Annotated in this window: 95 protein-coding genes and 1 riboswitch (1 of these 96 running past the window's edge); of the genes, 66 read left to right on the top strand and 29 right to left on the bottom strand. The window is 72.2% G+C overall.

The annotated features are described in order from the left end of the window. The 8 genes from lepB to K7854_RS18365 all read left to right on the top strand — a co-directional run. On the top strand, nucleotides 1-642 hold the 3' portion of the coding sequence (gene lepB / locus K7854_RS18400; protein WP_226027615.1) for a signal peptidase I. 135 nt of this gene lie to the left of the window's left edge; only the last 642 of its 777 coding nucleotides appear in the window; its start codon lies beyond the left edge, outside the window; its stop codon occupies nucleotides 640-642. Continuing rightward, nucleotides 632-1,162 carry an NUDIX hydrolase gene (locus K7854_RS18395; protein ID WP_226027614.1) on the top strand — a complete coding sequence of 177 codons (531 nt, stop codon included), beginning with the start codon at nucleotides 632-634 and terminating at the stop codon, nucleotides 1,160-1,162. Before lepB ends, K7854_RS18395 begins: the two co-directional genes overlap by 11 nt. Nucleotides 1,163-1,218: 56 nt before the next feature. Continuing rightward, nucleotides 1,219-1,527 (top strand): DUF2469 domain-containing protein, encoded by a 309-nt coding sequence (locus K7854_RS18390; protein WP_003965949.1) that lies wholly within the window; start codon nucleotides 1,219-1,221, stop codon nucleotides 1,525-1,527. Between the two features lie 131 nt (nucleotides 1,528-1,658). Beyond that, entirely contained in the window at nucleotides 1,659-2,021 is a 363-nt protein-coding gene (locus K7854_RS18385; protein ID WP_226027613.1) for a YraN family protein, read from the top strand. Beyond that, a complete protein-coding gene (locus tag K7854_RS18380) occupies nucleotides 2,021-3,646 on the top strand; it encodes a YifB family Mg chelatase-like AAA ATPase (RefSeq protein ID WP_226027612.1) in 1,626 nt (541 codons plus the stop codon). Before K7854_RS18385 ends, K7854_RS18380 begins: the two co-directional genes overlap by 1 nt. Before the next feature lie 920 nt (nucleotides 3,647-4,566). Continuing rightward, complete coding sequence (dprA, locus tag K7854_RS18375; protein ID WP_226027631.1) at nucleotides 4,567-5,715, top strand: DNA-processing protein DprA; 1,149 nt, start codon at nucleotides 4,567-4,569, stop codon at nucleotides 5,713-5,715. 283 nt (nucleotides 5,716-5,998) lie between these two features. After that, complete coding sequence (whiG, locus tag K7854_RS18370; protein WP_226027611.1) at nucleotides 5,999-6,841, top strand: RNA polymerase sigma factor WhiG; 843 nt, start codon at nucleotides 5,999-6,001, stop codon at nucleotides 6,839-6,841. Nucleotides 6,842-6,970: 129 nt separating this feature from the next. Continuing rightward, complete coding sequence (locus K7854_RS18365) at nucleotides 6,971-7,528, top strand: TetR/AcrR family transcriptional regulator (protein WP_226027630.1); 558 nt, start codon at nucleotides 6,971-6,973, stop codon at nucleotides 7,526-7,528. Here the strand turns inward: K7854_RS18365 and K7854_RS18360 are convergent. Next, nucleotides 7,482-8,159: a M23 family metallopeptidase gene (locus K7854_RS18360; protein WP_226027610.1), complete on the bottom strand. Its 678-nt coding sequence runs from the start codon at nucleotides 8,157-8,159 to the stop codon at nucleotides 7,482-7,484. The two genes, K7854_RS18365 and K7854_RS18360, sit on opposite strands and share 47 nt — an antisense overlap. Before the next feature lie 271 nt (nucleotides 8,160-8,430). Here K7854_RS18360 and rpsB point away from each other — a divergent pair, with 271 nt between their 5' ends. The 10 genes from rpsB to K7854_RS18310 all read left to right on the top strand — a co-directional run bounded on the left by rpsB (nucleotide 8,431) and on the right by K7854_RS18310 (nucleotide 19,326). Beyond that, entirely contained in the window at nucleotides 8,431-9,336 is a 906-nt protein-coding gene (rpsB, locus tag K7854_RS18355; RefSeq protein ID WP_226027609.1) for a 30S ribosomal protein S2, read from the top strand. A 95-nt stretch (nucleotides 9,337-9,431) separates the two neighbouring features. After that, the gene (gene tsf / locus K7854_RS18350) at nucleotides 9,432-10,268 is read left to right on the top strand and encodes a translation elongation factor Ts (protein ID WP_226027608.1); all 837 of its coding nucleotides are present in this window, start codon (nucleotides 9,432-9,434) and stop codon (nucleotides 10,266-10,268) included. A gap of 206 nt (nucleotides 10,269-10,474) precedes the next feature. Then, nucleotides 10,475-11,233: a UMP kinase gene (gene pyrH / locus K7854_RS18345; RefSeq protein WP_226027607.1), complete on the top strand. Its 759-nt coding sequence runs from the start codon at nucleotides 10,475-10,477 to the stop codon at nucleotides 11,231-11,233. Between the two features lie 178 nt (nucleotides 11,234-11,411). Further along, a complete protein-coding gene (frr, locus tag K7854_RS18340) occupies nucleotides 11,412-11,969 on the top strand; it encodes a ribosome recycling factor (RefSeq protein ID WP_189233079.1) in 558 nt (185 codons plus the stop codon). Further along, nucleotides 11,969-13,144 carry a phosphatidate cytidylyltransferase gene (locus K7854_RS18335; RefSeq protein WP_226027606.1) on the top strand — a complete coding sequence of 392 codons (1,176 nt, stop codon included), beginning with the start codon at nucleotides 11,969-11,971 and terminating at the stop codon, nucleotides 13,142-13,144. Before frr ends, K7854_RS18335 begins: the two co-directional genes overlap by 1 nt. Nucleotides 13,145-13,319: 175 nt before the next feature. Next, complete coding sequence (gene rlmN, locus K7854_RS18330) at nucleotides 13,320-14,432, top strand: dual-specificity RNA methyltransferase RlmN (RefSeq protein ID WP_226027605.1); 1,113 nt, start codon at nucleotides 13,320-13,322, stop codon at nucleotides 14,430-14,432. 38 nt (nucleotides 14,433-14,470) lie between these two features. Next, nucleotides 14,471-14,576: riboswitch (TPP riboswitch) on the top strand. A 79-nt stretch (nucleotides 14,577-14,655) separates the two neighbouring features. Then, nucleotides 14,656-15,747 (top strand): thiamine ABC transporter substrate-binding protein, encoded by a 1,092-nt coding sequence (locus K7854_RS18325; RefSeq protein WP_226027604.1) that lies wholly within the window; start codon nucleotides 14,656-14,658, stop codon nucleotides 15,745-15,747. After that, nucleotides 15,723-17,417: an ABC transporter permease gene (locus K7854_RS18320; RefSeq protein ID WP_372481044.1), complete on the top strand. Its 1,695-nt coding sequence runs from the start codon at nucleotides 15,723-15,725 to the stop codon at nucleotides 17,415-17,417. The genes K7854_RS18325 and K7854_RS18320 overlap by 25 nt, the downstream gene beginning before the upstream one ends. 55 nt (nucleotides 17,418-17,472) lie before the next feature. After that, on the top strand, nucleotides 17,473-18,501 hold the full coding sequence (locus K7854_RS18315) for an ABC transporter ATP-binding protein (RefSeq protein ID WP_226027628.1): 1,029 nt from the start codon (nucleotides 17,473-17,475) through the stop codon (nucleotides 18,499-18,501). A 24-nt stretch (nucleotides 18,502-18,525) separates the two neighbouring features. Continuing rightward, nucleotides 18,526-19,326 (top strand): maleylpyruvate isomerase family mycothiol-dependent enzyme, encoded by an 801-nt coding sequence (locus K7854_RS18310; RefSeq protein ID WP_226027603.1) that lies wholly within the window; start codon nucleotides 18,526-18,528, stop codon nucleotides 19,324-19,326. A 62-nt stretch (nucleotides 19,327-19,388) separates the two neighbouring features. Here K7854_RS18310 and K7854_RS18305 read toward each other — a convergent pair whose 3' ends face one another. The 7 genes from K7854_RS18305 to K7854_RS18275 all read right to left on the bottom strand — a co-directional run bounded on the left by K7854_RS18305 (nucleotide 19,389) and on the right by K7854_RS18275 (nucleotide 26,249). Next, nucleotides 19,389-20,093, bottom strand: a complete 705-nt coding sequence (locus K7854_RS18305) for an LAETG motif-containing sortase-dependent surface protein (protein ID WP_226027602.1) — start codon at nucleotides 20,091-20,093, stop codon at nucleotides 19,389-19,391. Nucleotides 20,094-20,249: 156 nt separating this feature from the next. Then, a complete protein-coding gene (locus K7854_RS18300; RefSeq protein WP_226027601.1) occupies nucleotides 20,250-21,434 on the bottom strand; it encodes an LOG family protein in 1,185 nt (394 codons plus the stop codon). A gap of 26 nt (nucleotides 21,435-21,460) precedes the next feature. Next, nucleotides 21,461-21,868 (bottom strand): VOC family protein, encoded by a 408-nt coding sequence (locus K7854_RS18295; protein WP_226027600.1) that lies wholly within the window; start codon nucleotides 21,866-21,868, stop codon nucleotides 21,461-21,463. A gap of 107 nt (nucleotides 21,869-21,975) precedes the next feature. Further along, nucleotides 21,976-23,403, bottom strand: coding sequence for a hypothetical protein (locus K7854_RS18290; protein WP_226027599.1), 1,428 nt, complete (start codon nucleotides 23,401-23,403; stop codon nucleotides 21,976-21,978). After that, nucleotides 23,385-24,161 (bottom strand): ABC transporter ATP-binding protein, encoded by a 777-nt coding sequence (locus K7854_RS18285; RefSeq protein ID WP_226027598.1) that lies wholly within the window; start codon nucleotides 24,159-24,161, stop codon nucleotides 23,385-23,387. Before K7854_RS18285 ends, K7854_RS18290 begins: the two co-directional genes overlap by 19 nt. Nucleotides 24,162-24,357: 196 nt before the next feature. Next, on the bottom strand, nucleotides 24,358-25,731 hold the full coding sequence (locus K7854_RS18280; protein ID WP_226027597.1) for an aspartate aminotransferase family protein: 1,374 nt from the start codon (nucleotides 25,729-25,731) through the stop codon (nucleotides 24,358-24,360). Nucleotides 25,732-25,733: 2 nt separating this feature from the next. Beyond that, the gene (locus K7854_RS18275; RefSeq protein WP_007444925.1) at nucleotides 25,734-26,249 is read right to left on the bottom strand and encodes an Lrp/AsnC family transcriptional regulator; all 516 of its coding nucleotides are present in this window, start codon (nucleotides 26,247-26,249) and stop codon (nucleotides 25,734-25,736) included. A gap of 165 nt (nucleotides 26,250-26,414) precedes the next feature. Between K7854_RS18275 and K7854_RS18270 the strand changes: the two genes are divergently transcribed. Next, nucleotides 26,415-27,854 (top strand): gamma-aminobutyraldehyde dehydrogenase, encoded by a 1,440-nt coding sequence (locus K7854_RS18270; RefSeq protein WP_226027596.1) that lies wholly within the window; start codon nucleotides 26,415-26,417, stop codon nucleotides 27,852-27,854. 166 nt (nucleotides 27,855-28,020) lie between these two features. After that, on the top strand, nucleotides 28,021-29,220 hold the full coding sequence (locus tag K7854_RS18265) for a polyamine ABC transporter substrate-binding protein (RefSeq protein WP_226027595.1): 1,200 nt from the start codon (nucleotides 28,021-28,023) through the stop codon (nucleotides 29,218-29,220). 15 nt (nucleotides 29,221-29,235) lie between these two features. Here the strand turns inward: K7854_RS18265 and K7854_RS18260 are convergent, their stop codons facing one another. The 3 genes from K7854_RS18260 to K7854_RS18250 all read right to left on the bottom strand — a co-directional run bounded on the left by K7854_RS18260 (nucleotide 29,236) and on the right by K7854_RS18250 (nucleotide 32,343). Continuing rightward, nucleotides 29,236-30,396: a serine hydrolase domain-containing protein gene (locus K7854_RS18260; protein WP_226027594.1), complete on the bottom strand. Its 1,161-nt coding sequence runs from the start codon at nucleotides 30,394-30,396 to the stop codon at nucleotides 29,236-29,238. Nucleotides 30,397-30,550: 154 nt separating this feature from the next. Continuing rightward, complete coding sequence (locus K7854_RS18255; RefSeq protein WP_226027593.1) at nucleotides 30,551-31,267, bottom strand: glycerophosphodiester phosphodiesterase; 717 nt, start codon at nucleotides 31,265-31,267, stop codon at nucleotides 30,551-30,553. 14 nt (nucleotides 31,268-31,281) lie between these two features. Beyond that, nucleotides 31,282-32,343 (bottom strand): adenosine deaminase, encoded by a 1,062-nt coding sequence (locus K7854_RS18250; protein ID WP_226027592.1) that lies wholly within the window; start codon nucleotides 32,341-32,343, stop codon nucleotides 31,282-31,284. A gap of 157 nt (nucleotides 32,344-32,500) precedes the next feature. Here K7854_RS18250 and K7854_RS18245 point away from each other — a divergent pair, with 157 nt between their 5' ends. Both K7854_RS18245 and K7854_RS18240 read left to right on the top strand, forming a co-directional pair. After that, entirely contained in the window at nucleotides 32,501-33,190 is a 690-nt protein-coding gene (locus tag K7854_RS18245) for a DUF4190 domain-containing protein (RefSeq protein ID WP_226027591.1), read from the top strand. Between the two features lie 58 nt (nucleotides 33,191-33,248). Beyond that, nucleotides 33,249-33,698 (top strand): DUF4190 domain-containing protein, encoded by a 450-nt coding sequence (locus K7854_RS18240; protein WP_226027590.1) that lies wholly within the window; start codon nucleotides 33,249-33,251, stop codon nucleotides 33,696-33,698. Between the two features lie 79 nt (nucleotides 33,699-33,777). On the opposite strand, the gene ybiA is transcribed toward K7854_RS18240, so the two are convergent. Further along, a complete protein-coding gene (gene ybiA, locus K7854_RS18235; protein WP_226027589.1) occupies nucleotides 33,778-34,371 on the bottom strand; it encodes a riboflavin biosynthesis intermediates N-glycosidase in 594 nt (197 codons plus the stop codon). A 202-nt stretch (nucleotides 34,372-34,573) separates the two neighbouring features. On the opposite strand from ybiA, the gene K7854_RS18230 reads away from it, so the two are divergent. The 8 genes from K7854_RS18230 (at nucleotide 34,574) to K7854_RS18195 (ending at nucleotide 44,313) form a co-directional block, all read left to right on the top strand. Then, nucleotides 34,574-36,109 (top strand): gamma-aminobutyraldehyde dehydrogenase, encoded by a 1,536-nt coding sequence (locus K7854_RS18230; protein WP_226027588.1) that lies wholly within the window; start codon nucleotides 34,574-34,576, stop codon nucleotides 36,107-36,109. A 55-nt stretch (nucleotides 36,110-36,164) separates the two neighbouring features. Continuing rightward, nucleotides 36,165-37,412: an ABC transporter substrate-binding protein gene (locus K7854_RS18225; RefSeq protein WP_226027587.1), complete on the top strand. Its 1,248-nt coding sequence runs from the start codon at nucleotides 36,165-36,167 to the stop codon at nucleotides 37,410-37,412. A 5-nt stretch (nucleotides 37,413-37,417) separates the two neighbouring features. Beyond that, nucleotides 37,418-38,593 carry an ABC transporter ATP-binding protein gene (locus K7854_RS18220; RefSeq protein ID WP_226027627.1) on the top strand — a complete coding sequence of 392 codons (1,176 nt, stop codon included), beginning with the start codon at nucleotides 37,418-37,420 and terminating at the stop codon, nucleotides 38,591-38,593. Continuing rightward, nucleotides 38,593-39,522 (top strand): ABC transporter permease, encoded by a 930-nt coding sequence (locus tag K7854_RS18215; protein WP_226027586.1) that lies wholly within the window; start codon nucleotides 38,593-38,595, stop codon nucleotides 39,520-39,522. Before K7854_RS18220 ends, K7854_RS18215 begins: the two co-directional genes overlap by 1 nt. Beyond that, nucleotides 39,523-40,335, top strand: coding sequence for an ABC transporter permease (locus K7854_RS18210; protein ID WP_226027585.1), 813 nt, complete (start codon nucleotides 39,523-39,525; stop codon nucleotides 40,333-40,335). Nucleotides 40,336-40,369: 34 nt separating this feature from the next. After that, nucleotides 40,370-41,797: an NAD(P)/FAD-dependent oxidoreductase gene (locus K7854_RS18205; RefSeq protein WP_226027584.1), complete on the top strand. Its 1,428-nt coding sequence runs from the start codon at nucleotides 40,370-40,372 to the stop codon at nucleotides 41,795-41,797. A 128-nt stretch (nucleotides 41,798-41,925) separates the two neighbouring features. Next, nucleotides 41,926-42,393 (top strand): hypothetical protein, encoded by a 468-nt coding sequence (locus K7854_RS18200; protein ID WP_226027583.1) that lies wholly within the window; start codon nucleotides 41,926-41,928, stop codon nucleotides 42,391-42,393. Nucleotides 42,394-42,480: 87 nt separating this feature from the next. Next, nucleotides 42,481-44,313, top strand: coding sequence for a chitinase (locus tag K7854_RS18195; RefSeq protein WP_226027582.1), 1,833 nt, complete (start codon nucleotides 42,481-42,483; stop codon nucleotides 44,311-44,313). Here the strand turns inward: K7854_RS18195 and K7854_RS18190 are convergent. After that, a complete protein-coding gene (locus tag K7854_RS18190) occupies nucleotides 44,252-44,959 on the bottom strand; it encodes a phosphatase PAP2 family protein (protein ID WP_226027581.1) in 708 nt (235 codons plus the stop codon). The genes K7854_RS18195 and K7854_RS18190 overlap by 62 nt on opposite strands. A 44-nt stretch (nucleotides 44,960-45,003) precedes the next feature. Here K7854_RS18190 and K7854_RS18185 point away from each other — a divergent pair, with 44 nt between their 5' ends. Then, nucleotides 45,004-45,813 carry a tetratricopeptide repeat protein gene (locus tag K7854_RS18185; protein ID WP_226027580.1) on the top strand — a complete coding sequence of 270 codons (810 nt, stop codon included), beginning with the start codon at nucleotides 45,004-45,006 and terminating at the stop codon, nucleotides 45,811-45,813. Between the two features lie 434 nt (nucleotides 45,814-46,247). Here the strand turns inward: K7854_RS18185 and gabT are convergent, their stop codons facing one another. After that, nucleotides 46,248-47,582: a 4-aminobutyrate--2-oxoglutarate transaminase gene (gene gabT, locus K7854_RS18180; RefSeq protein WP_226027579.1), complete on the bottom strand. Its 1,335-nt coding sequence runs from the start codon at nucleotides 47,580-47,582 to the stop codon at nucleotides 46,248-46,250. A gap of 296 nt (nucleotides 47,583-47,878) precedes the next feature. Here gabT and K7854_RS18175 point away from each other — a divergent pair, with 296 nt between their 5' ends. The 3 genes from K7854_RS18175 to K7854_RS18165 all read left to right on the top strand — a co-directional run bounded on the left by K7854_RS18175 (nucleotide 47,879) and on the right by K7854_RS18165 (nucleotide 53,577). Continuing rightward, complete coding sequence (locus tag K7854_RS18175) at nucleotides 47,879-50,014, top strand: ATP-binding protein (RefSeq protein WP_226027578.1); 2,136 nt, start codon at nucleotides 47,879-47,881, stop codon at nucleotides 50,012-50,014. 159 nt (nucleotides 50,015-50,173) lie between these two features. Next, nucleotides 50,174-51,823, top strand: coding sequence for a PucR family transcriptional regulator (locus tag K7854_RS18170; RefSeq protein ID WP_226027577.1), 1,650 nt, complete (start codon nucleotides 50,174-50,176; stop codon nucleotides 51,821-51,823). Between the two features lie 308 nt (nucleotides 51,824-52,131). Beyond that, on the top strand, nucleotides 52,132-53,577 hold the full coding sequence (locus tag K7854_RS18165; protein ID WP_226027576.1) for an aldehyde dehydrogenase family protein: 1,446 nt from the start codon (nucleotides 52,132-52,134) through the stop codon (nucleotides 53,575-53,577). 10 nt (nucleotides 53,578-53,587) lie between these two features. Here K7854_RS18165 and K7854_RS18160 read toward each other — a convergent pair whose 3' ends face one another. Further along, on the bottom strand, nucleotides 53,588-54,001 hold the full coding sequence (locus K7854_RS18160; protein ID WP_226027575.1) for a cytidine/deoxycytidylate deaminase family protein: 414 nt from the start codon (nucleotides 53,999-54,001) through the stop codon (nucleotides 53,588-53,590). Nucleotides 54,002-54,285: 284 nt separating this feature from the next. On the opposite strand from K7854_RS18160, the gene K7854_RS18155 reads away from it, so the two are divergent. Then, a complete protein-coding gene (locus K7854_RS18155; RefSeq protein WP_226027574.1) occupies nucleotides 54,286-54,954 on the top strand; it encodes a hypothetical protein in 669 nt (222 codons plus the stop codon). A gap of 113 nt (nucleotides 54,955-55,067) precedes the next feature. Here the strand turns inward: K7854_RS18155 and K7854_RS18150 are convergent, their stop codons facing one another. Then, nucleotides 55,068-57,917, bottom strand: a complete 2,850-nt coding sequence (locus K7854_RS18150) for a glycoside hydrolase family 3 C-terminal domain-containing protein (RefSeq protein ID WP_226027573.1) — start codon at nucleotides 57,915-57,917, stop codon at nucleotides 55,068-55,070. Between the two features lie 265 nt (nucleotides 57,918-58,182). Here K7854_RS18150 and K7854_RS18145 point away from each other — a divergent pair, with 265 nt between their 5' ends. From K7854_RS18145 to K7854_RS18125, 5 genes are read left to right on the top strand one after another with little or no spacing between them, the layout of a single operon-like run. Further along, complete coding sequence (locus K7854_RS18145) at nucleotides 58,183-59,868, top strand: extracellular solute-binding protein (protein WP_226027572.1); 1,686 nt, start codon at nucleotides 58,183-58,185, stop codon at nucleotides 59,866-59,868. Nucleotides 59,869-59,895: 27 nt separating this feature from the next. Continuing rightward, on the top strand, nucleotides 59,896-60,933 hold the full coding sequence (locus K7854_RS18140) for an ABC transporter permease (protein ID WP_226027571.1): 1,038 nt from the start codon (nucleotides 59,896-59,898) through the stop codon (nucleotides 60,931-60,933). Between the two features lie 38 nt (nucleotides 60,934-60,971). Further along, the gene (locus K7854_RS18135; protein ID WP_226027626.1) at nucleotides 60,972-61,901 is read left to right on the top strand and encodes a carbohydrate ABC transporter permease; all 930 of its coding nucleotides are present in this window, start codon (nucleotides 60,972-60,974) and stop codon (nucleotides 61,899-61,901) included. Further along, nucleotides 61,901-63,883 carry a beta-galactosidase gene (locus K7854_RS18130; protein ID WP_226027570.1) on the top strand — a complete coding sequence of 661 codons (1,983 nt, stop codon included), beginning with the start codon at nucleotides 61,901-61,903 and terminating at the stop codon, nucleotides 63,881-63,883. Before K7854_RS18135 ends, K7854_RS18130 begins: the two co-directional genes overlap by 1 nt. Then, entirely contained in the window at nucleotides 63,880-66,123 is a 2,244-nt protein-coding gene (locus K7854_RS18125; RefSeq protein ID WP_226027569.1) for a glycosyl hydrolase family 95 catalytic domain-containing protein, read from the top strand. Before K7854_RS18130 ends, K7854_RS18125 begins: the two co-directional genes overlap by 4 nt. A gap of 9 nt (nucleotides 66,124-66,132) precedes the next feature. Here K7854_RS18125 and K7854_RS18120 read toward each other — a convergent pair whose 3' ends face one another. Then, on the bottom strand, nucleotides 66,133-67,146 hold the full coding sequence (locus tag K7854_RS18120) for a LacI family DNA-binding transcriptional regulator (RefSeq protein ID WP_226027568.1): 1,014 nt from the start codon (nucleotides 67,144-67,146) through the stop codon (nucleotides 66,133-66,135). Between the two features lie 291 nt (nucleotides 67,147-67,437). Here K7854_RS18120 and K7854_RS18115 point away from each other — a divergent pair, with 291 nt between their 5' ends. The 8 genes from K7854_RS18115 to K7854_RS18080 all read left to right on the top strand — a co-directional run bounded on the left by K7854_RS18115 (nucleotide 67,438) and on the right by K7854_RS18080 (nucleotide 77,158). Then, the gene (locus K7854_RS18115; RefSeq protein ID WP_226027567.1) at nucleotides 67,438-69,420 is read left to right on the top strand and encodes an acyl-CoA dehydrogenase family protein; all 1,983 of its coding nucleotides are present in this window, start codon (nucleotides 67,438-67,440) and stop codon (nucleotides 69,418-69,420) included. 55 nt (nucleotides 69,421-69,475) lie between these two features. Then, nucleotides 69,476-69,658 (top strand): helix-turn-helix domain-containing protein, encoded by a 183-nt coding sequence (locus K7854_RS18110; protein WP_226027566.1) that lies wholly within the window; start codon nucleotides 69,476-69,478, stop codon nucleotides 69,656-69,658. Nucleotides 69,659-69,868: 210 nt separating this feature from the next. Continuing rightward, nucleotides 69,869-71,125 (top strand): 1-deoxy-D-xylulose-5-phosphate reductoisomerase, encoded by a 1,257-nt coding sequence (dxr, locus tag K7854_RS18105; protein WP_226027565.1) that lies wholly within the window; start codon nucleotides 69,869-69,871, stop codon nucleotides 71,123-71,125. Beyond that, nucleotides 71,122-72,426, top strand: coding sequence for a M50 family metallopeptidase (locus K7854_RS18100; RefSeq protein WP_505016450.1), 1,305 nt, complete (start codon nucleotides 71,122-71,124; stop codon nucleotides 72,424-72,426). Before dxr ends, K7854_RS18100 begins: the two co-directional genes overlap by 4 nt. A 254-nt stretch (nucleotides 72,427-72,680) precedes the next feature. Beyond that, the gene (ispG, locus tag K7854_RS18095; protein ID WP_226027564.1) at nucleotides 72,681-73,838 is read left to right on the top strand and encodes a flavodoxin-dependent (E)-4-hydroxy-3-methylbut-2-enyl-diphosphate synthase; all 1,158 of its coding nucleotides are present in this window, start codon (nucleotides 72,681-72,683) and stop codon (nucleotides 73,836-73,838) included. Nucleotides 73,839-73,939: 101 nt separating this feature from the next. Then, nucleotides 73,940-74,788, top strand: coding sequence for a GNAT family N-acetyltransferase (locus K7854_RS18090; RefSeq protein ID WP_226027563.1), 849 nt, complete (start codon nucleotides 73,940-73,942; stop codon nucleotides 74,786-74,788). A gap of 50 nt (nucleotides 74,789-74,838) precedes the next feature. Beyond that, nucleotides 74,839-75,381 (top strand): GNAT family N-acetyltransferase, encoded by a 543-nt coding sequence (locus K7854_RS18085; RefSeq protein ID WP_226027562.1) that lies wholly within the window; start codon nucleotides 74,839-74,841, stop codon nucleotides 75,379-75,381. A 73-nt stretch (nucleotides 75,382-75,454) separates the two neighbouring features. Next, on the top strand, nucleotides 75,455-77,158 hold the full coding sequence (locus tag K7854_RS18080) for a proline--tRNA ligase (RefSeq protein ID WP_226027561.1): 1,704 nt from the start codon (nucleotides 75,455-75,457) through the stop codon (nucleotides 77,156-77,158). A gap of 451 nt (nucleotides 77,159-77,609) precedes the next feature. On the opposite strand, the gene K7854_RS18075 is transcribed toward K7854_RS18080, so the two are convergent. The 3 genes from K7854_RS18075 to K7854_RS18065 are packed head-to-tail and all read right to left on the bottom strand — an operon-like array spanning nucleotide 77,610 to nucleotide 79,631. Beyond that, a complete protein-coding gene (locus K7854_RS18075) occupies nucleotides 77,610-78,527 on the bottom strand; it encodes an aminoglycoside phosphotransferase family protein (RefSeq protein WP_226027560.1) in 918 nt (305 codons plus the stop codon). A gap of 39 nt (nucleotides 78,528-78,566) precedes the next feature. Then, nucleotides 78,567-79,064: a ferritin-like domain-containing protein gene (locus K7854_RS18070; RefSeq protein ID WP_226027559.1), complete on the bottom strand. Its 498-nt coding sequence runs from the start codon at nucleotides 79,062-79,064 to the stop codon at nucleotides 78,567-78,569. Nucleotides 79,065-79,067: 3 nt separating this feature from the next. After that, on the bottom strand, nucleotides 79,068-79,631 hold the full coding sequence (locus tag K7854_RS18065; protein ID WP_226027558.1) for a hypothetical protein: 564 nt from the start codon (nucleotides 79,629-79,631) through the stop codon (nucleotides 79,068-79,070). A 303-nt stretch (nucleotides 79,632-79,934) separates the two neighbouring features. Between K7854_RS18065 and rimP the strand changes: the two genes are divergently transcribed. From rimP to K7854_RS18020, 9 genes are all read left to right on the top strand, one after another. Beyond that, entirely contained in the window at nucleotides 79,935-80,492 is a 558-nt protein-coding gene (rimP, locus tag K7854_RS18060; protein ID WP_226027557.1) for a ribosome maturation factor RimP, read from the top strand. 2 nt (nucleotides 80,493-80,494) lie between these two features. Continuing rightward, nucleotides 80,495-81,565, top strand: a complete 1,071-nt coding sequence (nusA, locus tag K7854_RS18055) for a transcription termination factor NusA (RefSeq protein WP_226027556.1) — start codon at nucleotides 80,495-80,497, stop codon at nucleotides 81,563-81,565. Nucleotides 81,566-81,667: 102 nt separating this feature from the next. Further along, complete coding sequence (locus K7854_RS18050) at nucleotides 81,668-81,973, top strand: YlxR family protein (protein ID WP_226027555.1); 306 nt, start codon at nucleotides 81,668-81,670, stop codon at nucleotides 81,971-81,973. Between the two features lie 161 nt (nucleotides 81,974-82,134). Further along, on the top strand, nucleotides 82,135-85,182 hold the full coding sequence (gene infB / locus K7854_RS18045; protein WP_226027554.1) for a translation initiation factor IF-2: 3,048 nt from the start codon (nucleotides 82,135-82,137) through the stop codon (nucleotides 85,180-85,182). Nucleotides 85,183-85,334: 152 nt separating this feature from the next. After that, entirely contained in the window at nucleotides 85,335-85,628 is a 294-nt protein-coding gene (locus K7854_RS18040) for a DUF503 domain-containing protein (RefSeq protein ID WP_061442259.1), read from the top strand. 90 nt (nucleotides 85,629-85,718) lie between these two features. Then, nucleotides 85,719-86,183, top strand: coding sequence for a 30S ribosome-binding factor RbfA (gene rbfA / locus K7854_RS18035; RefSeq protein ID WP_226027553.1), 465 nt, complete (start codon nucleotides 85,719-85,721; stop codon nucleotides 86,181-86,183). Next, entirely contained in the window at nucleotides 86,180-87,085 is a 906-nt protein-coding gene (gene truB / locus K7854_RS18030) for a tRNA pseudouridine(55) synthase TruB (RefSeq protein ID WP_226027552.1), read from the top strand. The genes rbfA and truB overlap by 4 nt, the downstream gene beginning before the upstream one ends. 255 nt (nucleotides 87,086-87,340) lie before the next feature. Beyond that, nucleotides 87,341-91,270 (top strand): trypsin-like peptidase domain-containing protein, encoded by a 3,930-nt coding sequence (locus tag K7854_RS18025; RefSeq protein ID WP_226027551.1) that lies wholly within the window; start codon nucleotides 87,341-87,343, stop codon nucleotides 91,268-91,270. 130 nt (nucleotides 91,271-91,400) lie between these two features. Further along, entirely contained in the window at nucleotides 91,401-92,357 is a 957-nt protein-coding gene (locus K7854_RS18020) for a bifunctional riboflavin kinase/FAD synthetase (protein WP_226027550.1), read from the top strand. A 297-nt stretch (nucleotides 92,358-92,654) separates the two neighbouring features. Here K7854_RS18020 and K7854_RS18015 read toward each other — a convergent pair whose 3' ends face one another. From K7854_RS18015 to K7854_RS17990, 6 genes are all read right to left on the bottom strand, one after another. Then, nucleotides 92,655-93,719 carry an ABC transporter ATP-binding protein gene (locus tag K7854_RS18015; RefSeq protein ID WP_226027549.1) on the bottom strand — a complete coding sequence of 355 codons (1,065 nt, stop codon included), beginning with the start codon at nucleotides 93,717-93,719 and terminating at the stop codon, nucleotides 92,655-92,657. Further along, a complete protein-coding gene (locus tag K7854_RS18010; RefSeq protein ID WP_226027548.1) occupies nucleotides 93,716-94,861 on the bottom strand; it encodes an ABC transporter ATP-binding protein in 1,146 nt (381 codons plus the stop codon). The genes K7854_RS18015 and K7854_RS18010 overlap by 4 nt, the downstream gene beginning before the upstream one ends. Continuing rightward, entirely contained in the window at nucleotides 94,858-95,805 is a 948-nt protein-coding gene (locus K7854_RS18005; protein ID WP_226027547.1) for an ABC transporter permease, read from the bottom strand. Before K7854_RS18005 ends, K7854_RS18010 begins: the two co-directional genes overlap by 4 nt. Continuing rightward, nucleotides 95,802-96,848, bottom strand: a complete 1,047-nt coding sequence (locus K7854_RS18000) for an ABC transporter permease (RefSeq protein WP_226027546.1) — start codon at nucleotides 96,846-96,848, stop codon at nucleotides 95,802-95,804. The genes K7854_RS18005 and K7854_RS18000 overlap by 4 nt, the downstream gene beginning before the upstream one ends. Continuing rightward, a complete protein-coding gene (locus K7854_RS17995) occupies nucleotides 96,841-98,706 on the bottom strand; it encodes an ABC transporter substrate-binding protein (RefSeq protein ID WP_226027545.1) in 1,866 nt (621 codons plus the stop codon). The genes K7854_RS18000 and K7854_RS17995 overlap by 8 nt, the downstream gene beginning before the upstream one ends. Before the next feature lie 314 nt (nucleotides 98,707-99,020). Further along, entirely contained in the window at nucleotides 99,021-102,116 is a 3,096-nt protein-coding gene (locus K7854_RS17990; RefSeq protein ID WP_308112542.1) for an SCO5717 family growth-regulating ATPase, read from the bottom strand. 403 nt (nucleotides 102,117-102,519) lie between these two features. On the opposite strand from K7854_RS17990, the gene K7854_RS17980 reads away from it, so the two are divergent. Further along, nucleotides 102,520-104,106 (top strand): outer membrane protein assembly factor BamB family protein, encoded by a 1,587-nt coding sequence (locus K7854_RS17980; RefSeq protein WP_226027542.1) that lies wholly within the window; start codon nucleotides 102,520-102,522, stop codon nucleotides 104,104-104,106. A 65-nt stretch (nucleotides 104,107-104,171) separates the two neighbouring features. On the opposite strand, the gene K7854_RS17975 is transcribed toward K7854_RS17980, so the two are convergent. After that, on the bottom strand, nucleotides 104,172-104,468 hold the full coding sequence (locus tag K7854_RS17975; RefSeq protein WP_226027541.1) for a DUF397 domain-containing protein: 297 nt from the start codon (nucleotides 104,466-104,468) through the stop codon (nucleotides 104,172-104,174). Nucleotides 104,469-104,754: 286 nt separating this feature from the next. On the opposite strand from K7854_RS17975, the gene rpsO reads away from it, so the two are divergent. From rpsO to K7854_RS17950, 5 genes are all read left to right on the top strand, one after another. After that, on the top strand, nucleotides 104,755-105,042 hold the full coding sequence (gene rpsO, locus K7854_RS17970) for a 30S ribosomal protein S15 (RefSeq protein ID WP_003973291.1): 288 nt from the start codon (nucleotides 104,755-104,757) through the stop codon (nucleotides 105,040-105,042). A 281-nt stretch (nucleotides 105,043-105,323) separates the two neighbouring features. Then, the gene (locus tag K7854_RS17965) at nucleotides 105,324-107,543 is read left to right on the top strand and encodes a polyribonucleotide nucleotidyltransferase (RefSeq protein WP_226027540.1); all 2,220 of its coding nucleotides are present in this window, start codon (nucleotides 105,324-105,326) and stop codon (nucleotides 107,541-107,543) included. Continuing rightward, the gene (locus K7854_RS17960; RefSeq protein WP_226027539.1) at nucleotides 107,540-108,919 is read left to right on the top strand and encodes a M16 family metallopeptidase; all 1,380 of its coding nucleotides are present in this window, start codon (nucleotides 107,540-107,542) and stop codon (nucleotides 108,917-108,919) included. The genes K7854_RS17965 and K7854_RS17960 overlap by 4 nt, the downstream gene beginning before the upstream one ends. 39 nt (nucleotides 108,920-108,958) lie before the next feature. Beyond that, on the top strand, nucleotides 108,959-109,711 hold the full coding sequence (gene dapB / locus K7854_RS17955) for a 4-hydroxy-tetrahydrodipicolinate reductase (protein WP_226027538.1): 753 nt from the start codon (nucleotides 108,959-108,961) through the stop codon (nucleotides 109,709-109,711). Nucleotides 109,712-109,724: 13 nt separating this feature from the next. After that, entirely contained in the window at nucleotides 109,725-110,180 is a 456-nt protein-coding gene (locus K7854_RS17950) for a tetratricopeptide repeat protein (RefSeq protein WP_226027537.1), read from the top strand. A gap of 88 nt (nucleotides 110,181-110,268) precedes the next feature. Here K7854_RS17950 and K7854_RS17945 read toward each other — a convergent pair whose 3' ends face one another. Together K7854_RS17945 and K7854_RS17940 are read right to left on the bottom strand one after the other, a co-directional pair. After that, nucleotides 110,269-110,823, bottom strand: a complete 555-nt coding sequence (locus K7854_RS17945; RefSeq protein WP_226027536.1) for an SCO5741 family PH domain-containing membrane protein — start codon at nucleotides 110,821-110,823, stop codon at nucleotides 110,269-110,271. Nucleotides 110,824-110,943: 120 nt separating this feature from the next. Then, nucleotides 110,944-111,183, bottom strand: a complete 240-nt coding sequence (locus K7854_RS17940; protein ID WP_226027535.1) for a hypothetical protein — start codon at nucleotides 111,181-111,183, stop codon at nucleotides 110,944-110,946. Nucleotides 111,184-111,408: 225 nt separating this feature from the next. Between K7854_RS17940 and thyX the strand changes: the two genes are divergently transcribed. The 3 genes from thyX (at nucleotide 111,409) to K7854_RS17925 (ending at nucleotide 115,106) form a co-directional block, all read left to right on the top strand. Then, the gene (gene thyX / locus K7854_RS17935) at nucleotides 111,409-112,149 is read left to right on the top strand and encodes an FAD-dependent thymidylate synthase (RefSeq protein WP_226027534.1); all 741 of its coding nucleotides are present in this window, start codon (nucleotides 111,409-111,411) and stop codon (nucleotides 112,147-112,149) included. Nucleotides 112,150-112,366: 217 nt separating this feature from the next. Beyond that, nucleotides 112,367-113,266 (top strand): 4-hydroxy-tetrahydrodipicolinate synthase, encoded by a 900-nt coding sequence (dapA, locus tag K7854_RS17930; RefSeq protein WP_226027533.1) that lies wholly within the window; start codon nucleotides 112,367-112,369, stop codon nucleotides 113,264-113,266. 154 nt (nucleotides 113,267-113,420) lie between these two features. Then, a complete protein-coding gene (locus K7854_RS17925) occupies nucleotides 113,421-115,106 on the top strand; it encodes a ribonuclease J (RefSeq protein ID WP_226027532.1) in 1,686 nt (561 codons plus the stop codon). Nucleotides 115,107-115,343: the final 237 nt, after the last annotated feature.

Here is a 115,343-nt window from a genome sequence, read left to right as displayed (position 1 = left end):
GCCTGGGGAGCGGTGGTCTACCGGCCGTACACCGTGCCGACCAGCTCCATGACGCCGACGATCGACGCCGGTGACCGGGTCCTGGCACAGCGCATCGACGGCGCCGACGTGCGCCGCGGCGACGTCGTCGTCTTCAAGGACGCGAGCTGGGCCAACGCCCCGATGGTCAAGCGGGTCGTCGCCGTCGGCGGGGACACCGTCTCCTGTTGCCAGGAGGGCAAGCTGAAGGTCAACGGCAAGGTGATCGAGGAGCCGTACCTGCCCGCCGGCACACCGGCCGAGATCAGCGACTTCCAGACCGTGACCGTCCCCCAGGGCCGCCTGTTCCTGCTCGGCGACGAGCGCGACAACTCCGTGGACTCCACCGCCCACCTCACCGACACGGCCCGCGGCACCGTCTCGCGCGGCGCCGTGGACGCCCGCGTGGACGCCGTGGCCTGGCCGATGGACGGCATGCTGGAGCGGCCCACCGGCTTCGAGACGCTGGGCGACCTGTCCTCGCCGGGTCCGCTGCGGACCGTCGTCGCCCTGGTGATCGCCGGGGCCGTGCTGATCCTGGGGGGTGCGGCCTACGGTCCGCTCGCCAAGCGGGCCGGGGCCTCCCGGGCCCGGAAGGGGGCGGAGCCGACCAGTGGCCGCTGAGACGACGCCGGCCGGGCAGGACACCTACCAGGGGGGACTGCGCCCCGTCGCCCGGGTCGTCCTGCTCGACCCCGAGGACCGCATCCTGCTGCTGCACGGCCACGAACCGGACGATCCGGCCGACGACTGGTGGTTCACCCCCGGCGGCGGCGTCGAGGGCGAAGAGACCCGTGAGCAGGCCGCCCGGCGCGAGCTGCTGGAGGAGACCGGCATCACCGACGTCGAACTCGGCCCGGTGCTGTGGCGGCGCAGGTGCTCCTTCCCCTTCGCGGGCCGCCGCTGGGACCAGGACGAGTGGTACTACCTGGCCCGCACCACCCGGACCGCGACCGAGGCCGTCGGCCTCGGCCTCACCGAACTGGAGCGGCGCAGCGTCGCGGGCGCACGCTGGTGGACGTGTGAGGAACTGACCCGGGCACGTGAGACGGTGTATCCGACCAGACTCGCCGAGCTGCTGCGCACGCTGCTCGACGAAGGTCCCCCGGCCGGGCCGGTGACCCTGGACACCGAAATCGTCTAGGGGCGCACGGGACTGGCGCACAATGGGGGGACCGCACGGCTGAAGGGGAACATGCCATGAGCGCCGAGGACCTCGAGAAGTACGAGACCGAGATGGAGCTCAAGCTCTACCGGGAGTACCGCGATGTCGTCGGTCTGTTCAAATACGTGATCGAGACCGAGCGGCGTTTCTACCTCACCAACGACTACGAGATGCAGGTGCACTCGGTGCAGGGCGAGGTGTTCTTCGAGGTCTCCATGGCTGATGCCTGGGTCTGGGACATGTACCGGCCGGCCCGGTTCGTCAAGCAGGTGCGGGTGTTGACGTTCAAGGACGTGAACATCGAGGAGCTGAACAAGAGCGACCTGGAGCTTCCCGGCGGCTGAGTGCGCGGCTGAGTACGCGGCTGGGTGTCACTCGTGTGAGTGACGAGGTTGTCCACAGCCGTCCGGCCGTCCACCAAGATCCAACAGCTCGCTGCACAGCCCTCATCGTTGGCGCCGGAGGTGGTGCCGACATGAACGCACGAGGTGCGATGGGCAAGTACGGCGAGACCCTCGCCGCGCGCCGGCTGACCGGGGCCGGAATGACCGTCCTGGAGCGCAACTGGCGCTGTGGGAAGACCGGCGAGATCGACATCGTGGCCCGGGACGGGGACGTCCTGGTGGTGTGCGAGGTCAAGACGCGCAGGGGCGGCTCCTTCGAGCACCCGATGGCCGCCGTGACTCCCGAGAAGGCGGAGCGGCTGCGGCGGCTCGCGGAGCGCTGGATCCAGACCCACGGGGGAGCACCGCCCGGTGGCGTGCGCATCGACCTGGTCGGCGTGCTCCTGCCGCAGCGCGGCGCCCCCGTGGTCGAGCACGCCCGGGGGGTGGCGTGATGGGGTTCGCGCGTACGTGCTCCGTGGCGCTCGTCGGCGTCGAGGGCGTGGTGGTCGAGGTGCAGGCCGACCTGGAACCGGGCGTCGCGGCGTTCACCCTGGTGGGGCTGCCGGACAAGAGCCTCACGGAGAGCCGGGACCGGGTGCGGGCGGCCGTGGTCAACTCGGGCGCGGAGTGGCCGCAGAAGAAGCTGACGGTGGGACTCAGCCCGGCCTCGGTGCCCAAGAGCGGCAGCGGCTTCGACCTCGCCGTCGCCGCGAGCGTCCTGGGCGCGGCGGAGCGGATCGACCCGCGGGTGCTGGCCGACATCGTGATGATCGGAGAGCTGGGTCTGGACGGCCGGGTGCGGCCGGTGCGCGGCATCCTGCCGTCGGTGCTCGCCGCGGCGGAGGCGGGGTACGAACAGGTGGTCGTACCGGAGTGCGCCGCCGCCGAGGCCTCCCTGGTGCCCGGGGTGTCGGTGCTCGGAGTGCGCAGCCTGCGCCAGCTGATCGCCGTCCTCGCCGACGAACCCGTGCCGGAGGAGGAGCAGGACCCGCAGGGCCGCCCCGACCCGCTGCTGGCCGGTCTGCGCATGCCCGGCACCGGCGCGGCCACCGGAATGCACAGCGTCGGAGCGGCGCAGCACGACCACGGCCACGACCTCGCCGACGTCGTCGGCCAGGAATCCGCGCGCACCGCGGTGGAGGTCGCCGCGGCGGGCCGCCACCACCTGTTCCTGGAGGGACCGCCGGGCGCCGGCAAGACCATGCTGGCCGAACGGCTGCCCGCCGTCCTGCCCCGGCTCTGCCGGGCGGAGTCCCTGGAGGTCACCGCCGTGCACTCGGTGGCGGGACTGCTGCCACCGGGCAAGCCCATGATCGACACGGCTCCCTACTGCGCTCCCCACCACAGCGCCACCATGCAGTCCCTCGTCGGGGGCGGCCCCGGCACGGCCCGGCCGGGAGCCGTGTCGCTGGCACACCGAGGCGTCCTGTTCCTGGACGAGACCCCGGAGTTCAGCAGCCACGCACTCGACGCCCTGCGCCAGCCGCTGGAGGCCGGGCACGTCGTCATCGCGCGCAGCGCGGGGGTGGTGCGGTTCCCGGCGCGGTTCCTGATGGTGCTCGCCGCCAATCCCTGCCCCTGCGGCAGGTTCTCGCGGGCCGACGAGTCGTGCGAGTGCTCGCCCGCGGCGATCCGCCGCTACCAGGCCCGGCTGTCCGGACCGCTGCTCGACCGGGTCGACCTGCGGGTCGAGGTGGACCGGGTCACGCGCAGCCAGCTGGCGGGGGAGGGCCCCCGGGGCGACTCCACCGCGGCCGTCGCCGACCGGGTCCGGGCGGCTCGGGAGCGGTCGGCCGCCCGCCTCGCGGGGACGCCGTGGCGGTCGAACAGCGAGGTGCCCGGCCGGGAGCTGCGCAGCCGCTGGCGCGCCGCGCCCGGTGCGCTGGAGGAGGCGGAGCGCTGTCTGGAACGCGGTGTGCTCACCGCCCGCGGACTCGACCGGGTCCTGCGCGTCGCCTGGACCGTCGCCGACCTCGTCGGCCACGACCGCCCCGACGCCCGGGACGTCGCTCTGGCCCTGCAACTGCGCACCGGGGTCCCGCGGGGCGTCCCGATGGCCCTGGGAGCACTGACGTGAGCCGGGACACTGGGCCGTGCGGGGGCGGTGGGATCGCGCCCTCGGAGCGCAGCGCGGTGAGCGGGGAGGCCACGCCGGCCGGGCGCGGTGCCGTGGGCGGGGAGATCGCGCATCCGGGGAACAGCGCGGTGAGCGGGCGGAACACCCCGGTCGGGGGCGGCGGCGCGACTGGGAAGGCTTCGCCTCCGAGGGGCACCGCCCGGGGCGGGTACGCGACACCCACGCCGAGGGGCGAGCCTCTCTTCCGTGACGATGCCGTGTTCCCCGGCCGGGGCGATGAGGTCGAGGGGGACGCGGTGACGCGTGCTGCGGCCGAGGACGGCGGGACGGGGAGTGCGGAACGGGTCCGGGCGACCGCCGCGCCACGGGAGGATGCCGTGACCGGACCTGGCGTCGAATGGGTCCGGGGGCCCGCCGTGCCACGGGAGGATGCCGTGACCGCGCCTGGCGCCCGGGACCGGAGCGCGGCGGCGGACGGCGATGACGCGCGCGGTGACGGTGCACCGGTCGGGCCGCAGCTCGGGGCGGGGCAGGGGGCCGGGGCGGCCGAGGACGGCGGGACGGGGAGTGCCGAACGGGTCCGGGTGACCGCCGCGCCACGGGAGGATGCCGTGGCTGGACCTGGCGTCGAACGGGTCCGGGGGTCCGCCGTGCCACGGGACGGCGCCGTGACCGGGCCTGGCGCCCGGGGCCGGAGCGCGGCGGCGAAGGGCGATGACGCGCGCGGTGATGGCGTGCATGGCGATGGCGCGCGCGGTGACGGTGCACCGGTCGGGACGCAGCCCGCGGCCGGGCAGCGGGCCGGGGGCGGCGCCCCTGTCGGCGCCGTTGTCGGCGCCCGTGTCGGCGGGGCGCCGGGTGGCGTGGGTGCCGGTGTCGACGGGAGCGGGGCGCGGGGCGGTCGGCCCGGGGACGGTGAGCTGCTCGCGGACCGTGAGCGGCTTGGGCGGGTCTTCCTTGCCCGGGTGCTAGAGCCCGGCGACGAGACGGGCGGTCGGTGGGTGCGCGAACGGGGCGTCCTGGAGGTGGCGCGGCGCCTGCGCGAGGGCGGGCGCGCCCTGCCCGGGGTGAGCGAGAAGCGGTGGGCGGGGCTGTGTGCCCGGGCGGAGCGGGCCGATCCCCGCCGTGACCTGGCCGACGCCCGGTCCGCGGGGGCGCGGTTCGTGGTCCCCGGGACCGCGGAGTGGCCGGGGCAGCTCGACGACCTCGGTGACGCCCGGCCGCTCGGACTGTGGGTGCGGGGCGGTCCCAGCCTGCGCATGTGGGCGCTCAGGTCGGTCGCCGTGGTCGGCGCCCGCGCCTGCACCGAGTACGGCGCCCACATGGCCGTCACCCTCGCCGCCGGTCTGGCCGAGCGCGGCTGGGTCGTGGTGTCCGGCGGCGCCTACGGGATCGACGGCGCCGCCCACCGCGGTGCCCTCGGGGCCGGCGGCGCCACCGCGGCGGTCCTCGCCTGCGGGGTCGACCGCCCCTACCCTCCCGGGCACACCGCGCTGATCACCAGGATCGCCGAGCAGGGCCTGGTCGTCGGAGAGCTGCCGCCGGGCGACCATCCCACCCCGAGCAGATTCATCCTGCGCAACCGGGTCATCGCCGCGCTCACCCGCGGCACCGTGGTCGTCGAGGCCGCCTACCGCAGCGGTTCGCTGGTGACCGCCCGAGCCGCCCGGCGGCTGGGCCGGCACGTCATGGGCGTGCCGGGACCGGCGACCAGCGCCCTCTCCGCCGGGGTGCACGAGTTGCTGCGCGGCGACGCGGTGCTGGTGGGCGACGCCGCCGAGGTGGTCGAGCTGGTCGGCGACATGGGGGAGCTGCCTCCCGAGCGGCGCGGACCCGTGCTGCCCACCGATCTCCTGGAGCCCCGGACCCGCCAGGTGCTGTCCGGGCTCCCCGGGAGAGGTACGGCGACGCCGACGGAGGTGGCACGCCGCGCCCAGACCACCGTGGACGACGCGATCGCGAGGCTGTACGAACTTCGAGCACTCGGTTACGTCGAACGACACGGCGACGGCTGGAAGTTGACACGCCAGGCGATGATCTCGGTTCGCGGTGGCCGCGGCCCGTGCTGACGCACCGTGTTCGGCCGTCCGGGGGAACCCCGACGCCCGTGGGGATTCTGGCAGTTGAAGTATTCGAGTGATCACCCAGAGCGATCATCGTCCCCCCTGTAGAGCGTTCGGCGGAACGTATCTGCGTAGGGTGCCCGCCCGCTCCTTCGCACACCGCGACGGTCCAGTCACGCTACGCTCACGATGACCCCCACACAGACGGCCGACAGCAGACGAACAACCAGAAAGCAGACCGGCGGCCTCAGACAGATCCACCTCACGGCAGAACGGCACTAGGCGACGAATGCCCCAGCACACCTCCGGGTCCGACCGGGCGGCGATCCCCCCAGCCGCCCGCGACGGTGGCAGCGTGCGACCGTCCGCCCCCTCGACGCTCGACGAGTTGTGGCGGTCGTACAAGGCGACCGGCGACGAGCGGCTGCGGGAACAGCTGATCCTGCACTACTCGCCCCTGGTGAAATACGTGGCGGGCCGCGTCAGCGTGGGGCTGCCGCCCAATGTCGAGCAGGCCGACTTCGTCTCCTCCGGGGTGTTCGGGCTGATCGACGCCATCGAGAAGTTCGACGTCGACCGGGAGATCAAGTTCGAGACGTACGCCATCACCCGGATCCGGGGCGCGATGATCGACGAACTGCGCGCCCTGGACTGGATCCCGCGCTCGGTGCGGCAGAAGGCACGGAACGTGGAGCGCGCCTACGCGACGCTGGAGGCCCGGCTGCGCCGTACCCCCTCGGAGAGCGAGGTCGCAGCGGAGATGGGGATCGCGGTGGAGGACCTGCACGCGGTCTTCAGCCAGCTGTCGCTGGCCAACGTGGTGGCCCTGGAGGAGTTGCTGCACGCCGGGGGCGAGGGCGGCGACCGGCTGAGTCTGATGGACACGCTGGAGGACACCGCCGCCGACAATCCGGTGGAGGTCGCCGAGGACCGGGAGCTGCGACGGCTCCTGGCCCGGGCGATCAACACGCTGCCGGAGCGCGAGAAGACCGTGGTCACGCTGTACTACTACGAGGGCCTCACCCTCGCCGAGATCGGGAACGTGCTGGGTGTGACCGAGAGCAGGGTCAGTCAGATCCACACCAAGTCGGTCCTGCAACTGCGCGCCAAGCTGGCTGGTTTCGGCCGCTGAACCGGATCCGCGGCAGCGGCTCGGACCCCGCCGGCGACCCGCCCGCCGGTCCTGCGGCCGGGTGGACGACTCCCGCACGGGAGGCCGCGTCCGTAAAGTGGTGACGTGCCAAGGATTCGAGCGGCCTCTGTGGCCGAGCACCGGTCGATGCAGCGTGCCGCCCTGCTGGACGCGGCACGTTCCCTGCTGTCCGACGGCGGAACGGAGGCGCTGACCTTCCCCGCCCTCGCCGAACGGACGGGCCTCGCCCGCTCGTCCGTCTACGAGTACTTCCGTTCCCGGGCGGCGGTGGTCGAGGAGCTGTGCGCCGTCGACTTCCCCGTCTGGGCCGCGGAGGTCGAGGCCGCGATGGAGCGCGAGACGGCGCCCGAGGCCAAGGTCGAGGCGTATGTGCGCACCCAGCTCGACCTGGTCGGGGACCGGCGGCACCGGGCCGTCGTGGCCATCTCCGCGAGCGAGCTGGACGCCGGCGCCCGGGAGAAGATCCGGGCCGCCCACGGCGGGCTGGTCGCGATGATCGTCGAGGCGCTGGGCGAGATGGGGCACGGTCAGCCGCGGCTGGCGGCGATGCTCCTCCAGGGCGTCGTCGACGCCGCCGTACGGCGGATCGAACTGGGCGCGGCGGAGGAGCCGACGGCGATCACCGAGGCGGCGGTCTCCATGGCGCTGCGCGGTGTGCGGGGCTGATCTCCGCGCGGCCGGGCACCGCCACCCCCAGGACCGGCAGCAGCCGCGACGGGCCCGTGTCCAGCAGCCACGGCGGGAGCAGGGACAGCGGGTTCAGATAGACCTCGCCCCGCAGCAGGCCCCAGTGCAGGCAGGCCGTGCAGTGCGGCCCCGCCGGCTCCACCGTGCCGAGCACCTCCCCGGCCGCGACCTCGTCGCCCTTGCGCACGGCCGCCCTGACCGGGCCGTACGTCGTCCGCAGCGGTGGTTCACCCGTCCCCGTCAGCTCCACCGAGACCACGCCCCGGCCCCCGACCGGTCCCGCGAAGGACACCCGACCCGCCGCCACCGCCCGCACCGGCGTGCCGCTGCTCGCGGCGAGGTCCACGCCGCGGTGCCCCCGTCCGTACGGGGTCGCCGGGGGCTCCCAGCCCCGCAGGACCACGGGCCGGGTGCCGACCGGCCAGTGCCGGGCCACGGCCGGCACCGCCGGGTCGGGCAGCTCCCACCCGGCCGGCGCCGGCGCCGGCCGCGGCGGCCCCGCCGCCCGGAGAGCAGGGACGGCAAGGAGGGTCAGCACGGCAAGGAAGGGCAGGACGGCCGGCAGCACTGCCAGCCGGACGCACGTCCTCACCCATCGCATCGTTCGCATGGCAGCACCGTCCCGCACCGCGACCCGGTGCCGCCCGGCCCTGTGGACGGCGGACCGCTTGTGGACAGCCGCGTCACCCGGTACCCCGCGGGTCCCGTACACTTCTGGTGGCGATCCGGGTCACCGGGTCGACTTCGCACGCCCCGACACGAGGCCTCACAACGCTCGTGTCAGCGCCCCTCGGTCCCTAGTGGCAGGCGCGTCGCGGGCGTCAGGCGCGGGAGCCGTCCGGCTCGCGCGGCACAACCGAGAAAATCAAGGAGATACGGCCATGGCCGTCGTCACGATGCGGGAGCTGCTGGAGAGCGGCGTCCACTTCGGTCACCAGACCCGCCGTTGGAACCCGAAGATGAAGCGCTTCATCTTCACCGAGCGCAACGGCATCTACATCATCGACCTGCTCCAGTCGCTGTCGTACATCGACCGCGCCTACGAGTTCGTCAAGGAGACCGTCGCCCACGGCGGCACGGTCATGTTCGTCGGCACGAAGAAGCAGGCGCAGGAGGCCATCGCCGAGCAGGCCACCCGCGTCGGCATGCCCTACGTCAACCAGCGCTGGCTGGGCGGCATGCTCACCAACTTCTCGACCGTCTACAAGCGCCTGCAGCGCCTCAAGGAGCTCGAGCAGATCGACTTCGAGGACGTGGCCGCCTCCGGCCTCACCAAGAAGGAGCTGCTGGTCCTCTCCCGCGAGAAGGCCAAGCTGGAGAAGACCCTCGGCGGTATCCGCGAGATGTCCAAGGTGCCCAGCGCCGTCTGGATCGTGGACACCAAGAAGGAGCACATCGCGGTCGGCGAGGCCCGGAAGCTCAACATCCCGGTCGTCGCCATCCTCGACACCAACTGCGACCCCGACGAGGTCGACTACAAGATCCCGGGCAACGACGACGCGATCCGCTCCGTCACCCTGCTCACCCGCGTGATCGCCGACGCCGTCGCCGAGGGCCTCATCGCCCGCTCCGGTGCCGCCGGTGGCGCCAAGGGCGAGAAGGCCGCCGGCGAGCCGCTCGCCGAGTGGGAGCGCGACCTGCTCGAGGGCGAGAAGGCCGAGAAGAAGGACGACGCCGAGGCCGCCGAGAAGCCCGCCGAGGCCCCGGCCGCCGACGCCGCCCCGGCTGCCGAGGCCACCGAGGCCCCGGCCGCCGACGCCCCGGCCGCGGACGCCGAGCAGGCCTGACCCCTCACCACCTTCGGGTACCGGACGGCGGGGGCCCACGAAGCCCCCGCCGTCCGGCCCGTAGATCTTCAGACTTCGAGAGAGATTCCGGAATCATGGCGAACTACACCGCCGCCGACGTCAAGAAGCTCCGCGAGCTCACCGGCGCCGGCATGATGGACTGCAAGAAGGCGCTGGACGAGGCCGAGGGCAACGTCGAGAAGGCCGTCGAGGCGCTCCGCATCAAGGGCCAGAAGGGCGTCGCCAAGCGCGAGGGCCGCTCGGCCGAGAACGGCGCGGTCGTCTCGATCATCGCCGACGACAACACCTCGGGTGTCCTCGTCGAGCTGAAGTGCGAGACGGACTTCGTCGCCAAGGGCGAGAAGTTCCAGTCCGTGGCCAAGACCATCGCCGAGCACGTCGCCAAGGCCGCCCCGGCCGACCTGGAGGCCCTGCTCGCCTCCGAGATCGAGCCCGGCAAGACCGTCCAGGCGTACGTGGACGAGGCCAACGCCAACCTCGGCGAGAAGATCGTCCTGGACCGCTTCGCGCAGTTCTCCGGCGGCTTCGTGACCGCGTACATGCACCGCACGATGCCCGACCTGCCCCCGCAGATCGGTGTCCTCGTCGAGCTGGACAAGCCCAACGCCGAGATCGCCAAGGGCGTCGCCCAGCACATCGCCGCCTTCGCGCCGAAGTACCTCTCCAAGGAGGACGTGCCGGCCGAGGTCGTCGAGACCGAGCGCCGCGTCGCCGAGGAGACCACCCGCGCCGAGGGCAAGCCCGAGGCCGCCCTGCCGAAGATCGTCGAGGGTCGCCTCAACGGCTTCTTCAAGGACGCCACCCTGCTCGGCCAGCCCTACGCCCTGGACAACAAGAAGTCCGTCCAGAAGGTGCTGGAAGAGGCCGGTGTCAGCCTGAAGCGCTTCTCGCGCATCAAGGTCGGCATCTGAGTCCGTACCGCGACGGACGTACGACCCCGGTAGGGTCGACAGCAGTCGTCGGCGCCGTTCGCGTATGCCGTTGCGTACGCGCGCGTGGCGGCGGACGACAGCAGATCTGACGAGGAGGCCATTGCCGCGTATGGGATGCGAAACACGCCCCCACCGGCAGTGGCCTTCTTCGTGTGTGTGACCCACGTAAAAGAGGCGAGATCTCCATGACCACCAAGGCCGAGAAGAGCGACGACGGCAAAGTACGCGGCCGCTTCATGCTGAAGCTGTCCGGAGAGGCCTTCTCCGGCGGTGGGGGCCTGGGCGTCGACCCCGACGTGGTGCACGCCATCGCCCGCGAGATCGCGGCCGTCGTCCGGGACGGCGCCCAGATCGCGATCGTCATCGGCGGCGGCAACTTCTTCCGCGGCGCCGAGCTGCAGGTGCGCGGCATGGACCGCGCCCGCTCCGACTACATGGGCATGCTCGGCACCGTGATGAACTGCCTGGCCCTCCAGGACTTCCTGGAGAAGGAGGGCGTCGACTGCCGCGTGCAGACCGCCATCACCATGGGCCAGGTCGCCGAGCCCTACATCCCGCTGCGCGCCGTGCGCCACCTGGAGAAGGGCCGCGTGGTCATCTTCGGCGCCGGTATGGGCATGCCGTACTTCTCCACCGACACCACCGCCGCCCAGCGCGCCCTCGAGATCGACGCCGAGGCGCTGCTCATGGGCAAGAACGGCGTGGACGGGGTCTACGACTCCGACCCGAAGGCCAACCCGGACGCCGTCAAGTTCGACGCGCTCGGCTACGGCGAGGTCATCACCCGCGACCTGAAGGTCGCCGACGCCACGGCCGTCACGCTCTGCCGCGACAACAGCCTCCCGATCGTGGTCTTCGAGCTGTTGAAGGAGGGCAATATCGCCCGCGCCGTCAAGGGTGAGAAGATCGGCACGCTTGTGGGTGACCAGGGCAGCCGGGACTGACCGGAGAACACCCCCCGTCCGCGGACGCCACCTGTCCGGGGGACGGACGGGACGGGACCGGGCCGGGGGATGGACAATGTCCCGCCGGTCGGGAACCGTGCAGGAAGAACGCGACGCAGCCGGCCGCCGCCCGCAGGGAACCGCAGCCGGGCCTACTCAAGACACGCAGGAGCAAGTGGTGATCGAAGAGACCCTCCTCGAGGCCGAGGAGAAGATGGAGAAGGCCGTCGTGGTCGCCAAGGAGGACTTCGCCGCGATCCGCACCGGACGTGCGCACCCGGCGATGTTCAACAAGATCGTGGCCGACTACTACGGCGCGCCGACGCCGATCAACCAGCTGGCCTCGTTCTCCGTGCCCGAGCCGCGGATGGCCGTGGTGACCCCCTTCGACAAGAGCGCCCTGCGCAACATCGAGCAGGCGATCCGCGACTCCGACCTGGGCGTCAACCCGAGCAACGACGGCAACATCATCCGGGTGGTGTTCCCCGAGCTGACCGAGGAGCGCCGCCGGGAGTACATCAAGGTGGCCAAGGGCAAGGGCGAGGACGCCAAGGTCTCGATCCGCTCCGTGCGCCGCAAGGCCAAGGACGCCATCGACAAGATGGTCAAGGACGGCGAGGTCGGCGAGGACGAGGGCCGCCGTGCGGAGAAGGAGCTGGACGACACCACCGCCAAGTACGTCGCGCAGGTGGACGAGCTCCTGAAGCACAAGGAAGCGGAGCTGCTCGAGGTCTGATGAACGACTCTTCCTGGGGAGCGCCGCCACAAGCCGGGTACTGGGGGCCGTCCGACCAGGGACCCGTCCAGGGCGCCGGCCCGGCGGGTCCCGCGTACGATGCGCACTACGCGCAGCAGACTCGCCCCATGCCCATCGTGCCCGACGTACCCGAACACGGCGGAGACCAGGACGACGACCAGGGGACCGCTCGGCTGAGCGGTCCCTTGTTCCGGGACGAGCCGTTCCACGACCAGCCCGTTCGCGACGAGCCGTATCGCGACCCGAGTCCGTCGGCGCAGCCGTATGCGGCGGTGCCGCAGAATCCGGAGCCCATGCCCGACGCCCCGCAGCCGGCGCAGTCCCAGCCGTCGCAGAAGAAGAGCGCGGGGCGCGACCTGGGTGCCGCGATAGGGGTCGGCGTCGGCCTCGGCGTGGTGATCATCGCGTCGCTGTTCGTCGTCAAGGCCGTCTTCGTCGGTGTGATCGCGGTCGCCGTCGTGGTGGGCCTGTGGGAGCTGACCTCGCGGCTCCAGGAGCGCAAGGGCATCAAGGCGCCCCTCGTCCCGCTCGCGATCGGCGGCGCCGCGATGGTGGTCGCCGGCTATGCGCGCGGGGCCGAGGGGGCGTGGGTCGCGATGGCGCTGACGGCGCTCGCGGTGCTGGTCTGGCGGATGACGGAGCCGCCCGAGGGGTACCTCAAGGACGTCACGGCAGGCCTGTTCGCCGCGTTCTACGTGCCGTTCCTGGCCACGTTCGTCGCCATGATGCTGGCGGCCGACGACGGCGCCTGGCGGGTGCTGGTCTTCCTGATACTGACCGTCGTCAGCGACACCGGGGCCTACGCCGTCGGCTGGCGCTTCGGCAAGAAGAAGCTCGCCCCGCGCATCAGCCCCGGCAAGACCCGCGAGGGCCTGGTGGGAGCGGTGGCGTTCGCGATGGCGGCGGGCGCGCTGTGCGTGCAGTTCCTGATCGACGACGGCACCTGGTGGCAGGGCCTGCTGCTCGGCCTCGTGGTCGCGATCAGCGCCACCCTGGGCGACCTTGGCGAGTCCATGATCAAGCGGGACCTCGGCATCAAGGACATGGGCACCCTGCTGCCGGGCCACGGCGGCATCATGGACCGCCTGGACTCCCTGCTGCCGACGGCGCCGGTGGTGTGGCTGCTGCTGGTGATCTTCGTCGGCTCGGGTTGACAGCCATCGGGTAGTCTGGAAGGGCCTGCGGCTTCCGGCTGCGGGCCCTTCCGTGTGTCCCCGCCCGGTGCGGGGGTCTTCCAGTGAGGTCTCCTGGCTTCGGCATGGTCCCGCCGTTGTCCCCGCCGACGCGGGGGGTTGCCACAGGCCCGCCGTCCTGAGGAGTTGTCCGACCGTGGCCCGTCCCGCCCCCGGTGAGCTGACCTTTGCCGCGCCCCGCGGGGCGAAGCGGCCGCCGCGGCACCTTGCCGACCTCACGCCCGCCGAGCGCAAGGAGGCCGTCGCCGCGATCGGTGAGAAGCCGTTCCGCGCGAAGCAGCTCTCCCAGCACTACTTCGCGCGGTACGCGCACGCCCCCGAGCAGTGGACGGACATCCCCGCCGGTTCGCGCGAGGGGCTGCGGGAGGCGCTGCTGCCCGAGCTGATGACGGTCGTGCGGCACCTGTCGACCGACCAGGGGACCACGCGCAAGACGCTGTGGAAGCTGTTCGACGGGACGCTCGTCGAGTCCGTCCTCATGCGCTACCCGGACCGGGTGACCATGTGCATCAGCTCCCAGGCCGGCTGCGGCATGAACTGCCCGTTCTGCGCCACCGGCCAGGCCGGCCTGGACCGGAACCTGTCGACCGCCGAGATCGTGCACCAGATCGTGGACGGCATGCGGGCGCTCAGGGACGGCGAGGTCCCGGGAGGCCCCGCCCGGCTCAGCAACATCGTCTTCATGGGCATGGGCGAGCCCCTCGCCAACTACAACCGCGTCGTCGGTTCCATCCGCCGCCTCACCGACCCCGAGCCCGACGGTCTCGGGCTGTCCCAGCGCGGCATCACCGTCTCCACGGTCGGCCTCGTCCCGGCGATCCACCGCTTCGCCGACGAGGGCTTCAAGTGCCGCCTCGCCATCTCCCTGCACGCCCCCGACGACGAGCTGCGCGACACCCTGGTCCCCGTCAACACCCGGTGGAAGGTGCGCGAGGTGCTGGACGCCGGGTTCGAGTACGCGGCGAAGTCCGGGCGCCGGCTGTCCATCGAGTACGCCCTGATCCGCGACATCAACGACCAGGCCTGGCGCGGTGACCGGCTCGGGCGGCTGCTCAAGGGCAAGCCCGTGCACGTCAACCTGATCCCGCTGAACCCCACGCCCGGCTCCAAGTGGACCGCGTCCCGGCCCGAGGACGAGAAGGCGTTCGTGGAGGCGATCGCGGCGCACGGTGTGCCGGTGACGATCCGGGACACCCGTGGGCAGGAGATCGACGGGGCGTGTGGTCAGCTCGCCGCGAGCGAGCGGTAACCTGACCGACGGAAGTACGTCAGCACAGTCACATCTTCATATTCCGACAGGGGAGCGCCACAGCGCTGAGAGTGCGGCACCGGCCGCAGACCCTCCGAACCTGGCCCAGGTCATTCTGGGTAGGGAGATCGGTCACCACTCGAGCTGTTGCGCCCTGCCCGGGACCCTCGCCAGGGGTCCCGGGCGGGGCCGCGTCTTCTCCTGGTCACCCAGGAGGAATTCAGTGAGCATCACCAAGAAGGTCAGTGTCCTGGCCGTCGGACTCGGCATGGTCGGCACGCTGGCCGCCTGCGGATCCTCGTCCGACGACGCCGGCGGCAGCGGTTCCGGCGGCTCCAAGACCGTGACCCTGGTCAGCCACGACTCGTGGGCCGCGTCCAAGGACGTGATCGCCGCCTTCGAGAAGGAGTCGGGCTACCAGGTCAAGGTCCTGGAGGACGGCGACGCCGGCCAGGCCGTCAACAAGGCCATCCTCACCAAGGACAACCCGCAGGGCGACGTCTTCTTCGGCGTCGACAACACCCTGCTGTCCCGCGCCCTCGACAACGGCCTGTTCCAGCCGTACGAGGCGAAGGGCTCCGACCAGGTCCGGCCCGAGTACCGGACGGACCAGGACAAGCACCGGGTCACCCCCGTCGACACCGGCGACATCTGCGTCAACTACGACAAGGCGTACTTCAGCAAGCACGGGCTGACCCCGCCCACGTCCTTCGACGACCTCCTCAAGCCCGAGTACAAGGACCTGCTCGTCACCGAGAACGCGGGCAGTTCCTCGCCCGGTCTCGGCTTCCTGCTCGGCACCGCCGCCCAGTACGGGGACGACGGCTGGGAGGGCTACTGGAAGAAGCTGAAGGCGAACGGCGTCAAGGTCGTCGACAGCTGGGAGCAGGCGTACAACGAGGAGTTCTCCGGCTCGGCCGGCGGCAAGAAGGCCAAGGGCGACCGGCCCCTCGTCGTCTCCTACGCCTCCTCCCCGCCCGTCGAGGTCGTCTACGCCGATCCGCAGCCGGCCACCGCCCCCACCGGGGTCGCCGACGGCACCTGCTTCCGGCAGGTCGAGTACGCGGGCCTGCTCAGCAACGCCCGGAACCCCGAGGGCGGCAGGGCCCTCCTCGACTTCCTGCTGAGCAAGTCCTTCCAGGAGGACATGCCGCTGAACATGTTCGTCTACCCGGTGCGGGAGGGCGCGCAGGTCCCCGAGGTGTTCTCGAAGTTCGGGCCGCAGGCGAAGGACCCGCAGACCCTCGACCCGGCGAAGATCGCCGGCAACCGCGACCAGTGGGTCAAGTCGTGGACCTCGCTCGTACTGAAGTGACCCGCCCGGGCAAGCAGGCGGTGAGGCCGGCCCGGACCGCGCGCGGCAGCGCGGTCCGGCTCGGCCTGATGGCCGTGCCCGTCGCGTTCTTCGCGGTGTTCTTCGCCTACCCCGTCGCCGCCATCGTCGCGCGCGGCCTCGACGTCGACGGGGTCTGGCGGCTCGGGCGGATCGGGGACGTGCTCGCGCAGTCCGACGTGCAACACGTGCTGTGGTTCACCACCTGGCAGGCGCTGGCTTCCACCGCGCTCACGCTGCTGGTCGCCCTGCCCGGCGCCTATGTCTTCGCCCGCTTCGACTTTCCCGGCAAGCAGGTGCTGCGGGCCGTGGTGACAGTGCCGTTCGTGCTGCCGACGGTCGTCGTCGGCACGGCGTTCCTGGCGCTGGTCGGGCGCGGCGGGCTGCTCGACGAACTGTGGGGCCTGCGCCTGGACACCACGGTGTGGGCGATCCTGCTCGCGCACGTCTTCTTCAACTACGCCGTCGTCGTCCGCACCGTCGGCGGACTCTGGGCGCAGCTCGACCCGCGGCAGGAGGAGGCCGCGCGGATGCTCGGCGCCTCCCGGCTGCGGGCCTGGCGGCAGGTGACACTGCCCGCGCTGGCGCCCGCCGTGGCCGCCGCCGCGCTGATGGTCTTCCTGTTCACCTTCACCTCCTTCGGTGTCGTGCAGATCCTCGGCGGGCCCACCTTCTCCACCCTGGAGGTGGAGATCTACCGCCAGACCTCGCAGGTCTTCGACCTGTCCACGGCCGCCGTGCTGACGCTGGTCCAGTTCGCCGCCGTCGCCGCGGTCCTCGCCGTGCACGCCTGGACGGTGCGGCGGCGCGAGAGCGCGCTCCGGCTGGTGGACGCCGCCACGACCGCGCGCCGGCCGCGCGGGGCCGGGCAGTGGGCGCTGCTCACCGGGGTCCTGGGCGTGATCGTGGTCCTGCTGGTGCTGCCGCTCGCGGTGCTGGTCCAGCGGTCGCTGGGCGCGTCCGGCTTCGGCTACTACCGGGCGCTGACCAGCGAGGACGGCGGGGCCTTCCTCGTCCCGCCGATCGAGGCGATCGGCAACTCCCTCCAGTACGCCGTCGCCGCCACCGCCATCGCCGTGGTGATCGGCGGGCTGGCCGCCGCCGCGCTCACCCGGCGCGACGCGGGCCGCTTCGTGCGCGGCTTCGACGCGCTGCTGATGCTGCCGCTCGGCGTCTCGGCCGTGACGGTCGGCTTCGGCTTCCTGATCGCGCTGGACGAACCCCCGCTGGACCTCAGGTCCTCCTGGATCCTGGTGCCGCTCGCGCAGGCGCTGGTGGGCGTCCCCTTCGTCGTACGGACCATGCTGCCGGTGCTGCGTGCGGTGGACGGGCGGCTGCGGGAGGCGGCGGCGGTGCTCGGCGCGTCGCCGTGGCGGGTGTGGCGCGAGGTGGACCTGCCGATGGTGCGGCGGGCACTGCTGGTCGCGGCCGGGTTCGCCTTCGCGGTGTCGCTGGGCGAGTTCGGCGCGACGGTGTTCATCGCGCGGCCGGACAACCCGACGCTGCCGGTCGCCGTGGCCCGGCTGCTGGGGCGGCCCGGAGACATGAACTACGGCCAGGCGATGGCCCTTTCGACGATTCTGATGCTGGTGTGCGCGGTGGCCCTGGTGGTGCTGGAGCGGCTGCGGACCGACCGGAGCGGGGAGTTCTGACATGCCGCCGACGCCGCCGGTGCAGCCGACGCCGCCCGAGCCGACGCCGCCGCCCATGCCGTCGAGCCTGCTGAGCCTCGAAGGCGCCACCGTCCGCTTCGGCGGCCGGGCCGTGCTCGACGCCGTCGACCTGGGGGTCGCCGAGCACGAGGTGGTGTGCGTGCTCGGGCCCAGCGGCAGCGGCAAGTCGACGCTGCTGCGGGCCGTCGCCGGGCTCCAGCCGCTGGACGCCGGGCGGGTGACCCTGGACGGGCGGGACCAGTCGGGGGTGCCCGCGCACAAGCGCGAGGTCGGGCTGATGTTCCAGGACCACCAGCTGTTCCCGCAGCGCGACGTGGCCGGGAACGTCGCCTTCGGGCCGCGGATGCGCGGCGCCTCCCGGGCCGAGCAGCAGGCTCGGGTGGGAGAGTTGCTGGAGCTGGTCGGGCTGCCGGGCGCCGCCCGCCGGTCCGTCGCCGCGCTCTCCGGCGGGGAGCAGCAGCGGGTGGCGCTGGCCCGTGCGCTGGCGCCCAGGCCGCGGCTGCTGATGCTGGACGAGCCGCTCGGCCAGCTGGACCGCTCGCTGCGAGAGCGCCTCGTGGTGGAACTGCGGGAGCTGTTCGGGAGGTTGGGCACCACGGTGCTGGCCGTGACACACGACCAGGGCGAGGCGTTCGCGCTCGCCGACCGGGTCGTGGTGATGCGCGACGGGCGGATCGCGCAGTCGGGGACGCCGCTGGAGGTGTGGCAGCGGCCGGCGGACGCCTTCGTGGCACGCTTCCTCGGCTTCGACAACGTGGTCGAGGCGTCCGTCGCCGGGCAGGCCGCGGACACGCCGTGGGGCAAGCTGCCGGTGCCCGAGGACGCCCCGCAGGGCACCCGGACGGTGCTCGTGCGGCCGGCCGGGGTCCGCGTCGTCCCCGCCGACGAGGGCCTGCGCTGCACGGTCACGGCCCGCACCTTCCGCGGCACGCACGTCGCCGTGCACCTCCAGCCCGAGGACGCGCCCCGCCTGGAGGCGGCCTGCGCGCTGCGGGCGGCGCCGGAGGTCGGGGCGGCGGTCGGGGTGGAGTTCGACGCGGCCGAAATCGTCGTGCTCGGCTGATCGTTCCGCTCGTAGGGTGACCGCATGACACTCCTCGCGCACGACCGGTACTGCGACGAAATCGTTCACCAGGTGAGCAGGATGAGGGCCGTGGTCACCTCCGGCGTGGACCTGTCCGCCACCGTGCCGACCTGCCCGGACTGGACCCTGGAGGACCTGGTGCGGCACGTGGGCCGGGCCCTGCGCTGGACCGGCCTGATCGTCGCCACCCGCGCCGAGGAGGACGTCCCGGTGGACCGGGCGCCCGGAGCCGAGGGGCCCGCGGCGAGCGGGGACGCGGCGGCGCTGGACGCGTGGCTGGCGGAGTCCGGCGAGGTCGTCGTCGGCGCCCTGCGGGAGGCCGGTCCGGACGCGCGCGCGTGGTCGTGGGCCGGCATCGACACGGCGGGGTTCTGGGCGCGGCGGATGACGCACGAACTCGTCGTCCACGGCGCGGACGCGGCACTCGCGGCGGGGCGGCCCGTCCGGACGGTCGCGCCCGAGGTGGCGGCCGACGCGATCGACGAGTGGCTGGACATCGTGCGGTTCGTGCAGCGGGTCCTGCCCGGCGCGGCGGCGAACGAACTGCGCGCCCCCGGCAGCAGCCTGCACCTGCACGCGACCGACACCCCGGCCGAGCTGAACGCCGAGTGGCTGGTCGAGCTTCCCGACGAGGGCATCACCTGGCGCCGCGGGCACGAGAAGGCGACGGTGGCACTGCGCGGCCCGCTCACGGACGTGCTGCTGGTCTTCTACGGACGGCTGCCGCTGGACACCCCGGGGCTCGACGTGCTCGGCGACCGCAAACTGCTGGAACTCTGGCTGGATAAGGCCACGTTCGGCTGACACGACGGTGGCCCGCCCCGGACCGGGACGGGCCACCGCGATGAGCGCGAAGGCGCGGGAGATCAGCTGCCGCTCTTCGCCCCGCGACGGCGCATGCCGAAGAAGACGGCGCCGCCACCGACGACGACCAGCGCCGCCGCGATACCGGCGATCATGCCGGTGTTGGAGTTGGCGCCGGTCTCGGCGAGGTTGGAGTCACCGGCCGCCGGGGACGGGGCGTTGTCCTCCGGCACGGCCGCCGGGGCGGTGCTCTCCGGCTGCGACGGCGCGGGGGCCGACGTGGACGGTTCGGGTGCCGGGGACTCCGTCTCGTCGGACGGGGTCGAGGAGCTCTCCGACGGGGTCGGGGCCGGGGTGTCCTCGGTCTTGCAGGGCGTCGACGGGGTCGTGAGGTCCGGCTTGATGTACTCGTCGACGTACTTGTCGGCCTTGACGTGGACGCGGTACTCGGTGTTCGGCTTCCAGTCCACGGCGAAGGTGACCGTGGTGCCCTCCTTGGAGCCCTTGACCGTCTCCTGGCCGACCTGCTCCCCGGTGCTCTTCAGGGAGACGGTGACGGTGGCCGGGATGCCGGCCGGGTCCACGTCGGTGACGGTGATGACACCGTTGTCCCCGTCGCACTTGGCTGCGGCGGAGAACTCGTTGATGTTGCAGGCGAGAGCGTTGCCCGAGGCGCTGAGCGCCAGGGCCGCGGAGGCGGCGACGACGCCGAGGGCGCGGACGCCACGGCGTGATGCCGTGCGGCTGATGCTGGACAGGACTGCCACGTTTGTCCTTTACGGGAGCGCGAATGCGGGGGGTGGAGAGGGCGCCGACGCTCGATGACGCGGCATCAGCACCCCCATGAGCCTCACTGGTCTATAAGCGGTGCGTAAGTAGTGTCAACGCATATGCCTGCCACGGGCGTTGACTTTGCCGTCTTATTAACCGCCGACACGTTTCAGCGCCTCAGGAGCCTCGTCGATTCGGTCAACCAGCACGATTCGGGACTCCATCGCCCGCCCCCGGGCGAGCGACCGCAGCAGCGGCCACGCCGGCAGCGTCCGGGTCCAGTGCTCCCGGTCCACGAGCACCATCGGCGTGGGCTCGCCGCGCGACTCGTAGTAGTTCGGCGTCGCGTTGTCGAAGATCTCCTGCAGGGTGCCGGCCGCGCCCGGCAGGAACACCACGCCCGCAGTGGAGCGGGCCAGCAGGCCGTCCTCGCGGGTGGCGTTGGCGAAGTACTTGGCGATGTGCGCGGCGAAGGCGTTGGGCGGCTCGTGGCCGTAGAACCAGGTCGGGATGCCGATCGAGGCGCCGCCACGGGGCCAGCGGGTACGCACCTCGAACGCGCAGCGGGCCCAGTCGGCGATCGACTGCGTGAAGGACGGGACCTTGGCGAGCAGCATCAGGGCGTCGTCCAGCATGCCGTCGTCGAACGGAGCGGCGTACGCGCCGAGGTTCGCCGCCTCCATCGCGCCCGGGCCGCCGCCGGTGGCCACCGTGAGACCGGCGCGGGCCAGTTCGCGGCCCAGCCGGGCGGCGCCCGCGTACTCCGCGGTGCCGCGCGCCATGGCGTGACCGCCCATGACACCCACCACCCGGGCACCGGCGACGAGTTCGTCCAGCGCGTCCGAGACGGCGTCGTCGTGGATCGCGCGCAGCATGGAGGCGAAGACGTCCCCGTCGGCCTTGGTCTGCTGGAACCAGTCGTAGGCCAGGGCGTCCGGTGTCTCCTCGTAGCCCTCGTCGAGGCGGGCGTACAACTCCTCCGGAGAGTAGACCCGCCCCCGGTAGGGGTCGAAGGGGAGCCCCGGTATGGGCGGGAAGACCAGGGCGCCGGCGGCGCGCACCCCGGCGGCCGCCCCGGGGTCCATGGGACAGCCGAGGAAGACGGCACCCGTGGTGTCGGCGGCGAGCAGAGCGTCCGTACGGGCCGTCAGGTCGACGGCCTGGACGCGGTGATGGGCGAGGCTGCCGGGCGCCGAGACGACCCGGTCGAACTCGGCGAGGCTCTCGATCTCCCGGTCGTGGGAGGCGTGGTGGGACTGGAACCGGGACAGGGACGGCGACCCGTGCGGTGAGCGGGCCCTGCGCTGGGCGGGTGACTGATCGGGTGTCTGTTCCACCCGCCCATGCTAGGCACGCGTCCGGATCAGCCCTGGATCGCTGCCGGGTCCATCCACGCGACCTCGAAGGTGTGGCCGTCGAGGTCGTCGAAGGCCCGGCCGTACATGAAGCCGTGGTCCTGGGTCTCGCCGGAGACCGAGCCGCCGGCCGCGACCGCCTTCTCGACCAGCTCGTCGACCTTCTCGCGGCTCTCGGCGCTCAGCGCGATCAGCACCTCGCTGGTCTTCGTCGAGTCCGCGATCTCCTTCTTGGTGAACTCGCGGTACTTCTGCGGCGTGTGCACCATCACGACGATGGTGTCGCTCACCGGGAACGAGGCGGTGCTGTCGTCGCTGAACTGGGCGTTGATCTCCCATCCCAGTCCGGCGAAGAACTTCTTCGCGGCGTCGAGGTCGTTGGTGGCCAGGTTCACGAAGATCATCTGCTGGTACATGGGGCCTCTCCCGGGTTCGTATGCCGTGCCGTTCGAAGAGGTAGACGCGGGGCGGCCCCGGAACTCATCGCCGGTGCGCCGACTTTCTCGAAAAAGTTTTCCGCCGGTCAGTGGTCCAGCGGCAGCGCCGCCAGCACCGCGACGATCAGGACCAGCGGACCGAACAGGGCGAGCAGGGCGGCGGCGCGTACGGCGGCCGCGGCGCGCAGGGTCGCCGGGGGCGCGCCGAGCCGCAGCAGGGCGCCCGTGGTGTCGGCGCGGGCGTGCCGGGCCTCGACGGCCGCGGTGAGCAGGGTGGCCACGGTGCAGCCCGCCACGAGCAGGGCGCCCAGGGTGCCGAGCGGTCCGAAGGCGGGCCCGTCCCCGTCGTACACGGTTGCGGTCACGTAGGCCGCGGCTGCGACTGCGGCGACGACGCCGAGCGGGCGGCCGACGCGGTGCGACTCCTCCATGAGGACGCGGCCGGCCAGGAGGCGCAGGGCGCCGGGACGGGCGGCCTGGAGCAGGCGGCCGCACAGGTGGGTGAGGCCGGGGCCTGCCAGGGCGAGGCCCAGGGCGGTGAGGGCCCAGCCGATCAGTACGCCGGCGGAGGGGGCGGTGCCGGGGGCGGGGGCGCCGGTCGCGTTGCCGGTGTAGGTCTCGACGGTGAGGCCCGCGGTGAGGACGGCGATGCCCCAGGGGAGGGCGGTGGTGTTCTGGGGGCGGGGGGTCGGCTCGGGCGGGGTGGCGTCCGCCGGGGCCGGGGGCGGGGGAGCGGCGTCCAGCGTCTGTGTGGTGCCGTCCGTCGGGGCCGGGGCCGGGGCCGGGGCCGGGGCCGGGGGGTGGGGGTCACTTGCCTGCGTGAGCAGGGCGCCGCCTGCGCCCACCCGTGCCGCCCCAGCGGCACGACTGCCCGCAGGACCAGCGACAGCTGTGCGCGCGCCGAAGCGGCCGTAGGCGCCGAAGGTTTCGCGGGCCTTGCCCCAGCCGTACGCGCCGAAGCGGCCGTAGCCGCGCGGGGCGGTGGCCGTGCTGGGCCGGGGATCGCGGGGGCGCAGCGTGTGGGCCACCGCCGCCGAGGCGAGGGCCGGTACGAGGACCAGCAGGGTCAGCACCGCCGGCGCGGGCAGGGACTGGCCGACGGCCAGGGCGTCGGCCGCCACGCGCTCGGAGGGCGGGCGGCCGGTCAGGCCGCCGCGCAGGTACAGGTAGGCGAGCAGGGCCGCCACCGAGCCGAGCGCGGCGGACAGGGCCGTGGTCGTCGCCGAGACGGCCATCAGCCGTCCCGGCCCCAGACCGATCGCCGACAGCCCCGAGCGGGGCCGGGTGCCGGGGTCGGTGCGGGCCACGGCGACCGCCAGGTACACAGCGGCGGCCAGCGGCGCCGCGCACCAGGCCAGGCGGAGGGCGGAGGCGCCCGGCGCGTCGGGGTGGCTCAGCGCGTGGCCGAGGGCGCACAGCAGCAGGAAGCCCGTGCCCGCCGAGGCCAGCGCGACCAGCAGGCGGCGCAGGTGGACGGCGAGGTGGGCGGTGCGGGTCAGGCGGAGAGCGAGCACGCCGCCCGGCCTTCCGTTCCGGGAGACCCGGCGGCACCCGTGGCCACCGTGGTCTCGGCGAGCGGCGGCAGGTGCACGGTCCGTACCCGCCGTCCGTCCAGGAGCGCCACCGAGCGGTCCGCCAGGGCGGCGGTCTGCGCGTCGTGCGTGGCGAGCAGCACGGTGATGCCGTGCGACCGGGCCGCCGTGGTGAGTGTCCGCAGGACCTGGGCGCGGTCGGCGTGGTGCAGGGGGGCCGTCGGCTCGTCGGCGAAGAGGACCGCCGGGGCGACGGCGAGGGCGCGGGCGATGCAGACGCGCTGCCGCTCGGCCTGCTGGAGTTCGTGCGGGCGCCTGCGTGCCCCGCCGCCGACGTCGAGGCGGTCCAGCCACTCCAGGGCGGCGGTCTTGGCCCGGCGTCGGCCGATGCCGCGCAGCATGAGGGGGAGCGCGGCGTTCTCCCAGGCGTTCAGCTCCGGGACGAGCGCCGGGGCGGGGTCGATCCAGCCGAAGCGGTCGCGGCGCAGCCGTTCGCGGCTGAGCGGCCCCATGGTGTGCACCGGCACGCTGTTGAACCACACCTCGCCGTCCTGCGGCTTGACCAGTCCGGACAGGCACCGCAGCAGCGTGGTCTTGCCGCTGCCGCGCGGGCCGCTCACGGCGAGGATCTCGCCCTCGCGCACGCCGAGCGACACGCCTTGCAGCGCGGGGGAGCCGTCGTGGTGCTGGAAGTGCAGGGCGCGGGCCCAGAGCACGTCGTTGTCCGGCGGGGCCTCCATGGGCGTACACCTCGGTTCTGATCCGTATTTCCCCGGTCGGGTCGTCCCCCTTCCGGGGGAACGAAGACGGGGCCGATCGGTCACTGGGCACCGTAAGGAGTCGCCGTGGAGGAAGCCGGACAGCACGCGGCCCCGGGCCGCCGTTCTCACTCGAACGGACCGCTCCGGGGCCGGTGATGATCCTCTCAAAGGATGATCAGAGCTTCGTCCACGCCTCCGTCAGCGTGGCACGCAGGATCTGCTCGATCTCGTCGAAGGTCTCCTGGTTGGAGATCAGCGGCGGGGCGAGCTGGATGACCGGGTCGCCGCGGTCGTCGGCACGGCAGTACAGGCCGTTCTCGAAGAGCTTCTTGGAGAGGAAGCCGTACAGGACCCGCTCGGTCTCCTCCTCGTTGAAGGACTCCTTGGTGGCCTTGTCCTTGACCAGCTCGATGCCGTAGAAGAAGCCGTTGCCGCGGACGTCGCCGACGATCGGCAGGTCGTGCAGCTTCTCCAGGGTGGCGCGGAAGGCGCCCTCGTTGTCGAGCACGTGCTGGTTCAGGCCCTCGCGCTCGAACAGGTCGAGGTTGGCGATGCCGACCGCGGCGGAGACCGGGTGGCCGCCGAAGGTGTAGCCGTGCAGGAAGGTGTTGTCGCCCTTGTAGAACGGCTCGGCCAGGCGGTCGGAGATGATGCAGGCACCGATCGGGGAGTAGCCCGAGGTCATGCCCTTGGCGCAGGTGATCATGTCCGGCACGTAGCCGAACTTGTCGCAGGCGAAGGTGGTGCCGAGGCGGCCGAAGGCGCAGATGACCTCGTCGGAGACGAGCAGCACGTCGTACTGGTCGCAGATCTCGCGCACCCGCTGGAAGTAGCCGGGCGGGGGCGGGAAGCAGCCGCCCGCGTTCTGCACCGGCTCCAGGAAGACGGCCGCGACCGTGTCCGGGCCCTCGAAGAGGATCTGCTGCTCGATCTGGTCGGCGGCCCAGCGGCCGAAGGCCTCGGGGTCGTCGCCGAACAGCGGGGCGCGGTAGATGTTGGTGTTCGGCACCTTGTGCGCGCCCGGCACCAGCGGCTCGAAGGGGGCCTTCAGGCCCGGCAGGCCGGTGATGGACAGGGCGCCCTGCGGGGTGCCGTGGTAGGCCACCGCGCGGGAGATCACCTTGTACTTGGTGGGCTTGCCGGTCAGCTTGAAGTACTGCTTGGCGAGCTTCCAGGCGGTCTCCACCGCCTCGCCGCCGCCGGTGGTGAAGAAGACCTTGTTGAGGTCGCCGGGAGCCTCGTCGGCCAGGCGCTCGGCCAGCTCGACGGCCTTGGGGTGGGCGTAGGACCACACCGGGAAGAAGGCCAGCTCCTGCGCCTGCTTCGAGGCGGTCTCCGCCAGCTCCTGGCGGCCGTGTCCGGCCTGGACCACGAAGAGGCCGGCGAGGCCGTCGAGGTAGCGCTTGCCCTTGTCGTCGTAGATGTGGGTGCCCTCACCGCGGACGATGGTGGGGACGGGGGCGTTCTCGTACGACGACATGCGGGTGAAGTGCATCCACAGGTGGTCGTAGGCGGCCTTGCTGAGGTCCTTGGGGCTGTCGGTGCTCACGATTATCGGGTTCCCCACATATAGGTCTGCTTCTTGAGCTTGAGGTAGACGAAGCTCTCGGTGGAGCGCACGCCGGGGACGGCCCGGATGCGTCGGTTGATGACCTCCAGGAGGTGGTCGTCGTCCTCGCAGACGACCTCCACCATCAGGTCGAAGGAGCCCGCGGTCATCACCACGTACTCGCACTCGGACATGGCCGACAGCGCCTCGGCCACCGACTCCACGTCGCCCTCCACGTTGACGCCGACCATCGCCTGGCGCCGGAAGCCCACGGTGAGCGGGTCGGTCACGGCGACGATCTGCATCACACCCTGGTCGAGCAGCTTCTGGACGCGCTGGCGCACGGCCGCCTCCGACAGGCCCACGGCCTTGCCGATGGCGGCGTACGGCCGGCGGCCGTCCTCCTGGAGCTGCTCGATGATGGCGAGGGAGACGGCGTCCAACTGGGGACCGCCGTTCCTGGACTCGCGGGAGTCCTTCTGGTCTGCGCTTCGACTGGCCACGGCTTCACTGTGCACGACGTATCGACAGTTTCGCAAGGCCGGATCGATGAAATTCGTTGTCTGGGTAGCCCGAAGCTGCGGATATCGCAACGTGGAGGGGAGCGGGGGTGTTGAAAACGTCGGGACTCCGTCTAGGGTGGGTGTCTCAGTTACTGGACACCCGAACTTGGAGGGCCGGCAGTGAGCACCGAGCTGCGTCGTCTGCGCAATTACATCGACGGTGAGTTCCGGGACGCCGCCGACGGACGGACCACGGAAGTGGTCAACCCCGCCACGGGCGAGGCGTACGCGACCGCCCCCCTGTCCGGGCAGGCGGACGTGGACGCCGCCATGGCGGCCGCCGCGGCGGCCTTCCCGGCCTGGCGGGACCTGGTCCCGGCCGAGCGGCAGAAGGCCCTGCTGAAGATCGCGGACGCGTTCGAGGAGCGGGCCGAGGAACTGATCGCGGCCGAGGTGGAGAACACGGGCAAGCCGATCGGGCTGACCCGCTCCGAGGAGATCCCGCCGATGGTCGACCAGATCCGCTTCTTCGCGGGCGCGGCGCGGATGCTGGAGGGCCGCGGCGCCGGCGAGTACATGGAGGGGCTGACCTCCTTCGTGCGCCGCGAGCCCATCGGTGTCTGCGCGCAGGTCGCGCCGTGGAACTACCCGATGATGATGGCCGTGTGGAAGTTCGCCCCGGCACTCGCCGCGGGCAACACGGTCGTCCTCAAGCCCTCGGACACCACCCCCGCCTCCACGGCCCTGATGGCCGACATCATCGGCTCGATCGTGCCCAAGGGCGTCTTCAACGTCGTCTGCGGCGACCGCGACACCGGCCGCCTGATGGTCGAGCACGAGACCCCGGCGATGGCCTCCATCACCGGCTCCGTGCGGGCCGGCATGGCGGTCGCCGAGTCGGCCTCCAAGGACCTCAAGCGGGTCCACCTGGAGCTGGGCGGCAAGGCCCCGGTCGTGGTCTTCGAGGACACCGACATCCCCAAGGCCGTCGAGGGCATCTCGGAGGCGGGCTACTTCAACGCCGGGCAGGACTGCACGGCGGCCACCCGTGTGCTCGTGCACGAGTCGGTCCACGACGAGTTCGTCAGCGCGCTCGCCAAGGCCGCGTCCGAGATCAAGACCGGTCAGCCGGACGACGAGGACGTGCTCTACGGCCCGCTCAACAACCCGAACCAGCTCAAGCAGGTCTCCGGGTTCATCGAGCGGCTGCCCGCGCACGCCAAGGTCGAGGCGGGCGGCCACCGGGTCGGCGACAAGGGCTACTTCTACGCCCCGACCGTCGTCTCCGGCCTCAAGCAGGACGACGAGATCATCCAGCAGGAGGTCTTCGGCCCGGTCATCACCGTCCAGTCCTTCCGCGACGAGGACCAGGCCGTCGAGTGGGCCAACGGCGTGGAGTACGCGCTGGCCTCCTCGGTGTGGACCAAGGACCACGGCCGCGCGATGCGGATGTCCAAGAAGCTGGACTTCGGCTGCGTGTGGATCAACACCCACATCCCGCTGGTCGCCGAGATGCCGCACGGCGGCTTCAAGAAGTCCGGCTACGGCAAGGACCTGTCGGGCTACGGCTTCGAGGACTACACACGGATCAAGCACGTGATGACGTCGCTGGACGCGTGACGGACCCGGTTCCACCGGTGCGGCCCCGGGCGGGACACCCCGTCCGGGGCCGCACGGCGTCCGGGGAGCGCGAACCGGCCCCGGTCGACAGGGTGTCGGGCCTAGCCGGACCCGCTCGACGCAGCGTCGATTGTCCGGGTGAGCGCGGGCACGGCATCCTGCGGCCATGCCCCTGCTCCCGAAGACGCCCTCGCTCTCCCGCCGTACCCTGCTGCGCGGCCTGGGCGGTTCCGCCGCCCTCGGTGCGCTCGGCACCCTGGCCGGCTGCGGTGTCCCCGCCGCGTACGTCGCGCCCGGCGACCGGGCCGCGACCGACCGGTCCGCCGCCGAGCCACGGCTCAGCTGGGCCAACTGGCCGCTGTACATCGACACCGACGACGAGCACCCGAGCCGGCGGCCCACGCTGGAGGCCTTCGAGAAGGAGACGGGCATCTCCGTCGACTACATCGAGGAGATCAACGACAACGACGAGTTCTTCGGCAAGATCAGCCCGTCCCTGATGAACCACCAGCCCACCGACCGCGACCTGATCGTCATCAGCGACTGGATGTGCGGGCGGTTCGTGCGGCTGGGCTGGGTGCAGGAGATGGACCGCTCCCGCCAGCCGAACGTCACCCGGTACCTGGACCCGCTGCTGCGTTCCCCCGCCTTCGACCCCGGCCGGAAGTTCACCGTGCCGTGGCAGTCCGGCATCACCGGGATCGCCTACAACCGGCGCAGGCTGGGCCGGGAGATCCGGCACGTGTCCGACCTGTGGGCGGCCGACCTCAAGGGCCGGGTCACCCTGCTGTCGGGCATGGACGAGGCCTTCGCGCTGCTGATGCAGGGCAACGGCGTGGACATCACCGACTGGCAGACGGACGACTTCCACCTGATCTGCGACCAGGTGGAGAAGCAGGTCGCCAAGGGCCAGATCCGCCGCTTCACCGGCAACGACTACATCAAGGACCTCTCCAGCGGCGACGTCCTCGCCTGCCAGGCCTACTCGGGCGACGTGATCCAGCTCCAGGCGGACGACCCGGACATCGAGTTCGTCGTCCCGGAGGAGGGCGCCGAGCTGTGGGCGGAGTCCCTGATGATCCCCAACCTGGCCCGGCACAAGGCCAACGCCGAGCGGCTGATCGACTACTACTACCGGCCCGAGGTCGCCGCCGAACTGGCCGCCTGGGTCAACTACGTCTGCCCGGTCCCCGCCGCCCAGGACGTGCTCGCCTCCTCCGACGACGAGGAGACCGCCGCCCTGGCCGAGGACCCGCTGATCTTCCCGGACGCCGCGATGCGCAAACGGCTCGCCATCGCGCGGGACATCTCGGCGGGGGAGCGGGCGGAGTTCGCGAAGCGGTGGAACGGGATCGTGGGCGTGTAGCGCACTGATCGGGGACTACTGCAGCGCGGCCGCGGTGATCGCGTCGGTGACCGGATTGCGCTCGGTGCCCTTGGCGTCGGTGGCGTTGACCGAGTAGACCAGGGTGCGACTCAGGTCGCGGGTGCCGCCGATGAAGGCGCTGTACCCGTAGCGGCCCCCGGACTTGCCCCAGAAGACCTGGCCGTCGGCCTCCTGGTACTCCAGCCCGGCGCTCATGGTCGCGCCCGGGACGCCCGCCGGAGTCGTGAACATCTCCTCCAGCTCGGGCTGCGGCACGATCTTCCCCCGGAACAGCTTCGTGAGCAGCCGCTCCAGATCGGCGGTGGTGGAGATCATGTCGCCCGCCGCCCAGCGGTCCGCCTGGTTCCACTCGGTCACGTCGACCAGGTCCGTCGTGCCGTCCGGCCGCTCCACCGTCTGGTAGCCGCGGTTGTGCGGGCCCCGGATGCGGGGGTCGGTGCCCGGGAAGTACGTGTGGTGCAGGCCGGCCGGGCGCAGGACGAGACGCGTGGCCTCCGAGGCGTACGAGCGTCCCGTGACCTTCTCGATCAGCAGGCCGAGGATCGTGTAGTTGATGTTCAGGTACTGCTGTTGCGTCCCCGGGACGAAGTCCTCCGGTCCCTTGGCGATCGCCGACGCCGCGACCTGCTGCGGGGTCAGGGTCTCGTAACGGTGGGCGTACAGCTCCGCGAAGTCGTCGCCGAGACCGTCGCCCGGCTTGATGCCGCTGGTGTGGTTCAGCAGGTGGCGGACGCTGATCGGCTGCTCGAATTCCGGTGTGAACAGGTCGGGGAGGTAGCCCTGGACGGGCGCGTCCAGGTCGATCTCGTTCTGCGCGGCGAGGCGCAGGACGGTGGCGGCGGTGACGACCTTCGTGATCGAACCGGCCCGGAAGCGGGCGTCCGGGTGGGCCGGCCGGCCACTGGTCAGGTCGCGCACCCCCGCGCTGCCGTGCCAGTCGCCTCCGGGGGTGCCGACCCGCACGAGTGCGGCGGTGGCGTACTGGTTCGGCAGTCCGGCAATGGCGGCGCGCAACGCCTCCTCGGCCGGTCCCCGCTGATCGGCCGAGCGGGAGGCCGTGGCGGGCGGCGCGGCGACGGCGGGGGCCGCCAGCGGGCCGGCGGCCAGGGCGAGGACGACCGAGGCGGTGAGAACTGCACGGGTACGGGCACGCATCGACTGCTCCATGTGAAGAGGGGTTGCGGCGGAAGGACCGTGATCATCCTCGTGCGCCGCACCCCGCGGCGGATCGTCGGCGAGTAGGGTGCCCGCCCCCGAGCCGGTCTCGGGGAACGCCCCCACCGAGACTGGGAGTTGTGCGGGTCGTCCCTTACGGGACCGGAGCGGCTCGGGTCCCGTCGCGCAGCGCGCACAGCACGTCGATGCGGTTGGTGGTGATCGAGTCGACGCCCAGGGAGCGCAACCGGCGCATGGTGCGGCGGGTGTCCGGGGTCCACACCGACAGCAGCAGTCCGTCGGCGTGCACGCGGTCGGCCAGGGCCCGGTCCACCAGGCCGAAGCGGTAGTTGAGCCACCGCGGCCGGACCGCCGCCAGCAGCGCGGGCCGGGGCGGGGCCGCCGTCGTCCAGGTCATGGCGATCTCGGCGGCGGGGTCGGCGGCCCGCACCGCGAGCATGGCGGCGGCACCCGCGGTGTAGTAGACGCGGTCCCGCGCCCCGCACTCGCGGACCACGTCCACGATGCGCCGTACCGCCCGCTCGCCCGGACCGCCCGGCAGGTCCAGCATCAGCCGGCTGCCGTCCGTGGCCGCCAGCGCCTCCGCCAGCGTCGGCACCCGGCCCGCCGTCAGCCCCCGCACCTCCTCGGCCGACAGGGAGCGCAGCGGCCGGTCGTGCTGCCACAGCCGCTTCAGCGTCTCGTCGTGCAGCAGCACCGGCACGCCGTCCCGGGTGAGGCGTACGTCGGTCTCGACCGCGTCCGCGCCGCGGTCCAGGGCGGAACGCAGCGAGGCGACGGTGTTCTCGCGGTGCCGGTAGGGATCGCCGCGGTGGGCGACGGCGGTCAGGGGGCGGCGCGGGGTGTCCATGGGGGCGGCAACTCTCAGGAGGCGAGCCAGTTCGCGGTGTACGTGTCGATCTCGTCGGCGATCCGGGCCTTGCCCGGCGCGTCGAGGAAGGAGGCCTCGACCCCGTTCTTGGCGAGGTCGGCGAGACCGCGCTCGTCGAGGCCGAGGAGCCGGGCGGCGACCGCGTACTCGTTGTTGAGGTCGGTGCCGAACATCGGCGGGTCGTCGGAGTTGATGGTGACCAGGACGCCGGCGCGGCTGAACTCCTTGATCGGGTGCTCGTCCAGGGTGCGCACCGCACGGGTGGCGATGTTGGAGGTCGGGCACACCTCCAGCGGGATGCGCCGCTCGGCGAGGTGGGCGAGGAGCTTCGGGTCCTGGGCGGAGCTGGTGCCGTGCCCGATGCGTTCGGCGCGCAGCTCGGTGAGGGCGTCCCACACGGTCTGCGGGCCGGTCGTCTCGCCCGCGTGCGGCACCGAGTGCAGGCCCGCGGCGATCGCCCGGTCGAAGTACGGCTTGAACTGCGGGCGGGCCACCCCGATCTCGGGGCCGCCGAGCCCGAAGGAGACCAGGCCCTCCGGACGCAGCCGGTCGTCCGTGGCGAGCCGCGCCGTCTCCTCGGCGGACTCCAGACCCGCCTCCCCGGGGATGTCGAAGCACCAGCGCAGTACGGTCCCGAACTCGGCCTCCGCGGCCTTGCGGGCGTCCTCGATCGCGTCCATGAAGGCGCCCTCGTCGATCCCGCGCCGGGTGGAGGAGAACGGCGTGATGGTCAGCTCGGCGTACCGCACCTGCTGCCGGGCCATGTCCCGGGCCACCTCGTAGGTCAGCAGCCGCACGTCCTCCGGGGTGCGGATCAGGTCGACCACGGACAGGTACACGTCGATGAAGTGCGCGAAGTCCGTGAACGTGAAGTAGTCGACCAGTGCCTCGGGGTCGGAGGGGACCTTGGAGTCGGGGTGGCGCGCGGCCAGTTCGGAGACGATGCGCGGGGAGGCGGAGCCGACGTGGTGGACGTGCAGTTCGGCCTTCGGCAGTCCGGCGATGAAGGCGTGCAGGTCGCGCGGGACGTCGGGGTCGACGAGGTGCTCGGTCAAGGTTCCTCCCCAGGGGGCGGCGCCCCGGGCCGCGGCGCGGCGGCGGGGCGCGGGTGATCGGCTGATCGGTCGTTCGGGGATCATCGTAGGCCGGTCTCACGCCCGGCGGCCCGGGACCGTAGCATGGCGGGCACGAACGACCCGGGGGGACAGGACGATGACGGACGCGACGAGACCGGACGGGGCATCCTCCGGCGACAAGGACCCTTGGGCGCCCCCGGAGAGCGGGCCGTCCCTGCACAAGGGCACCACCGGTGCCGGTGCTGGTGCCGGGCAGCCGCAGGTGCCGCAGGAGCCGCCCCGGCCGCCCGCCTCGGAACCGCCGCCCCCCTGGCAGCCGCCGCCCGGCGTGCACGACCAGGCCACGGTGACGTCCATGCCCGGCGCCGGGTTCACCGGCCCCGACCCCGCGGTGCCCCCGCCGCCCCTCGCGCCCGGCGGCGCCGGTGTCCCGGGCGGGTACGGCTACCCCGGGTACGGCCAGGGCTACGGCTGGCCGGGCATGCACATGCCCCCGCAGAACGGGCTCGGCACCGCGTCGATGGTGCTGGGCATCCTCGCCTGCGCCCTGTTCTGCCTGTACGGCGTGGTGTCCCTGGTGCTCGGCATCCTCGCCGTGGTCTTCGGGATCAAGGGCCGCCGGAAGGCGGAGAGCGGCCTGGCCACCAACCACGGGCAGGCGCAGGCCGGGTTCGTCATGGGCATCATCGGCATCGTCCTCGGTGTCGCCGTGATCGTGCTGATCGCCGTCGGGATCACCGCGGCGATCAACGAGGACTCGGACTACGACGACCCCTACTACGGCGCCCCGCGCCCCGCGCCGGTCTCCGTGACCGTGGAAAGCTGATCTCCTCCCCGCAGCGTTGCCTCTACGATGTCAAGCTCCAACGAGGGGAGAGCAGTTCATGTCGTACTCCAATCCCGGACCCGGGGACTACGGGCCGCCGCCGCAGCCGGGCCAGCCGCCCGCGGGGGGCTACGCGTACCCGCAGTCCGCGCCCGGGTACGGCTATCCGAACCAGGGGCCGTCCTACCCGGCCGCGCCGCCGGTGGGCTACCCGCAGGCGCCCGGCTACGGCATGCCGATGCAGCCGAGCAACGGCATGGGCACGACGGGACTGGTGCTGGGCATCATCGGCGTGGTGTGCAGCCTGACCTTCTTCCTCTGGTTCTTCGGCGTCATCCTGGGCATCCTCGGGATCATCTTCGGCGCGATCGGCCGTGGAAAGGCCACCCGGGGCGAGGCCACCAACAAGGGCTCCGCGACCGCCGGTCTCGTGCTCGGCATCACGGCCACCGTGATCCTGCCGCTGCTCGGCTTCCTCGCCTTCGCGAGCCTGATGAGCGTCGCCTGAGCCAGGCACCGTAAGGGGGCGGCAAGGCACCGTAAGGGGGCGGCAAGGCGCCGTGCGGGGGCGGCCCGGGGCCGCCCCCTCAGCCGTCCGCGCGCAGCCGCTCCCGGGCCGCCATCAGTGCGAAGCCCAGCAGATTCGGCCCCCGCCAGCGCTCCGGGTCCGTCGCCGCCTCGTCGTCCGCGGCCAGACCGATGCCCCACACCCGGTCCACGGGGCTGGCCTCCACCAGCACTCTGCCGCCCGTGTCCAGCAGGAACGCCCGCAGCGCCGGGTCCGAGGCGAACTTGTGGACGCTGCCCTCCACCACGATCCGGAACCGCTCCCGCTCCCACACCGCCTCGTCGAAACCCCGCACCAGCCGGCCCGCCTTCTTCGCCTCGGCGGGATGAGCGGCCGCCAGCACCCGCCGTTCGGCCTCCGGGTCCGCGAAGAGCCGGGCCTTGCCCGCCATCATCCAGTGCTCGGCCGTCCGGTACTCCACCCCGGCCACCGTGAACGGCGACGGCCACCACTGGCTCAGGCAGCTCTGCCCGAGCCTGCCGTCCGGCCGCGGCCGGTGCCCCCAGAAGCACAGGTACTTGATCCGCTCGCCCGCCCGGACCCGCGCGACCAGCGCCTCCCTGCTGTCGATGCCCTCCACTGCCCTCTGCTCCGCCCCCGTGATCTTGTCCATGCATGCGAGTGTGGCACGCGCCACTGACACTCCGTCCGTCCTTTTCCGCGGCGACTCGACACCTGGTCGACAGATTCCGTCGCGTAACCAAATGGCAACAACGGAATCACTTGTTGGAGGCCTAGTGCTCTGTCAGGATCGGCACTCACATCGAGCCTGAGCCACGCCGGCCCCCGCCACGGGGAGACCGAGGAGAGCCGACATGCACAACCCGGGCAACGCCACCCCGGACCGATTCCCGGCCCAGGACCGCTTCGCGGACGGGGCCCAGTACATCGCGGGCCGTCTCACGAAGGGCACCTCCGGACGCACGCACACCGTCGTCGACCCGGCGACCGGTGAGGAGGTCCTCACCTACGAGCTGGCCGGTCCCGACGACGTCGACGCGGCCGTCGCTGCCGCGCGGGAGGCGTTCCCCGGCTGGGCCGGCGCCACCCCGGGCGAGCGCTCCGACGCCCTGCACCGCTTCGCCGCCGTGCTCGCCGAGCGCGCCGAGGACTTCGCCCGCGCGGAGTCCCTGCAGTGCGGCAAGCCGCTGAAGCTGACGCGGGAGTTCGACGTGCCGGGCACGGTCGACAACGCGGCCTTCTTCGCCGGTGCCGCCCGGCATCTCCAGGGCCAGTCGGCCGGCGAGTACTCCGGCGACCACACCTCGTACGTCCGCCGCGAGCCGATCGGCGTCGTCGGCTCGATCGCGCCCTGGAACTACCCCCTCCAGATGGCCGCCTGGAAGATCCTCCCGGCGATCGCCGCGGGCAACACCATCGTGCTGAAGCCCGCCGAGATCACCCCGCTCACCTCCCTGATGTTCGCCCAGGCGGCGACCGAGGCCGGTATCCCCGACGGCGTGATCAACATCGTCAGCGGCACCGGACGGGAGGCCGGCGAGCACCTCGTCGCCCACCCCGACGTCGCCATGACCTCCTTCACCGGGTCCACCGCGGTCGGCAAGCGCGTCGCCGAGGTCGCCACCGCCACCGTCAAGCGCCTGCACCTGGAGCTGGGCGGCAAGGCGCCCTTCCTGGTCTTCGACGACGCCGACCTGGACGCCGCCGTCCACGGCGCGGTCGCCGGCGCGCTCATCAACACCGGCCAGGACTGCACGGCCGCCACGCGCGCGTACGTGCAGCGGCCCCTGTACGAGGCGTTCGTCGAGCAGACCGCCGCCCTCATGGACACCGTCCGCGTCGGCGACCCCTTCGGTCCGGGCACCGACCTCGGCCCGCTGGTCAGCCACGTGCAGCGGGACCGCGTCGCCGCCTTCGTCGACCGGGCCCGCGCCTACGCGCGCGTGGTGTGCGGCGGCGAGGCACCGCAGGGCGACCTCAAGGACGGCGCCTACTACCGGCCCACCCTGATCGCGGACGCGGCGCAGGACAGCGAGGTCGTCCAGTCCGAGATCTTCGGCCCGGTCCTGGTCGTGCTGCCCTTCGACACCGACGACGAGGGCATCCGGCTGGCCAACGACACGCCGTACGGGCTCGCCGCCTCCGCCTGGAGCCGGGACGTGTACCGGGCGAACCGCGCCACCCGCGAGATCAAGGCGGGCTGCGTATGGGTCAACGACCACATCCCGATCATCAGCGAGATGCCGCACGGCGGGTACCGGGCGTCCGGCTTCGGCAAGGACATGTCCGCCTACTCCTTCGAGGAGTACACGCAGGTCAAGCACGTCATGTTCGACAACACCGCGGTGGCGGCCAAGGACTGGCACCGCACCGTCTTCGGGGACCGATAGTCACGACGAGAGGCCGCCGACCACGGCCGACCCACCCGAAAGGGCAACCACGCGCATGGAGCAGTACGAGCCAGACCGCCTGTCCCCGGCCCAAGTGGCCGCCATGCGGCGCAGTCTCAGGAGCGGCAGGGCCGCCCTCACCCGCCGTTCGCTGCTGCGCGCCTCCACGGGCGGCGCACTCGCGGTCGGCGGACTCGGCCTGTTGAGCGGCTGCGGCATCCCGGCCGCCGGGAAGACCGAGGGCGGCGTCTCCGCCGAGGACCACTCGAAGGAGGAGAAGGAGGTCCGCTTCTCCAACTGGACCGAGTACATGGACGTCGACGAGAGCGGCCGGCGCCACCCCACGCTGGAGGCGTTCACCAAGCGCACCGGCATCAAGGTCACGTACACCGAGGACATCAACGACAACAGCGAATTCTTCGGCAAGATCCAGCCGCAGCTGGCCGCGGGCCAGGAGACCGGCCGGGACATCATCGTCCTCACCGACTGGCTGGCCGCCCGCCTGATCCGCCTCGGCTGGGTCCAGAAACTGGACCCGGCCAACCTGCCGCACGCCTTCGCCAACCTGTCGCCCCAGTTCCGCACCCCCGACTGGGACCCCGGCCGTGCCTACTCCTACCCCTGGCAGGGCATCTCCGCCGTCATCGCCTACAACAAGAAGGCCCTGGACGGCATCGAGGTGAAGACCGTCTCCGACCTGCTCGACAACCCGAAGCTCAAGGGGCGGGTCGGCTTCCTCACCGAGATGCGCGACACCATGGGCATGACCCTGCTGGACATGGGCAAGGACCCGGCCCGCTTCACCGACGACGACTACGACGCGGGGATCGCCCGGCTCCAGAAGGGCGTCGACCGCGGCCAGATACGCCGCTTCACCGGCAACGACTACACGTCCGACCTCAGCAAGGGCGACTTCGCGGCCTGCCTGGCCTGGGCCGGAGACGTGGTCCAGCTCAAGGCGGACAACCCGGACATCGACTTCGTCATCCCGGACAGCGGCTACGTCACGTCGAGCGACAACATGCTGATCCCCAACAAGGCGCGGCACAAGACGAACGCCGAACGGCTCATCGACTACTACTACGAGCCGGGCCCGGCCGCGGAACTCGCCGCCTACATCAACTTCGTCTGCCCCGTCGACGGCGTGAAGGACGACCTGGCGAAGATCGACGAGGACGCGGCGAACAACCCGCTGATCATTCCCGACAAGGCCATGCAGGCCAAGTCGCACTCCTTCCGCTCCCTGAGTTCGAAGGAAGAGACCGCATACGAAGAGAAGTTCGCGAAGCTCACCGGGGCGTGACGACGATGACGACCAACACGACGAAGAACCAGAAAGCCGCGACGGACGGCGGCGGCGACGTCCGCCTCGCCGGCATCGGCAAGACCTACGGCTCCTTCACCGCCGTGCACCCGCTCGACCTGACCGTGCCCGAGGGCTCCTTCTTCGCCCTGCTCGGCGCCTCCGGCTGCGGCAAGACCACCACCCTGCGCATGATCGCCGGGCTGGAGGAGCCGAGCAGCGGCACCGTCCACCTCGGCGACCAGGACGTGACCGCACTGCCGCCCTACAAACGGCCGGTCAACACGGTGTTCCAGTCCTACGCCCTCTTCCCGCACCTCGACATCTACGAGAACGTCGCCTTCGGCCTGCGCCGGCGCGGCATCAAGAGCGTGAAGAAGCAGGTCGGCGAGATGCTCGACCTGGTGCAGCTCGGCGAGCAGGCGCGCAAGAAGCCGCACCAGCTCTCCGGCGGCCAGCAGCAGCGCGTCGCGGTCGCCCGCGCCCTGATCAACCACCCCAAGGTGCTGCTCCTCGACGAGCCCCTCGGCGCCCTCGACCTCAAGCTGCGCCGCCAGATGCAGCTGGAGCTCAAACGCATCCAGACCGAGGTCGGCATCACCTTCGTGCACGTCACCCACGACCAGGAGGAGGCCATGACGATGGCCGACCAGGTCGCCGTGATGAACGCGGGCCGCGTCGAGCAGCTGGGCGCCCCCGCCGACCTGTACGAGAACCCGCGGACCACCTTCGTCGCCAACTTCCTGGGCACCTCCAACCTCATCGAGGCCGAGGTCGACACCCGCGGCGGCGAGGACGTCGTCGTGAAGGCGGCCGGGGACAAGCTCGTGCTGCCGGGCGCGCGATGTTCCGCCCCGGCGAAGGCGGGCGGCAAGGTCCTGGTCGGGGTCCGCCCCGAGAAGATCAGCCTCACCCATGCGGACGACGCCGGCTCCATCCCCGAGGGCCGCAACCGCATCACCGGCACGATCAGCAACACCAGTTTCATCGGCGTCTCCACCCAGTACGTCGTGGACTGCGCCGCCTGCCCCGAGTTCGAGGTCTACGCCCAGAACATCGACCGCGACCCCCGCCTCGCGCCCGGCGCCGAGGTCGTCCTGCACTGGAACCCGGCGCACACCTTCGGGCTCGACGCGGCCCAGGACATCGACGCCGGTGTGGCCGAGGGCGAGGCCGCCTGATGTCCACCCTCACCGAGGCGCCACCGCCGCTCACCCCGGCCGCGCCGGAGCAGAAGCCCCCGCGCATACGCGGCCGCTGGACGCCGTACTGGCTGCTGCTGCCCGGCATCCTGTGGCTGGTCGTCTTCTTCGCGGCGCCGATGGTCTACCAGGCCTCCACCTCCGTGCAGACGGGCTCGCTGGAGGAGGGCTACAAGGTCACCTGGCACTTCGCGACCTACTGGGACGCGGTGTCCGAGTACTGGCCGCAGTTCCTGCGCTCGGTCGCCTACGCCGCCTCCGCGACCGTGCTGTGCCTGCTGCTCGGCTACCCGCTCGCGTACCTCATCGCCTTCCGCGCGGGCCGCTGGCGGAACCTGATCATGATCCTGGTGATCGCGCCGTTCTTCACCAGCTTCCTGATCCGCACCCTGGCCTGGAAGACCATCCTCGCGGACGGCGGCCCGGTGGTCGGCGCCCTGAACACGCTGCACGTCCTGGACGTCACCAGCTGGCTGGGCTGGACCTCCGGCGACCGGGTGCTGGCCACACCGCTCGCGGTGGTCTGCGGCCTGACCTACAACTTCCTGCCCTTCATGATCCTGCCGCTGTACACCTCCCTGGAGCGCATCGACGGCCGGCTGCACGAGGCGGCGGGGGACCTGTACGCGAAGCCCTCCACCGTCTTCCGCAAGGTCACCTTCCCGCTGTCGATGCCGGGCGTCGTCTCCGGCACCCTGCTGACCTTCATCCCGGCCACCGGCGACTACGTCAACGCCTCGCTGCTGGGCTCGGCGGACACCGGAATGATCGGAAACGTGATCCAGTCCCAGTTCCTGAGGGTGCTGGACTATCCGACGGCGGCGGCACTGTCCTTCGTCCTCATGGCCGCGATTCTCGCCATGGTCACCTTCTACATTCGCAAGTCCGGGACGGAGGATCTGGTTTAAATGGCCTTCGTCACCTCCTTCAAGAACTGGTTCAAGCGCAATCTGGTCGTGATCGCCGGACTGCTGACGCTCGCCTATCTGCTGCTGCCCAACGTCATCGTCACGGTGTTCTCGTTCAACAAGCCGAACGGGCGCTTCAACTACGAATGGCAGCAGTTCTCCACGGACGCCTGGAAGGACCCGTGCGGGGTAGCCGGGCTGTGCGGTTCCCTCTCGCTCAGCCTCCAGATCGCCCTGTGGGCGACGCTCGGCGCCACCGCGCTCGGCACCGCGATCGCCTTCGCGCTGGTCCGCTACCGCTTCCGGGCGCGCGGCGCGATCAACTCGCTGATCTTCCTGCCGATGGCGATGCCCGAGGTCGTGATGGCCGCCTCGCTGCTCACCCTGTTCCTCAACATGGGTGCTCAGCTGGGCTTCTGGACGATCCTGATCGCCCACATCATGTTCTGCCTCAGCTTCGTCGTGACGGCGGTCAAGGCGCGCGTGATGTCGATGGACCCGCGGCTGGAGCAGGCCGCTCAGGACCTGTACGCCGGTCCCTTCCAGACCTTCGTCCGGGTCACGCTGCCCATCGCCGCCCCCGGCATCGCGGCCGGCGCGCTGCTGGCCTTCGCGCTCTCCTTCGACGATTTCATCATCACCAATTTCAACGCGGGCTCCACCGTCACCTTCCCCATGTTCGTCTGGGGGTCGGCCCAGCGCGGCACGCCCGTCCAGATCAACGTCATCGGTACGGCCATGTTCGTGATCGCCGTACTGTTCGTCCTGGCCTCCATGGTCATCGGCAACCGCCGAAACCGCCGCAAGGCATAAAGCACATCAGCTGTACTCGTAGGGAGTTGAAATCATGGCCCCTAGCGCCATGAGCCGCAGCAACGACTGGACGAAATCCCTTTCCGACGCCCAGCCGGTCCCGTACTGGCTGGACGACCCCGGCCGCCCCCGCCCCGAGACCGCGCTCACCGGCGCCGAGACCTGCGACCTGCTGGTCGTCGGCGGCGGCTACAGCGGACTGTGGACCGCGCTGATCGCCAAGGAGCGCGACCCGGACCGGGACGTGGTGCTGGTCGAGGGCCGCGAGGTGGGCTGGGCCGCCTCCGGCCGCAACGGCGGCTTCTGCGCCGCCTCCCTCACCCACGGGCTCTCCAACGGCCTGACCCGCTGGCCCGGGGAGATCCACAAGCTGGAGGAGCTGGGCGCCCGCAACCTCGACGCCATCGAGGAGGCGGTCGCCCGGCACGGCCTCGACTGCGAGTTCGAGCGCACCGGCGAGATCGACGTCGCCACCGAGCCCTACCAGGCCCGGGAACTGGCGGAGTGGTACGAGGAGATCCGCGGCAAGAACCTCGCCGAGGGCATCGAGTACCTGGACGCCGAGGCCGTGCGGGAACAGGTCGACTCCCCGACCTTCCGGGCCGGACTGTGGGACCGGCGCGGCGTGGCGATGGTCAACCCCGCCAAGCTCGCCTGGGGCCTCAAGCGCGCCTGCCTCGCCCTCGGCGTGCGCGTCTACGAGCACACCCCGGCGCTCACCCTCAAGCCGTACGGCGCCGGCATGGCCGTGCGCACGCCGTACGGCGGGGTCCGCGCCCGCACGGTCGCGCTCGGCACCAACATCTTCCCGAACCTGGTCAAGCGGGTGCGCTCGTACACTGTCCCGGTCTACGACTACGCCCTGATGACCGAGCCGCTCAGCGAGGCGCAGCTCGCCTCGATCGGCTGGCACAACCGGCAGGGCCTCGGGGACAGCGCCAACCAGTTCCACTACTTCCGGCTGTCCGCCGACAACCGGATCCTGTGGGGCGGTTACGACGCGATCTACCCCTACGGCGGCCGGGTGCGCGCCGAGTACGACGACCGGCCCGAGACCTACGCCAAGCTCGCCGGGCACTTCTTCACCTGCTTCCCGCAGCTGGAGGGCGTCCGCTTCACCCACGCCTGGGGCGGCGCCATCGACACCTGCTCGCGCTTCTCGGCTTTCTTCGGCACCGCGCACCAGGGCAAGGTCGCCTACGCGGCCGGGTACACCGGCCTCGGCGTCGGCGCCACCCGGTTCGGCGCCGAGGTGATGCTGGACCTGCTGGCGGGGGAGCGCACCGAGCGCACCGAGCTGGAGATGGTGCGCAGGAAGCCGCTGCCCTTCCCGCCCGAACCCTTCGCCTGGACCGGTATCGCGCTCACCAAGTGGTCGCTGGCCCGCGCCGACGCGCAGGGCGGCCGCCGCAACCTGTGGCTGCGCACGATGGACCGCCTGGGCCTCGGCTTCGACAGCTGAGCCGGACCGGTGAGCGGGCGTGTGACCCGGTTCACCCCAACGAAGTACCGCAACCCGCGTAATGCGGCCGGGAGACCTCCCTCTCCCTCGTGACGCACCCGCGTCGACGAGTGAAAGGGAGGTTTCACATGCCTGGTGCGAAGACGGCGGTCGCGTGGCTGGCATCCGTCGCACCGGATCCCGAGTCCTGCCGCCGGGACTGGGAGCGCGACCCCTCGGGCGTCGCGCTGCTGCCCGCCGGCAAGGCCTGGGACGTGCTCATCCTGCCGAGCAGGCTCGGCTATCCGACCCTGGACGTGCTCTCCCGCGTGCTCGACCAGCCCGGCCCGGTGCTCGCCGACTTCGGCGACGCGCGCACGGGCTTCTTCGTCCCGGCCGGAACGGCCGCCCGCTGGGTCGGCACCGGCATCCGGACCGCCGGGCTCGGCACCTGGATCGTGGTGCCGTACCCCGGCGGGCTGTCGTCCGGAGGCACCCGCTGGCTGATCCCGCCGGACGGCACCGGCACCCTCACCGACCCCTCGCTCCTGGAGCTGGCGATGCACGAGGCGGCGGCGGCCCTGGCGGGGGAGGAGGGCGGGGCGCAGCGGGAGTGACGTGCGCAAGGGGTTGACAACAGAATTGGTCTGGACCAAATTGGGCGCGCTCCACCCTCCCCATCTCCCCCATGTCCGGAGGCACTTGTGGAACGCGCACGCGTACAACGCGCCAGACCTCTCGCCCGTCGCCCCCTCGTCACCGTGCTCACGGCCGCGGCGCTCGCCGCGTCCGGCCTGACCGCGCTCACGTCGGCCGCCCGTGCGGCCGACGCGGACCTCGCCCGCAACGGCGGCTTCGAGTCCGCCCTCGACGGCTGGACCTGCACCGCGGGCACCACCGTGACCTCGCCCGTGCACAGCGGCACGGCCGCCCTGAAGGCCACCCCGGCCGGGGCCGACAACGCCCGCTGCGCCCAGACCGTGTCCGTCAAACCGGACTCCCAGTACACGCTCTCCGGCTACGTCCGGGGCACCTACGTCTACCTCGGCGCGAGCGGTACCGGCACCACCGACGTCTCCACCTGGGCCCAGTCCGCCCCCGACTGGCAGCAGCTCACCACCACCTTCCGCACCGGCCCGTCGACCACCAAGGTCACGATCTACACCCACGGCTGGTACGGCACCGGCGCCTACCACGCCGACGACATCTCCCTCACCGGCCCGGGCGGCGAGACGGGCCAGCCCCCGGCGGCCCCCGGCGGCCTGAAGGCCGGCTCGGTGACCTCCTCCAGCGTCGCCCTGTCCTGGTCACCGGTGCCGGGCGCGACGGGCTACGCCGTCTACCGCGACGGCACCAAGGTCAGCTCGGTCACCGGCACCTCCACCACCGTGACCGGCCTGACCCCCTCGACCGCGTACTCCTTCCAGGTCACCGCGGTCAACAACGCGGGCGAGTCGGCGCGTTCGGCCACGGTCACCGCGACCACCGCCCAGCGCCCGGACGACGGCGGCGGCTCCTCCGACCTCCCGGCCCACGCCCTGGTCGGCTACCTCCACGCCAGCTTCGCCAACGGCTCCGGCTACACCCGCATGGCCGACGTGCCCGACAGCTGGGACGTCATCGACCTGGCCTTCGGCGAACCCACCTCGGTCACCTCCGGGGACATCCGCTTCGAGCGCTGCCCGGTCGCCGAGTGCCCGAACGTGGAGAGCGACGCCGAGTTCAAGGCCGCGATCAAAGCAAAGCAGGCGGCCGGCAAGAAGGTGCTGATCTCCATCGGCGGCCAGAACGGCCAGGTGCAGCTCACCACCGCCGCCGCCCGCGACAAGTTCGTCTCCTCCGTCTCCGCGATCATCGACGAGTACGGCCTGGACGGCCTCGACATCGACTTCGAGGGCCACTCCCTCTCCTTGAACGCCGACGACACGGACTTCAAGAATCCGAAGACCCCGGTCATCGTCAACCTCATCTCGGCCGTGAAGACCCTCAAGGCCAAGTACGGCGAGGACTTCGTGCTGACCATGGCCCCGGAGACCTTCTTCGTCCAGCTCGGCTACCAGTACTACGGCACCGGCAAGTGGGGCGGCCAGGACCCGCGGGCCGGCGCCTACCTGCCGGTCATCCACGCCCTGCGCGACGACCTGACCCTGCTGCACGTCCAGGACTACAACTCCGGCTCGATCATGGGCCTCGACAACCAGTACCACTCCATGGGCGGCGCCGACTTCCACATCGCCATGACCGACATGCTGCTGACCGGCTTCCCGGTCGCCGGCGACGCGAACAACGTCTTCCCGCCGCTGCGCCCGGACCAGGTCGCCATCGGCATGCCGGCCTCCACCCAGGCGGGCAACGGCCACGTCTCCCCGGCCGAGGTCACCAAGGCCCTGAACTGCCTGACCAAGAAGACCGACTGCGGCTCGTACGCGACCCACGGCACCTGGCCCGCCCTGCGCGGCCTGATGACCTGGTCGATCAACTGGGACCGTTACTCGAACTGGGAGTTCCAGAAGAACTTCGACGCGTACTTCGGCTGATCCCCGGCGGGGTCCGGCTGCCGTCCGGGGTCCGGCGGACCACCAGCCGGACCCCGGCCAGCAGCACCACCCCGAGGCACCAACTGGCCACCACGTCCAGCGGCCAGTGGTAGCCCCGCCGCACCAGCCCGTACGAGGTGCCGAGGACGAGCAGGGCACACAGCACGACCAGCCCCCGGCGCACGGCGGGCGCGCGCAGCCGCCAGAGCAGCAGCAGCGTCGCCGCGCCGTACGCCACGACCGCGGTGGCGGTGTGCCCCGAGGGGTAGTAGCCGGTGGCGGGCGGCACCGCCGGGGTACCGGGGCGGTCGGTCCACTCCTTCAGCGGCGCGACCAGCGCGGGCACCAGCACCATCGACAGCGCCCCGGCCAGGGGCGGCAGCCACCAGAGGTCCACACCTGTGACCCGCCCGTGCCACGCCACGTACGCCAGCGCCACGACCAGGACGGGCACGGCCACCTGCACGTTGCCGAGGTCGGACAGCAGCTCGGAGAGCCGGTCCGGGTGGACGAGCGCCCTGCTCAGCCGCTCGTCCAACCCGACCAGAGGACCGTCGGCGAGCACCTGCCAGGTGATCAGCGCGAAGAGGAGGGCGGGCAGCCCGACGAGGGCGGGCAGGACGCGGGAGCGGGCGGGAACCGGCATGACGCCCAGCTTCGCAGGTCCGCCCTCCCGTATTCTCACCGCCCGTGACGACCATACGAACGGCACGGGACAGCCAGTGGGGCGAGACCTTCGCCCGGCTGAAGGCGATGACCAGCGAGGGCCGGTACGAGGAGGTCGAGGCCGAGGCCCGGGCCCTGGCCGCCCTTCCGCGGCGCCCCTGGCGCAGGCGCCCGCCGCACTGGGAGGCGAGGGTGCTGGCCACGGGCGCGGCCGTCATGCACGGACGGATGGCCGAGGCGCTCGACGAACTGGACACGCTGATCGCGGAGCTGGAGCCGGTCGGCCTCAACTCGCAGATGCTGCGACTGATCGCCCGCAGCAACCGCGTGGTCGCCCTGGCCGGCCTGGAGCGGTACCCGGAGGCGGAGACCGAGGCGAACGGCGTCCTGAGGGAGCTGAACCGGATCGCCCACCGCGCCCCGGTCGCGGCGCTGGAGATCAACACCCTGGGGCACCTGGCCGTCGTGCTGTGCGGGCTGGGCCGCCACGAGGAGGCGGAGGCAGTCGCCCGCGGCAACCTGCCCCGGGCGAAGGGGCCCGCCGCCGACGTCCTGAACACCACGCTGGCGCGTAGCCTGAACGGCCAGGGCCGCCATGAGGAGGCGCTGGCCGAGGTCCGCCGGATCCCGCCGCAGCGGCCCCGCTACGCCGCCGGGTACCCGGACCTGGTCACCGCCGAGGCCCTGTACGGACTGGGCCGCCGCACCGAGGCGGAGGACGCCGTACGACGGTCGCTGGCCGACTGCGAACGGCAGCTGCACCCGTCCCATCCGCGCACCGGCGAGGCCCGCGCCCTGCTCGCCCGCATCACCGGGGAGGAACCAGGGGCGTGATACCGGGGGAGGGAACACCGAAGGGCCGGCACAAGGGGGGGAGTGTGTCGGCCCTTCGGTGAACCACCGTCCCGAGTGCCGAGGCGGCCGTCCTGACCGGAACGCCGCGCGCCCCGGGGGGTTTGGGGCGGGCGACCGTCCGATCGGTGAGGAAGCCGGAACCCGCGGGCTCCGGTTGTGTGCGCGAGGCACGACCAGGTCGAAGCCGGGGAAGCCTCGTCCTGATGATCCGCCCACAGTCCCCTGTGGGCGGGTCCATCTCTCATCTGCGTAGAACCTACGGCAGGGGGTGCGCTCAGGACAGGGCCATCGGCGTCCTGACATCCACCCCGCACACGTTCTTCACACGCTCTGCCGCTCGCCCCGCCAGGCGTGCGAAACGCGGCTCAGATGCGCGTTCGGCACTCGTACTCAGAGGCGGGCGAAGGCTTGCGTCAGAGGCGGGCGAAGGCCTGCTCGATGATGTCGAGGCCCTCGTTCAGCAGGTCCTCGCCGATCACCAGCGGGGGCAGGAAGCGCAGCACGTTGCCGTAGGTGCCACAGGTCAGGACCAGCAGGCCCTCCTGGTGGCAGGCCTTGGCCAGCGCGGCGGTCGCCTCCGGGTGCGGCTCCTTGGTGGCGCGGTCCTTGACCAGCTCGATCGCGATCATCGCGCCGCGGCCCCGGACGTCGCCGATGACGTCGAACTTCTCCGCCATGGCGGCCAGGCGGGACTTCATGACCGCCTCGATGTTCTTCGCCTTGGCGTTGAGGTCCAGCTCCCTCATCGTCTCGATCGCCCCGAGCGCGCCCGCGCAGGCCACCGGGTTGCCGCCGTAGGTGCCGCCGAGGCCGCCGGAGTGCGCGGCGTCCATGATCTCGGCGCGGCCGGTGACGGCGGACAGCGGCAGGCCGCCCGCGATGCCCTTCGCGGTGGTGATCAGGTCCGGGACGATGCCCTCGTCCTCGCAGGCGAACCACTGACCGGTGCGGCAGAAGCCGGACTGGATCTCGTCCGCGACGAAGACGATGCCGTTGTCCGAGGCGAACTCGCGGATCGCGGGGAGGAAGCCCTTGGCCGGCTCGATGAAACCGCCCTCACCGAGCACCGGCTCGATGATGATCGCGGCCACGTTCTCGGCGCCGACCTGCTTGGTGATCTGGTCGATCGCCTGGGCGGCGGCCTCCGGGCCAGCATTGTCGGCGCCGGTCGGCCAGCGGTAGCCGTAGGCGACCGGCACGCGGTAGACCTCGGGGGCGAAGGGGCCGAAGCCGTGCTTGTACGGCATGTTCTTCGCCGTCAGCGCCATCGTCAGGTTGGTCCGGCCGTGGTAGCCGTGATCGAAGACGACGACGGCCGGCCGCTTGGTGTACGCACGTGCGATCTTGACGGCGTTCTCCACGGCCTCGGCACCGCTGTTGAACAGCGCCGACTTCTTCGCGTGGTCGCCCGGCGTCAGCTCGGCCAGCGCCTCGGCGACGGCGACGTAGCCCTCGTACGGCGTGACCATGAAACAGGTGTGGGTGAAGTCGGCGAGCTGCGCGGACGCCTTGCGCACGACGGCCTCGGCGGAGGCGCCGACCGAGGTCACCGCGATGCCGGAACCGAAGTCGATCAGGCGGTTGCCGTCGACGTCCTCGATGACGCCGCCGCCGGCCCGTGCGACGAAGACCGGCAGCGTGGAGCCCACCCCCTGCGCGACCACGGCCGTGCGGCGGGCCTGCAGCTCCTGCGACTTCGGGCCGGGGATGGCGGTGACGACGCGGCGCTCCTGCGGAAGTGCGGTCATGGGGGCTCCTGGGGTCGTGCCGGATCCGCGGGACCTGGTGGGTGCCGGCGGGATCCGCGGGATCTTACGGACGCTTGCCTTCTTTTCTCGCAGGCTAGGACCGGCGGTGCGGGGCGGGCATGCTCCATGTGGGCGTTGTCCGGACGGCCGCTTGTCCGACATGGACAGGTGCCGGGAACGGCGGCATATGGACACGTCGACGCGGGCCCGGCCGTGTAAACGGTGAACTCCCCCTGGGAGGGCGTTAGATTGGCTCGCTGATGGTGGACGGAGCGGCTGGTCAGGGGGCAAGGGCGATGGACGGCGACGGGACCCGGGACGCGCGGGGCACGCATGCGAATCCGGTGCCGCGCCCGGCGGGACCTCCACAGGTGCCCGCGAAGCCCGCCGAGGCACCCGCGGTGCCGCCACGGCCGACGCGGGCGCCGGGGACCTCGGACGGCTCGGCCTTCCTGACCTGGCTGCGCACCCCGCGCCCCCAGGCCCTGCCCGGGGTGTGGCGGTTCGGACACCGGCCGCGGCCCGAGGAGGAGCCCGAGCGGGTGCCGGGACGGCAGCTGCTGAGCGGTGCGGTGATCGCGTTCCTCGTCGGCTGGCTGGTCTGGTCGCTGCTGTGGAACGGCTACCTCGGCGGCTGGTGGCTGCTGCCCCTCTACGCCATGATCCCGGACTCCTGGGCCGAGCCGCACAGCTTCGCCTCGGTCGTGGTCGTCTACGCCTACTACGTCCTGATCGCCGGCATCATCATGGTCGCCGTCGGCCGGCTGGGCCGCTGGGGCGAGATCTGGCGGCGCTACGGCCCGCCCGCCTGGCGCCGTGCCGCCGCACCCGGCGGCCCCCCGCCCGCCCCCGAGGAGGACCCCGCCGCCTGGCCCGCGCTCCGCGCCGCCGGCGCCCACGACGCCGCCGAACGGCTCGCCGCCGAAGCCCGCTCCGGGCTGATGCGCGACGTGGACCACGCCCGCATCGCCCGCGCCTGGCAGGGCGTGCAGCGCGGGCGGCACAGCCTGGCCACCTTCACCGGTGCCGTGCTCAGCGAGGGCGCGGGCGCCTGCCCCCACCCCTCCGGTGCCCGTGACCTGCCCGTCCGGCAGGCCCGGCACGACCTCGTCACCGGCCAGGTGCGCATCGGCACCGCCGCCGACGACGCCCGCAACCCGTACGCCTACCGCGGCGCCGGTCTCGCCCTCGGCCCCGAACTGCTCGGCACCTCCCTGCTGGCCGTCGGACCCGCGGGCTCCGGCAAGACCGGCAGCGTGGTGCGTCCGCTCACCGAGTCGCTGTGCCTGCACGCGCTCGCCGGCCGCGCCGCGGTCGTCGTGGTCGGCGCGGCGGGCGCGGACCTCGGCCCGGCCGACGCCTACGACGTCGTCGTCCGGATCGGCAACCCGGACTCCGTCTACGACCTCGACCTCTACGGCGGCACCACCGACCCCGACGAGGCCGCCCTCGTGCTCGCCGAGGCCCTGGTCGGCGACCTCGCCGAGCAGCACCAGGGCGGCGACAGCCGCCGCTCCACCACCGTCCTCGCCCAGCTGCTCGGCCCCTTCCGCGCGGTGCACGGGCGCTTCCCCGGCGTGCCGGAGCTGCGGCAGCTGCTGGAGGGTGCGCCCGGACCGCTGGCCGAGCTGCGCGAGGGGCTGCGCGCGGGCGGACACGACTCCCTGCTGCGCGAGCTGGACGCACGCGAACGCCAGCTGGACCGGCCCGGGGACGTGGGCGGCGTCCTGGCCGACCGGGTGGCGCTCCTGGACCGCCCCGCCTTCGCCCCCTTCTTCGACACCTCCGGGCAGTCCCGGCCCTTCTCCCTCAAGGCCCTCGACCACCCGGTGCGGGTCCGCATCGACCTGCCCCAGCGCGGTCACGCCGACGCCTCCCGGATGCTGGCGCGGCTGGTGCTCGCCCAGTTCACCGCGAGCGTCTCGGTGCGGGAGGACCGCTCGCTCTTCGCCTGCCTGGTGCTGGACGACGCCAGCGGCGTGGTGACGCCGGAGGCGGTACGGGGCGTGCAGCGGCTGCGCTCCGCCGGGGCCGGCGTGGTCCTGACCCTGCGCACCCTGGACGACGTACCGCGCCCGCTGCGCGGACCGCTGCTCGGGGCCATCGGGTGCCGGATGGCGCTGTCCGGGCTCACCCCCTGGGACGGGCAGGACTTCGCCGAAGTGTGGGGCAAGGAGTGGACCGAGGCGCGCGACGTCACCGACCGGCAGATCATCGCCGAGACCCCGGCGGGCAAGGCCGTGCACATGCTCCGCCGGGTGATCACCGGCAAGGCGCCCACCGCGCGCGCGGTGACCGTGCGCCAGGTCGAGCGGGAACGCTGGTCGGCCTCCGAGCTGGCGCACGCCGTGCCGGCCGGGCACGCGGTGCTGTCGCTGACCAGCGTGAAGGGGGAGCACGCGCCGCCGCTGCTGGTGGATCTGCGCGGGTGAGCGGTACGGGCCCCGGGCGGGCACCCGGGACCGTACAGTGAGGCAGAATCGACACAGGTCGTTCATACGCGGCGGCCAAAAGATCACAGCGGCTCCACATCGACCACCGACCCCGCGACCGCCTCCCGCCCCCGACGCAGACCCGAAGGCCAAGGCCCCATGCCCCCCACGCTCGCCTCGCTCGTCCACCACTCGGCGCTCAAGCTGACCGTGCGGGCCGGCGAGGACCGCCTCGACGTGCCGGTGCGCTGGGCCCACGTCAGCGAACTCGCCGACCCCGTGCCCTACATGGAGGGCGGGGAACTGCTGCTGATCACCGCCCTGAAGCTGGACGCCGAGGACCCCGCGGCGATGCACCGGTACGTGAAACGGCTGGCGGACGCTGGAGTGGTGGGCCTCGGATTCGCCGTCGGGGTCAACTACGACGACATCCCCCAGGCGCTGGTGGACGCCGCCCGGCAGGAGGGCCTGCCGCTGCTGGAGGTGCCGCGCCGCACCCCCTTCCTCGCCATCAGCAAGGCCGTCTCCGCCGCCATCGCCGCCGACCAGTACCGGGCGGTCACCGCGGGCTTCGCCGCCCAGCGGGAGCTGACCCGGCGGACCCTGACCGACGGCCCGGAGGGCCTGCTGGCCGCGCTCGCCGCCCAGGTCGACGGCTGGGCGGCGCTGTACGACGCCTCGGGCGCCGTCGTCGCCACCGCACCGGAGTGGGCGGGCCGCAGGGCCGCGAAGCTCACCGCGGACGTGCAACGGCTGCGCGAGCGCCCCGCCCCCGCCTCCTCCGTGGTCGGCGGAGCCCAGAACGCCGAACACCCCGAGAACGCCGACCGGGTCGAGCTGCACTCCCTGGGCACCTCCCGCAGGCCCCGCTCCGCGCTCGCCGTCGGCACCGCCGCCGCCCTCGGCACCGCCGAGCGGTACGCCGTCCACTCCGCCATCGCCCTGCTGACCCTCACCACGGAACGCTCCCGCTCCCTGCACGAGGCCGGGCTGCGCATCGACGCGGCCGTACTGCGCATGCTGCTGGCCGGCGAACCCGACCACGCCCGCGCGGTCGCCGGGGACCTGTACGGCGGCCTGCTGGACGCGCCGTTCCGGATCGCCGTCGCCGAGTCACCGGCGGCCAGGGCCAAAGCCGCCACGGCCGTACAGTCCACCGGTGACCCGGCCGCCGAGACGGGGGGCGACCCGCTCGGCACCCTCACCGAGGTCGTGGAGTCCGCGGCCGCCCGCTCCGGCGAGGCGGTGCTGGTCGTCCCGGAGGGCGAACGCCTGGTGGTGCTGGCCACCGACGGGGGCGCGGCCGTCGCCGCCTGCGTCGAGCACGCGTCGGCGCTGGAGGCGGCCCGCCCGGCGTCCGAGTCGCTGGCGGGCGGCGACGAGGAGAGCCTCGTCGTCGGTCTCTCCGCCCCCTCCGGCCCCATCGCCGCGTCCGCCGCCTACAAGCAGGCCCAGCAGGCCCTGTCGGTGGCCCGCCGGCGCGGCCGCGTCTGCGTGGAGCACGAGCACGTGGCGGCCGGCTCGGTGCTGCCGCTCCTCGCCGACGACGCGGTGCGCGCCTTCGCCGACGGCCTCCTGCGGGCGCTGCGCGACCACGACGCCACCGGCCGGGGCGACCTGGTCGCCTCCGTGCGCGCCTGGCTCTCCCGGCACGGCCAGTGGGACGCGGCCGCCGCCGACCTGGGCGTCCACCGCCACACCCTGCGCTACCGGATGCGCCGGGTGGAGGAGATCCTGGGCCGCTCCCTGGACGACCCGGACGTCCGCATGGAGCTGTGGCTGGCCCTGAAGGCAACGGCGCCGGACTAGTCCCGTACTCCGGGCACCGACGGCCGTCCGGTGCACTCAGCCCGTCCGGCGTTTGAGGACGAGGCCCGGTTAGGGCCGAAGCGGGGGTCCGGGGGCGGCAGCCCCCGGGGTCGGAACGGGAAGGGGCGGCGGGGGCGAAACCCGGAACGCCCACACCCGCACGCCCCCACCTGGCCACACCGTCGAAGAACCCACCCCCACCACGACACCCCGGACAAACACGGGCCACCTCACCCCGCCCTACCGTGGACCCCGCACGGCGTACACACACCACACACCACCCCAACGCGGAAGGGCCGGGACCCGACATGACTGCCACCCACGCCTTCTGGCTCGCCGGCCGCCAGGCCACCGGCGAGTCCGACTTCGACGTCACCTCCCCCTGGGACGGCACCACCGTCGGCACGGTGAGCCTCCCCACCGACGCCCAGGTCGAAGAGGCCGTCGCCGCCGCGTACGCCGTCCGCGAGGACTTCGCCGCGACCCCCGCCCACGTCCGCGCCGCCGCCCTCGACCACGTCGGCCGCCGCCTGACGGAGCGCACCGAGGAGATCGCCCGCCTGATCTCCGCCGAGAACGGCAAGCCGATCAAGTGGGCCCGCGGCGAGGTCGGCCGCGCGATCTCGGTGTTCCGCTTCGCCGCCGAGGAGGCCCGCCGCTTCAACGGCGGCGAGGCCCAGCGCCTCGACACGGACGCCGGCGGTCAGGGCCGCCTCGCGCTGACCCGCCGCTTCCCCAAGGGCGTCGTCCTCGGCATCGCGCCCTTCAACTTCCCGCTCAACCTGTGCGCCCACAAGATCGCCCCCGCGATCGCCGCCGGCGCGCCCATCATCCTCAAGCCCGCCCCCGCGACGCCCCTCTCCGGCCTGATCCTCGGCGACCTGCTCGCCGAGACCGACCTGCCCGCCGGCTCCTGGAGCATCCTCCCGGTCCCCAACGACCGCATGCCCGCCCTCGTCCAGGACGAGCGCCTGCCGGTCATCTCCTTCACCGGCTCCGAGACCGTCGGCTACGCGATCATGGACTCGGTGCCCCGCAAGCACTGCACGCTGGAGCTGGGCGGCAACGGCGCGGCCGTCGTCCTCGCCGACTGGGCGAGCGACGAGGACCTGGACCGGGCCGCGTCCCGCATCGCGACGTTCTCCAACTACCAGGGCGGCCAGTCCTGCATCTCCGTTCAGCGGGTGATCGCCGACGCCGCCGTGTACGACCGGCTGCTGCCGCGCATCGTCGCCGCCGTCGAGGCCCAGGTCACCGGTGACCCGAACGACGACGCCACGGACGTCGGCCCGCTGGTCAGCGAGGCCGCCGCCGAGCGCGTGGCGGCGTGGGTCGAGGAGGCCGTCACCGCGGGCGCCAAGCTCCTCACCGGCGGCAAGCGCGACGGTGCCTCCTACGCCCCGACCGTCCTCACCGACCTGCCCAGCGACACCACCCTGGCCCACGAGGAGGTCTTCGGTCCGGTCCTCAGCGTGCAGAAGGTGACCGGCGAGGCCGAGGCGTTCGCCGCCGTCAACGACTCCAAGTACGGTCTTCAGGCAGGCGTGTTCACCCACGACCTCCAGGCCGCCTTCCGTGCCCACCGGGCCCTGGAGGTCGGCGGCGTGGTCATCGGCGACGTCCCCTCCTACCGAGCCGACCAGATGCCGTACGGCGGTGCCAAGCAGTCCGGCGTCGGCCGCGAGGGCGTGAAGTTCGCGATGGACGACTACACCTACGAGCGTGTGCTGGTCCTCACCGGGCTCGCCCTCTGACGTTCCGGTCTCACCCGGCGTCGAGCTGGTGGTCCGCCCAGACGTACGTCTCGGGCAGCAGGTCGGCGACGGGGACCGCGCGCACCCGGTCCCCGTCTCCGACGATCACCCTGAGCCCGGGGAAGTAGTCGAGCAGGACCTGACGGCACCGGCCGCACGGCGGCACGACCCCGCGCTCGCGGTCGCCGACGGCGACGATCGTCTCCAGCTCGTACACGCCCTGGGCCGCCGCCGCCCCGACGACGACCAGCTCGGCGCAGGGACCGCCGGTGAAGTGGTAGGCGTTGACCGCCGTGACGATCCGCCCGTCCCGGGCGCGGGCCGCGGCCGCCATGGTGTGGTTGTCGCCCCGGCAACGGGTCCGGGCCACGTGCGCGGCGGCCTCGATGAGTTCGTGGTCGACGGGGTGCGTCTGCGAGGGCATGGTCTTCGCCTTGTCAGGTGTCGGGCGGTGTCGGGCCGGGGGCGGGCTCGCGCGCGTATGAGTTCCGCTGCCGGCCCTGTGGTGTTGCCCTGCTGTTCGGATGATCGGCACGCGCCTGCGGGATCGTACGCCAAATCGCCCCATGCCAAAGGACTGGATCGTTGGCACACGCCCGGAAGACCAAGCCCGAAGAAGCGCTTCCCGCCTCCTTCATGCGAAGGGAGGAAAGGCAGGCCGAAGCGGCACTGGCCCCGGGCAACCGTCCCATGTCCACCGACGCAGCCATGAACTTGCAGCGGTTCGCCGGCAACCAGGCCGTGTCCCGCTTGGTCTCCAGCGGCCCCAGTGGCCGGGCGCACCCGGTCCAGCGTGCTTCCTCCGCGGAGCTCGACCACGCGGCCGGGCAGGCGGTGCCGCCGAAGAAGACCAAGGACCACGAGATCGACGACAAGGGCGACGTACGGCTGAATCCCCTGTGGGTGCCGCTGAGCGAGTTCAGCGGCCGGGACCTCGACAACAGCCCCGAGGGTGCGAAGTGGCAGTACGCCGTGACGGAGGACGGGGAGATCTCCCTGGGCAGTGAGGACGTCGCCTCGCTCATCCCCAAGGGCCAGCTCGACCGGCTGCTCGCCGGAATGCGGACGAAGCAGCCGGGGCTGACCGCCGACGACCTCTCCGGCGGCCTGGAGAACATGGGCCACCCCACGATCGCGGCCCATTTCGACCAGGTGACCGGCCGGACCACGAGCAATCCCAAGGGCCGCGTCAGCGGCGAGTTGTACCGCATCGGCGGTGTCTGGACGCTCAACGACAAGTCCGGCCGGTTCATGGCCGAGAAGGTGCGGGGCAAGCCGCAGACCGAGGACCTGGAGCGCTGGCTGTCCGGCGTGGCTGAGCGGATCAGCAGGCAGACGCGTCGGCGTATCAGTTACCAGATCATGAAGCACTCCTGACCGGAACCGAAACCGGAACCGGGACCGGAACCGGTCCGGGCAGCGGGTCGGGGGCCCGGTACCGGTAGTCGCCGGTGCCGGGCCCCGCCCCCGTGCCGGGCTTCTCCGGACCCTCAACCGGAGAAGCCGACGTGCGCGAGCCGCAGAGAGCCGCGCAGTCTGATGCGGAGGTCGTGCACGCCGGCGGCGGTGAAGGCGCCGGTCAGGGCCGTGTAGTCGTACGGGCCCGCGGTCGGCGCGTCCGGCGACAGGGTCACCGTCCACGGGCCCCCGTCCAGCGCGACCTCGACCGAGCCGGTGCCCGCGACCGACACGGTCACCCCGGTCACGCCGGGGCCGAAGTCGCAGTCGCGGTAGAGCAGTTCGCCGGTGCGTCCGGGGACCGCCGTCACCGCGTCGCCCGCGACCCTGGTCCGGTCGACGATCTCCGTGCCGCTCTGGTCGTCGAAGTCGGCCGCTTCCAGACCGAGTGCGCCGACCGGGCGCGGCGCGGCGGGCTCGCCGTCGAGGGTGACGGTCGTCGACAGGCGCACGTCCGCGCTGGAGGCACCCGCCAGCAGGGCGTACGGGCCCGGTTCCAGCCGCCACCGGTCGTGCGCGACGTCCCAGAACGCGAAGGCGGACAGCGGCACCTCGAAGGAGACCCGGGCCGACGCCCCCGGGGCCAGGGTGAGCCGGCGGTGGGCCAGCAGCTCGCGGCGCGGCCGTGGCACCGACGGGGCCTCGGCGCGGACGTAGAGCTGGGCCACCTCGTCCGCGGTCACCTCCCCGGTGTTGGTGACCGTGAAGGACACGGACACCGGCCCGGCCGTGCCCCGCACCTGAGCAGTGAGGTCCCCGTACCCGAAGGACGCGTAGGACAGGCCGTGCCCGAACGGGAACAGCGGCGTCGCCTCGGAGTACAGGTAGGTCTGGCGGCCGCCGATCACGTCGTAGTCCAGCAGGTCGGGCAGGTCCGCGTCGTCGGCGTACCAGGTCTGCGGGAGCCGGCCCGCCGGGGAGACGTCGCCAGCCAGGACCCGGGCCAGCGCGGCGCCGGCCGCCTGCCCGCCGTGCGCGGTCCACAGCGCCGCCGGGAGCGCCGCCACGTCGACCGCGTACGGGTAGGCGGACACCAGCGCCAGCACGGTCGCCGGGTTGGCGGCGCGGGCGGCGCGCAGCAGCCGTTCCTGGTGGGCGGGCAGCCGCAGCGTCGTACGGTCCTCGGTCTCGCGGCCGTTGATGTGCGGGTCGTTGCCCGCGACCACGACGACCACGTCCGCCCCGGCCGCGGCCCGCGCCACCGCGTCCTCGCCGTGCTCGGCGACCACCAGCTCGAAGACCTCGGCGTCCGTGTCGTCCGTGTCCGGCGCGGCAACCTGCACGCCGTCGGCGGCGACCTGGACGGGGCGCCCCGTTCCCGTGTGCCTCAGGAGGTGACCGTCCCCATGGGGTTCCAGCCGGAAGGTCTCCTGCACGACCCAGCCCCCGGGCTGGTCGGCGGAGGCGCGGAGGTAGCCGTCCTCGGCGACGGACAGGTACCGGCCGTCGGGCGCGCGCAGGGTGAGCACGCCCTCGCCCCAGTCGACGAGCGCCAGTTCGGTGCCGACGGCGTCGGTGGTCAGGGGCGGCAGGTCGGTGCGGCCGGCCAGCAGGGCCGGGTCGAGGGCGCCCTCCGCACCGGGCGCCTCGGCGGGGGAGCCGTCCGACGGGAGGACGTGCAGGAAGGTACCGTCGGCCGTGCGCAGCCGGACCCGGTCCACGCCCTCCGCGAAGCTCACACGGTCGGCGCCGAACCGCTCGTACAGGCCCTCCAGAGGAGTCGAGCGGTGGATCAGCGTGCCGCTGTACCAGTCGAGCTTGCACTCGTCGGCGAGCAGTCCGACGACGGCGACCCGGGTGTCGGGAGCCAGCGGCAGGACGCCGTCGTTCTTGAGCAGGACCACCGCCTGCTCGGCCGCCTCGCGGGCGAGCGCCCGGTGCTCCGGCGTGTCGAAGTCGTCGACGCCCGCGTAGGGGTCGTGCTCCGGGTCGAACTCGCCGAGCCGGAAGCGGACCGACAGCTGACGGCGCACCGCCGCGTCCACGTCCGCCTCCGTCAGCAGGCCCTGCTCCAGGGCGCCCCGCAGGCGCGCGACGATCCGCGAGGAGTCGGTGCCGTGGTCGGTGAAGCTGTCCACCCCGGCCCGCAGCGCGGCGGCGGTCGCCTCCTCGTGGGTGTCGAAGTAGTGCTCCGAGTCGACCAGGTTGGAGGGCGCGCCCGCGTCCGAGCAGACCAGGAGTTCGTCCTCCGTCCAGGCGCGCAGATGCCGCCCGAGGTACGGGGAGAGGTGGTTGGGGCGGCCGTTGACCAGGTTGTAGGCCGGCATCACCCCGGCCACCGCGCCCGCCTCGACGGTCTCCCGGAAGGCCCGCAGGTCGTACTCGTTGAGGACGCGCGGGCGGACGGAGGACGAAGAGGTGTCCCGGTCGGTCTCGTTGTTGTGGGCGAGCCAGTGCTTGAGGACGGGCGCGGTGCGCCAGTACGTCGGGTGGTCGCCGCGCAGGCCGCGGGTGTAGGCGGTGGCGATGGCCGAGGTGAGCTTCGGGTCCTCGGAGTAGCCCTCCTCGTTGCGGCCCCACAGCGGATGGCGCAGCAGGTTCACGGTCGGCGACCAGACGTTGAGGCCGACGCGCTCGTCGCGGGCGCGCATCGCCCGGGCCTCCTTGGACACCGCCTCGCCGACCCGCCGCACCAGCTCCTCGTTCCAGGTCGCGCCGAGCCCCACGGCCTGCGGGAACACGGTCGCCGGGCCCATCCAGGCCACGCCGTGCAGGGCCTCCTGGCCGGTGCGGAAGGCGCCGATGCCGAGCCGCTGGACGGCCGGGGCGAACTGGTGCAGGAACGCCGTCTTCTCGTCGAGCGTGAGCCGCGACAGCAGGTCGTCGACGCGCTTCGCGAACGGCAGCTGCGGATCACGGAACGGCGGCGTGGGTGCGGTCACGTGGGGGTCCCCTTGCGATGGTGCGGGCAGGACGTCGAAGCGCTTCGATGCTCCGTGCAGTCCCGGCTGGGTGTCAAGACGGCCACCAATCTTGGAAGCGACCCTTGTGTGCCCCGAGGGGTTAACTTAACCTCGCTGCAACATCGAAGCGCTTCGACGCTTCAACGGACTTCGCCACACGCCGATTTCAGTTCCCTCGACACACCGCAGCCGACGGCCCGTCGGCTGTCCCGGTGCGCCACGAAGGCACGAAGGGTTGACGCAAATGACGCCGAACGCCGCCTCCGGTCCCAGCCGGAGAAGTTTCCTCGCCTCCACCGCGGTCGCCACCGCGGCGGTGGCGGGAGGGGTGCCGCTGCTCTCCGCCTGCGGCGGATCCGACGGAGGCTCGCGCGACGGCACGACGTCGGGCAAGGAGGCAGCGGAGCTGCTGCCGGCGTACGTGGCGGCCGGCGTCGTCACGCCCGACATCCCCAGCAAGAACGGTTCCGCGGTCGGCTTCACCAGCAAGCTCGACCTCGCCGAGCTGAAGACCTCGGTGCCGAAGAAGCTCGGCAAGGGCGGCGAGGTCACCATCATGTCGCCGTTCTGGGGGTCCCCGCCCAAGGAGGACAACGCCTACTACAAGGCGATGAACGACCTCATCGGCGTCGACGTGGTCTGGCAGAACCAGGACGGCAACACCTACGACCAGAAGCTCGGCGCGGTCCTCGCCTCCAGCGAGGTGCCGGACGTGGTGGTCGTGCCCGGCTGGAACATGACCGGCAAGATACCCAGCGCCATCATCGGCAAGTTCGCCGACCTCGGCCCCTACCTGTCCGGCGACGCGGTCAAGGAGTACCCGAACCTCGCCGCGATCCCCACCGACGCCTGGCGGCGGTCCATCTTCGGCGGCAAGCTGCTCGGCCTGCCGATGCCGTCCTCGTACGTGTCCGGCATCGTGCCGCTGTACCGGCAGGACATCTTCGAGAAGGAGGGCTACGAAGTCCCCCGCTCCTGCGACGAGTTCATGGCGCTGGCCAAGGACGCCACCAACGCCAGGGCCAAGCGCTGGGCCTGCCTGGACATGAAGTGGACCGCCTTCAACGCCTTCGGTGTGCTCTCCGGCAACGAGAAGTCGCTCGGCTGGAACCAGGTCGACGGCAAGCTGGTCTACCGCGCCGAGACGGACGAGTACCTCGAGGCGCTGGAATGGACGCGCAAGCTGTTCGCCGCCGGGGTCGTGCACCCCGACGCCAAGCTCGGCAAGTCCAACGCCGCCGACCCCGGACCCAAGTTCGCCGCCGGCGAGTTCCTCGTCTACAACCAGGACATCTCCCAGTGGTGGAGCCGTACCGCCGAACAGGCCACCCAGAACCCCGAGTTCAAGATCTGGGGCATGGACTTCTTCGGGCACGACGGCGGCGACCCCACCCTGTGGGCCCAGAACCCGGCGACCATCTTCGCCTTCGTCAACAAGAAGGCGTCCAAGTCCGTGATCCGCGACGTGCTGGCCGTCGCCAACGTCACCGCGGCGCCGTACGGGACCAAGGAGTACATGGCCACCAACTACGGCGTCGAGGGCACCCACTACACCGTCAAGGACGGCGTGCCCACCAAGACCGACCAGGGCAACATCGACGTGATGAACGCCTACGTGATGGTGGCGAGCCCCGCGGCGACCATCGCCCACCCCGACTTCCCCGAGGTCGCCAAGGGGCAGGTCGAGTGGCAGCAGCGGACGGGCGCCGTCACCAAGAAGCCCACGTTCTACGGCATGCAGATCGTCGAGCCCGCCCGCTGGACCAACCTCTCCAACGACTTCGAGCAGCTGGAGGACGACATCGTCCGCGGCCGCAAGAAGATCGGCGACATGCAGCAGGCCGTCTCCGACTGGAAGAGCAAGGGCGGGGACAAGCTGCGCGACTGGTACCAGAAGATCCTCGACGAGAACGGTCCGGCGGCCGGCTGACCGGGTACCGAGGCAAGGAGAACCACCGTGTCCCACAGCACGGTGCCTCGGACCAGGGCCGAGGCCGATACGACGAAGAAGACCCCGGCGGCGTCCGGCGACGCCGCCGGCCCCCGCGGGGGAAAACGGCGGCCGGGAAAGCTGAGCCTGCGGCTGCGGTTCCGGCGCGACCGCGTGCTGCTGCTGATGACACTGCCGGCCGTGCTGCTGGTGCTGCTCTTCAACTACGTGCCGATCCTCGGCAACGTCGTCGCCTTCCAGGAGTACGACCCGTACCTCAGTGACAACGGGGTCGTCTCCATCCTGCACAGCCCCTGGGTGGGCCTGGAGAACTTCCAGCGGATCTTCGAGGACTCCGCCTTCTGGAACTCGGTGCGCAACACACTCGTGCTCTTCGTGCTCCAGCTCGTGCTGTACTTCCCGATCCCCATCGCCCTCGCGCTGCTCATCAACAGCGTGGTCAGGCCCCGGGTGCGGGCGATCGCGCAGGCCGTCCTCTACCTGCCGCACTTCTTCTCCTGGGTGCTGGTCATCGCCGTCTTCCAGCAGCTGCTCGGCGGCGCCGGACTGCTGTCCCAGCTGCTGCGCGACCACGGGTACGACGGGCTCAGCGTCATGACCGACCCGGACACCTTCAAGTTCCTGGTCACCGCGCAGAGCGTGTGGAAGGACGCCGGCTGGGGGATCATCGTCTTCCTCGCCGCCCTAGCCTCGGTCAGCCCCGACCTGTACGAGGCCGCCGCGATGGACGGCGCCAACCGCTGGCGCCGCATGTGGCACGTCACGCTGCCCGCGCTGCGCCCGGTGATCGCCCTGCTGCTGGTGCTGCGCGTCGGCGACGCCCTGACCGTCGGCTTCGAACAGATCCTGCTGCAACGCGACGCCGTCGGACCGGGCGCCGCCGAGGTCCTCGACACCTTCGTGTGGTGGAACGGCGTACGCAACCAGGACTTCGGCTACGCGGCCGCCGCGGGACTCGTCAAGGGCGTCATCAGCCTCGGCCTGGTGCTGGTGGCCAACAAGGTCGCCCACCTCATGGGCGAGCAGGGGGTGTACAAGAAGTGACCGCCGTACCCGAAGCGACGGCCGTACGGGAACCGGCCGTGGTGAGCGGCCCGCCCGCGCGCCGGCCCCGGCCGTGGGTGGCCCCGCCCCGCCCCGTGTGGGAGGAGAAGCCCAGCCGGGCCGGACTCGCCGGCAAGGGGCTGGTCCTGCTCCTGGCCTGCCTGGGCATCCTGTTCCCGCTGTGGATCGTCGTCGTCACCAGCCTCTCCAGCCGCAGGTCCATCGACGAGGCCGGCGGCCTGGTGATGATCCCCAAGGACATCACCTTCGTCGCCTACCAGGAGCTGCTCAGCGGCGGCCAGGTCACCCGCGCCGCGCTCGTCAGCATCGGCGTCACGCTCGTCGGCACCCTGTTCTCCATGGCGGTGTCCGTGCTGTGCGCCTACGGACTCTCCCGCAGCGGCTCGCTGGGCCACCGCTGGATCCTCATGGTGCTGCTCGCCACGATGTTCTTCAGCGCCGGTCTCATCCCCACCTACCTGCTGGTGCAGTCCCTGGGCCTGACCGACAGCTACCTCGCGCTGATCCTGCCGAGCGCGATCAGCGTCTTCAACATCCTGGTGCTGCGCGGCTTCTTCATGGGCATCTCCCAGGAACTGATCGACAGCGCCCGCATCGACGGCGCCGGGGACCTGCGCATCCTGTGGCAGATCGTCCTGCCGCTGTCCCGTGCCGTCGTCGCGGTGATCACGCTGTTCTACGCCGTCGGCTACTGGAGCGCCTGGTTCAACGCCTCCCTGTACCTGAACGACCAGGACATGCTGCCCCTGCAGAACGTCATGATCCAGCTGGTGCAGAAGCAGGAGGCACCGGTCGGCCTCGGCCAGGCGATCAAGACCGGTGAACTGTCCGGCCTGGCCGTCCAGATGGCCGTGATGGTCATGGCCCTGCTGCCGGTCGCCGTACTGTCGCCCTTCGTCCAGCGCCACTTCAAGAAGGGCATGCTCACCGGGGCGGTGAAGGGCTGATGCCGGACCTGTCCGACGCCACCCGCGGGCGCATCCTGTACGGCGGCGACTACAACCCGGAGCAGTGGCCCGAGGAGACCTGGCCCGAGGACATACGCCTGATGAAGGCCGCGGGCGTCAACTCCGTCACCCTCGGCGTCTTCTCCTGGGCCAGGCTCGAACCACGCCCCGGCGTCCACGACTTCGCCTGGCTGGACCGGCTCATGGACCTGCTGCACGAGGCCGGCATCGGCGTCGTCCTCGCCACCCCCACCGCCTCGCCCCCGCCCTGGCTGGGCCACCTGCACCCCGACACCCTGCCCCGGGACTCGGACGGCCGCACCGAGTGGTGGGGCGGCCGGCAGCACTTCTCGCACTCCAGCACCGTCTACCGCCGGCACGCCGCCGCCATCACCGAGGCCCTGGCCGCGCGGTACGGGTCCCATCCCGCGCTCACCCTGTGGCACATCAACAACGAGTACTGCACCTACGACCACGGCGACGAGGCCGCCACCCGCTTCCGCCGCTGGCTCCAGGACCGCTACGGCTCCCTCGACGCCCTCAACACCGCCTGGGGCACCGCCTTCTGGAGCCAGGGCTACGGCGACTGGGCCGAGGTCGCCCCGCCCCGCCGCGCCCACTACCTGAGGAACCCCACCCAGGTCCTGGACTTCCGGCGCTTCACCTCCGACATGCTCCTGGAGTGCTACACCGCCGAGCGCGACATCGTCCGCCGCCACACCCCGCACATCCCGGTCACCACCAACTTCATGCCGCTGTGGTCCGGCCAGGACGCCTGGCGCTGGGCCGAGGAGGAGGACGTCGTCTCCGTCGACCTCTACCCCGACCCGCGCGACCCGTACGGCGCCCAGGAAGGCGCCCTGGTCCAGGACATGACCCGCTCGCAGGCGCGCGGCCCGTGGATGCTCATGGAACAGGCGGCCGGACCCGTCAACTGGCGCGGTGTGAACCACCCCAAACCGCGCGGCCTCAACCGCCTCTGGTCGCTCCAGGCGGTGGCCCGCGGCGCCGACGCCGTCTGCTACTTCCAGTGGCGCCAGTCACGGCAGGGCGCCGAGAAGTTCCACTCCGGCATGGTCAGCCACGCGGGGGAGCAGGGGCGCACCTACCAGGAGGTCGTCCGGCTCGGCGCCGACCTCGCGCGGCTCGGCCCGTACGCGGCCGGTGGCACGATCAGCGCCGACATCGCCGTCCTGCACGACTGGCACGCCTGGTGGGCCGCCGACCAGGAGGCCCGCCCCTCCGCCCGCGTCGACCACGCGGACGTCCTGCGCACCTGGCACTGCGCGCTGTGGCGGGCCCACCTCACCACCGACTTCGCCCGCCCCGAGGACGACCTCACCCCGTACCGGGTCGTCGTCGTGCCCCAGCTCTACGCCCTCACCGACGCGGCGGTCGACAACCTCCTCGCCCACGTCCGCCGCGGCGGCACCCTCGTCTGCGGCTTCCTCACCGGCGTCGCCGACCCGGACGACCGCGTCCGGCCCGGCGGCATGGACGCCCGGCTGCGCGAGCTGTTCGGCATCCGCACCCTGCACGAGTGGTGGCCCCTGGACGCCGGGGAGAGCGCCGACTGCGACGGCTTCCGCGGCACCCTCTGGTCGGAGGAGATCGAACCCGACGGCACCGCGTCCGAGACGATCCCCTACAAGGGCGGCGAACTGGACGGACTCCCGGCCGTCCTCCGCAAGGGCGGCGCCTGGTACCTGTCGACCCTGCCCGAGCCGGACGCGCTGCGCGACCTCCTCGCCCGGATCGCCGCCGACGCGGGCGCCCGCCCGGTGCTCGACGCCCTCCCCGCCGAGGTCGAGGCGGTCCGCCGGGGCGACCTGCTGTTCCTGCTCCACCACGGCCGCGACCCGGTCACCGTGGACGTCCCCGGCACCCACCGCGAGCTGCTGACCGACGCCGTCGTCACCGACCGCGTCACCCTGGGCCGCTACGGCGTGGCCGTGCTGCGGGACCCGGAGCCGGCCCCATGAGCGGCCCGCCCGTGCACGGCACCTGGGAGCCGGAGCCCGCCACCCGCTGGGAGGACGCCTTCCTGAGCGGCAACGGCCACCACGGCGCGCTGGTGTTCGGCGATCCCGACGCCGACCGGGTGATCGTCACCCACCACACCCTGGTCCGCCCCGACGGTGACGACGGACACCGCCGCCCGCCCGCGCTCGCCGCCGCGCTCCTCGCCCTCCAGGACCGGCTGCTGGCCGGCGACACCGCCGCCGCCGAGAACTTCACCGACGGCCGCCCGCTGCAGTGGGTACGCCCCTTCCACCCGGCCTTCCAACTGCGCCTGAACCGGCCACCGGCCGAGGACACCCGCGGCATCCGGGACATCCACGACTCCCGTGCCCCCTACCGCCGCGCCGTCGACTTCACCACCGGCGAGACCACGGCCACCCGCGCCGGCTGGACCAGCCGCGTCTTCGTCTCCCGCGCCGACGACGTGATCGTCCAGCACGTCACCGCCCCGCACCTCACCCTCGACCTGTCCCTCGACCCCCGGCTCCCGGGCGCCCCCGCCGGGCTCGGCGTCGGCCACGGCACCGTCCTCACCCCCGAGGGCGCCCTGCTCACCCTGCGCGCCCGCTATCCCGGCAGCGACCTCGCCTACACCGGCGTCACCCTCGCCGCCGTCACCGGCGGCACCGTGAAGCTGGTCCCGCCGGGCGTCCTGGTCGAGGGCGCCACCGAGGTGCTGCTGCTGACCCGGGTGCACCGCCACACCGGCGAGCTGGACACGGTCGCCGAGAGCCGCGCCCTGCGCGCCCTGCTGGACACCCCCTCCGGCACGGCCCCGTACGACGACCTCCTCGCCCGGCACCTGGACCACCACCGCACCGCCTACGACCGCGTCACCCTCGACCTCGCCGCCGACCCCGCCGAACGCGCCCTGCCGGGTTCGGCACTGCTCGCCAGGGCCGGCGGCCCCGCCCTGCTGGAACGGCTCTTCGCCGCCGGCCGCTACCACCTGCTGTCGGCCAGCGGCCTGCTCCCGCCCCGCCTCACCGGCCTGTGGACCGGCGACTGGAACACCGCCTGGTCCGGCGCCTTCACCACCAACGCCAACCTCAACCTCCAGACCGCCTCCGCCGCGGCCGCCGCCCTCCCCGAGGTCACCGAGGCCCACGCCGCCCTGGTGCACCGCCAGCTCCCGGACTGGCGGGACAACGCCCGCGAGATCTTCGGCACCCGCGGCGCGGTCGCGCCCTCCCACACCGACGGCGAGTGCGGCCACACGTACCACTTCAGCCGTGAGTACCCGCTGCACCTGTGGACCGCGGGCGCCGACTGGCTGCTCAAGCCCCTCCTCGACCACGACGAGACGTACGGCACCCCCGACCCGCGCACCACCGCCGCGCTGGCCGAAGTCGCCCTGTTCTACGAGGACTTCCTCCGGCGCACCGACGAGGACGGCCACCTGGTCGTCGTCCCCTCCTACTCGCCCGAGAACCGCCCCGCGAACGCGAGCTGGGGCACCCTGAACGCGGCGATGGACCTGTCCGCCGCCCGGCACGCCCTGCGCGCCGCCGCCGACCGCGACCCCGAGCACGCCGACCGCCGGCGCGCCCTCGCCGAGCGCCTGCCTCCGCACCGGGTCAACGCGGACGGCGCGCTCGCCGAGTGGGCGTGGCCCGGCCTGGCGGACACCTACGACCACCGCCACCTCAGCCACCTCTACGGCGTCTGGCCGCTGGACGAGATCAATCCGTACGACACCCCCGGCCTCGCCGAAGCCGCCCGCCGCGCCCTCGAACTGCGCGGCGCCGAGAACGACTCCGCCCACGGCCACCTGCACCACGCCCTGGTCGCGGCCCGCCTCCGGCACGGAGCCGGGGTCGCGCACGCCCTGGACCAGGTGCTCGGCGGCGACTACTTCCACGCGTCGCTGATGAGCGCCCACTACCCCGGCCGCGACGTCTACAACGCGGACGCGGCGCACGCCCTGCCCGCGGTGCTCATCGAGATGCTCGTGCAGTCCACCCCCGGCCGGCTGGTCCTGCTGCCCGCCCTCCCCGCCTCCTGCCCGCGGGGCGCGCTGCGGGGCGTACGCACCCGCTTCGGGGCCGCGCTCGACCTCACCTGGAGGCCCGACGGCAGCGCGACGGCCGTCCTGCGCCCGGACCGCACCCTGCGCATCGAACTCAGGACCCCCTCCGGGGCGGAACGACTCGACCTCACCGCCGGGAAGGACCACGTGATCGGCGTCGGGGCGCGGTGAGCCAGGGGCCTACGGCCCGACGGGCGCCGGTCCCGAGCTGGCCCGCACCGTCAGCTCGGGCGCGAGCAGCACGACCTCGTCGCTGCCGCGGCCGTCGAGCTTGGCGACCAGCTGTTCCACGGCCCGCCGGCCCATCTCCTGCGCGGGCACCGCGACCGAGGTGAGCCGCACCGAGGCCTGGGTCGCGACCTGCTCGGGGCAGACGGCGACCACCGACACGTCCTCCGGCACGGCCCGGCCCTGCTGGCGCAGCAGAGCGAGCAGCGGCTCGACGGCCGCCTCGTTCTGGACGACGAACCCCGTGGTGTCCGGACGTTCGTCGAAGACCCGGGCCAGCGTCGCGGCCATCGTGTCGTACCCGCCCTCGCAGGGCCGGTGCAGCAGCCGCAGCCCCAGCTCCCGGGCCCGGGTGCGCAGACCGTCGAGGGTGCGCTCGGCGAAGCCGGTGTGCCGCTCGTAGACGGCGGCGGCCTCGCCGATGACCGCGATGTCACGGTGGCCCAGCCCCGCCAGGTGCTCCACGCAGAGCGCGCCGGTCGCCCGGAAGTCCAAGTCGACGCAGGTGAGGCCCTCGGTGTCGGCGGGGAGTCCGATGAGGACGGACGGCTGGTCGGTGGCGCGCAGCAGGGGGAGCCGCTCGTCGTCGAGTTCGACGTCCATGAGGATCATCGCGTCGGCGAGTCCGCTGCCGGTGACCCGGCGCACCGCGTCGGGGCCCTCCTCGCCGGTGAGCAGCAGGATGTCGTACCCGTGGGTGCGCGCGCCGGCCGCGACCGCGATGGCGATCTCCATCATCACGGGCACGTACATGTCGGTGCGCAGCGGGATCATGAGGGCGATGATGTTCGACCTGCTGCTGGCCAGTGCGCGGGCGCCGGCGTTCGGGTGGTAACCGAGCTTCCGGATGCTCTCCTCGACCCGTTGCCGGGTGGTGGTGGAGATGGACCGCTTGCCGCTGAGGACATAGCTCACCGTGCTCGCCGAGACTCCGGCGTGCTGGGCGACCTCGGCGAGGGTGACCATCCGGCTCTCCAAGTGATGTGAAGCGCTTCGACAGCGCGCGGGACGAATAGCGGCGGGCGAGGGTGGTTCGACAGTAGCCCCAGTGCGGATGGGTGTCCATACCATGTCGAAGCGCTTCGACTGGACTGTCTTCCACGCTCCCCCTGTCGGACCCACCCTCGCAGTATCGGCCGAACGGCCGCACGAAGGGTGGCCGGGTCGCCCGGAATCGGGTACATACGATCGAGTAGCACCGACTAGTAACGTACGTCCGCAAGTTCGTGCAGGGCGATTCGTGGCGAGGTGAGCCTCATGTCCGCACCACCCACTTCCTCCTCCCGTCCCACCGTCACCGAACGTGAGGCCCGACAGGTCGCGGAGGCGGCCCGGGAACAGGACTGGCGCAAGCCCAGCTTCGCCAAGGAGCTGTTCCTCGGCCGCTTCCGCCTCGACCTCCTCCACCCCCACCCGCTCCCGGCCGACGAGGACGTCCAGCGGGGCGAGGAGTTCCTCGCCAAGCTGCGCGACTTCTGCGAGACGAAGATCGACGGCGCGGTGATCGAGCGCGACGCGCGGATCCCCGACGACGTGATCACCGGGCTGAAGGAGCTGGGCGCCTTCGGCATGAAGATCGACACCAAGTACGGCGGCCTCGGCCTGACCCAGGTCTACTACAACAAGGCCCTCGCCCTGGTCGGGTCCGCGAACCCGGCGATCGGCGCGCTGCTCTCCGCCCACCAGTCGATCGGCGTGCCGCAGCCGCTGAAGATGTTCGGCACCCAGGAGCAGAAGGACACGTTCCTGCCGCGCTGCGCCCGCACCGACATCTCGGCCTTCCTGCTCACCGAGCCGGACGTCGGCTCCGACCCGGCCCGCCTGGCCACCACCGCCGTCCGGGACGGCGACGACTACGTCCTCGACGGCGTGAAGCTGTGGACCACCAACGGCGTGGTCGCCGACCTGCTCGTCGTCATGGCCCGCGTCCCGAAGCCCGAGGCCGGGCAGGGCAGCAAGGGTGGCAAGGACGGCGGGGGCGGCAAGGGGGGCATCACCGCGTTCGTCGTCGAGGCCGCCTCCGAGGGCATCACGGTCGAGAACCGCAACGCCTTCATGGGCCTGCGCGGCCTGGAGAACGGCGTCACCCGCTTCCACCGGGTGCGCGTCCCGGCCGCCAACCGCATCGGCCCCGAGGGCGCCGGCCTCAAGATCGCCCTGACCACCCTCAACACCGGCCGCCTCTCGCTGCCGGCCATGTGCGTCGGCGCCGGCAAGTGGTGCCTGAAGATCGCCCGCGAGTGGTCGGCGGTGCGCGAGCAGTGGGGCAAGCCGGTCGCGCTGCACGAGGCGGTCGGCTCCAAGATCTCCTTCATCGCGGCGACCACCTTCGCCCTGGAGGCCGTCCTGGACCTCTCCTCCCAGATGGCCGACGAGGACCGCAACGACATCCGCATCGAGGCCGCCCTCGCCAAGCTCTACGGCTCCGAGATGGCCTGCCTGATGGCCGACGAACTGGTCCAGATCCGCGGCGGCCGGGGCTTCGAGACCGCGGCCTCCCTCGAAGCCCGCGGCGAGCGCGCGGTCCCCGCCGAGCAACTCCTGCGGGACCTGCGCATCAACCGCATCTTCGAGGGCTCCACCGAGATCATGCACCTGCTGATCGCGCGCGAGGCCGTCGACGCCCACCTCTCGGTCGCCGGCGACCTGATCGACCCCGACAAGACCCTCTCCGACAAGGCGAGGGCGGGCGCCCAGGCCGGCGTCTTCTACGCCAAGTGGCTGCCGAAGCTGGTCGCGGGGCCGGGGCAGCTCCCGCGCTCGTACGCCGACTTCCACCCCTCGGGCCACCCCGACCTCTCCGCCCACCTGCGCTACGTCGAACGCACCGCACGCAAGCTCGCCCGCTCCACCTTCTACGCCATGTCCCGCTGGCAGGGCCGGATGGAGGCCAAGCAGGGCTTCCTCGGCCGGATCGTCGACATCGGCGCGGAGCTGTTCGCGATGAGCGCCGCCTGCGTCCGCGCCGAGCACCTGCGCGCCAAGGGCGACCACGGCCGCGAGGCCTACCAGCTCGCCGACGCCTTCTGCCGCCAGTCCCGCATCCGCGTCGAGGAACTCTTCGGCCGCCTGTGGACCAACACCGACGACCTGGACCGCAAGGTCGTCAAGGGCGTGCTGGGCGGCGCGTACGAGTGGCTGGAGCAGGGCGTCGTCGACCCCTCGGGCGACGGCCCATGGATCGCGGACGCGACACCGGGGCCGTCCCAACGGGAGAACGTCCGCCGGGCCATCGGTTGATGCCTCGTGCCTCGGCGCCACCCCTGCGGCGCCGAGGCGGACGTAGAGTCATCGCATGCCGTCCGATTCGCCGCCCGACTGGGTGACCCACCGGCTGCGCCTGCTCGGGCGGCGCATCCGTGTTCAACGTGAAGCCCTTGGCATCAGCCAGGACGAACTCGGCGAAAGGACCGGGCTCGGCGGCAGGAGGATCGACCAAGTCGAGCAGGGCGCCACGACGCGACTCTTGACGACCTGATCCTCATCGGGTCCGCCCTTGACGTCCCGCTCGCCGAGTTGGTCGCCGGTGACTGAGCGACCGCGCGCCAGGTTAGGGGCCGGCTCAGTGCCCGTCCGACTCCGGTGAGTGAGCCCGTCCGGGAAACCGCCGGCGGCCCTCGCGGGTGCGCGACACCCGTGCGAGGGACGCGCTGTCCTCCCGGAGGGGCGTTGCGGACACAATGGGGGGATGAGCGACAGTCCAGCCCCACTCGCCGACCCCCACCTCGTCTACGACCCGGTGGCGGGCGACGGCCCGAAGGACGTGGTGATCCTCGGGTCCACCGGGTCGATCGGGACCCAGGCCATCGACCTCGTGCTGCGCAACCCGGACCGCTTCCGGGTCACCGCCCTGTCCGCCAACGGCGGCCGGGTCGCCCTCCTCGCCGAGCAGGCGTACCGGCTGAAGGTGCGGACCGTCGCCGTCGCCCGCGAGGACGTCGTACCGGCGCTGCGGGAGGCGCTCGCCGACCAGTACGGCGCGGGCGAGCCGCTCCCCGAGATCCTGGCCGGACCGGAGGCGGCCACCCAGGTCGCCGCCTCCGACTGCCACACCGTGCTCAACGGCATCACCGGCTCCATCGGACTCGCGCCCACCCTCGCCGCCCTGGAGGCGGGCCGCACCCTGGCGCTGGCCAACAAGGAGTCGCTCATCGTCGGCGGCCCGCTGGTCAAGGCGCTGGCCAAGCCGGGCCAGATCATCCCGGTCGACTCCGAGCACGCCGCCCTCTTCCAGGCGCTGGCCGCCGGCACCCGCGCCGACGTGCGCAAGCTGGTCGTCACCGCCTCCGGCGGCCCGTTCCGCGGCCGGACGAGGGACCACCTGGCGGCCGTCACCGTCGAGGACGCCCTGGCCCACCCCACCTGGGCCATGGGCCCGGTGATCACGATCAACTCCGCCACCCTCGTCAACAAGGGCCTGGAGGTGATCGAGGCCCACCTGCTCTACGACATTCCCTTCGACCGCATTGAGGTGGTCGTGCACCCGCAGTCGTATGTCCACTCGATGGTGGAGTACACGGACGGATCGACGCTGGCCCACGCCACGCCCCCCGACATGGGCGGGCCCATCGCCGTGGGCCTGGGCTGGCCCGACCGCGTCCCCGACGCCGCGCCCGCCTTCGACTGGAGCAAGGCCTCGACCTGGGAGTTCTTCCCGCTCGACAACGAGGCCTTTCCCTCCGTCGACCTGGCCAGGCACGTCGGACAGCTCGCGGGCACGGCCCCGGCGGTGTTCAATGCCGCCAACGAGGAGTGCGTCGAGGCGTTCCGCTCCGGCGCGCTGCCGTTTCTCGGGATCATGGAGACCGTCACGCGGGTGGTCGAGGAGCACGGCACCCCCCGTACGGGAACCTCGCTCACCGTCGCGGACGTCCTCGAAGCGGAGACCTGGGCACGCGCCCGGGCCCGGCAACTGGCGGCACAGACGGCGGAGGCCCGTGCATGACGACCCTGATGTTCATCCTCGGCATAGTCCTCTTCGCCGTCGGCCTGCTCTTCTCCATCGCCTGGCACGAGCTGGGCCACCTGTCCACGGCCAAGATGTTCGGCATCCGGGTGCCGCAGTACATGGTGGGCTTCGGACCGACGCTCTTCTCCAAGAAGAAGGGCGACACCGAGTACGGGATCAAGGCCATCCCCTTCGGCGGCTACATCCGCATGATCGGCATGTTCCCGCCCGGCCCCGACGGCCGCATGGAGGCACGCTCCACCTCGCCCTGGCGCGGGATGATAGAGGACGCCCGCTCGGCCGCCTTCGAGGAACTGCAGCCCGGCGACGAGAAGCGGCTCTTCTACACGCGCAAGCCGTGGAAGCGCGTCATCGTGATGTTCGCCGGCCCCTTCATGAACCTGATCCTCGCGGTGGTGCTCTTCCTCACCGTCCTGATGGGCTTCGGCATCTCCCAGCAGACCACCACCGTCAGCTCCGTCTCCCAGTGCGTCATCTCGCAGAGCGAGAACCGCGACGACTGCACCAAGTCCGACCCGGCCTCCCCGGCCGCCGCGGCGGGCCTGAGGGCCGGCGACAAGATCCTCGCCTTCGACGGCGTACGGACCGACGACTGGGACAAGCTGTCCGACCTGATCCGCGCCAACCCCGGCGAGGACGTGCCGGTCGTCGTCGAGCGCAAGGGCGAGGAGATCACCCTCCACGCGACCATCGCCACCAACAAGGTCGCCAAGAAGGACTCCAACGGACAGATCGTCCAGGGCGAGTACGTCACCGCGGGCTTCCTCGGCTTCAGCTCCGCCACCGGCGTGGTGAAACAGGACTTCGGCCAGTCCGTGACCTGGATGGGCGACCGGATCGGCGACGCCGTCGACAACCTCGCCGCGCTGCCCGCCAAGATCCCGGCCCTGTGGGACGCGGCCTTCGGCGACGGACCGCGCGAGGCCGACTCCCCGATGGGCGTCGTCGGTGCCGCCCGCGTCGGCGGCGAGATCGCCACCCTCGACATCCCGCCCACCCAGCAGCTCGCCATGTTCGTCATGCTGGTGGCCGGCTTCAACCTCTCCCTGTTCCTCTTCAACATGCTCCCGCTGCTGCCGCTCGACGGCGGGCACATCGCGGGCGCGCTGTGGGAGTCGCTGCGCCGTGGCACCGCCAAGGTGCTGCGCAGGCCCGACCCCGGTCCCTTCGACGTGGCGAAGCTGATGCCGGTGGCCTACGTGGTGGCGGGCGTCTTCGTCTGCTTCACCCTGCTCGTCCTGGTGGCCGACGTGGTCAACCCGGTCCGCATCACCTGACCGTCCAGCCCGCCGCGGCACCGGCATGACGACCGGATCTGCGGACCGTCCGACCGATCCGATGAGAAGCCCGATCCGGAGAGCATGTCCCTCCGGACCGGGCTTCACTCGTCCCGCCCGGCACATGGCCGCCAAAGGGTGCATCTCCCGTACGCCGCGTGCCCGGCGTTCATCTGGGTGCCGTAATCTCGGATGCCGGAGCCCGCCGCTGAACGGGGCCGGACCTTGATCCACGACTTGGGGTTGCACAGCAGATGACTGCGATTTCTCTCGGCATGCCGGACGTTCCGACCAGGCTCGCGGAGCGCCGCAAGAGCCGGCAGATCCAGGTCGGACCCGTGGCGGTGGGCGGCGACGCCCCCGTGTCGGTGCAGTCCATGACCACCACCCGCACCTCCGACATCGGCGCCACCCTCCAGCAGATCGCCGAGCTGACGGCGTCGGGCTGCCAGATCGTCCGGGTGGCCTGCCCCACCCAGGACGACGCCGACGCGCTGCCGGTGATCGCGAAGAAGTCCCAGATCCCGGTGATCGCGGACATCCACTTCCAGCCCAAGTACGTCTTCGCCGCGATCGAGGCCGGCTGCGCGGCGGTCCGGGTCAACCCGGGCAACATCAAGCAGTTCGACGACAAGGTCAAGGAGATCGCCAAGGCGGCGAAGGACCACGGCACGCCCATCCGCATCGGCGTGAACGCGGGCTCCCTGGACCGCCGCCTGCTCCAGAAGTACGGCAAGGCGACCCCCGAGGCCCTGGCCGAGTCCGCCCTGTGGGAAGCCTCGCTCTTCGAGGAGCACGACTTCCGCGACATCAAGATCTCGGTCAAGCACAACGACCCGGTCGTGATGGTCGAGGCCTACCGCCAGCTCGCCGCCCAGTGCGACTACCCCCTCCACCTCGGCGTCACCGAGGCGGGCCCGGCGTTCCAGGGCACCATCAAGTCGGCCGTCGCCTTCGGCGCGCTCCTCTCCCAGGGCATCGGCGACACCATCCGCGTCTCCCTCTCGGCCCCGCCGGTCGAGGAGATCAAGGTCGGCATCCAGATCCTGGAGTCGCTGAACCTGCGCCAGCGCGGCCTGGAGATCGTCTCCTGCCCCTCCTGCGGCCGCGCCCAGGTCGACGTCTACAAGCTCGCCGAAGAGGTCACCGCCGGCCTGGAGGGCATGGAGGTTCCGCTCCGCGTCGCCGTCATGGGCTGCGTCGTCAACGGCCCCGGCGAGGCCCGCGAGGCCGACCTCGGCGTCGCCTCCGGCAACGGCAAGGGCCAGATCTTCGTCAAGGGTGAGGTCATCAAGACCGTGCCCGAGTCCAAGATCGTGGAGACCCTCATCGAGGAGGCCATGAAGATCGCCGAGCAGATGGAGAAGGACGGCGTGGCCTCCGGCGAGCCCTCCGTCGCCGTGGCGGGCTGATCCGGCTCCCCCCACTGCCGCGTCGCCCCGGGGGGCGGCGCGGCATATTCGCGGCAGGTACAGTGCGGGGACCAGCAGATCTCAGGGTGAGGCCCCCGCACGTGTTGACGCAGACCACCTCCCGCGTGCTCGAACCGAGCGACCTGGACGCCGCGCTCGCCATCCTCGACCGCGACCCGGTCGCGAACGCCTTCGTGACCGCACGCGTCCAGATCGCCGGCCTCGACCCGTGGCGTCTCGGCGGCGAGATGTGGGGCTGGTACGAGCACGGCATGCTCACGTCCCTGTGCTACGCCGGGGCCAACCTGGTGCCCATCTGCGCCACCCCGCGCGCCGTCCGCGCCTTCGCCGACCGCGCCCGCCGGGCCGGCCGCCGCTGCTCCTCGATCGTCGGCCCCGCCGACACCACCGCCCAGCTCTGGCGACTCCTCGAACCGGGCTGGGGCCCCGCCCGCGAGGTGCGCACCCGCCAGCCCCTCATGGTCACCGACCGCCTCCCCGACGACATCGCCCCGGACCCCTACGTACGGCGCGTCCGCAAGGACGAGATGGAACGGATCATGCCGGCCTGCGTGGCGATGTTCACCGAGGAGGTCGGCATCTCCCCGCTGGCCGGCGACGGCGGCCTGCTCTACCAGGCCCGGGTCGCCGAACTCGTCGGCTCCGGCCGCTCCTTCGCCCGCTTCGACGCCGACGGCAAGGTCGTCTTCAAGGCCGAGATCGGCGCCGCCACCGACCGCGCCTGCCAGATCCAGGGCGTATGGGTGGCCCCCGAGTACCGCGGCAAGGGCCTGGCGGCACCGGGCATGGCGGCGGTCCTGCGCTACGCCCTCGCGGACGCCGCCCCGGTGGCGAGCCTGTACGTCAACGACTTCAACACGGCGGCGCGACGGACGTACCTCAGGGTCGGATTCCACGAGGTGGGCGCCTTCATGAGCGTCCTGTTCTGAGCCGCACCGCGCCACCGGCACCCCGGCCGCACCCCCTGTAGGCTCCCGGCATGGACCTCGTGATCGGCCCGCTGGACCTCTCCGCGCACGTGGACGAGGCCCTGGCCGTCCAAGCCGCCGCCTTCGGCCTCGGCCCCGACGAGGTGGCCGTCCGCCGTCAGATCGTCCTGCGCCACATGACCCACCCCGGCGCCAGAGCCCTCGGCGCCACCGTCCGGGGCCGTCTCGTCGGCTTCGTCTACGGCATGCCCAACGACCGCACCCACTGGTGGTCCACGGTCGTCGAGCCCTACCTCCGCGCCCAGGGCACCGACGCCTGGCTCGACGACTCCTTCGTCATCACGGAGCTGCACGTCCACCCGGCCCACCAGAACCGCGGCGCGGGCCGCTCCCTGATCACCACCATCACCGACGCCGCCACCGAGCCCCGCTCGATCCTCTCCGCGATCGACACTGAGAGCCCCGCCCGCGCCCTCTACCGCTCCCTCGGCTACCAGGACCTCGCCCGCCGGGTCCTCTTCCCCAGCGCCCCCAAGCCGTACGCGGTGATGGGCGCCCCGCTCCCGCTGCACCGGCGCACGCCCGGTCGATAACCGATTTCCACCGCACCGGACCGCCCGGCTAACCTCCTAGCACCACCCTTACGCAGCAGGAGACACGAGAACCATGGCCAACGCACCGGTCCAGCGCATGTCGAAGTTGATGGCGAAGACGCTGCGCGACGACCCGGCGGACGCCGAGGTCCTCAGCCACAAGCTGCTGGTCCGCGCCGGCTACGTGCGCCGCACCGCCGCCGGCCTGTGGAGCTGGCTGCCCCTCGGCAAGAAGGTCCTCGGCAACATCGAGCGCATCGTCCGCGAGGAGATGGACGCCATCGGCGCCCAGGAGGTCCAGCTCCCCGCCCTCCTGCCGCGCGAGCCGTACGAGGCGACGGGCCGCTGGGACGAATACGGCCCCGAACTCTTCCGCCTCCAGGACCGCAAGGGCGGCGACTACCTCCTCGGCCCCACCCACGAGGAGATCTTCACCCTCCTGGTCAAGGACCAGGCATCGTCCTACAAGGACCTGCCGGTCATCCTCTACCAGATCCAGAACAAGTACCGCGACGAGGCCCGCCCCCGGGCCGGCATCCTGCGCGGCCGCGAGTTCCTCATGAAGGACTCCTACTCCTTCGACGTCGCCGACGAGGGCCTCGCCGAGTCCTACGCCCTGCACCGCGCCGCCTACCAGCGCATCTTCGAGCGCCTCGGCCTCGACTACCGCATCGTCGCGGCCACCGCCGGCGCCATGGGCGGCTCCAAGTCCGAGGAGTTCCTGGCCCCCGCGGAGGCGGGCGAGGACACCTTCGCCGACTGCCCGAACTGCGACTACGCCGCCAACACCGAGGCGATCACCTACAAGCTGAGCCCCGTGGAGGCGGCCGACGTCCCCGCGGCCGAGGACATCCCCACCCCCGACACCCCCACCATCGAGACCCTGGCCGCCTCCCTCGGCGTAGAAGCCTCCGCCACCCTCAAGAACCTCCTGGTCAAGGTGGACGGCGAGATCGTCGCCGTGGGCGTCCCCGGCGACCGCGAGGTCGACATGGACAAGGTGGAGGCGCACTTCGCCCCCGCCGCCGTCGAGCTGGTCACCGCCGAGGACTTCGTCGGCCGCTCCGACCTGGTCCGCGGCTACGTCGGCCCGCAGGGCCTGGGCGAGAAGGTCAAGTACATCGCCGACCCCCGCGTCGCGCCCGGCACCGCGTGGATCACCGGCGCCAACAAGGCCGACACCCACGCCAAGAACGTGGTCGCGGGCCGCGACTTCGAGGTCGACGAGTATGTCGACGTCGTGGTGGTCCGCGAGGGCGACCCCTGCCCGAACTGCGGCACCGGCCTCAAGCTGGACCGCGCCATCGAGATCGGCCACATCTTCCAGCTGGGCCGCAAGTACGCCGACGCCCTCAAGCTCGACGTCCTCGGCCAGAACGGCAAGCCGGCCCGCGTCACCATGGGCTCCTACGGCATCGGTGTCTCCCGCGCGGTGGCCGCCCTCGCCGAGCAGCACGCCGACGACAAGGGCCTCGTCTGGTCCAAGGAGGTCGCCCCGGCCGACGTCCACGTCGTCGCCGCGGGCAAGGCCCTCCAGACCGAGCTGGCCCTGGAGGTCTCCGACAAGCTGGCCGCGGCCGGCGTCCGCGTCCTGGTGGACGACCGCGCGGGAGTCTCTCCCGGCGTGAAGTTCACCGACGCCGAACTCATCGGCGTCCCGCAGATCCTGGTGGCCGGCCGCCGCTCCGCCGAGGGCGTGGTCGAACTGAAGGACCGCCGCACGGGGGAGCGCGAGGAAGTGACGGTCGAGGAGGCCCTCACCCGCCTGACCGCCTGACGCCACGCAGCCGCTCCCGGCGTTCCCCTGCCCCCCGGGGCGGGTGCGGGCGCCGGGTCGGCTACGCGTCCCGGCGTTCGGGTGGGCGCGGGGGTGGGTCGCGCGGCCCGGCGTTACGGGGTGCCGCTGCGCCCACCCGTGCCGCCCCAGCGGCACGACTGCCCGCAGCTACGCGGCATGCGACTGCCCGCAGCGGCGCGCGGCTGGCGACGGCCCGCAGCGGGGCTAGGGCGACGCGGCGGGAAAGTCGCGTACGGCGGGAAGGGGACGTGTCGGGGGGTGTTCGCCCGCAGCGGTTGGCGCGTCAACGCCCCGAGCCTCTTAAAGACACCGATTCCGCGCCGTTCCGAGGACGAACACCCCCCGGCGCGGCCCCGACCCACCCACCGAACCCAAGGCGCTACGCGCACCCCCACCGAACCCGCACAGGCGCCGCAGGCACCCCACCCCGTCACAACCAGCCCGCGAACTCCAACAACAGCTCCGCGTCCTGCTCCCGCCCCACCCGCCGGGCCCGCACCCCCGACTCCACCGCCCGGAACAGCGTCCACCCCCGCAGCCGCTCCTGATCGACCTCCAGCGACTCCGCGAGCCGTTTGATCCGCCGCCGCGTCGTCGACGCCCCCGACGGCTGGGCGATCAGATCCTCCACCCGGTCCCGCACCAGCCGCGCCAGATCGAACGCGCTCTCCCCGACCACCGGATCCGGCCCCACCGCGAGCCACGGCATCCGATCCCCCGCGAGCACCTTGCTCTGCCGGAACGTCCCGTGCAGCAACCGCTCCTCCGGCGGCTCCGCCAACAACTCCGCCCGCGCCCCGAGCGCCGCGTCGACCAGCGGCGCCACCTCCGCGTCCGCCGCGGCCCCCGCCCGCATCGCCTCGGCCTGCCGCTCCGTCCGCTCGGCCACCGTCTCGAACGGATGAGAGGCCGGCGGTGCCACCCACAGCCGCCGCAACGTCCCCGCGGCCTCCAGCAACGCCTTGGCCTCCGGCAGCGACCGCACCGACACATCCGGATGCAGCCGCTCCAACACCAGCACGCCCGCCTCGGCCCCGGCTCCCGCCTCGGCCGTGCCCTCGCGTACCTGCACCGCACCCCGCCCGCCCCAGTGCACCAGCGCGGCCCGCTCGCTCTCCGGACGCGCCCGCCGCGGCGCGAGCTTCAGCACCGCGGGCGACCCGTCGGCCGTCCGCACCAGAACGACCAGGCTGCTGCGCCCCCCGGGCACCTGCACCCGCTCGACCGTCAACTCCCGCCGCGTCACGGCCCGCTCCGCCACTTCGGGCAGCTTCGCCAACCAGTCGTCACCGTCCGGTGCCGTCTCGCCGAGCGCCCTGACCAAACGCCGCGGCGGTTCGAAAGCCATGCGCGAGCCGTTCCCTTCCCGTACGGAATGCCGTACGCGTTACGCAGTCGGTGATGCAGTCGCAGTCGCAGTCGCAGTCGCAGTCGCAGTTGCCGTCGCCGTGTCGGCCGCCCGCTCGACGAGCCCAGGGAAGGCTACGCTCCCGCCCCGCCAGCGCACCGCGCGGACCGCGGCCTCGCGCAGCGCCGCCGCCGCCGAGGCCCGCCCGTCGCCCTCGGCCGCCCGCACCAGATCGGAGTACACCCCGGCCACCCGGTCCTCCAGCTCGGCCGCCAGCCGCACCGCCGCCGCCGAGTCCGGCACCGAGAAGGGCAGCGCGTACGCCGCCGCCGCGGCCACCGGTTCGCCGTCCAGGTCCCGTACCTCGCGCGCCAGCGCGTCCCGCCGCGCCCGGTGGGCGTCGTACGCCGTCCGCGCCTCGGCACGCCGCTCCTCGGCGATCCGCCCGCCGACGACCCCGTAGCCGTACACCGCCGCGTGCTCGGCCGCCAGCGCCGCCTGGAGCGCGTCCAGCCGCCCGTCCTCCGCCTTGCCCACCCGTCAGCCCTCCGTCAGCAGGAACACGTGCGCGGCCCCGGCCGCCGCCACCGAGGCGAGCAGCCGCGCCAACTCACCCGGTACGTCGAGCAGCGCCCCGGCCCGCCGGTCGGCCAGCTTCCGCTCGGCCCCGGCGAGCAGCGCCAGGGCGCCCTTCTCATCCGCAGGCACGACCCCGGCATCCCCGGCATCCCCGAAGTCACCCCCGGGCCCAGCAGCCCGGGCGGAGACCGAAGGCGACGCAGTCGCCCCCGAAGTCGCCGTCGGCGAAGCCCCCCGCACTGCCCCGAACGCCTCCGCGTGCCGCACGACCTCCTCCCGCAGCGGCCGCAGCCGCTCCGCCAGCACCGGATGGGCCGCGATCACCGCCGCATACCGCGCGGCCAGGTCCTCACTGTCGCGGGCCGCACGCGCGCGTGCCCGCTCGGCGTCCGACGGACCGCTCCCCGACTCGCCGGAGCCCGACCCTCCGGTACAGCCGACGAGCAGGGCGGCCCCGGCGGCCGACGCGAGCAGGCTCCTTCTGCGCGGCCCCGAGGACGGGCGCGACGAGGGGAAATACGACACGGCAGACGTCCTACACAGACTCGTACGGAAACGACGGAAAAGACGGAAACGATGAAAACGAGCAAAAACAAGCAACGACGACCACACGACGGGAACAACCTCACGATCCCGCCCACCCGTGATCACGGTACCCGCGCCCCGCCCGCCCACCACTCATCGGCACCGCGCATCGGCACCACTCGTCGATGCGCTCATCCGCACCGCCCGCCCCGGGTGGACGGCAACACCCCCCGCGACCGGATACCCTTTGACCAGACACGCGCACCGTCCCACAACAGCACACGCGGCCGAGGAGTCACCCGGATGAGCACCACCCAGAGCGAGAGGCTGCGAGAGCTGCTTGAGCCGCTCGTCGCCTCCCAGGGACTGGACCTCGAAGAGATCGCGGTGGACTCGGTCGGCCGACGCCGTGTGCTGAGCGTGGTCGTCGACTCCGACACCGGAGCGGACCTGGACCGGATCGCCGATGTGAGCCGCGCGCTCTCGGCGAAGCTCGACGAGACCGACGCGATGGGCGAAGGGGAGTACACCCTCGAAGTCGGCACCCCCGGCGCGGAGCGCTCCCTCACCCAGTACCGCCACTACGTGCGCGCCACGGACCGCCTGGTCCGCTTCCAGCTGCGCGAGGGCGGCGGCGAACTGGTCGCCCGCATCCTCGCCGTGGACGAGGACGGACTCGACCTCGAAGTGCCCGGGGTGAAGGGCCGCAGGCCCACCACCCGCAGACTGCCGTTCGGCGACATCGACAAGGCACGCGTCCAGGTCGAGTTCAACCGCAAGAACGACGACAAGCACAACAACGAGAACGACCACAAGAACAACAACAAGAACAACAACAAGACGGAAGAGGAGGAGGCGTAGCCGTGGACATCGACATGAGCGCCCTGCGGGGCTTGGTACGGGAGAAGGAGATCTCCTTCGACCTGCTGGTCGAGGCGATCGAGTCGGCCCTCCTCATCGCCTACCACCGCACCGAGGGAAGCCGCCGGCACGCGCGCGTGGAGCTCGACCGGAACACCGGCCATGTGACCGTGTGGGCGAAGGAGGACCCGGACGACCTCGAGGAGGGCCAGGCGGCCCGCGAGTTCGACGACACCCCGTCCGACTTCGGCCGCATCGCCGCCACCACCGCCAAGCAGGTCATCCTGCAGCGGCTGCGCGACGCCGAGGACGACGCGACGCTCGGTGAGTACGCCGGCCGTGAGGGCGACATCGTCACCGGCGTGGTCCAGCAGGGCCGCGACCCGAAGAACGTGCTGGTCGACATCGGCAAGCTGGAGGCCATCCTGCCGGTGCAGGAGCAGGTGCCCGGCGAGACCTACCCGCACGGCACGCGCCTGCGCTCGTACGTCGTCCGGGTGGCCAAGGGCGTACGGGGCCCCTCCGTGACGCTCTCCCGCACGCACCCCAACCTGGTGAAGAAGCTGTTCGCCCTGGAGGTCCCGGAGATCGCCGACGGGTCCGTCGAGATCTCCGCGATCGCCCGCGAGGCCGGCCACCGCACCAAGATCGCCGTGCGCTCCACCCGCTCGGGCCTGAACGCCAAGGGCGCCTGCATCGGCCCCATGGGCGGCCGGGTGCGCAACGTCATGGGCGAGCTGAACGGCGAGAAGATCGACATCGTCGACTGGTCGGACGACCCGGCCGAGATGGTGGCGAACGCGCTCTCCCCGGCCCGCGTCTCCAAGGTGGAGGTCGTGGACCTGGCGGCCCGCTCCGCGCGCGTGATCGTGCCCGACTACCAGCTGTCGCTGGCGATCGGCAAGGAAGGCCAGAACGCCCGGCTCGCGGCCCGGCTGACCGGCTGGCGGATCGACATCCGCCCGGACACCGAGCAGCCGGAGAACCAGGCGGCGGAGCAGCCCGCGGAGCGGTTGTCCGACGGGCCGTCCGGTCGGTCGTCCGACGGGTCCTCCGGCGGCCGCGGGGAATAGATCCAAGCCGCACGGCGCTGAGATCACGACAGCTTTGCGTGCGGCACGTGTTCGATTCTTGCCCCGAAGGGGTGAGGTCGGTCCGGGGAGGTAGACTTAGGAGTGTCTGGCCGGACACGTACCCGAGCATGCCCCGAGCGCACCTGCGTGGGGTGCCGGGAGCGAGCGGTCAAGAGCGAGCTGCTGCGCACCGTGGCGGTCGAGGGTAAATGCACCCCTGATCCACGCGGTACGCTGCCCGGCCGGGGTGCGTACATCCACCCCGTACCGGTCTGTGTCGACCAGGCGGTGCGCCGCAAGGCGTTTCCGCGGGCGCTCCGCGTCCCGGGTCCGCTCGACGTAAAGGCGTTGCGCCACTACGTCGAGCAGGCAGAAGGTTGCAGCAAGGTTGCTGAAAGCAGCATGTGAGCAACGTGGTAAGGAAGACATGCCGCGCGGAACCCCGCGCGGCTTGGTACCTCGCGAGTCGAAAGCAGGTCGAGATTGCGATGAGCACTCGATGAGTACGCGATGAGTACGCCCATGAACTAGCGACGGTCCGGACGCAACCCGGACCTCAGAGGAGCGAAGTGGCTAAGGTCCGGGTCTACGAACTCGCCAAGGAGTTCGGTGTCGAGAGCAAGGTCGTCATGGCCAAGCTCCAGGAACTCGGTGAATTCGTCCGTTCGGCGTCTTCGACGATCGAAGCGCCCGTAGTACGCAAGCTGACAGACGCCTTCCAGCAGGGCGGCGGCAACGGCCGGTCCGCCGGTCGCCCCGCGGCCCCGAAGAAGGCTGCCCCCAGGCCGTCGGCGCCCTCCCCGGCGCAGGCGGCTCGTCCGGCTGCCCCGCGGCCGGCCGCACCCAAGCCCGCCGCTGCCCAGCAGCCCGCGGCTCCGTCGGCCCCCGCGCCGGCGCCGTCCCAGGGCCCGCGTCCGACGCCGGGCCCCAAGCCCGCGCCGCGTCCGGCCCCGGCCGCCCCGGAGTTCACCGCTCCGCCGGCCTCCCCGGCCGCCTCGGCACCGGCCCCGTCCGGCCCGAAGCCCGGCGCGCGCCCCGGCGCCCCCAAGCCCGGCGGCGCCCGTCCGTCCGGTCCGGGTCAGGACCGCGGTCAGCAGGGCGGCCAGGGCCGTCCCGGTGGCCAGCGGCCCGGTGCCCCGGCGCAGCGTCCGGGCGGTCGTCCCGGCGGTCCGCGCCCGGGCAACAACCCCTTCACCTCCGGCGGCAACGCCGGCATGGCGCGCCCGGCGGCGCCCCGTCCGCAGGGCGGGCCGCGTCCGGGCGGCCCCGGTGCCCCCGGCGCCGGTCCCCGTCCGCAGGGCCCCGGCGGCCAGGGCGGCGGTCCCCGTCCCCAGGCTCCGGGCGGCAACCGTCCGAGCCCGGGCTCGATGCCCCGTCCACAGGGCGGCGGCGCCGGTCCCCGTCCCGGCGGCGGCCCGCGTCCGAACCCCGGCATGATGCCGCAGCGTCCCGCGGCCGGCCCGCGTCCCGGCCCCGGTGGCGGCGGTCGCGGTCCCGGCGGTGCCGGTCGTCCCGGCGGCGGTCGTCCCGGTGGCGGCGGCGGCTTCGCCGGCCGTCCCGGCGGTGGCGGCGGCCGTCCCGGTGGCGGCGGCGGTTTCGCCGGTCGTCCCGGCGGTGGCGGCGGCTTCGGCGGCGGCGGTGGCCGTCCCGGCTTCGGCGGTCGTCCCGGCGGTCCGGGTGGCCGTGGTGGCACGCAGGGCGCCTTCGGTCGTCCCGGTGGGCCCGCCCGTCGCGGTCGCAAGTCGAAGCGGCAGCGGCGCCAGGAGTACGAGGCCATGCAGGCCCCGAGCGTCGGCGGCGTGATGCTGCCGCGCGGCAACGGCGAGACCATCCGTCTCTCCCGCGGCGCGTCGCTCACCGACTTCGCGGAGAAGATCAACGCCAACCCGGCGTCGCTCGTCGCGGTCATGATGAACCTCGGCGAGATGGTCACCGCGACCCAGTCCGTCTCCGACGAGACGCTCCAGCTCCTGGCCGACGAGATGAACTACACGGTTCAGATCGTCAGCCCGGAGGAGGAGGACCGCGAGCTGCTCGAGTCCTTCGACCTGGAGTTCGGCGAGGACGAGGGCTCCGAGGAGGACCTGGTCGTCCGTCCGCCGGTGGTGACCGTCATGGGTCACGTCGACCACGGTAAGACCCGACTCCTCGACGCCATCCGCAAGACGAACGTCATCGCGGGCGAGGCCGGCGGCATCACCCAGCACATCGGTGCCTACCAGGTCGCGACCGAGGTCAACGACGAAGAGCGCAAGATCACCTTCATCGACACCCCGGGTCACGAGGCGTTCACCGCCATGCGTGCCCGCGGTGCCCGGTCGACCGACATCGCGATCCTGGTCGTCGCGGCCAACGACGGCGTCATGCCGCAGACGGTCGAGGCGCTCAACCACGCCAAGGCGGCCGAGGTCCCGATCGTCGTCGCGGTCAACAAGATCGACGTCGAGGGTGCCGACCCGACCAAGGTGCGCGGTCAGCTGACCGAGTACGGCCTGGTGGCCGAGGAGTACGGCGGCGACACCATGTTCGTCGACATCTCCGCCAAGCAGGGTCTGCACATCGACTCCCTGCTGGAGGCCGTGGTCCTCACCGCGGACGCCTCGCTCGACCTGCGGGCCAACCCGAACCAGGACGCGCAGGGCATCTCCATCGAGTCCCGTCTGGACCGCGGCCGCGGTGCCGTGGCGACGGTCCTCGTGCAGCGAGGCACCCTGCGGGTCGGCGACACGATGGTGGTGGGCGACGCCTACGGCCGCGTCCGCGCCATGCTCGACGACAACGGCAACAACGTCGCCGAGGCGGGTCCGTCCACGCCGGTCCAGGTGCTGGGTCTGACCAACGTCCCGGGCGCCGGTGACAACTTCATCGTGGTCGAGGAGGACCGTACGGCCCGCCAGATCGCGGAGAAGCGCGCCGCCCGCGAGCGCAACGCCGCGTTCGCCAAGCGCACGCGCCGCGTGTCGCTGGAGGACCTGGACAAGGTGCTGAAGGCCGGCGAGGTCCAGCAGCTCAACCTGATCATCAAGGGCGACGCGTCCGGATCGGTCGAGGCGCTGGAATCCTCCCTGCTCCAGCTGGACGTCGGCGAAGAGGTCGACATCCGCGTCCTGCACCGCGGCGTCGGTGCGGTCACGGAGTCCGACATCGACCTGGCGATGGGCTCCGACGCCATCGTGATCGGCTTCAACGTGCGCGCCGCCGGGCGTGCCGCGCAGATGGCCGAGCGCGAGGGTGTGGACGTCCGGTACTACTCGGTCATCTACCAGGCGATCGAGGAGATCGAGGCGGCCCTCAAGGGCATGCTCAAGCCGGAGTACGAAGAGGTCGAGCTGGGCACGGCGGAGATCCGCGAGGTCTTCCGCTCCTCCAAGCTGGGCAACATCGCGGGTGTGCTCATCCGCTCCGGCGAGGTCAAGCGCAACACCAAGGCGCGCCTCCTGCGCGATGGCAAGGTCATCGCGGAGAACCTCAACATCGAGGGTCTGCGTCGCTTCAAGGACGACGTCACCGAGATCCGCGAAGGCTTCGAGGGCGGTATCAACCTCGGAAACTTCAACGACATCAAGGTCGACGACGTCATCGCGACGTACGAGATGCGCGAGAAGCCGCGGGTGTAAGCACCGCGACTTCCGGGAGTGACCGGTCCGGGGCCGGTCGGCGGAGCACAATATCCGTCGATCGGCCCCGGCCGTTCGTTGTACGGTTCTGATGATCCCGCCCGTGGACGGCGGGGCCATCGATCCCGGACCGGCGGGTGAACCGGCTGCACATGTATGTGGGGACGCTGTCCTTCGACCTCCTCCTCGGCGACGTACATTCGCTGAAGGAGAAGCGCTCCGTCGTCCGCCCGATCGTCGCCGAACTCCAGCGGAAGTACGCGGTGAGCGCGGCGGAGGTGGAGCACATGAACCTGCACCGCCGGGCGGTCGTCGGCCTGGCCATGGTGTCCGGCGACGCGGGCCACCTCAGCGACGTGCTCGACCGGTGCGAGCGGCTGGTGGCCGGCCGGCCCGAGGTGGAACTGCTGTCGGTGAGGCGGCGCTTCCACGGCGACGACGACTGACCAGACCGGGCAACCGGCACAAGACCGGATCGGGCACGAAAAGGCCGGAAGCCGGATCAGGCAAGAGAAGAAAGAACGGGAGACGGACCAGTGGCCGACAACGCGCGGGCGAAAAGGCTGGCGGACCTCATCCGAGAGGTGGTGGCCCAGAAGCTGCAGCGCGGGATCAAGGACCCGCGGCTCGGCTCGCACGTCACCATCACGGACACCCGGGTCACGGGTGACCTGCGGGAGGCGACCGTCTTCTACACGGTCTACGGCGACGACGAGGAGCGCAAGGCCGCCGCGGCGGGCCTGGAGAGCGCCAAGGGCATCCTGCGCTCCGAGGTCGGCAAGGCGGCCGGCGTGAAGTTCACGCCGACCCTGACCTTCGTCATGGACGCCCTGCCGGACACCGCCCGCACCATCGAGGACCTCCTCGACAAGGCGCGGCAGTCCGACGAGAAGGTGCGCGAGGCGTCCGCGGGCGCCACGTACGCGGGCGAGGCGGACCCGTACCGCAGGCCGGGCGAGGACGAGACCGAGGCCGACGAGACGGACGACACCGCTAAATGACCGAGAAGCACACCACGCCCGACGGCCTTGTCATCGTCGACAAGCCGTCGGGCTTCACTTCGCACGACGTCGTCGCCAAGATGCGGGGCATCGCCCGCACCCGGCGCGTCGGGCACGCCGGCACGCTCGACCCGATGGCGACGGGCGTCCTGGTCCTCGGTGTGGAGCGGGCCACCAAGCTCCTCGGCCACCTCGCCCTCACCGAGAAGGAGTACCTGGGCACCATCAGGCTCGGGCAGACGACGCTCACCGACGACGCCGAGGGCGAGATCACGGGGTCGCAGGACGCCTCGAAGGTCACCCGGGAGGCGATCGACGCCGGCATCGCCGAGCTGAGCGGCGACATCATGCAGGTGCCGTCCAAGGTCAGCGCCATCAAGATCAAGGGCGTGCGCTCCTACAAGCGGGCGCGCGAGGGCGAGGACTTCGAGATCCCCGCCCGCCCCGTCACCGTCTCCTCCTTCACGGTGTACGACGTCCGGGACGCCGTCGCCGACGACGGCACCCCGGTGCTCGACCTGGTGGTCTCGGTGACCTGCTCCTCCGGGACCTACATCCGGGCGCTGGCCCGTGACCTGGGCGCCGGTCTCGGCGTCGGCGGACTCCTCACGGCGCTGCGGCGCACCCGCGTCGGGCCGTACAAGCTGGACGGCGCCCGGACCCTGGATCAGCTCCAGCAGGAGCTGACCGTGATGCCCGTCGCGGACGCGGCCGCTGCCGCCTTCCCGCGCTGGGACGTGGACGCCAAGCGGGCCCGGCTGCTCACCAACGGCGTACGGCTTGAGATGCCCGAGGAGTACACGGGTGCCGGTGCCGTCGCCGTCTTCGATCCCGGCGGCCGCCTCCTGGCCCTGGTGGAGGAACACAAGGGCAAGGCGAAGAGCCTGGCCGTCTTCGGCTGAGCCGACACCGCGCCGGGCCCGCCCGTGGAGCGGCGATCACGGGGACTGCCACTGTCGCCGCTCCACGGTCCCCCCTCGGTTCCCCCACCCCCTAGGGTGTATCCAACCCACCCCGTCTGTTCACCCGTCCGGGCAGGCGCTCGGAGTGAACCGGGGGAGTGGAAGGGGGCGCGTTCGCCAGGGGATCTGTCCCGCTGATCATCTCGCGCCTACCGTCGAACACACGGCACGGGTGTACGGCGGGGAGGTTCGACGATGGCGTCGCGGAACCGGTCCCGGGAGGCGACGGGCGGCAGGGCGGGGGAGCGGCCCGGCAACGGCTCCCGGGAAGTCCCGGGCGGATCCCCGGCCTTCGGGGAGGCCGATCCGGCGGGGCACGCGTCCGCTCCGGACGGGTGGGCGTACGACGCCGCCCTGATCCGCTTCCACGACCTCGCCGGCCGCCCGCGCGGCACGGGATTCGTCGCCGACCACCACGGCACGGTGCTCACCAGCCACGAAGCGGTCGACGGCCTGCCCCGGCTGGTGCTGAGCACCGCCGGGGACCGCCGCCGCGTCGTGGCCGCCGCCGACGTGACCCCGCTGCCCGCGCTCGGACTGGCCCTCGTCCGCACCGAGGGCCTCGGCGTCGACCCGCTCCCCCTCACCGCGCGCGACCGCGTCCCCGCCGGGACCTACGTGCGGATCGCCGCCGGCGGCTGGCGCGAGGCCCGGGTCCTGGGCGCCACCGACGTCACCTACACGGCCACCGACCGCTTCCACCACCTCGGCGACGCCCTCGAACTGGCCGTCGGCACCTGCGGGCGGGACGCCCTGCGGCTGGGCGGCGGCGCGGCCGGCGGGCCCGTGCTCGACATGGCGACCGGCGCCGTCCTCGGCGTCCTCGGCACCGCCCTCAGCTCCGGACACAGCGACGTCGGCTTCGCCGTGCCGCTGCGCCGCGCGACCACGGGCCCACTCGCCGAACTCCTCGCCGAGAACGCGGCGACGGTCCCCGCGTACGGTGCCGACCTCAACCTGGCCGGTGTGCTCGCCCTCACGGCGACGACGGTCACGGACGGGGTCCCCGCAGCCGCGCCGGGCGGCGGTTCCGGTGCGCCGGTACCGGTCGAACGGGCCGGGGTGGCCCGCGAGTTCGCCGCCTTCACCGCCGGTCGCGCCCGGGTGCTCGGCCTGGTCGGCGCGCCGGGCAGCGGCCGGACGACCGAGCTGGCGGCCCTCGAAGCCCGGCGTTCCCGGGGTCCGGAGGCGGCTCCCACACTGTGGCTGCGCGGGGCCGATCTGCACGACGGCGACCTGTCGCTGGCGGACGCGGCTCGCCGGACGCTGGCCCGGGCCGCCCGTATCGTCGCCGCGTCCGACGGTCCCGGACCCGACGACCCCGGTGGCCTCGGCGGCGTCACCCCGGAACGCGTCGCCCACCTGGCCCGCACCGCCGGACGGCCCCTCCTGGTCCTGCTGGACGGCCCCGAGGAGATGCCGCCCGTCCTGGCGCACCGCCTCCCCGAGTGGACCGAGGGCACGGCCACCTGGCTGCGGGAGACGGGGACACGGCTGGTGGTGGCCTGCCGCACGGAGTACTGGGAGCACGCCGGGGCGGAGTTCCCGAGGGAACTGCTGCACGGATCGGGCCCCGGGGAGGCCCCGCCGCCCCGGGCGGCGCTCGCCGTGCCGGGGCCGGGAGCGGGTGTGTCCTCGTCCTGGACCGACCTGCGGCCGGTGCGCCCGGAGGCGGCAGCAGGGGGAGCGCCGACTCCCCGGGCGACCGGCGGGACGTCCGGTGCGCCACCGTGGCCGCGTCGCACCGCCGCTCCCGCGGGTCCGCACCCGGGGTCCGGTGTCGCAGGTTCCCCGGAGGCGACGGGTGCGGTTGGCTCCGGGCCGGTGTCTGGTGGCGCTGCACCGTGGTGGCGTGGCGGCACCGGCCGCGTGGCACCGCTACCGGGGCCCGGTACCGGCACCGCAGGTCCCCTGGACGCGACGGCAGCCGTCGCCTCCGGGCCGGTGCCGGCAGGCACCCCGGGGGGTGGGGACGCCGGGCTCCCGCCCTGCGTCCGCCTGGGCGACCTGAGCGACGAGGAGGCCCGCGAGGCCCGCGTCCGCCACGGCGTACCGGAGGGCGCCCTGGCCGGCCCGGACGCCGGTCACCCCCTCACCCTCCGCCTGTTCTCGGAGGTGCTCGCCGCGCTCTCCGGCCCCGCGGCCCCCGCAGCCGTCACCCGGGACGCGGTCTTCGCGGCCTACCTGGACCTGATGTGCCTGCGCGTCGCCACCCGCCTGGCCGGGGAGAACGGCCTGCACGGCGCCGCCGTGCGCCGACTCGCGGCAAAGGTCTCCGGGCAGGTCCACGAGGCGGCCCGGCGCAGCCTCGCCCGCGGACAGGGCGGACTGGACCGGGAGTCCTTCGGGGCCCTGTTCCCGTGGGGACCGGCCCCGGCCCGGCTGGGCGGCGGCACCGGCTGGGCACCCGCCGTGCTCGCCGAGGGCCTCTTCACCCCCGCGGGCGGCGGGTACCGCTTCGCGCACGAGGAGCTGGCCGACTGGATCCAGGGCACCCACCTCGACCTGGCGGAGGCCCTGCGCGCCCTCGTCCACCGGCGCGACACCCCCCAGACCGCCCACACCCTCCCCGTGCCGCACCACCGCATCGGCTCCGTCGTCGAGGCGGTCCTGCTCCTCGCCCGGCAGCACGGCGTCCCCCAACTCGCCCTGACCCTCGAAGAGCTGGTGCACGCCCTGGACCGCGATCCGCACTCCTGGTGGGCCGCCCGGCTGCTCGCCGAAGTGCTCACCCGGGTACCCGACGCGACGCCGTACACGGAGGTGCTGCGGCTGCTCGCCGACGGGATCGCGGAGCGGGGCGGCGAAGGACACCCGGCGCCGCAGGCCCTCGGGCCCGGATTCTGGACGGCGCTGCGCGTGCCGGAGGCCACCCGCCTGGACCTGCTGCGCCGCCTCGTCCTCGCCGACGGACCGCCGCACCAGCCCGGCCCTCGCCACCTCGACACGGCGGCCGGGCTGCTCGCCGCCGACCCCGCGGCCGTACAACCGCTGCTCGTCCGCTGGTTCGACGACGAGCGGCCGCTGCCCGCCACCCCGCACGCCACCGTGGCGACGGCCGCGCAGGCGCTGCTGCACACGCACCGCCACCGCGGCCTGGACGGCCTCACCGAGGTACTCGTCGACAGCGCGCACCGACGCGCCGACGAACTGCTCGCCGTCCTCGCCGAGGAGGAGCCGTCGGCACTCTGCCGCGCGGTGGAGCGGTGGGCGCGCGACGAGCGTCCCGCGCGGCAGACCGCGGCGGTCACCCACGGACTGCGCACCGCCCCGCACGCACGCCCCGGCGCCGACCGCACCCTGCTCCGGCACGCCGCCCTGGTCCTGCTCGCCGGCCCCTCCGACAGCCCGCTGCGCGGCGGCGCACTCGCCCTGCTCGTCCAGGACCCCGCCTGCCGCGACCGGCACCTCCCCAGGGCCCTGGACCACTTCGCCGCCGGCGACCCGTACCTCCCGCCCAGCGCGGTGGCCGCCGCCCTGCCGACCCACCCCGAGCCCGTTCTCGAAGCCTTCCGGGCCCGCCTGCTCGGCCCGGACGCCGGTGAGGCGCTGCGCAGGCTCGCAGACGCCACCACACCCGCGCTGACCGACCGGGTGGCCGCCCTCGTCGGACGGACGGTGGCCGAGCGCCCCGAGACCGCCGGGCACCTGGCCGCGTACGTCGACCGGCGCCTCGACCTGGACCCCGCACCCGGCGCCGTACTCCTGCCGCTGGTCACCCGCCTCCTGGACGACGGGCCCGAGCCGGTGCGGGCCGCGCTCGCCGGAGTCCTCGCCGCCGACGGGGCGACGGCAGGCGCCCGGCTCCGCCGCGCCCTGCGGGAGCACCTGTTCGCCCACGAGCACGACCCCGCCGTCCTGGACGCGTTGCTGCACGCGGCCGCTCGGTGCGACGGTGAGGAGCTGCGCGCCCTCGTCCAGCGCACCGGGCGGCTCCTCGTCCGCACCCCCGAGGGCGCCACCCGCTTCGACCGCGGCCTGGTCGACCTGGCCCGCCACCTCCCGGGCTTCGCGCCCCGGCTGACCGGCTGGTTCACCGACGCGCCCCAGGACTGGGCCGCGCTGGTGGGCCCCAGCACCCGCCGCACGATCGAGCACCTGGCGGGCGCCCGCGTCCCCGCCTGACCCCCGCCTCGGTCACAGCGGCGAGGCGGATGCCGATGCGGGCCGGAGCCGGGCGGCATGGCACCCTTAGACCTGCGTAAGGGTCACCACGGAACCATCGAAACCACGGAAGCACCGAGGAGCGGACACAGTGCAGCGCTGGCGTGGCTTGGAGGACATCCCCGAGGACTGGGGACGCAGCGTCGTCACCATCGGCTCCTACGACGGCGTGCACCGCGGGCACCAGCTGATCATCCGGCACGCCGTGGACCGCGCCCGCGAGCTGGGCGTTCCCGCCGTCGTGGTCACCTTCGACCCGCACCCCAGCGAGGTCGTCCGCCCCGGCAGCCACCCGCCGCTGCTCGCCCCGCACCACCGCCGGGCCGAACTGATGGCCGACCTGGGTGTGGACGCGGTGCTGATCCTCCCCTTCACCAAGGAGTTCTCGAAGCTCTCCGCGGCCGACTTCGTGGTCAAGGTCCTGGTCGACCGGCTGCGCGCCAAGGCGGTCGTCGAGGGCCCCAACTTCCGCTTCGGCCACAAGGCCGCCGGGAACGTGGACTTCCTCATCGAGCAGGGCAAGGTCTACGACTTCGAGGTCGAGGTCGTCGACCTGTACGTCACCGGCGAGGCGGGCGGCGGCGAGCCGTTCTCCTCCACCCTGACCCGCCGCCTGGTCGCCGAGGGCGACGTGTCGGGCGCCGCCGAGATCCTGGGCCGCCCGCACCGCGTGGAGGGCGTGGTCGTGCGGGGCGCCCAGCGCGGCCGCGAGATGGGCTTCCCCACGGCCAACGTCGAGACCCTCCCGCACACCGCGATCCCGGCCGACGGCGTCTACGCCGGCTGGCTGCACGCCCAGGGCGAGGCGATGCCGGCCGCGATCTCCGTCGGCACCAACCCGCAGTTCGAGGGCACCGAGCGCACGGTGGAGGCGTACGCCATCGACCGCGTGGGCCTGGAGCTGTACGGCCTGCACGTGGCCGTGGACTTCGTGGCCTTCGTACGCGGGCAGGCGAAGTTCGAGACGCTGGACGCGCTACTGGAGCAGATGGCCGCGGACGTGGACAGGTGCCGCGAAATCACCGCGACGGACGCTCCGCGGACCTGACGGCGGACGCGCCGCCCTCGGGCCTGACGGCTGCGACGGCCCCCTGGGCATGCGACCGACGACGCCCCCCGGGGGCTTGGTGGCGGACGGCGGTCCGGACCTGTCGGCCGACGCCGGGGGAGCGGGAGCGGTGACCGACGGAGTCGCGGCCTGAGGCCGACCAGGGCACGGCCATGACGCGGGGCGGCGGAGGCAGCCCGCGCGAGGGACCGCCCGCGCGGGGCCCGTTCGCGGTCGCCGCCCCCCTCCGATTGCTCCGCTCTCCTCCTCTCGTCGGCTCGTCGGCTCGTCGGCCCGTCAGCGCGGTGCTTCGGCCGTCGGTCGCTCCGCCCGGGCCCAGTGGCAGGCGACCTGGGACTCGGCGCCGCCGCGCAGGATGTCCAGCTCCCGGTTCCGGCAGGCGTCCGCGACGCCGGCCCGTTCGGCCTCGCCGCCCGCCAGTACCGGGCAGCGGACGTGGAAGCGACAGCCGTCGGGGACGTGCGAGGGGTCCGGGGGCTCGCCGGTGAGTACGACCGGGGTGCCGGGTGCCTCGGGCAGCACGGACAGCAGGGCCTGGGTGTAGGGGTGCCGGGGTGCCGTCAGCACCTGCTCCACCGGGCCGGTCTCGACGATCCGGCCGAGGTACATCACCGCGACCCGGTCGGCGATGTTCCAGGCCAGGCCCAGGTCGTGGGTCACCACCAGCGCGGACAGACCCAGCTCGGTGCGCAGCCGCAGCAGCAGCGCGAGGATCTCGCCCCGCACCGACGCGTCGAGGGAGGCCACCGGTTCGTCCGCCACGAGCAGCTCGGGTTGCAGGACCAGCGCGCCCGCGATGACGACCCGCTGGCGCTGGCCCCCGGACAGCTCGTGCGGGTAGCGCAGGAAGAAGCGCTCCGGCGGCCGCAGCCCGGCACGCGAGAGGGCCTCGGCGACCGTCGCCCGCTCGTCCCGGGCGTGGCCGTGGATGCGCAGCCCCTCGGCGACGATGTCGTAGACCGTGTGCCGCGGGTTCAGCGAACCGCTCGGGTCCTGGAGGACGAGCTGGGCCCGTCTGCGGTACGCCTTGAGCGCCCGGGAGGAGTACTCCAGGGACGCGCCGTCGAAGGTGACGCGCCCCCCGGTCGGCCGCACCAGGCCGAGCAGCGAACGGGCCAGGGTCGTCTTGCCGCAGCCCGACTCGCCGACCAGCGCGACGATCTCACCCCGCCGGATGTCCAGGTCGACCCCGTCCACGGCACGTGCGGCGGCCGCCCCGCGCCTGCCGGGAAAGGTGACGTGCAGCCCCTGGACGCTCAGCAACGGGGGCGTGTCACCGGCGGTGTCACCCTGCCCGCCGGTGGCGCCGGCGGGTGCGCCGCTGGTCGTGGTGCTGGTCATGGGGCACTGCTCCTCACTCCGTCGTCCTCCATCGACGCGTCCCTGCCGCCCGCAGGCCCTTCGCCCTCGGCGGACGCCCCGCGCTCGGCGGATGCCCCGCCGTCATCGGCAGCCCCTTCCCGGGCAGGAGCCGCGTCCTCGGTCGGCGCTTCGCCCTCGGCGGCCGTACCGTCGCCCGGTGTGCCCGTGCCGTCCGAGCCCACGTGCACGCACGCCGCCCGGCGCCGCGCGCCCGCCTCCCGCAGCGGCTGGTCCTGGGCGGCGCAGAGGTCCAGCGCGACCGGGCAGCGCGGATGGAACGCGCACCCGGACGGCACCGCCGCCGGGTCGGGCGGGTCGCCCGGCAGCCCGCGGGGCGCGAACCGCGACGCCGGGTCCCCGATCGTGGGGAACGCCTCCGCCAGCGCCCGGCCGTAGGGATGCCGGGCGTCGTCGTACACCTGCCGGGCCGGACCCTCCTCGACCACCCGGCCCGCGTACATCACCGCGAGCCGGTCGCAGGTGTCGGCCAGCACCGCGAGATCGTGGCTGATCATGATCAGGCCGACGTCCTGCTCGCCCACCAGACCCTCGATCAGCCGCAGGATCTGCGCCTGGATCATCACGTCGAGCGCCGTGGTCGGTTCGTCGGCCACGATCAGCCGCGGATCGCAGGCCAGCGCCATCGCGATCATCACCCGCTGCCGCTGTCCGCCGGACAGCTCGTGCGGGTAGGCACTCGCCCGGGCGGCCGGCAGACCGACCTGCTCCAGCAGTTCCCCGGCCCGCTTGCGCGCCCCGGCCGGCGTGGCCCTGCGGTGCAGCAAGATCGGCTCGGCGATCTGGTCACCGATGCGGTGGACGGCGTTCAGGGAGTGCATCGCGCCCTGGAAGACGATCGACGCACCGGCCCAGCGCACCGCCCGCACCCGGCCCCACTTCATCGTGAGCACGTCCTCGCCGTCCAGCAGCACCTCCCCGCCGACCCGGGCACCGGGCGGCAGCAGCCGCAGCAGCGCCAGGGCCAGCGTGGACTTGCCGCAGCCGGACTCGCCCGCGACGCCGAGCTTCTCGCCCGGCGCCAGGGACAGGTCCACCCCGCGCACGGCGGCCGCACCGCCGGGATACGTCACCTTCAGGTCCCGGACCTCCAGCAGACTCAACGGGACACCCCCAGCCTGGGATTGAGCACGGCCTCCACCGCACGCCCGCACAAGGTGAACGCCAGCGCCACGACCGCGATCCCGATGCCCGGCGGCACCAGGTACCACCAGTCGCCCGAACTCACCGACCCCGCCTCCCGTGCGTCCTGCAGCAGCCCGCCCCAGGACACGACCGCCGGGTCCCCGAGCCCGAGGAAGGCCAGGGTCGCCTCGGCCAGGATCGCGGAGGAGATGATCAGCGTCGTCTGCGCCAGGATCAGCGGCATCACATTGGGCAGCACGTGCCGCGACATGATGTGCCAGTGCCCGCCCCCGAGCGCCTTCGCCCGCTCGATGTACGGCCGCGACTCCACCGCCAGCGTCTGCGCCCGCACCAGGCGCGCCGTGGTCGGCCAGGTGGTCACGCCGATCGCGAGCACGATCGTGCCCAGTGACCGGGACAGCACCGTCGCCAGCACGATCGCCAGCACCAGCGTCGGCATCACCAGGAACCAGTCCGTGATCCGCATCATCACCGTGGCGTACCAGCCGCGGAAGTGCCCGGCCGTGATCCCGATGAGCGCGCCGATCAGCACCGACAGCACCGCCGCGAGCAGCCCCACCAGGAGCGAGACGCGCGAGCCCCAGATCAGCAGGCCCAGCAGGTTCCGCCCGAACTGGTCGGTGCCCAGCGGGAACCGGCCGCTCGGACTCTCCAGCGGCTTCCCGGGCGCGTCGGTCACGCTGTCCACGTCCGACCCGACGGTCAGCGGCGCGGTCAGCGCCACGAGCACGAACAGCACCAGCGCCGCCAGCCCGAACACCCCCGCACGGTGCTTGCGGTACTCCCGCCAGAAGCGGGCGACGGAGGCACGGCGCCGCCGCCGGGCGAGTGCGCGCGGACCGGGCCCGCCGGACTTCACCGGCGGCGGCCCACCCTCGGATTCGGTGGTCTCGGCGGTCATCGGCCCACCCTCGGATCGAGCATCGGATACAACAGGTCGGCCAGGGTGTTCATCAGGATCACCGCGGCGGCGAAGACGAAGAACAGCCCCTGCACCAGCGGCAGGTCGGGCACGCTGAGCGCCTGGTAGAACAGCCCGCCGAGCCCCGGCCAGGAGAAGACCGTCTCGACGAGGATGACCCCCGCCACGGTCCGCCCCAGATTGACGAAGACCAGCGTCACCGTCGGCAGCAGCGCGTTGGGCACGGCGTGCCGGCGCCGTACGAGGTCGTCCCTGAGCCCCTTGGCCCGCGCGGTCGTCAGATAGTCGCTGCCCATCTCGTCCAGCAGCGCCGACCGGGTGACCAGCAGGGTCTGCCCGTACTCCACCGCGACCAGCGTCACCACCGGCAGCACGAGATGGTGCGCGACGTCGAGCACGTACGCGAAGCCCTCCTCGCGGCCCGACTCCATCCCCCCGGTCGGGAACAGCCCCGGGATCGGGTCCACCCCCACCGACAGCACGATGATGAGCAGCAGCCCCAGCCAGAAGGACGGGATGGAGTACAGCGTCAGCGCCAGACCGGTGTTGAGCCGGTCGCCGAGGCCCCCGTGCCGCCACGCCGAGCGGGTGCCGAGGAAGGCACCCAGTGCGGTGTAGAGCACGAAGGCCGTACCGGTGAGCAGCAGGGTGTTCGGCAGCGCCTCGGTGATCTTGTCGACGACGGGCGCGTGGAACTGGTACGACGTGCCCAGGTCCCCGCTCAGCGCCTTGACGCAGTAGTCCGTGAACTGCTCCCACAGCGGCAGGTCGAGCCCGAACTCCTCCTTGTACACCGCGAGCTGCTCGGCCGAGACCGGGCGGCCGCCGGTCATGAACTTCACCGGATCGCCGGGGATCAGCCGGAAGAGGAAGAAGCTCGTGACGAGGACGGCGAACAGGGAGACGACCGCACCGGCCAGCTTCCCCGCCACGTACCGGGGATACGCGCTGCGGGACAGGCCCCGCGGCGCCGCGGCCGCGGGAGCCCGCTTCTCGACGGCGGGGCCGGTGGCGCTACTCACGGTCGTCGGCCGACGCCCGGCGGCGGACGGCGAAGAGCACCCCGAGACCGACCAGGACGACGACGCCCGCGACGATCCCGATCACGGTCCCGGTCGACGACGAACTCCCCGAGGAGTCACCGGAGTCGGCGGGCACGGCGGACCACCAGCTCCAGTAGCCGTCCTGCCCGTAGATGTTGCCCGCGTCGGACGGCATCGTCGTGATCGACTTGATCTGGTCCGTGCGGTAGGCCTCGACCGCGTTCGGGTACGCCATGACGTTCATGTACCCGGTGTCGTACAGCCGGGACTGCAGCTGCTTGACGATCTGGGCCCGCTTGCCGGCGTCGTACTCGGCCAACTGCCGTGCGTACAGCTCGTCGTACTGCTTGTCGCAGATGAAGTTGTCGGTGGCCCCGGTGTCCTTCGGCGTCGCCGGGAGCGCGTCGCAGGTGTGGATGGAGAGCACGAAGTCCGGGTCCGGGTTGACGGACCAGCCGTCGAAGGCGAGGTCGTACTTGCCGGCCAGCCACGGGTCGGTCACGTTGTCCAGGCAGTCGAGGGTGACCGAGATGCCCAGCTCGCCCCACCACTCCTGGAGGTACTTGCCGACCGCCTTGTCGTTGGGGTCGGTGGCGTGGCACAGGATGCGGTAGTCCAGCGGCTTGCCGTCCTTGCCGAGGCGCTTGCCGTCCCCGTTCGTCCGGTAGCCCGCCTCGTCGAGCAACCGGGCGGCCTTGTCGGGGTCGTAGGCCAGCTCCTGCCCGGCCGACGGCTCGAAGAAGTACGAGGAGAAGCGCGGCGGGATGTAGCCCGCCCCCTGGACCGCGTGGCCCTGGAACACCTTGTCGACGATCGCCTTGCGGTCCACCGCCATGAACAGCGCGTTGCGCACCCGCTGGTCCAGCAGCGAGGGGTCGCCGTCGCCGAACTCCGTGCCGTCCTTCGCCCGGGCGCCCGGGTTGGTGGCCAGCGCGTAGAAGCGGCGGCCTGGGGCGTCGTTGACGCGGATGTTCTCCTCGCCCTTGAGCGAGTCGGCCTGGGCCGGGGTCAGCGACGGCGACCCGGCGACGAAGGACACCTCGCCCTTGCGCAGGGCGGCGACGGCGGCGTCCTGGTCCTTGTAGTAGCGGAAGACCAGCTCGTCGAACTTGGGAGCGCCGCGCCAGAAGTCCTTGTTGGCCTTGAGCCGTACATAGCTGTCCGGCTTGTAGTCGGTGAGCACGAACGGACCGTTGCCGACGACGGGGAAGTCCTTGTCGTTGTTGAACTTCGAGAAGTCGTCGACCTTCTCCCAGACGTGCTTGGGCACGATCGGCACGTCCAGCGCGGTCATCGTGGCCTGCGGCTTCTTCAGCCGGATCACCAGCTGGGTCGGGCTGGGGGCGGTGACCTTCGCGAAGTTGCCGACGAAGCTGCCGTTGGCGGTGGCGGCGCCCGGGTCGGTCATCATCGTGTTGAACGTCCACGCCGCGTCCTCGGCGGTGGCCTGTTCGCCGTCCGACCACTTGGAGTCGGAACGGATCGTGTACGTCCAGGTCAGCTTGTCCGGCGAGGACTTCCACTCGGTGGCGAGCCCCGGTATGACGTGGTTGTCCTTGGGGTCGTAGTTGGTCAGGTACTCGTACGTCAGCCGGTGGATGCTCGTACTGAGCAGCCGTACCGCCAGGAACGGGCTGAGCGAGTCGACGCTCTGCGCCACGGCGACGGTGAGCACCTTGCTGCCCCCGTCGCCCCCGTCGCCGTCCTTCGCCGAGGCCGAGGGGGCCACCGCCCCCGACGCGAGGAGCAGCGCGCCGGCGCCTGCTGCCGCGAGGAGACGGGTGCGCCACGGCCGGTGCGCGGTACGTCCGCTGCCGTGCTGATCGTGTCTGTTCATGACTACCTGACCTCGCGTCATCGCACGCGCAGACGCCGGGCGTCCTCGCGTGAGGCGGGCTTGAACGGTGGTGAACGCGGAATGAAGTGTGTGTCTACCAGCGGCAGTCTGCGCGCGTCAACGGTGTGTCAAACCCCATGTGGCCTGCGGAAACGGCGAGTTGACCCATACGTCACCCTCATTGGCGCAGACCACTGGCGCTTGCCTGGTGAGAGCGTGACGGCTGGGGCGGACGTTGCCGTTCGCACACGCCCGAAGGCCCGTGCCGTCGAGGACGGCACGGGCCTTCGGAGGTGGTTCGCGGGTGGGTCGAGCTACTGCTGGGGCGGGGGAGGCGGGGGATTCTGCCCCGGCTGCGGCTGCCCCGGCTGTCCCGGTTGCCCGTGTTGCGGATATCCGTAACCGGGCGGCGGGGCGTAGGGCTGACCGTAGCCGGGCTGGGGCTGCGGCGGCTGCTGTCCGGGCCCGGGCTGCCCCGGGTACGGCTGCCCCGGAACCGGCTGCCCCGGCTGCTGCTGTGGCGGCATCTGCTGGCCCGGCATCGGCTGCCCGGGCATCTGCTGGCCCGGCATCGGCGGGGCCGCGACCGGCGGCGGGTTGCCGTCGGAGGTCCACAGGCCGTGCGACTGCTGGTGGCGGACGAAGTCCTCGGCGACCATCGCCGCGAGGTTGAAGTACGCCTCCCGCACCTTCGGCCGCATCATGTCGAGGTCGACCTCGGCACCGGCGGCCAGGTGCTCGTCGAACGGCACCACGACGACACCCCGGCACCGGGTCTGGAAGTGCCCGACGATGTCGTCGACCTTGATCATCTTGCCGGTCTCGCGGACCCCGGAGATGACCGTGAGGGACCGGGAGACGAGGTCGGCGTACCCGTGCGCGGACAGCCAGTCCAGGGTCGTACTGGCGCTGCTCGCACCGTCCACGGACGGCGTCGAGATGATGATGAGCTGGTCGGCGAGGTCGAGCACGCCGCGCATGGCGCTGTAGAGGAGACCGGTGCCCGAGTCGGTGAGGATGATCGGGTACTGCTGGCCGAGCACGTCGATGGCGCGCCGGTAGTCCTCGTCGTTGAAGGTCGTGGACACCGCCGGGTCGACGTCGTTGGCGATGATCTCCAGACCGGACGAGGCCTGCGAGGTGAACCGCCGGATGTCCATGTACGAGTTCAGGTACGGGATGGCCTGGACGAGGTCGCGGATGGTGGCCCCGGTCTCCCGGCGCACCCGGCGGCCGAGCGTGCCGGCGTCCGGGTTGGCGTCGATCGCGAGGATCTTGTCCTGCCGCTCGGTGGCGAGCGTGGAGCCGAGGGCGGTGGTGGTGGTCGTCTTGCCGACACCGCCCTTGAGGCTGATCACCGCGATGCGGTAGCAGGACAACACCGGGGTGCGGATCAGGTCCAGCTTCCGCTGCCGCTCGGCCTCCTCCTTCTTCCCGCCGAGCTTGAACCGCGAACCGCCGGCCGCGGGCCGGCTGCTCTTCGCCTTCTGCCGCTTGTTGTTGAGCAGCCGGTCGGAGGACAGCTCCACGGCCGCCGTGTAACCCAGCGGCGCGGCCCCCGGGTTGGTGGGCTGCCGTTGGTCGTGCTGCATGGGCTGCGGCCACGCGGCACCGAGCCGGGGATCGGCGGGCGGCTGCGCGTGCGGCTGAGGCTGCTGCTGGGGGTGCGGCTGCTGCGGTGCCTGCTGCTGGGGCGGGAGGGGCTGGTTCTCCGGCTGCTGCGCGGCCTGCGGCGGCTGAGGCGTCTGGGGTGGCTGGGCCGCTGCCTGCGGTGCGTGGGGTGCCGGAACCGGCGGAACCGGCTGACCGGCCTGGGCCGGCGGAGCCTGACCGTCGCCCTGCGCCTGCTGTGCCTGCTGCGGGACACCGGGGTAGGGCTGCTGCGCCGACGGCCCGTGCGGTGCCTGCGGGAAGCCGTATCCGCCGGGCTGCACGGGGGAGGGGGGCTGGGGCTGAGTCTGGGGCTGAGTCTGGGGCTGAGGAGCCTGCGGACCGGGCTGCGGGAAGCCGTAACCGGTCTGCGGGGCGGCGGGCGGCGGCGGGTTCCACGCGGCGGGCGCCGGCTGCGGAGCCTGCGGCTGGAAGGGAGGCTGCTGGGCCGGTACGCCCGGCTGCTGGGGAGGCGCGGGGGCGGGCTGCGGCTGTGCGGGCCACTGGTGGGCGGGCGCGGGCGCGACCGGCGGGTAGGACGGAGGCAGCGGCGGCGTTCCGGCCGGGGGCGGCGGTGCGTCCTGCGGCACGGCGTCCTGCGGTACGGCGTCGGCCTGCGGCGCCGCGTCGGCGGGCACCGCGTCCTGGGGCTCGTCCTCTGCCGGGACGCTGTCCTCCGGCTCGTCCGCGGGCTCGTCTACGACCTGGTCCTCGTCCTCATCCTCGTCCTCGTCCTCGTCCCGAGGGTCCGCGTCGGGCACGGCGGCCAGGGCGGCCGGGGCCTGCTCGGCGTCGGAGTCGACGCCGGCCCCGGTGTCGTCCGTGCTCGCCGGGGCCTCGTCCGGCGAGTCACCGACCTCGTCGGAGCCGGCCGCCGCGGACTCCTCGGCGGTGTCCTCCGCGGCCGCCCGTTCGGCGATCTCACGCTTGAGCGCGACGGCGGAGAACCGCATGGTCGCGCCGCTTTCCAGGTCGCCGTTGTCGAGATCGGCGGTGTCGGTCTTGCTGTCGGGCTCCGGCTCCGGCTCGGGTTCCTCGGAGGCCGGCGGAGCGGGCGCCTGGAGCTGGAACCCACCGGCCGGAAACGCCGGCAGGGCGGTGGGAGAGGCGAGGTCCGCGACAGGCTCCGGATCGGCCACGGCCTCCGGTTCCGGCATCTGAACCTGCGGTTCCGGCTCGGGTTCGGGCGGCGCAGGCGGCTGCGGCTCGAATCCGCTCCCCACCGGCAACTTGGGCACCCCGGTCGGCCCCGCGCTCGGCGGCGCCGGGGGCGTGAACGGCGCGCCCGGCCCCGGCGGCGGAGGCGGCGTGAACGCGGCACCCGGAGCGGGCGCCGGCGGCGGAGGCGTGAACGGCGCACCCGGGGCCGGAGCCGGAACCGAGGCAGACCCGTTGGGCGTCGCGTGCGGCGGCGGCGTCAACCCCGGCAACGGCGGAACCGGCCCACGAGGAGCAGGCGGAGCGGTCGGACCGGAAGGCGAGGACGAAGAGGAGGACGAGGAAGACGAGGAAGACGAGGACGAGGAAGGGGAGGACGAGGAGGCAGCGGACGAGTCGGAGGAGGATCCGGAGGAGGAACTGGAGCCGTCCCCCTCGCCCTCCCCCTGACCGCCGTCACCGGACGCGTTCTGCGTGTACCAGGCGGGCGGCGCGTAGTCGATGGTGAACTCGCCGGTCGTCTCGACGGAGGACTCCGCGTCGGGTTGGTCATCGCCGGGTGTAGCCCAGCCCCCGCGGATCCCGTCCCGATCGCTGCTCACAGTTCCTCCTGGTGTGGTCGAGCACCCTCAAGCCGTGCTGGGGCGACCCTTGCTTGTCATTCGAAGTTGTCCGAGGTCGTCCGATCCCACCGGTTCTCCCCCTGAGACGCCGACGCCCGCTGACGGGTTCTGGTGTCGCGCCCGACACCAGCCTAATCATCACGAGCCCCGCCCCGGCAGCCCCGCCCGCCCCCGAAGTCCTGCCCATCGCGTCACAGCCGTCTCGTAAGCGTCACGCTGCTTCATATGCCCACCCACGTAAGGAGGATGACCCCGTCGGTCACCACCCGCTTCCAACGAGTGATCGCGGGCCCGGCATAGTTGATGGCGATCTCCGTCGGTCCGTGGCCGCATCAACTGCCCGAATCACCGTAATTCCCAGGAAAGAGGAAGAGGTTCCCGAGTGAGCTTCGGCCCGCCCCCGTCCATGCCTCCCGGCCCGGCGACCGCCCCGGACCCCGCCGTGAACCGGGGCGGCCGGCACGGGCTCGACGACAGTGGCGGACCGGGGCGGAAGCGACCGAGGAAGCTGCTGACCGGGCTGCTCGCGGTCATCCTCGCCGGGGTGTTGGGCACCGGCGGCTGGCTCCTGTGGGGACGCGGCGGCAACGGCTCCGAGGCGTCGGGCACATCACCGGACCCGGTCGCCCAGGGGCCGCTCGACGTACGCGAGACCGTCGAGAAGCAGCCCGCGAGCAGCAGCGGCAAGATGGCGTTCCGCTTCTCCGTGGACGACATGAAGCCCGGCGAACACGTGGAAATGCCCGGAATGTGGGCCACCGACCGCATCCTCGCCAAGGGCATCAACAAGACGGTCGTCGGCCTCGGCATCGGCACCGACGCCGCGCCGGGCGACGAGAAGTGGCGGCTCGCACTCGACGGCCCGATCTGCGGCTACACGCGCGACGTCACCGGCGACCACCGCACCGCCGTCCTCTTCAGGGCGAACGACTGGGCGGACGAAGCCCTCTGCAACCAGGTCGCCTTCGTCGACCTCGACGACGGCCGCCTGGTCTGGGAAGCCAAGTTCCCCGTCTCCCGGGCCGGACGCGAGTCGGCCGACGCCACGGGCACCGACAAGGACCGGCCCGGCGTGGCCCTCGCACCCGGCACGGTCGCCGTGACCTGGGGCGGCGGCACCATCGGGTACGACATGAAGAGCGGCGACACCCGTTGGTCCACGACGACCACCGCGCCGTGTCAGGACATGGGTGTCGCGGGCGGCCGTGGCCTGATGGTCCGGGAACAGTGCTGGAGCGGCGAGGACCCCGGTTCTGCGGGAGTCTGGCAGTCCACCACGTACAAGCTGCGCAAGGTGGACCCGGCCACGGGCGAGTCCCTGTGGTGGTACTCCCTCGCCAAGGGCGTCCGGGACGTCCACGTACCCTCCGTCGACCCGCCGGTCGTCGCCGTCTCTGCCGGTGACAGCGAGGTGACCGACCTCATCTCCCTCGACGGCCGGGGCCACAACCGCGCCACCATCAGCCTCCGCAACGGCGCCTACGTCGCCGAGTGCCTGCTCACCGACTACCTCCAGATCGACGACTGCCCGACCATCGCGGTGGGGAAGGACCAGGTCTTCATCCGGAGCAAGGACCAGCCGGAACTGCCGACGTGGAACTGGATCATCGGCTTCGACCTCGCCACCGGAAGGACCACCAGGAAATTCGACTCCGGTCCGGGCGCACTGCTCTACCCGGTGCGCATGAGCGGCGACCAACTCCTCGCCCTGAGCGTGAGCGAGGACCACATCGCACCGAACGCGCTGGTCGCCCTGGACCCGGGCACGGACGAGGCAGTGCCGTACCTCTACTTCGACGTCCCCGACGAGGCGCGGTTGATGACGATGGCGGAGCACAACGACATCGTCGTCCAGAACGGGCGCCTCTTCTTCGGCGTCAAGTCCGCGGACGGCCCCGCCGACGCCAAGACCAAGCAGTGGACCTACCTCGTCCTGGGCATCGGCAGCAGCGCACAGCGAAAACCCTGACGGACCGGCGCGCGATCATCGGTACACCGTCCACACCCTGCCCGTCGGCGCCGCGGGCCCCGGCGTCAGGCGGGGGCGCCGTCCGAGTCGTCCGGGGCCGGCTCCAGATCGAACTCTCCGTCCCGCGCCCCCAGGACGAACGCCCGCCACTCCGCCTCCGTGTACCGCAGCACGGTCTCCGGGTCCAACGACGACCGCATGGCCACGGCACCGTCGGGCAGGTAGGCGATCTCCACCCGCTCCTCGTGCTCCTCCGTACCCGGCGCGCCGTGCCACTCCACGCCCGAGATGTCGAGCGCGTACAGCTCGTCCCGCTCGCGCTCCTTGCGGGCTTTGACGTCCTCGTCCGGCACCTGGGCCATGGCGGAGGTGTCCTTTCAGGCGGCTTACCAACGATCCCCGGCAACCTTACTGGCGCCCCGCAGCCCGTGGTGGGCGCAAGCGCGACATCGCCGACAAGATCCGCGGGCCCGGAGAACACCACACCTCCCGACTGGTACTCTGTGTGACGGCCGTATGTGTACGCGCCCCCGGAGCCGTGAGCCCTGGAGGCCGCGCCCAGCGGATCCCCGCCTTCCGAGTCGAGGAAGCTCCCCCGAGACGCAGACCGGGGGCACTCGGTGGCCACTCACAGACCAAGGAGTACGCGTGTCGCTCGACGCCGCAGTGAAGAAGCAGATCATCACCGAGTTCGGTACCAAGGAGGGCGACACCGGCTCCCCCGAGGTCCAGGTCGCTCTGCTGTCCCGTCGGATCTCCGACCTGACCGAGCACCTCAAGACCCACAAGCACGACCACCACTCCCGCCGTGGTCTGCTCATCCTGGTCGGCCAGCGCCGCCGGCTGCTGCAGTACCTCGCCAAGAAGGACATCCAGCGCTTCCGTGCGCTGGTCGAGCGCCTCGGCATCCGCCGCGGTGCGGCGGGCGCCCGCTAGCACACCGTGAAGGGAGCGGTTCCCAACGTAAGGGGGCCGCTCCCTTTGCTGTACGTGCGCGGTGTCGCTGCCCCTTTGTAGTGTGGTAACAGAAGACAAGACGCACGAGGAGAAACGGACCGCACCGCCGCCGCCGGTCCTCGGTAGTGGCCCCCGGGGGCAGATCCCCGGGTGCTTCGATCGAAGACCGGCCCGCATTGCACGGAACGCTTCTCCGGCACCGTCCCCTCCGCCACACGGGCGGGGCGGACAAAAGACGACAAGCATCGGAGAAATCACTAGTGGAGAACGAGACCCACTACGCCGAAGCCGTGATCGACAACGGCGCCTTCGGCACCCGCACCATCCGCTTCGAGACGGGCCGCCTGGCCCGTCAGGCCGCCGGTTCCGCCGTGGCGTACCTGGACGACGACACCATGGTGCTGTCGGCCACCAGCGCCTCCAAGAACCCGAAGGACCAGCTCGACTTCTTCCCGCTCACGGTGGACGTCGAGGAGCGGATGTACGCCGCCGGCAAGATCCCCGGCAGCTTCTTCCGTCGTGAGGGCCGGCCCTCCGAGGACGCCGTCCTCACCTGCCGCCTGATCGACCGCCCGCTGCGCCCCTCCTTCAAGAAGGGCCTGCGCAACGAGATCCAGGTCGTGGCCACCGTCATGGCCCTCAACCCCGACCACCTGTACGACGTCGTGGCGATCAACGCCGCCTCCGCGTCGACCCAGCTGGCCGGCCTGCCCTTCTCCGGCCCGATCGGCGGCGTCCGCGTCGCGCTGATCCGCGGCCAGTGGGTGGCCTTCCCGACGCACACCGAGCTCGAGGACGCCGTCTTCGACATGGTCGTCGCGGGCCGCGTCCTGGAGGACGGCGACGTCGCGATCATGATGGTCGAGGCCGAGGCCACCGAGAAGACCATCAAGCTGGTCGAGGGCGGCGCCGAGGCGCCCACCGAGGAGGTCGTCGCCGCCGGTCTGGAGGCCGCGAAGCCCTTCATCAAGGTGCTCTGCCGCGCCCAGGCCGACCTCGCCGCCAAGGCCGCCAAGCCGACCGGCGAGTTCCCGATCTTCCTGGACTACCAGGACGACGTCCTCGAGGCGCTGACCGGCGCCGTCAAGCCCGAGCTGACGCAGGCGCTCACCATCGCCGGCAAGCAGGAGCGCGAGGCCGAGCTGGACCGGGTCAAGGGGCTCGCCGCCGAGAAGCTCCTGCCGGAGTTCGAGGGCCGCGAGAAGGAGATCTCCGCCGCGTACCGCGCGCTGACCAAGTCCCTGGTGCGCGAGCGCGTCATCAAGGAGAAGAAGCGCATCGACGGCCGCGGTGTCACCGACATCCGCACCCTGGCCGCCGAGGTCGAGGCCATCCCGCGCGTGCACGGCTCCGCCCTGTTCGAGCGTGGCGAGACCCAGATCCTGGGCGTCACCACCCTGAACATGCTCCGCATGGAGCAGCAGCTGGACACCCTCTCCCCGGTGACCCGCAAGCGCTACATGCACAACTACAACTTCCCGCCGTACTCCGTCGGCGAGACCGGCCGCGTCGGCTCCCCGAAGCGCCGCGAGATCGGCCACGGCGCCCTCGCCGAGCGCGCCATCGTGCCGGTGCTGCCGACGCGCGAGGAGTTCCCCTACGCGATCCGCCAGGTGTCCGAGGCCCTCGGCTCCAACGGCTCGACGTCCATGGGCTCGGTCTGCGCCTCCACCATGTCGCTGCTGAACGCCGGTGTGCCGCTCAAGGCCCCCGTCGCCGGTATCGCCATGGGCCTGATCTCCCAGGAGATCAACGGCGAGACGCACTACGTCGCCCTCACCGACATCCTCGGCGCCGAGGACGCCTTCGGCGACATGGACTTCAAGGTCGCCGGCACCAAGGAGTTCGTGACCGCCCTCCAGCTCGACACCAAGCTGGACGGCATCCCCGCCTCCGTCCTGGCCGCCGCCCTCAAGCAGGCCCGTGACGCCCGCCTCCACATCCTCGACGTGATGATGGAAGCAATCGACACGCCGGACGAGATGTCCCCGAACGCGCCGCGGATCATCACCGTGAAGATCCCGGTCGACAAGATCGGCGAGGTCATCGGCCCCAAGGGCAAGATGATCAACCAGATCCAGGAGGACACGGGCGCCGACATCACGATCGAGGACGACGGCACCATCTACATCGGTGCCGCCGACGGCCCGGCCGCCGAGGCCGCCCGCGCCACGATCAACGGCATCGCCAACCCGACCATGCCCGAGGTCGGCGAGCGCTACCTGGGCACGGTCGTCAAGACGACCACCTTCGGTGCGTTCGTCTCCCTGCTGCCCGGCAAGGACGGTCTGCTGCACATCTCGCAGATCCGCAAGCTGGCCGGCGGCAAGCGCGTGGAGAACGTCGAGGACGTCCTCGGTGTGGGCCAGAAGGTCCAGGTCGAGATCGCCGAGATCGACTCCCGCGGCAAGCTCTCCCTGATCCCCGTGATCGAGGGCGAGGAAGGCAGCGAAGAGAAGAAGGACGACGCCGACAAGTGACGTCCCGTAGCGCCAAGGCGACGGCCCGCACCTCCTCGGAGGCGCGGGCCGTCGCCCGTACCCAAACCCTCATCAAGGGCGAGCACGGCATCGGCACGGTCCGCCGGACGACCCTCCCCGGCGGCCTGCGCATCGTCACCGAGACCCTCCCCTCGGTCCGCTCGGCGACCTTCGGCATCTGGGCCCACGTCGGCTCCCGCGACGAGACCCCCGCCCTGAACGGCGCCACCCACTACCTGGAGCACCTGCTCTTCAAGGGCACCCGCAGGCGCAGCGCCCTGGACATCTCCTCCGCCATCGACGCGGTCGGCGGCGAGATGAACGCGTTCACGGCGAAGGAGTACACGTGCTACTACGCGCGCGTGCTCGACACCGACCTGCCGCTCGCCATCGACGTCGTCTGCGACATGCTCACCGGCTCGCTGATCCAGGAGGAGGACGTCGACGTCGAGCGCGGCGCCATCCTCGAGGAGATCGCGATGACCGAGGACGACCCCGGCGACTGCGTGCACGACCTCTTCGCGCACACCATGTTCGGCGACAACGCGCTGGGCCGCCCCGTCCTCGGCACCGTCGACACGGTCAACGCCCTCACCGCCGACCGCATCCGCCGCTTCTACAAGAAGCACTACGACCCCACCCACCTGGTGGTCGCCGCGGCCGGCAACGTCGACCACAACAAGGTCGTACGCCAGGTCCGCGCCGCCTTCGAGAAGGCCGGCGCCCTCAAGGACCCGGCGGCGCAGCCGCTCGCCCCGCGCGACGGCCGGCGCACCGTCCGCGCGGCCGGCCGCGTCGAGCTGATCGGCCGCAAGACCGAGCAGGCCCACGTCATCCTCGGCATGCCGGGCCTGGCCCGCACCGACGAGCGCCGCTGGGCCATGGGCGTCCTCAACACCGCCCTCGGCGGCGGCATGTCCTCGCGCCTGTTCCAGGAGGTCCGGGAGAAGCGCGGGCTGGCCTACAGCGTGTACTCGTACACCTCCGGCTTCGCCGACTGCGGCCTCTTCGGCGTGTACGCGGGCTGCCGGCCCTCCCAGGTGCACGACGTGCTCAAGATCTGCCGCGACGAGCTGGACCACGTCGCCGAGCACGGCCTCACGGACGACGAGATCGGCCGCGCCGTCGGCCAGCTCCAGGGCTCCACGGTCCTCGGCCTGGAGGACACAGGCGCGCTGATGAACCGTATCGGCAAGAGCGAGCTGTGCTGGGGCGAGCAGATGTCGGTCGACGACATGCTGGCCCGGATAGCCTCGGTCACGCCGGACGACGTCCGCGCCGTCGCCCGCGACGTCCTGGGCCGCCGGCCGTCCCTGTCGGTCATCGGCCCGCTCAAGGACAAGCAGGCGTCCCGGCTGCACGACGCCGTCGCCTGACGGCCCCGTTCCGAGAAGTTCGAGAAGGAAGCATGTGACATGAGCAAGCTGCGCGTGGCCGTCCTCGGTGCCAAGGGCCGGATCGGCTCCGAGGCGGTACGGGCGGTCGAGGCCGCCGAGGACATGGAGCTGGTGGCCGCCCTCGGCCGGGGTGACAGCCTGGACGCGCTGGCCGAGTCCGGCGCCCAGGTCGCCGTCGAGCTGACCACCCCCGACTCGGTGATGGACAACCTCGACTTCTGCGTACGCCACGGCATCCACGCCGTCGTCGGCACCACCGGCTGGACCGACGAGCGCCTCGCCCAGCTGACCGGCTGGCTCGCGAAGTCGCCGGGGACGGGTGTGCTCATCGCGCCCAACTTCTCCATCGGCGCCGTACTGACCATGAAGTTCGCGCAGATCGCCGCCCCGTACTTCGAGTCCGTCGAGGTCGTCGAGCTGCACCACCCGAACAAGGCGGACGCCCCCAGCGGCACCGCCGCCCGCACCGCCCAGCTGATCGCCCAGGCCCGGCAGAAGGCAGGCTCCGCACCGGCGCCCGACGCCACTGCCACCGCCCTGGACGGCGCCCGCGGCGCGAACGTGGACGGGGTCCCGGTGCACTCGGTCCGGCTGCGCGGCCTGCTCGCCCACCAGGAGGTCCTGCTCGGTGGCGAGGGCGAGACCCTCACCGTCCGGCACGACTCCCTGCACCACAGCAGCTTCATGCCGGGCATCCTGCTGGGCGCCCGCCGGGTGGTCAGCACCCCGGGCCTCACCTTCGGCCTGGAACACTTCCTGGACCTGGACTGAGACCCTCACCCTGATGCGCGCGAAGATCACCTACCTCGTCACGGCCGCCGTCCTGGTCTTCTACTTCCTCCTGGTCGGCAGCCGCGGCGTGCTGCTCATCAAGACCGGCACCCTCCTCACCGTCACCTTCGGCGTCGCGGTGCTGATCCTGCCGGTGATCGGCCTGTGGTTCCTGTGGAAGAACACCCAGTTCGTCCGCAGGGCCAACCAGCTGGCCGCCGAGCTCGACGCCGAGGGCGGACTGCCCGTCGACGAGCTGAAGCGCACCCCCAGCGGCCGCGTCGACCGGGAGTCGGCCGACGCGGTGTTCGCCCTGCGCAAGGCCGAGACGGAGGACAGCCCCGCCGACTGGCGCACCTGGTTCCGCCTCGCCGTCGCCTACCACGACGCCCGGGACACCCCGCGCGCCCGCAAGGCGATGCAACGGGCGATCGCCCTGCACGACGGCAAGCACGCCGAGGCCGCCTGAGCGGGGCCGCAGCCGAAACGCCGGGGCCCGGACCGCAAGCCCTGCGGTCCGGGCCCCGGCGTTCACGCCGTCGCTGCCGCCGCTGCCGTCAGCCCCGTCGGTACTCGTCGGCCCAGGCCTCCACCGCGTCGGCCGCTCGGTTGAAGGCGCCGTCGCGGGCGAGGAAGTCGGAGTTGTGCGTGGTCAGCAGCGGGGGAGTCGGCTCCGTCGACCGGCCCTGCCGCACCAGCAGCAGTGCCTGCCCCTGCACCGTGCGCGGCAGTCCCAGCCAGCGCACCGGCTGCTGCACCGTGCGCACGCTGGCGACCTGCTGCCAGGCCACCGTGCGGGTGGTGAAGAAGCCCACCTGACGCACCCCGTGCGCGCTCACCCACACGCCCATGCGCAGCATCCGCAGGGCGCAGAGGATGACGACGAGCGCGATGCCGAAGACCACCCCGGCGGAGGACGGCCCGCCGGTCGCCGCGATGATGACCGCCGCGAACAGCACGAACGAGGCGAGCAGCAGCAGCAACGCCGCCGCCCCCACCCGCCACGGCCCCGGCCGGTAGGGCCGGCGCCACTGGTCGCGGTCGTCGTACGGCAGCGCGACGTCGTCGGCCGTGTCAAAGGCGCGGTCGGCCGTCAGGAAGGGCAGGGGCACGGCTGGTCCTCACTCGTTCCAAGGCAAGTGTTGTGCCCGGTGAGGCTACCGACCTGTGTCTCCGGTCACCACCCTCGGGGGTCCGGACGGAGTCGTCGGGACCCGCCGTGCCCGGCGCGGCTAGCGCCCTTCGGACGCCTGCGACGGCTGCTTGTGCGAGGAGGGCTGGTCGGCCGACAGGGCGGGCATCCCGATCACCAGGGAGCCCACGAGACCGGCGACGACGGTGACGCCGAGGAGCCAGCGCCCGGCCAGCTGGCCGAAGGAGGGCCGCTCGCGCGGCGGGGGTGTGACATTGCTGCGGAACCTGTCGGCCTCGGCGACGAAGGCGAACGGCACGGGTTCACGCCGGCGGATCATAGGGGCTGCGTCTCCCTTCAGGGACTGGAATGAAGTGCTGTTACTCATACAGACGAACGAACGCCCCTCCAGGTGCCCTGTTTCACCGACTTCATTGCGGCACGGCAGTCAACGCCCGATTCGGCGCCACTTGGGCTGGCCGTAGAGTGGGCTCGCCAAGCGACGAGACGGGCGCCGAGCGACGAGATGAGCGCCAGGCGACGAGATGGGAAGGCCCTCCACACCGTGACCGACACCCCCGCCGACGATTTCAAGATCGACCTCCGCAGCGACATCACCGTCGAGCTGGTCAAGAGCGCCGCGACCGACTCCGACGTGCTGTTCGCCGCCCGTGTCTCGACCGCCGGGGAGCAGTCCCTGGACGAGCTGAAGAAGGACCCGGAGCGCTCCAAGGGCCTGATCAACTACCTCATGCGGGACCGGCACGGCAGCCCGTTCGAGCACAACTCGATGACCTTCTTCGTCAGCGCCCCGATCTTCGTCTTCCGGGAGTTCATGCGGCACCGCGTCGGCTGGTCCTACAACGAGGAGTCGGGCCGCTACCGGGAGCTCCAGCCGGTCTTCTACGTGCCCGACGCCTCCCGCAAGCTGGTGCAGCAGGGCCGCCCCGGCAAGTACGTCTTCGTCGAGGGCACCCCCGAGCAGCACGAGCTGGTCGGCGGCGCGATGGAGGACTCCTACCGCCAGGCCTACGCGACGTACCAGAAGATGCTCGCGGCCGGCGTCGCCCGTGAGGTGGCCCGCGCGGTGCTCCCCGTCGGCCTGTACTCGTCGATGTACGCCACCTGCAACGCCCGCTCGCTGATGCACTTCCTGGGCCTGCGCACCCAGCACGAGCTGGCGAAGGTGCCCTCCTTCCCGCAGCGGGAGATCGAGATGGTGGGCGAGAGGATGGAGGAGGAGTGGGCCCGGCTCATGCCGCTCACCCACGCCGCCTTCAACGCCAACGGCCGCGTCGCTCCGTAACGGCCCGGCCTCCGGGCGGCCCGGCCGGGCACAGATGTACGCATCAACCATGCGAAGTGTCCGGTTTGCGGCGTTTGGAGAAGTTCATCTAGCCTGATCAAAGGGACCCGGCACTGCTTGAACCCCCGAGCAGGCAGTGCCGGGCTCCACTTCCGTTCCGACCTGCCGCCTCCCCCGAGGGCAGACCTGGCCCTGAGCAACGAGTAGCGTGTAACCCATGGCTCCGACCTCCACTCCGCAGACCCCCTTCGGGCGGGTCCTCACCGCCATGGTCACGCCCTTCACGGCGGACGGCGCACTCGACCTCGACGGCGCCCAGCGGCTCGCCACCCACCTGGTGGACGCAGGCAACGACGGCCTGATCATCAACGGCACCACCGGCGAGTCCCCCACCACCAGCGACGCGGAGAAAGCGGACCTCGTACGAGCCGTCCTGGAGGCCGTCGGCGACCGGGCACACGTCGTCGCCGGAGTCGGCACCAACAACACCCAGCACAGCATCGAGCTGGCCCGCGCCGCCGAGCGCACCGGCGCCCACGGCCTGCTGCTCGTCACGCCGTACTACAACAAGCCCCCGCAGGAGGGCCTGTACCAGCACTTCACGGCCATCGCCGACGCCAGCCGGCTGCCGGTCATGCTCTACGACATCCCCGGCCGCAGCGGCGTCCCGATCAACACCGAGACGCTGGTCCGCCTCGCGGAGCACCCGCGGATCGTCGCCAACAAGGACGCCAAGGGCGACCTCGGCCGGGCCAGCTGGGCCATCGCGCGCTCCGGCCTCGCCTGGTACTCCGGCGACGACATGCTGAACCTGCCGCTGCTCTCCGTGGGCGCGGTCGGCTTCGTCTCCGTCGTCGGCCACGTCGTCACCCCCGAGCTGCGCGCCATGGTGGACGCGTTCGTCGCGGGTGACGTACAGAAGGCACTGGAGATCCACCAGAAGCTGCTCCCCGTCTTCACCGGCATGTTCCGCACCCAGGGCGTCATGACCACCAAGGCCGCGCTCGCCCTCCAGGGCCTGCCCGCCGGACCGCTGCGCGCCCCCATGGTCGGCCTCACGCCCGAGGAAACCGAGCAGCTCAAGATCGATCTTGCCGCCGGCGGGGTACAGCTCTGACATCAGACTTCGCACCACCGCACGACCGGACGGACTTCACAACTGAATAAGCGGGCCACCGGTGCCCGCACCCCACTACGACAACTGCTTCTGCACGAACGTCACGCGCGCCACGTGCCCACCGGTACGTGGCGCGTGTGGTGAGGAGAGTCTTTTGAGTCATCCGCATCCTGAACTGGGCCGGCCCCCGGCGCTCCCCAAGGGCGGCCTGCGGGTCACACCCCTCGGCGGCCTCGGCGAGATCGGCCGCAACATGACGGTCTTCGAATACGGCGGCCGTCTGCTGATCGTCGACTGCGGCGTGCTCTTCCCCGAGGAGGAGCAGCCCGGCATCGACCTGATCCTGCCGGACTTCTCGTCCATCCGGGACCGCCTCGACGACATCGAGGGCATCGTCCTGACCCACGGCCACGAGGACCACATCGGCGGCGTCCCCTTCCTCCTGCGCGAGAAGCCGGACATCCCGCTGATCGGCTCCAAGCTGACCCTCGCGCTCATCGAGGCCAAGCTCCAGGAGCACCGCATCCGCCCCTACACCCTCGAGGTGGCCGAGGGGCACCGCGAACGCGTCGGCCCGTTCGACTGCGAGTTCGTCGCGGTCAACCACTCCATCCCGGACGCGCTGGCCGTCGCCATCCGCACCCCGGCGGGCATGGCGGTGCACACCGGCGACTTCAAGATGGACCAGCTCCCGCTGGACGGCCGGCTCACGGACCTGCACGCCTTCGCGCGGCTGAGCGAGGAGGGCATCGACCTCCTCCTCTCGGACTCGACGAACGCCGAGGTCCCGGGCTTCGTCCCGCCCGAGCGGGACATCTCGAACGTCCTGCGGCAGGTCTTCGCCAGTGCCCGCAAGCGCATCATCGTGGCGAGCTTCGCCAGCCACGTCCACCGCATCCAGCAGATCCTGGACGCGGCCCACGAGTACGGCCGCCGGGTCGCCTTCGTCGGCCGCTCCATGGTCCGCAACATGGGCATCGCCCGGGACCTCGGCTACCTGAAGGTCCCGCCGGGCCTGGTGGTCGACGTCAAGACGCTGGACGACCTGCCCGACAGCGAGGTGGTCCTGGTCTGCACGGGCTCCCAGGGCGAACCGATGGCCGCCCTGTCCCGCATGGCCAACCGCGACCACCAGATCCGCATCGTCAACGGCGACACGGTGATCCTGGCCTCGTCCCTCATCCCGGGCAACGAGAACGCGGTGTACCGGGTCATCAACGGCCTGACCCGCTGGGGCGCCAACGTCGTCCACAAGGGCAACGCCAAGGTCCACGTCTCGGGCCACGCCTCGGCCGGTGAGCTGCTGTACTTCTACAACATCTGCCGCCCGAAGAACCTGATGCCGGTCCACGGCGAATGGCGCCACCTGCGCGCCAACGCCGAACTCGGCGCCCTCACCGGGGTGCCGCACGACCGCATCGTCATCGCCGAGGACGGCGTGGTCGTCGACCTCGTCGAGGGCAAGGCGAAGATCGCCGGCAAGGTCCAGGCTGGGTACGTCTACGTCGACGGCCTCTCGGTCGGCGACGTCGGCGAGCCGGCCCTCAAGGACCGCAAGATCCTCGGCGACGAGGGCATCATCTCGGTCTTCGTGGTCATGGACTCCTCCACCGGCAAGATCACCGGTGGGCCCCATGTCCAGGCCCGCGGCTCGGGCATCGACGACTCGGCCTTCTCGGCGGTGCTCCCCAAGATCACCGAGGCACTGGAGCGCTCGGCCCAGGACGGGGTCGTCGAGCCGCACCAGCTCCAGCAGCTGGTGCGCAGGACCCTCGGGAAGTGGGTCTCGGACACCTACCGACGCCGGCCGATGATCCTGCCTGTCGTCGTGGAGGTCTGACGGACCGTCGGACCACCGACAGCGCCAACCTGGAGCGGGGCGCCCCGATTTGCATCGGGGCGCCCCGCTCCAGTACGTTTACATCTCCGCTCGGACGGGCACCCGATCACTTCGTGGTTCGGAGCCGCCCCGGAGGGCGGAAATCCCGACTCAGAATCTCTGATAAAGTCGGAACCGCCGGAAAGGGAAACGCGAAAGCGGGAACCTGGAAAGCACCGAGGAAATCGGATCGAAAAG

The sequence above is a fragment of the Streptomyces hyderabadensis genome (assembly GCF_020404845.1).
GTDB classification, from domain to species: domain Bacteria; phylum Actinomycetota; class Actinomycetes; order Streptomycetales; family Streptomycetaceae; genus Streptomyces; species Streptomyces hyderabadensis.
The sequence above is the reverse complement of the archived record's forward strand: the minus strand, read 5'-3'. Positions and strand labels throughout refer to the sequence as shown.

What these genes read in the sequence shown, in the direction of transcription:
- K7854_RS18240 (WP_226027590.1), top strand. Translation starts at nt 33,249, where the DNA reads ATGTCGTACTCCAATCCCGGACCCGGGGACTACGGGCCGCCGCCGCAG.
- K7854_RS18285 (WP_226027598.1), bottom strand. Translation starts at nt 24,161, where the DNA reads ATGGAGGCCCCGCCGGACAACGACGTGCTCTGGGCCCGCGCCCTGCAC.
- K7854_RS18080 (WP_226027561.1), top strand. Translation starts at nt 75,455, where the DNA reads ATGGCCAACGCACCGGTCCAGCGCATGTCGAAGTTGATGGCGAAGACG.
- K7854_RS18385 (WP_226027613.1), top strand. Translation starts at nt 1,659, where the DNA reads ATGAACGCACGAGGTGCGATGGGCAAGTACGGCGAGACCCTCGCCGCG.
- K7854_RS18210 (WP_226027585.1), top strand. Translation starts at nt 39,523, where the DNA reads ATGGCCTTCGTCACCTCCTTCAAGAACTGGTTCAAGCGCAATCTGGTC.
- K7854_RS17975 (WP_226027541.1), bottom strand. Translation starts at nt 104,468, where the DNA reads ATGGCCCAGGTGCCGGACGAGGACGTCAAAGCCCGCAAGGAGCGCGAG.
- K7854_RS18310 (WP_226027603.1), top strand. Translation starts at nt 18,526, where the DNA reads ATGACACTCCTCGCGCACGACCGGTACTGCGACGAAATCGTTCACCAG.
- K7854_RS18360 (WP_226027610.1), bottom strand. Translation starts at nt 8,159, where the DNA reads ATGCGAACGATGCGATGGGTGAGGACGTGCGTCCGGCTGGCAGTGCTG.
- K7854_RS18225 (WP_226027587.1), top strand. Translation starts at nt 36,165, where the DNA reads ATGGAGCAGTACGAGCCAGACCGCCTGTCCCCGGCCCAAGTGGCCGCC.
- gabT (WP_226027579.1), bottom strand. Translation starts at nt 47,582, where the DNA reads ATGACCGCACTTCCGCAGGAGCGCCGCGTCGTCACCGCCATCCCCGGC.
- K7854_RS18110 (WP_226027566.1), top strand. Translation starts at nt 69,476, where the DNA reads ATGCCGTCCGATTCGCCGCCCGACTGGGTGACCCACCGGCTGCGCCTG.
- K7854_RS17995 (WP_226027545.1), bottom strand. Translation starts at nt 98,706, where the DNA reads ATGAACAGACACGATCAGCACGGCAGCGGACGTACCGCGCACCGGCCG.
- rimP (WP_226027557.1), top strand. Translation starts at nt 79,935, where the DNA reads ATGAGCACCACCCAGAGCGAGAGGCTGCGAGAGCTGCTTGAGCCGCTC.
- K7854_RS18230 (WP_226027588.1), top strand. Translation starts at nt 34,574, where the DNA reads ATGCACAACCCGGGCAACGCCACCCCGGACCGATTCCCGGCCCAGGAC.
- K7854_RS18120 (WP_226027568.1), bottom strand. Translation starts at nt 67,146, where the DNA reads ATGGTCACCCTCGCCGAGGTCGCCCAGCACGCCGGAGTCTCGGCGAGC.
- dapA (WP_226027533.1), top strand. Translation starts at nt 112,367, where the DNA reads ATGGCTCCGACCTCCACTCCGCAGACCCCCTTCGGGCGGGTCCTCACC.
- K7854_RS18085 (WP_226027562.1), top strand. Translation starts at nt 74,839, where the DNA reads ATGGACCTCGTGATCGGCCCGCTGGACCTCTCCGCGCACGTGGACGAG.
- pyrH (WP_226027607.1), top strand. Translation starts at nt 10,475, where the DNA reads ATGACCACCAAGGCCGAGAAGAGCGACGACGGCAAAGTACGCGGCCGC.
- K7854_RS18190 (WP_226027581.1), bottom strand. Translation starts at nt 44,959, where the DNA reads ATGCCGGTTCCCGCCCGCTCCCGCGTCCTGCCCGCCCTCGTCGGGCTG.
- K7854_RS18315 (WP_226027628.1), top strand. Translation starts at nt 17,473, where the DNA reads ATGCCGTCGAGCCTGCTGAGCCTCGAAGGCGCCACCGTCCGCTTCGGC.
- K7854_RS18025 (WP_226027551.1), top strand. Translation starts at nt 87,341, where the DNA reads ATGGCGTCGCGGAACCGGTCCCGGGAGGCGACGGGCGGCAGGGCGGGG.
- K7854_RS18255 (WP_226027593.1), bottom strand. Translation starts at nt 31,267, where the DNA reads ATGGACACCCCGCGCCGCCCCCTGACCGCCGTCGCCCACCGCGGCGAT.
- K7854_RS18295 (WP_226027600.1), bottom strand. Translation starts at nt 21,868, where the DNA reads ATGTACCAGCAGATGATCTTCGTGAACCTGGCCACCAACGACCTCGAC.
- K7854_RS18390 (WP_003965949.1), top strand. Translation starts at nt 1,219, where the DNA reads ATGAGCGCCGAGGACCTCGAGAAGTACGAGACCGAGATGGAGCTCAAG.
- K7854_RS18015 (WP_226027549.1), bottom strand. Translation starts at nt 93,719, where the DNA reads ATGACCAGCACCACGACCAGCGGCGCACCCGCCGGCGCCACCGGCGGG.
- K7854_RS18100 (WP_505016450.1), top strand. Translation starts at nt 71,122, where the DNA reads ATGACGACCCTGATGTTCATCCTCGGCATAGTCCTCTTCGCCGTCGGC.
- K7854_RS18175 (WP_226027578.1), top strand. Translation starts at nt 47,879, where the DNA reads ATGGACGGCGACGGGACCCGGGACGCGCGGGGCACGCATGCGAATCCG.
- K7854_RS18155 (WP_226027574.1), top strand. Translation starts at nt 54,286, where the DNA reads ATGAACTTGCAGCGGTTCGCCGGCAACCAGGCCGTGTCCCGCTTGGTC.
- K7854_RS18380 (WP_226027612.1), top strand. Translation starts at nt 2,021, where the DNA reads ATGGGGTTCGCGCGTACGTGCTCCGTGGCGCTCGTCGGCGTCGAGGGC.
- K7854_RS18075 (WP_226027560.1), bottom strand. Translation starts at nt 78,527, where the DNA reads ATGGCTTTCGAACCGCCGCGGCGTTTGGTCAGGGCGCTCGGCGAGACG.
- whiG (WP_226027611.1), top strand. Translation starts at nt 5,999, where the DNA reads ATGCCCCAGCACACCTCCGGGTCCGACCGGGCGGCGATCCCCCCAGCC.
- rpsB (WP_226027609.1), top strand. Translation starts at nt 8,431, where the DNA reads ATGGCCGTCGTCACGATGCGGGAGCTGCTGGAGAGCGGCGTCCACTTC.
- K7854_RS18205 (WP_226027584.1), top strand. Translation starts at nt 40,370, where the DNA reads ATGGCCCCTAGCGCCATGAGCCGCAGCAACGACTGGACGAAATCCCTT.
- K7854_RS17940 (WP_226027535.1), bottom strand. Translation starts at nt 111,183, where the DNA reads ATGATCCGCCGGCGTGAACCCGTGCCGTTCGCCTTCGTCGCCGAGGCC.
- K7854_RS18040 (WP_061442259.1), top strand. Translation starts at nt 85,335, where the DNA reads ATGTATGTGGGGACGCTGTCCTTCGACCTCCTCCTCGGCGACGTACAT.
- dapB (WP_226027538.1), top strand. Translation starts at nt 108,959, where the DNA reads ATGAGCAAGCTGCGCGTGGCCGTCCTCGGTGCCAAGGGCCGGATCGGC.
- dxr (WP_226027565.1), top strand. Translation starts at nt 69,869, where the DNA reads ATGAGCGACAGTCCAGCCCCACTCGCCGACCCCCACCTCGTCTACGAC.
- K7854_RS18130 (WP_226027570.1), top strand. Translation starts at nt 61,901, where the DNA reads ATGCCGGACCTGTCCGACGCCACCCGCGGGCGCATCCTGTACGGCGGC.
- truB (WP_226027552.1), top strand. Translation starts at nt 86,180, where the DNA reads ATGACCGAGAAGCACACCACGCCCGACGGCCTTGTCATCGTCGACAAG.
- K7854_RS18200 (WP_226027583.1), top strand. Translation starts at nt 41,926, where the DNA reads ATGCCTGGTGCGAAGACGGCGGTCGCGTGGCTGGCATCCGTCGCACCG.
- K7854_RS18115 (WP_226027567.1), top strand. Translation starts at nt 67,438, where the DNA reads ATGTCCGCACCACCCACTTCCTCCTCCCGTCCCACCGTCACCGAACGT.
- K7854_RS18125 (WP_226027569.1), top strand. Translation starts at nt 63,880, where the DNA reads ATGAGCGGCCCGCCCGTGCACGGCACCTGGGAGCCGGAGCCCGCCACC.
- K7854_RS18335 (WP_226027606.1), top strand. Translation starts at nt 11,969, where the DNA reads ATGAACGACTCTTCCTGGGGAGCGCCGCCACAAGCCGGGTACTGGGGG.
- K7854_RS18245 (WP_226027591.1), top strand. Translation starts at nt 32,501, where the DNA reads ATGACGGACGCGACGAGACCGGACGGGGCATCCTCCGGCGACAAGGAC.
- K7854_RS18170 (WP_226027577.1), top strand. Translation starts at nt 50,174, where the DNA reads ATGCCCCCCACGCTCGCCTCGCTCGTCCACCACTCGGCGCTCAAGCTG.
- K7854_RS18145 (WP_226027572.1), top strand. Translation starts at nt 58,183, where the DNA reads ATGACGCCGAACGCCGCCTCCGGTCCCAGCCGGAGAAGTTTCCTCGCC.
- K7854_RS18165 (WP_226027576.1), top strand. Translation starts at nt 52,132, where the DNA reads ATGACTGCCACCCACGCCTTCTGGCTCGCCGGCCGCCAGGCCACCGGC.
- tsf (WP_226027608.1), top strand. Translation starts at nt 9,432, where the DNA reads ATGGCGAACTACACCGCCGCCGACGTCAAGAAGCTCCGCGAGCTCACC.
- K7854_RS18005 (WP_226027547.1), bottom strand. Translation starts at nt 95,805, where the DNA reads ATGACCGCCGAGACCACCGAATCCGAGGGTGGGCCGCCGCCGGTGAAG.
- K7854_RS17950 (WP_226027537.1), top strand. Translation starts at nt 109,725, where the DNA reads ATGCGCGCGAAGATCACCTACCTCGTCACGGCCGCCGTCCTGGTCTTC.
- K7854_RS18215 (WP_226027586.1), top strand. Translation starts at nt 38,593, where the DNA reads ATGTCCACCCTCACCGAGGCGCCACCGCCGCTCACCCCGGCCGCGCCG.
- ybiA (WP_226027589.1), bottom strand. Translation starts at nt 34,371, where the DNA reads ATGGACAAGATCACGGGGGCGGAGCAGAGGGCAGTGGAGGGCATCGAC.
- K7854_RS18260 (WP_226027594.1), bottom strand. Translation starts at nt 30,396, where the DNA reads ATGCGTGCCCGTACCCGTGCAGTTCTCACCGCCTCGGTCGTCCTCGCC.
- ispG (WP_226027564.1), top strand. Translation starts at nt 72,681, where the DNA reads ATGACTGCGATTTCTCTCGGCATGCCGGACGTTCCGACCAGGCTCGCG.
- K7854_RS18220 (WP_226027627.1), top strand. Translation starts at nt 37,418, where the DNA reads ATGACGACCAACACGACGAAGAACCAGAAAGCCGCGACGGACGGCGGC.
- K7854_RS18265 (WP_226027595.1), top strand. Translation starts at nt 28,021, where the DNA reads ATGCCCCTGCTCCCGAAGACGCCCTCGCTCTCCCGCCGTACCCTGCTG.
- K7854_RS18160 (WP_226027575.1), bottom strand. Translation starts at nt 54,001, where the DNA reads ATGCCCTCGCAGACGCACCCCGTCGACCACGAACTCATCGAGGCCGCC.